The sequence below is a fragment of the Modestobacter sp. Leaf380 genome (assembly GCF_001424485.1).
In the GTDB taxonomy this organism is placed as follows: domain Bacteria; phylum Actinomycetota; class Actinomycetes; order Mycobacteriales; family Geodermatophilaceae; genus Klenkia.
Genome location: NZ_LMQC01000005.1, coordinates 1 through 82,446, shown reverse-complemented (window position 1 = coordinate 82,446; position 82,446 = coordinate 1). Strand labels below are relative to the sequence as shown.

At 75.4% G+C, this 82,446-nt stretch carries 71 protein-coding genes and 3 pseudogenes; 35 read left to right on the top strand and 39 right to left on the bottom strand.

The features are described from left to right. Positions 1-107 precede the first annotated feature (107 nt). Positions 108-344 (bottom strand): hypothetical protein, encoded by a 237-nt coding sequence (locus ASG41_RS05845; RefSeq protein WP_056291233.1) that lies wholly within the window; start codon positions 342-344, stop codon positions 108-110. 60 nt (positions 345-404) lie between these two features. Then, positions 405-1,181, bottom strand: a complete 777-nt coding sequence (gene map / locus ASG41_RS05840) for a type I methionyl aminopeptidase (RefSeq protein WP_056291231.1) — start codon at positions 1,179-1,181, stop codon at positions 405-407. 59 nt (positions 1,182-1,240) lie between these two features. On the opposite strand from map, the gene ASG41_RS05835 reads away from it, so the two are divergent. After that, the gene (locus ASG41_RS05835) at positions 1,241-1,507 is read left to right on the top strand and encodes a helix-turn-helix transcriptional regulator (RefSeq protein ID WP_056291229.1); all 267 of its coding nucleotides are present in this window, start codon (positions 1,241-1,243) and stop codon (positions 1,505-1,507) included. A 36-nt stretch (positions 1,508-1,543) separates the two neighbouring features. Further along, entirely contained in the window at positions 1,544-2,200 is a 657-nt protein-coding gene (locus tag ASG41_RS05830; RefSeq protein ID WP_235564531.1) for a hypothetical protein, read from the top strand. A 17-nt stretch (positions 2,201-2,217) separates the two neighbouring features. Here the strand turns inward: ASG41_RS05830 and ASG41_RS05825 are convergent, their stop codons facing one another. Both ASG41_RS05825 and ASG41_RS05820 read right to left on the bottom strand, forming a co-directional pair. Beyond that, on the bottom strand, positions 2,218-3,081 hold the full coding sequence (locus ASG41_RS05825; RefSeq protein WP_056291227.1) for an NAD-dependent epimerase/dehydratase family protein: 864 nt from the start codon (positions 3,079-3,081) through the stop codon (positions 2,218-2,220). Next, on the bottom strand, positions 2,981-3,634 hold the full coding sequence (locus ASG41_RS05820) for a dihydrofolate reductase family protein (protein WP_082556624.1): 654 nt from the start codon (positions 3,632-3,634) through the stop codon (positions 2,981-2,983). Before ASG41_RS05820 ends, ASG41_RS05825 begins: the two co-directional genes overlap by 101 nt. Before the next feature lie 137 nt (positions 3,635-3,771). On the opposite strand from ASG41_RS05820, the gene ASG41_RS05815 reads away from it, so the two are divergent. Next, complete coding sequence (locus ASG41_RS05815) at positions 3,772-4,260, top strand: hypothetical protein (protein WP_157519074.1); 489 nt, start codon at positions 3,772-3,774, stop codon at positions 4,258-4,260. Here ASG41_RS05815 and cydC read toward each other — a convergent pair. Genes cydC through ASG41_RS05800 form a run of 3 tightly spaced genes read right to left on the bottom strand, consistent with a single transcriptional unit; the run spans position 4,242 to position 10,261 of the window. Continuing rightward, the gene (gene cydC, locus ASG41_RS05810) at positions 4,242-7,667 is read right to left on the bottom strand and encodes a thiol reductant ABC exporter subunit CydC (protein ID WP_082556623.1); all 3,426 of its coding nucleotides are present in this window, start codon (positions 7,665-7,667) and stop codon (positions 4,242-4,244) included. The genes ASG41_RS05815 and cydC overlap by 19 nt on opposite strands. Beyond that, on the bottom strand, positions 7,664-8,689 hold the full coding sequence (gene cydB / locus ASG41_RS05805) for a cytochrome d ubiquinol oxidase subunit II (protein WP_056291223.1): 1,026 nt from the start codon (positions 8,687-8,689) through the stop codon (positions 7,664-7,666). The genes cydC and cydB overlap by 4 nt, the downstream gene beginning before the upstream one ends. A gap of 12 nt (positions 8,690-8,701) precedes the next feature. Beyond that, positions 8,702-10,261, bottom strand: coding sequence for a cytochrome ubiquinol oxidase subunit I (locus ASG41_RS05800; protein ID WP_235564530.1), 1,560 nt, complete (start codon positions 10,259-10,261; stop codon positions 8,702-8,704). 120 nt (positions 10,262-10,381) lie between these two features. Between ASG41_RS05800 and ASG41_RS05795 the strand changes: the two genes are divergently transcribed. Both ASG41_RS05795 and ASG41_RS05790 read left to right on the top strand, forming a co-directional pair. Further along, a complete protein-coding gene (locus ASG41_RS05795; RefSeq protein ID WP_056291221.1) occupies positions 10,382-10,729 on the top strand; it encodes a BlaI/MecI/CopY family transcriptional regulator in 348 nt (115 codons plus the stop codon). Positions 10,730-10,739: 10 nt separating this feature from the next. Beyond that, positions 10,740-11,660 (top strand): M56 family metallopeptidase, encoded by a 921-nt coding sequence (locus ASG41_RS05790; protein WP_056291219.1) that lies wholly within the window; start codon positions 10,740-10,742, stop codon positions 11,658-11,660. Between the two features lie 107 nt (positions 11,661-11,767). Here ASG41_RS05790 and ASG41_RS05785 read toward each other — a convergent pair whose 3' ends face one another. From ASG41_RS05785 to ASG41_RS05735, 11 genes are all read right to left on the bottom strand, one after another. Next, positions 11,768-12,712: a hypothetical protein gene (locus ASG41_RS05785; RefSeq protein WP_235564528.1), complete on the bottom strand. Its 945-nt coding sequence runs from the start codon at positions 12,710-12,712 to the stop codon at positions 11,768-11,770. Between the two features lie 173 nt (positions 12,713-12,885). Then, positions 12,886-13,191 (bottom strand): MerR family transcriptional regulator, encoded by a 306-nt coding sequence (locus ASG41_RS05780; protein ID WP_082556620.1) that lies wholly within the window; start codon positions 13,189-13,191, stop codon positions 12,886-12,888. Between the two features lie 61 nt (positions 13,192-13,252). Then, on the bottom strand, positions 13,253-13,735 hold the full coding sequence (locus ASG41_RS05775) for an Hsp20/alpha crystallin family protein (RefSeq protein ID WP_056291215.1): 483 nt from the start codon (positions 13,733-13,735) through the stop codon (positions 13,253-13,255). A gap of 163 nt (positions 13,736-13,898) precedes the next feature. Then, positions 13,899-15,299, bottom strand: coding sequence for a glutamine synthetase family protein (locus tag ASG41_RS05770; RefSeq protein ID WP_056291208.1), 1,401 nt, complete (start codon positions 15,297-15,299; stop codon positions 13,899-13,901). A gap of 48 nt (positions 15,300-15,347) precedes the next feature. Next, a complete protein-coding gene (locus ASG41_RS05765; protein WP_056291205.1) occupies positions 15,348-16,028 on the bottom strand; it encodes an IclR family transcriptional regulator in 681 nt (226 codons plus the stop codon). A 55-nt stretch (positions 16,029-16,083) separates the two neighbouring features. Further along, positions 16,084-17,409: an MFS transporter gene (locus ASG41_RS05760; protein ID WP_056291203.1), complete on the bottom strand. Its 1,326-nt coding sequence runs from the start codon at positions 17,407-17,409 to the stop codon at positions 16,084-16,086. A 57-nt stretch (positions 17,410-17,466) separates the two neighbouring features. Continuing rightward, a complete protein-coding gene (gene fahA / locus ASG41_RS05755; protein WP_235564526.1) occupies positions 17,467-18,618 on the bottom strand; it encodes a fumarylacetoacetase in 1,152 nt (383 codons plus the stop codon). Further along, positions 18,615-19,805 carry a homogentisate 1,2-dioxygenase gene (locus tag ASG41_RS05750; RefSeq protein ID WP_056291201.1) on the bottom strand — a complete coding sequence of 397 codons (1,191 nt, stop codon included), beginning with the start codon at positions 19,803-19,805 and terminating at the stop codon, positions 18,615-18,617. The genes fahA and ASG41_RS05750 overlap by 4 nt, the downstream gene beginning before the upstream one ends. After that, positions 19,805-21,373, bottom strand: a complete 1,569-nt coding sequence (locus tag ASG41_RS05745) for an FAD-dependent monooxygenase (RefSeq protein WP_056291199.1) — start codon at positions 21,371-21,373, stop codon at positions 19,805-19,807. Before ASG41_RS05745 ends, ASG41_RS05750 begins: the two co-directional genes overlap by 1 nt. After that, entirely contained in the window at positions 21,370-22,338 is a 969-nt protein-coding gene (locus tag ASG41_RS05740; protein WP_235564524.1) for an MBL fold metallo-hydrolase, read from the bottom strand. Before ASG41_RS05740 ends, ASG41_RS05745 begins: the two co-directional genes overlap by 4 nt. A gap of 90 nt (positions 22,339-22,428) precedes the next feature. Continuing rightward, positions 22,429-22,899: an Lrp/AsnC family transcriptional regulator gene (locus tag ASG41_RS05735; RefSeq protein WP_056291194.1), complete on the bottom strand. Its 471-nt coding sequence runs from the start codon at positions 22,897-22,899 to the stop codon at positions 22,429-22,431. A 102-nt stretch (positions 22,900-23,001) separates the two neighbouring features. Here ASG41_RS05735 and ASG41_RS05730 point away from each other — a divergent pair, with 102 nt between their 5' ends. After that, entirely contained in the window at positions 23,002-24,693 is a 1,692-nt protein-coding gene (locus ASG41_RS05730; protein ID WP_056291191.1) for an alpha-keto acid decarboxylase family protein, read from the top strand. 44 nt (positions 24,694-24,737) lie between these two features. Continuing rightward, the gene (locus ASG41_RS05725; protein ID WP_056291255.1) at positions 24,738-25,844 is read left to right on the top strand and encodes an epoxide hydrolase family protein; all 1,107 of its coding nucleotides are present in this window, start codon (positions 24,738-24,740) and stop codon (positions 25,842-25,844) included. Positions 25,845-25,921: 77 nt separating this feature from the next. Here ASG41_RS05725 and ASG41_RS05720 read toward each other — a convergent pair whose 3' ends face one another. Further along, complete coding sequence (locus ASG41_RS05720) at positions 25,922-26,464, bottom strand: TetR family transcriptional regulator (protein ID WP_200938746.1); 543 nt, start codon at positions 26,462-26,464, stop codon at positions 25,922-25,924. A gap of 32 nt (positions 26,465-26,496) precedes the next feature. Between ASG41_RS05720 and ASG41_RS25375 the strand changes: the two are divergent. After that, positions 26,497-27,069, top strand: a pseudogene (locus ASG41_RS25375) (FAD-dependent oxidoreductase); the annotation flags it as partial. Between the two features lie 217 nt (positions 27,070-27,286). Next, the gene (locus ASG41_RS25370) at positions 27,287-27,655 is read left to right on the top strand and encodes a hypothetical protein (RefSeq protein WP_369799984.1); all 369 of its coding nucleotides are present in this window, start codon (positions 27,287-27,289) and stop codon (positions 27,653-27,655) included. Here ASG41_RS25370 and ASG41_RS05710 read toward each other — a convergent pair. Together ASG41_RS05710 and ASG41_RS05705 are read right to left on the bottom strand one after the other, a co-directional pair. Beyond that, the gene (locus tag ASG41_RS05710) at positions 27,627-29,036 is read right to left on the bottom strand and encodes a DHA2 family efflux MFS transporter permease subunit (RefSeq protein ID WP_056291185.1); all 1,410 of its coding nucleotides are present in this window, start codon (positions 29,034-29,036) and stop codon (positions 27,627-27,629) included. The genes ASG41_RS25370 and ASG41_RS05710 overlap by 29 nt on opposite strands. 67 nt (positions 29,037-29,103) lie before the next feature. Further along, entirely contained in the window at positions 29,104-29,982 is an 879-nt protein-coding gene (locus ASG41_RS05705) for an oxidoreductase (RefSeq protein WP_056291182.1), read from the bottom strand. Between the two features lie 25 nt (positions 29,983-30,007). On the opposite strand from ASG41_RS05705, the gene ASG41_RS25180 reads away from it, so the two are divergent. After that, entirely contained in the window at positions 30,008-31,108 is a 1,101-nt protein-coding gene (locus ASG41_RS25180; RefSeq protein WP_056291179.1) for an amidohydrolase family protein, read from the top strand. On the opposite strand, the gene ASG41_RS23425 is transcribed toward ASG41_RS25180, so the two are convergent. Further along, positions 31,096-32,082, bottom strand: a complete 987-nt coding sequence (locus tag ASG41_RS23425) for an FRG domain-containing protein (RefSeq protein WP_162245532.1) — start codon at positions 32,080-32,082, stop codon at positions 31,096-31,098. The genes ASG41_RS25180 and ASG41_RS23425 overlap by 13 nt on opposite strands. Before the next feature lie 89 nt (positions 32,083-32,171). On the opposite strand from ASG41_RS23425, the gene ASG41_RS05690 reads away from it, so the two are divergent. From ASG41_RS05690 to ASG41_RS24555, 4 genes and pseudogenes are all read left to right on the top strand, one after another. Further along, positions 32,172-33,401, top strand: coding sequence for a M20 family metallopeptidase (locus ASG41_RS05690; protein ID WP_235564523.1), 1,230 nt, complete (start codon positions 32,172-32,174; stop codon positions 33,399-33,401). 23 nt (positions 33,402-33,424) lie between these two features. After that, positions 33,425-34,678, top strand: a complete 1,254-nt coding sequence (locus ASG41_RS05685; protein ID WP_056291175.1) for a YibE/F family protein — start codon at positions 33,425-33,427, stop codon at positions 34,676-34,678. A gap of 13 nt (positions 34,679-34,691) precedes the next feature. Next, the gene (locus ASG41_RS05680; RefSeq protein WP_235564522.1) at positions 34,692-35,312 is read left to right on the top strand and encodes a class I SAM-dependent methyltransferase; all 621 of its coding nucleotides are present in this window, start codon (positions 34,692-34,694) and stop codon (positions 35,310-35,312) included. Then, positions 35,309-36,010: pseudogene (locus tag ASG41_RS24555) on the top strand (BTAD domain-containing putative transcriptional regulator); the annotation flags it as partial. The gene ASG41_RS05680 and the pseudogene ASG41_RS24555, both read left to right, overlap by 4 nt. A 2,413-nt stretch (positions 36,011-38,423) precedes the next feature. Here ASG41_RS24555 and ASG41_RS24550 read toward each other — a convergent pair. Genes ASG41_RS24550 through ASG41_RS05660 form a run of 3 tightly spaced genes read right to left on the bottom strand, consistent with a single transcriptional unit; the run spans position 38,424 to position 41,855 of the window. Continuing rightward, the gene (locus ASG41_RS24550) at positions 38,424-40,073 is read right to left on the bottom strand and encodes a sodium:proton antiporter (protein ID WP_082556617.1); all 1,650 of its coding nucleotides are present in this window, start codon (positions 40,071-40,073) and stop codon (positions 38,424-38,426) included. 4 nt (positions 40,074-40,077) lie between these two features. Further along, positions 40,078-40,896 carry an ABC transporter permease gene (locus ASG41_RS05665; protein ID WP_056291171.1) on the bottom strand — a complete coding sequence of 273 codons (819 nt, stop codon included), beginning with the start codon at positions 40,894-40,896 and terminating at the stop codon, positions 40,078-40,080. After that, on the bottom strand, positions 40,893-41,855 hold the full coding sequence (locus ASG41_RS05660) for an ATP-binding cassette domain-containing protein (protein ID WP_056291247.1): 963 nt from the start codon (positions 41,853-41,855) through the stop codon (positions 40,893-40,895). The genes ASG41_RS05665 and ASG41_RS05660 overlap by 4 nt, the downstream gene beginning before the upstream one ends. Positions 41,856-41,994: 139 nt before the next feature. Between ASG41_RS05660 and ASG41_RS05655 the strand changes: the two genes are divergently transcribed. Further along, positions 41,995-42,417, top strand: coding sequence for a hypothetical protein (locus tag ASG41_RS05655; protein ID WP_157519070.1), 423 nt, complete (start codon positions 41,995-41,997; stop codon positions 42,415-42,417). Between the two features lie 386 nt (positions 42,418-42,803). Here the strand turns inward: ASG41_RS05655 and ASG41_RS05645 are convergent, their stop codons facing one another. Beyond that, positions 42,804-44,021: an HNH endonuclease signature motif containing protein gene (locus tag ASG41_RS05645; protein ID WP_056291164.1), complete on the bottom strand. Its 1,218-nt coding sequence runs from the start codon at positions 44,019-44,021 to the stop codon at positions 42,804-42,806. Positions 44,022-44,214: 193 nt separating this feature from the next. On the opposite strand from ASG41_RS05645, the gene ASG41_RS05640 reads away from it, so the two are divergent. From ASG41_RS05640 to ASG41_RS05635, 3 genes are all read left to right on the top strand, one after another. Beyond that, positions 44,215-44,547, top strand: a complete 333-nt coding sequence (locus ASG41_RS05640; RefSeq protein WP_056291161.1) for a TraR/DksA C4-type zinc finger protein — start codon at positions 44,215-44,217, stop codon at positions 44,545-44,547. 28 nt (positions 44,548-44,575) lie between these two features. Then, positions 44,576-44,755: a hypothetical protein gene (locus ASG41_RS23420; protein ID WP_157519068.1), complete on the top strand. Its 180-nt coding sequence runs from the start codon at positions 44,576-44,578 to the stop codon at positions 44,753-44,755. A 64-nt stretch (positions 44,756-44,819) separates the two neighbouring features. Further along, positions 44,820-45,377 carry a DinB family protein gene (locus tag ASG41_RS05635; protein WP_235564520.1) on the top strand — a complete coding sequence of 186 codons (558 nt, stop codon included), beginning with the start codon at positions 44,820-44,822 and terminating at the stop codon, positions 45,375-45,377. Between the two features lie 18 nt (positions 45,378-45,395). On the opposite strand, the gene ASG41_RS05630 is transcribed toward ASG41_RS05635, so the two are convergent. The 4 genes from ASG41_RS05630 to ASG41_RS05615 are packed head-to-tail and all read right to left on the bottom strand — an operon-like array spanning position 45,396 to position 48,668. Then, on the bottom strand, positions 45,396-45,689 hold the full coding sequence (locus tag ASG41_RS05630; protein ID WP_056291157.1) for a hypothetical protein: 294 nt from the start codon (positions 45,687-45,689) through the stop codon (positions 45,396-45,398). 8 nt (positions 45,690-45,697) lie between these two features. After that, complete coding sequence (locus ASG41_RS05625) at positions 45,698-46,741, bottom strand: prenyltransferase (protein WP_056291155.1); 1,044 nt, start codon at positions 46,739-46,741, stop codon at positions 45,698-45,700. Next, the gene (locus ASG41_RS05620) at positions 46,738-47,451 is read right to left on the bottom strand and encodes a class I SAM-dependent methyltransferase (protein WP_056291154.1); all 714 of its coding nucleotides are present in this window, start codon (positions 47,449-47,451) and stop codon (positions 46,738-46,740) included. The genes ASG41_RS05625 and ASG41_RS05620 overlap by 4 nt, the downstream gene beginning before the upstream one ends. Next, positions 47,445-48,668 (bottom strand): glycosyltransferase family 4 protein, encoded by a 1,224-nt coding sequence (locus ASG41_RS05615; RefSeq protein ID WP_056291245.1) that lies wholly within the window; start codon positions 48,666-48,668, stop codon positions 47,445-47,447. The genes ASG41_RS05620 and ASG41_RS05615 overlap by 7 nt, the downstream gene beginning before the upstream one ends. Before the next feature lie 66 nt (positions 48,669-48,734). Between ASG41_RS05615 and ASG41_RS05610 the strand changes: the two genes are divergently transcribed. The 3 genes from ASG41_RS05610 (at position 48,735) to ASG41_RS05600 (ending at position 51,617) form a co-directional block, all read left to right on the top strand. After that, positions 48,735-49,463 (top strand): hypothetical protein, encoded by a 729-nt coding sequence (locus tag ASG41_RS05610; protein ID WP_157519066.1) that lies wholly within the window; start codon positions 48,735-48,737, stop codon positions 49,461-49,463. An 88-nt stretch (positions 49,464-49,551) separates the two neighbouring features. Further along, on the top strand, positions 49,552-50,322 hold the full coding sequence (locus ASG41_RS05605; protein WP_157519064.1) for a hypothetical protein: 771 nt from the start codon (positions 49,552-49,554) through the stop codon (positions 50,320-50,322). 113 nt (positions 50,323-50,435) lie between these two features. Next, a complete protein-coding gene (locus tag ASG41_RS05600; protein ID WP_056291146.1) occupies positions 50,436-51,617 on the top strand; it encodes a DUF4192 domain-containing protein in 1,182 nt (393 codons plus the stop codon). Here the strand turns inward: ASG41_RS05600 and ASG41_RS05595 are convergent. Both ASG41_RS05595 and ASG41_RS05590 read right to left on the bottom strand, forming a co-directional pair. Next, positions 51,556-53,676, bottom strand: a complete 2,121-nt coding sequence (locus ASG41_RS05595; protein WP_235564519.1) for a S9 family peptidase — start codon at positions 53,674-53,676, stop codon at positions 51,556-51,558. The two genes, ASG41_RS05600 and ASG41_RS05595, sit on opposite strands and share 62 nt — an antisense overlap. 161 nt (positions 53,677-53,837) lie before the next feature. Continuing rightward, positions 53,838-54,533, bottom strand: a complete 696-nt coding sequence (locus ASG41_RS05590; protein ID WP_082556616.1) for a metal-dependent transcriptional regulator — start codon at positions 54,531-54,533, stop codon at positions 53,838-53,840. 187 nt (positions 54,534-54,720) lie between these two features. Here ASG41_RS05590 and ASG41_RS05585 point away from each other — a divergent pair, with 187 nt between their 5' ends. Continuing rightward, complete coding sequence (locus ASG41_RS05585) at positions 54,721-55,905, top strand: acetoin utilization protein AcuC (RefSeq protein ID WP_056291143.1); 1,185 nt, start codon at positions 54,721-54,723, stop codon at positions 55,903-55,905. 85 nt (positions 55,906-55,990) lie between these two features. Next, entirely contained in the window at positions 55,991-58,684 is a 2,694-nt protein-coding gene (locus ASG41_RS05580; protein ID WP_056291141.1) for a bifunctional GNAT family N-acetyltransferase/acetate--CoA ligase family protein, read from the top strand. A gap of 28 nt (positions 58,685-58,712) precedes the next feature. Here ASG41_RS05580 and ASG41_RS05575 read toward each other — a convergent pair whose 3' ends face one another. The 3 genes from ASG41_RS05575 to dtd all read right to left on the bottom strand — a co-directional run bounded on the left by ASG41_RS05575 (position 58,713) and on the right by dtd (position 61,177). Beyond that, entirely contained in the window at positions 58,713-59,381 is a 669-nt protein-coding gene (locus ASG41_RS05575; RefSeq protein WP_056291138.1) for a DUF1345 domain-containing protein, read from the bottom strand. A 121-nt stretch (positions 59,382-59,502) separates the two neighbouring features. After that, positions 59,503-60,486 carry an RNA polymerase sigma factor SigB gene (sigB, locus tag ASG41_RS05570; protein ID WP_056291136.1) on the bottom strand — a complete coding sequence of 328 codons (984 nt, stop codon included), beginning with the start codon at positions 60,484-60,486 and terminating at the stop codon, positions 59,503-59,505. A 247-nt stretch (positions 60,487-60,733) separates the two neighbouring features. After that, complete coding sequence (gene dtd / locus ASG41_RS05565; protein ID WP_056291134.1) at positions 60,734-61,177, bottom strand: D-aminoacyl-tRNA deacylase; 444 nt, start codon at positions 61,175-61,177, stop codon at positions 60,734-60,736. A 1,218-nt stretch (positions 61,178-62,395) separates the two neighbouring features. Between dtd and ASG41_RS05560 the strand changes: the two genes are divergently transcribed. The 4 genes from ASG41_RS05560 to ASG41_RS05545 are packed head-to-tail and all read left to right on the top strand — an operon-like array spanning position 62,396 to position 65,884. Next, positions 62,396-63,247, top strand: coding sequence for an ABC transporter ATP-binding protein (locus ASG41_RS05560; protein ID WP_056291132.1), 852 nt, complete (start codon positions 62,396-62,398; stop codon positions 63,245-63,247). Continuing rightward, complete coding sequence (locus ASG41_RS05555; protein WP_056291130.1) at positions 63,244-64,095, top strand: ABC transporter permease; 852 nt, start codon at positions 63,244-63,246, stop codon at positions 64,093-64,095. The genes ASG41_RS05560 and ASG41_RS05555 overlap by 4 nt, the downstream gene beginning before the upstream one ends. 47 nt (positions 64,096-64,142) lie before the next feature. Further along, on the top strand, positions 64,143-65,273 hold the full coding sequence (locus ASG41_RS05550) for a sensor histidine kinase (protein ID WP_200938744.1): 1,131 nt from the start codon (positions 64,143-64,145) through the stop codon (positions 65,271-65,273). Then, positions 65,270-65,884 carry a response regulator transcription factor gene (locus tag ASG41_RS05545; RefSeq protein ID WP_056291127.1) on the top strand — a complete coding sequence of 205 codons (615 nt, stop codon included), beginning with the start codon at positions 65,270-65,272 and terminating at the stop codon, positions 65,882-65,884. Before ASG41_RS05550 ends, ASG41_RS05545 begins: the two co-directional genes overlap by 4 nt. On the opposite strand, the gene panD is transcribed toward ASG41_RS05545, so the two are convergent. Both panD and ASG41_RS05535 read right to left on the bottom strand, forming a co-directional pair. Continuing rightward, entirely contained in the window at positions 65,853-66,245 is a 393-nt protein-coding gene (gene panD / locus ASG41_RS05540; protein WP_056291125.1) for an aspartate 1-decarboxylase, read from the bottom strand. The two genes, ASG41_RS05545 and panD, sit on opposite strands and share 32 nt — an antisense overlap. Before the next feature lie 9 nt (positions 66,246-66,254). Beyond that, positions 66,255-67,307, bottom strand: a complete 1,053-nt coding sequence (locus ASG41_RS05535) for a pyridoxal-phosphate dependent enzyme (protein ID WP_056291123.1) — start codon at positions 67,305-67,307, stop codon at positions 66,255-66,257. Positions 67,308-67,450: 143 nt separating this feature from the next. Between ASG41_RS05535 and ASG41_RS05530 the strand changes: the two genes are divergently transcribed. From ASG41_RS05530 to ASG41_RS05515, 4 genes are all read left to right on the top strand, one after another. After that, positions 67,451-69,307 (top strand): BTAD domain-containing putative transcriptional regulator, encoded by a 1,857-nt coding sequence (locus ASG41_RS05530; RefSeq protein WP_056291121.1) that lies wholly within the window; start codon positions 67,451-67,453, stop codon positions 69,305-69,307. Positions 69,308-69,384: 77 nt separating this feature from the next. Next, the gene (locus tag ASG41_RS24545; protein WP_082556613.1) at positions 69,385-69,747 is read left to right on the top strand and encodes a hypothetical protein; all 363 of its coding nucleotides are present in this window, start codon (positions 69,385-69,387) and stop codon (positions 69,745-69,747) included. Next, positions 69,744-70,682: an ornithine carbamoyltransferase gene (locus ASG41_RS05520; RefSeq protein WP_056291118.1), complete on the top strand. Its 939-nt coding sequence runs from the start codon at positions 69,744-69,746 to the stop codon at positions 70,680-70,682. Before ASG41_RS24545 ends, ASG41_RS05520 begins: the two co-directional genes overlap by 4 nt. Then, positions 70,682-71,428, top strand: coding sequence for an SDR family oxidoreductase (locus ASG41_RS05515; protein WP_056291235.1), 747 nt, complete (start codon positions 70,682-70,684; stop codon positions 71,426-71,428). The genes ASG41_RS05520 and ASG41_RS05515 overlap by 1 nt, the downstream gene beginning before the upstream one ends. A 6-nt stretch (positions 71,429-71,434) precedes the next feature. On the opposite strand, the gene sbnB is transcribed toward ASG41_RS05515, so the two are convergent. Together sbnB and ASG41_RS05505 are read right to left on the bottom strand one after the other, a co-directional pair. Continuing rightward, positions 71,435-72,451: a 2,3-diaminopropionate biosynthesis protein SbnB gene (gene sbnB / locus ASG41_RS05510; protein WP_056291116.1), complete on the bottom strand. Its 1,017-nt coding sequence runs from the start codon at positions 72,449-72,451 to the stop codon at positions 71,435-71,437. Further along, positions 72,448-73,263 (bottom strand): alpha/beta fold hydrolase, encoded by an 816-nt coding sequence (locus ASG41_RS05505; RefSeq protein WP_056291113.1) that lies wholly within the window; start codon positions 73,261-73,263, stop codon positions 72,448-72,450. The genes sbnB and ASG41_RS05505 overlap by 4 nt, the downstream gene beginning before the upstream one ends. Before the next feature lie 174 nt (positions 73,264-73,437). On the opposite strand from ASG41_RS05505, the gene ASG41_RS05500 reads away from it, so the two are divergent. From ASG41_RS05500 to ASG41_RS25360, 4 genes and pseudogenes are all read left to right on the top strand, one after another. Beyond that, positions 73,438-78,567: a non-ribosomal peptide synthetase gene (locus tag ASG41_RS05500; protein ID WP_056291111.1), complete on the top strand. Its 5,130-nt coding sequence runs from the start codon at positions 73,438-73,440 to the stop codon at positions 78,565-78,567. Continuing rightward, the gene (locus ASG41_RS05495; protein ID WP_056291109.1) at positions 78,564-81,833 is read left to right on the top strand and encodes a non-ribosomal peptide synthetase; all 3,270 of its coding nucleotides are present in this window, start codon (positions 78,564-78,566) and stop codon (positions 81,831-81,833) included. The genes ASG41_RS05500 and ASG41_RS05495 overlap by 4 nt, the downstream gene beginning before the upstream one ends. Next, positions 81,830-82,124 (top strand): annotated as a pseudogene (locus ASG41_RS25365) (condensation domain-containing protein); the annotation flags it as partial. The gene ASG41_RS05495 and the pseudogene ASG41_RS25365, both read left to right, overlap by 4 nt. Positions 82,125-82,135: 11 nt before the next feature. Next, on the top strand, positions 82,136-82,446 hold a 311-nt coding region (locus tag ASG41_RS25360), incomplete at its 3' end, for a condensation domain-containing protein (RefSeq protein WP_369799988.1).

The following is an 82,446-nucleotide window of genomic DNA, read 5'->3' as shown; positions in this document are numbered from 1 at the left end:
CAACAGCGCCACCGAGAGCCGCCGACAGATCTCAGCCAAGACAGCAACCGCGTCGGTCAGCACACCGGGTCAGACGACCCCCGATGACGCCGCCCCCATCCTCACTGTCAGCCGCGCAGCCGGCGCACCAGCCGCTGGACCCGGTTCTCCGGGGCCGGCTCGGGCTCCGGGACGACGACCGGCGTCGCGGCGGCGGCCTCCGCGCGGGCGTGCAGCCGGGACCGCACGTCCTCCGGGGAGTAGGCGCGCCGCTGCCGCTCGTCGCGGGCCAGCACCACCCCGGTCGCCGCGACCCCGGCGATCCCGGCCAGCCCGAGCAGCTTCCCCACCGTGTCCCGACGCATGCCCGGCAACCTAGCGGGGCGTCGGCTCAGCGCTCTCAGGGCTCAGCGCTGGGGGGGGGCTCAGCGCTTCGAGGGCAGGGTGAGGACCTCGACGCCGTCCTCGGTGACGGCGATCGTGTGCTCGCTGTGCGCCGTCCGGCAGCCGGTGGCGCTGCGCAGCGTCCAGCCGTCCTCGTCGGTGACCAGCTCGTCGGTGTCGACCATGACCCACGGCTCGATCGCCAGCATCAGGCCCGGGCGCAGCTTGGGGCCCTTGCCGGCGCGGCCGGCGTTGGGCACGTGCGGGTCCTGGTGCATGGTCGAGCCGATGCCGTGCCCGCCGAACTCGGTGTTCACCGGGTAGCCGGCGCCGGTGAGCACCGAGCCGATCGTGGCCGAGATGTCGCCCAGCCGGACGCCGGGGCCGGCGGTGTCGATCGCCGCGGCCAGTGCGCGCTCGGTGACCTCGATCAGCGCCACGCTCTCCGCCGGCCGGGACTGACCCACCAGGAAGCTGATCGCGGAGTCCGCGGCCACCCCGCCCAGCACGACGGCCAGGTCCAGGGTGAGCAGGTCGCCGTCGGCCAGGGCGTAGTCGCGCGGCAGGCCGTGCAGGACGCCGTCGTTGACCGAGGTGCAGATGTAGTGGCCGAACGGCCCACGCCCGAAGGACGGCGCGTAGTCGACGTAGCAGGAGGTGGCCCCGGCGCCCAGGATCATCTCCTCGGCCCAGGTGTCGATCTCGAGCAGGTTGGTGCCCACGGTGGCGCGCTCGCGCGCGGCCTGCAGGACGTCGGCCACCAGGGCGCCGGTGTCCCGGGCACGGGCCACCTGGCTGGGCGACATGATCTCGATCAACGTGACTCCTTCTGGGACGACTATCCCGGCCAGCCTATCCCGGTACTAGAATCCCGTGCATGGTCAGGTTGCCGCTCACCCCCGCCGAGATCGAGCGCGGTCGCCGGATGGGCGCCGCCCTCCGCCGGGCCCGGGGCGACCGCCCGCTGCTGGAGACGGCGCTGGCCGCCGGGGTGTCACCGGAGACGCTGCGCAAGATCGAGTCCGGGCGGGTGGCCACCCCGGCCTTCACCACGGTCGCGGCCGTCGCCGACGTCGTGGGCCTCTCCCTCGACGAGCTGTGGTCCGCGGTCCGGCACCCGGTGCAGGCGTCCCTGGTCTCCTGACGCCGGTTGCCTGACCCCGTGTCCTAGCGTGGCGGCGTGTCCCCGCTGGTGAGCCGTCCACCCCGCCCGGTCCCGCTGTCCCTGGACGCCGCGGTCGACCTGACCCGCACCGGCGACGTGTGGCTGTTCCGCGGCGCCTCGGTCGCCGACCGGGCGATCCAGACGCTGACCAACTCCCCGGTCAACCACGTCGGGATGGCCGTCGTCCTGGACGACATGCCGCCGCTGCTGTGGCACGCCGAGCTCGGCAAGTCGCTGCCCGACGCCTGGACCGGGACCCACCAGCGCGGTGTGCAGCTGCACGACCTGCGGGACGCCGTCACCGTCTGGCGGCAGCGCTACGGACAGCGGGCCTGGCTGCGGCAGCTGGTCGGCCCGGCCGATGACGGCGGCGTCACCCCGGCGATGGAGGACGCGGTGATGACCACCATCGCCCGCCTGGACGGTCGGCCGTTCCCCACCACGTTCCGGCTGGCCCGGGGCTGGGCCAGCGGACTGGTCCAGCGCCGGACGTCGGCCGAGACCGTGTTCTGCGCCGAGCTGGTCGCCGCGACCTACACCGCGATGGGCCTGCTGCCCGACGACCAGCCGCTGAACTCCTACGACCCGGGCAGCTTCTGGTCCGGCGACCGGCTGGAGCTGGTCGACGCCCGGCTGGGCCCCGAGGTCGCCGTGGACGTGCCGGCCGCCTGAGGTCGCGGCCGCCCGGTTCAGCGGGTCGCGGCGACGACCTCGACCAGGGACGGCTCGACCGGCGTCCAGCCCAGCTCGCGGCGGGCCTTCTCGCCGGTGGCCTGCTGGTCCAGCAGCAGCGCGCCACCAAAGGCACCCAGCCGCTCCAGGGTGGACTCCGGCGAGGTGCCGACGGCCCGCACGCCCGCGGCCTCGGCGATCTCCGCGACCGTCGGGTTCTGCCCGGAGACACCCAGGTAGCGGCTGCCGGCAGGGGCGTGGGTGAGCGCCAGGGCGTAGAGGCGGCCCAGGTCGGCGGCGTGCACCGTGGTCCAGTGCTGCTCGCCGCTGCCGGGCAGCTGGACCGCGCCCGCCTCGTCGGTGGGGCCCGACAGCAGCATCGCGGTGATCCCGGCGACCCCGCCGTCGGACTCGGCGTAGACGATGCCCGGCTCGACCAGCACGGAGCGGACGCCGTCCCGGGCGGAGACGACGCGCTCGTCCAGCGGCCCGCGCCAGGCGGTGAGGTCCGGGGCGTCGACCGGGGTGTCCTCGTCGACCTGGCCGGAGCCGTGCACCCAGACCCCGCCGGTGTGCACGTAGGGCTTGCCGCTGTCGGCGATGGCGCCCAGCACGGCGTCGAGCAGGTCGCTGTCGACCCGGGCGCTGGTCTCGTCGCCGGGAGAGGCGGTGTGCACGATGCCCTCGGCGGCCACGGCCTCGCGGGCCAGCAGGTCGGTGTCGGTCAGGTCGCCGCGCACCGCCGTCGCGCCGGCCGCCTCGACGGCCGCGGCGCTGGAGTCACTGCGCGCCAGCGCCCGGACGGTGTGCCCGTCGGCCAGCAGGGCCGCGAGCACGGAGGAGCCGACGAGTCCGGTGCCACCGGTGAGGAAGACGTCCATGCCCGTCGTAATCGCCGGTCGCGGGCCCCTGTTCCCGGACCCGGTACGTCGTCTGCACCATCCCGCCGCCCAGCACCGTGGTCTCCACGTGCTCCAGGTCGACGTCCCCGGGCAGTGGACCGAAGAGGGTGTGGCCCTCACCGATCAGCACCGGGACCCGGCTCAGCGTCAGGGTCTGCACCCGGCCGCGGGCCAGCATCGAGCGCACCAGCCGGCCGCCGTCCAGGTACACCCGGCCGTACCCGGCGGCCTCCAGCGCGGCGACCGCGTCGTCCAGGGTGCGGTGCACGGTGACCCGCGGGTCGGCATCTGCCGCCAGCGTCGAGCTGAGCACGTGCACCGGCCTGCCCTGGTAGGGCCACCCGTCGGACGGCGCGATGACCCGGTACGTGCCGCGGCCCATCAGCAGGGCGTCGACCGAGGCGACGAACGGGGTGAACCCGGCGTCACCGGCCTCGGCGCCCCGGGACTCCAGCCAGCCCAGGTCGTCGTCCGGGCGGGCGATGAAGCCGTCGACGCTGAGCCCCAGGAACACGTGTCCGGTGAAGGTCATGCCCGGACTGTGACAGGAGGGTCCGACAGACACAGGGGCGCCGGGCCCGCCACCGGAGGACCGCCCCGACCACCCCGTTGGGGGTGGGCGGGACGGTCAGGCGCGAGGACCAGGCGGCGCGAGCCGACAACCGCTGCATGACCTCCCTCCTCACGGAGACCGCGACGACGGTCCCCGCCACCCTCGACACGGGCCTGCTGCCCGGTCCGACCGAGCTGCACGCCCGCCTGACCGCGCGGCTGCTCGAGGCCGGCACTCGGCCCGGCGCCCTCGTCGTCGTCGGCCTGCTCCGCCGGGACACCGGCTGGCCGCTGGCCGGTTCGGCCATCACCACCGTCACCGCGCTGCTGGCCGGTGCGCTCCGCGGCGACGACTGGCTGGCCCGGGAGGACCACACCGAGTTCGCCGTCCTCGCCGACGGTGCCCCGGCCGACGCCGACGTGCTCGCCGCCCGGCTGGCCGGTGTCGTCACCGGGGCCGTCACCGGCATCCACGCCTGCGCCGGGGTGGTCACCCTGGAGACCGGGATGACCGCGCACGAGGCCGAGCGGCGCGCCGTGCTCTGCCTGGACGCCGCCCGGCACCGCGGCCCGAACACCGTCGTGCACTACCGCGGGACCCGCTGAGGTCCGCTGCTCGGCGACCGCCCAGCGCCGCCCGCCCCCACAGCTCCGCCGTCACCGGGTGCCCCCCACCCCGGTGACGGCGGGCCCCACCCGCCCTGGCCGGCCAGCGCCATCGACCGCTCGTCCAGGGCCACCACGGTGTCGCCCTCGGCGGCCACCGCGTCGTCGTGCGTCACGCACACCACCACCCGACCGGCGAGCACCCGGCGCAGGTCGGCCACCAGCGCCCGGGCCGTCGGCGGGTCCAGGTGAGCGGTCGGCTCGTCCAGCAGCACCACGTCCCGGTCGGCCAGCAGGGCCCGCGCCGCGGCCAGCCGCCGGCGCTCGCCGCCGGACAGCGCCGTCCCGCCGGAGCCGACCGGGGTGTCCAGGCCCTCGGGCAGGCCGGCGACCAGCGGCCCGAGCCCGACCGCGGCCAGGGCCGCGTGTGCGGCCTCGTCGGTGATCGTCCCGCGCGGGCCGGCCAGCGCCAGGTTCGCCCGGATCGAGGAGGCGAACACGTGCGACTCCTGCGGGAGCCAGGCGAACGCCGTCCGCAGGTCGGCCCCGGTGACCCGGGTCGAGTCGACGCCTCCCACGGAGCAGGCACCGGCGCGCGGTCGCAGCGCGGCCAGCAGCACCGCCAGCAGCGTCGACTTGCCGCTGCCCGAGGGGCCGCGGACCACCACCCAGCCGTCCCGGTCGGCGGTGAGGTCCAGGCCGTGCAGCACGTCGGGGCCGCCGGGCCAGCCGGCGACCAGGCCGGTGGTGCGCAGCGTCGCCACCGGCCTCGGCACCGGCGTCGGGTGCACCGGGTCGGCGGCGACCGGGGCGGCCAGCACGGCCTCGACCCGGCCGCGCGCGTCGGCCCAGGCGCCCCGCCGCTGCAACGAGCCGACCAGGCCGGTGAGCGGCTCGGCCAGCGCCAGCGGGGCCAGCGCGACGACGGCCACCGCCGGGCCGGAGAGCCCACCGGTCCACGCCAGCGCGGCGCCGACGACGGCGGCCAGCCCGGTGCCCAGCGTGACGATCGCGCTGCTCCAGGCCCCGGCGCGGGTGCCCAGCCCGGAGGCGACGCCCTGCCGACCGGCCAGCGCGCGCACGTCGGCCACCGCGCCCGCGGCGACGCCGTGCACCCGCAGGTCCGCGATGCCGTCGAGCAGCGTCGCGGTCTCCCGCAGCGTGGCGACCCGCAGCGCGGCCTCGTCCCGGGCCAGCCCGGCGTCCACCCGGCGGTGCAGGGCGACGACGGCGGCGACCACCAGTGCCAGCACGCCGAGCACCCCGGCCGCTGCGGTGGGGGACAGGAACGCCAGCGCGCCGGCGGTGAGCAGGACGGTGGCCCCGGCGACCAGGGGCGGGGTGAGCACCCGCACCGACAGGTCCTGCAGCGCGCCGACGTCACCGACCACCCGGCCCAGCGCCGAGCCCGGCGTCCGCTCGGCGGCGATGCCCTGCCGGGCCAGCGCCTGCCACACCCGGACCCGGGTGGACTCGGCCAGCCGCAGGGCCGCGTCGTGCGCCGTCATCCGCTCCCACCACCGCAGCAGCGCCCGGCTCAGCCCGAACGCGCGCACCCCCACGATGATCGTCAGCAGGGTCAGCACCGGTGGCAGCTCGGAGGCCCGCACGATCAGCCAGCCGGACAGCCCGGTCAGCGCGACACCGGACCCCGCGGTCAGCGTGCCGGCGACGACGGCCCGGACCAGCGACCGGCGCGGCCAGGTCAGGCCCTCGGTCGCTGCCCCGGTGCCCGGCTCGCCGGTCGCGGCCGCCTCGGGGGCGGCGACAGGGACGGGCACGGGTCGGGTGGAGGGGGCGACCACCGGGGCCGTGGTCCCGGGCAGGGCCACCGTGCAGTCGGCCAGGGCCGCCAGCGCCGGGTCGTGCGTGACGACGACGACCGTCACCGCCCCGCGCAGCGACTGCAGGGCCTCGGCCACCAGGGCGGCGGCGGCGGCGTCCAGGTGGGCGGTCGGCTCGTCGAGCAGCAGCAGCGACGCCCCGCGGGCGACCCGCAGCAGCGCCCGCGCGACGGCGACCCGCTGCAGCTCGCCCGGCGACAGCGCGGTGCAGCGCCGTCCGGCCAGCGCACCGGCGCCGACCCGGGCCAGCGCGTCCACGACCAGGCCCTCGACGACGATCGCGTCCAGCGGGTCGGCCGGGTCGATGCCGGCGTGCCGGCGCAGCTCCTCGGCCACCGTGTCGCCGACGGTGCGCGGGTGCTGCGGGGCATACGCCAACGCCGCGGGGACGCCGGTGACCGTGCCGGTCACCTCGGCCACGGGCGGGAGCGCGCCGGCCACCGCGGCCAGCAGCGTCGACTTGCCCGACCCCGACGGCCCGGTCAACGCCACCAGCTCACCGGGCCGCACGGTCAGCGACGTCGCGGGGAGCGCGGGCACCGAGCGGCCGGGGTACGCGACGGACAGGTCGGTGAGGACGAGCGCCGCGTCGTCGTCCCCCCGGCTGCGGTCGGTCCCTGCCGGGACGGCCAGCACGGCCCGCGCCTCGGCTGCGGCCAACCCGGCGTCGGAGTTGGCGTGGAAGGCCGAGCCCAGCGCGCGCAGCGGCGCGAAGGCCTCCGGCGCGAGCAGCAGCGCGGTCAGCCCGACCGCGAGGGCCAGGTGGCCCTCCAGCAGCCGCAGCCCCACGGTCACCGCGACCAGCGCGACCGACAGCGTGGCGATCAGCTCGAGCACCAGGGAGGACAGGAACGCCAGCCGCAGCGTGGCCATCGTGGTGCTCCGGTGCCGGGCGCCCAGGGTGGACAGTGCCGCCGCCTGGTCCGCGGCCCGGCCCAGCCCGGTGAGCACCGGCAGCCCCCGGACCAGCTCGGCGACGTGGCCGGCGATCCGGTCCAGCGCGCGGGCCGCGGCCGACGTCTGGTCCGCGGTGTACTTCCCGACCAGCACCATGAACACCGGCACCAGCGGCAGGGTCACCGCGACCAGCACCGCGGACAGCAGGTCGGTGCCGGCCAGCACCAGCAGCAGCACCGGCGGGACGACGAGGGTCTGCGCCAGCGCCGGCAGGTAGGTCGCCAGCGAGGGGCCCAGGTCGTGCAGCCGGGTGGTGGCCAGCACCGCCGCCGGGCCGGGCCCGCCCGCGGCCTCGACGGCGGCGGGGGAGGAGGCCAGCCGGTCCAGCAGGGCGGTGCGCAGGGCGTCCTCGCTGCGCCGGGCGTCCCGGGCGGCCAGCACCTCGCCGACCGACCCCGCGACCGCCCTCACCGCCGCACCCACCGCGGCCAGGCCCAGCGCGGACCAGGGGGCGTCGCCGTCCACGACGCGGGCGACGGCGTGGGCCAGGCCCACCGACAGCAGCACCAGGCCCACGGTCTGCAGCACCGCGGCCACCGCCGCCCGGACGAGCGCCCCGCGCACCCCGGGGACGCCGTCCAGCGGACCGAGCGGGCCCCGGCTCACGCGGGCACCTCCTCCTCGTCCGCCGGCTCCTCGTGGACCGGCTCGGCCACCAGGCGCTGGCGGAACACCCAGTAGGTCCACGCCTGGTAGCCCAGCACCACCGGCAGCCCGAACGCCGCCACCCAGGTCATCACCGTCAGCGTGTAGTCGCTGACCGAGGCCGTCGAGACCAGCACGTCGAACGCCGGGTCGATGGTCGAGGGCAGCACCACCGGGAACGCCGAGCCGAACACGGTGGCCATCGAGGCCAGCAGCACCATCGCCCACGCGGTGAACGCCTGGCCCTCGCGGCCCGCGGCCAGCCGCGCCCAGGTGACGACGACCGCGCCCGCGGCGACCAGCAGCGTCACCGCCGTCACCACCGTGCCCGAGCGCAGCCACACCAGCGCGGCCCAGGCCAGCACCGGCAGCGCGGCCACCGGCACGAGGCGCAGCGCGAACGCCCGCGCCCGGTGCCGCAGCTCGCCGTCGGTCTTCAGCGACAGGAACACCGCCCCGTGCACCGTGGACCAGGCCAGCACCGCGACCGCGCCCAGCAGCGCCGGCCACGACCAGCCGGAGAACGCCCCGCCCACCCGGACGCCGTCCGCACCGATCGGCAGGCCCAGCGTCGTGGCGCCCAGCGCGGCACCCAGCCCGGCCGAGGCGATCAGCGAGCCGGTGGTGATCACCCGGGTCCAGGTGGCGTCCCAGCGCTCGTCGTGGCTGGAGTGCCGCCACTCGAAGGCCACCGCCCGCACGATCAGCCCGACCAGCACCAGCACGAACGGCAGGTACATCGCCGGCAGCCAGGTGGCGTACCAGCCGGGGAAGGCGGCGAACGTCGCCCCGACCGCCGTCACCAGCCACACCTCGTTGCCGTCCCACAGCGGGCCGATGGTGCGCAGCATCAGGTGCCGGTCGGCGGGCTTGCGGCCCAGCACCGGGAGCAGGGCGGCGACGCCGAAGTCGAAGCCCTCCAGCAGCAGGAAGCCGGTCCAGAGCACCGCGACGGCGACGAACCAGAGGGTCTGCAGGTCCATGTCTCTCGCTCCTCAGTACGCGAACTGGAGGACGTCGTCGCTGGCGTCGTCGTCAGCACGTGGTGGCTCGTCGCCGTCCCGGTGGCTGCTGCCGCCGCCGATGCCCGGGGTCGGCGTCGTGTCGCCCTCGGTGACGCCCGCCCGGGCGAACCGGACGATCAGGCCGAACTCGATGACCGCGAGCACGCCGTAGAGGACGCCGAGGCTGATCAGCGACGTCCACACCTCGGCGGCGGAGATGCCGGGGGAGACCGCCTGGGCGGTGAAGAAGTACACCTGGTCGGCGCGGGGCACGTCGGGGTTCGGGTAGACGACGAAGGGCTGGCGGCCCATCTCGGTGAAGATCCAGCCCGCGGCGTTGCCGACGAACGGGGCACCGACGGCCAGCAGCGAGCCGTAGACGCCGACCGTCGACGTCGGGACCCGGCCGCGGCGGGTGGCCCACAGGGCGTAGGCCGCGACGCCGGCGGACACCGCGCCCATGCCGATCATCAGCCGGAATCCCCAGTAGGTGACGGCCAGGACAGGCGTGTAGTCGATCGGCTCGCCGGCCTTGTCGCCGAAGCTCGGGTCGTCGGGGTAGGTCGCGCCGTAGGCCTCGGCGTACTGCTCCTGCAGGTCGTTCACCCCGGGGACGGGGGAGGAGAAGTCGCTGTGCGCCAGGAAGCTGAGGATGTAGGGGACGGTGAAGGAGTGCACGTCGTCGCACTCGTTGGAGCCCAGCTTGTTGAAGGCGAAGATCGAGAAGGACGCCGGGGCCTCGGTCTCGCACAGCGCCTCGGCCGAGCTCATCTTCAGCGGCTGCTGCTGGTACATCAGCTTGCCCTGCCAGTCACCGGTGAGGGCGACGAGTGCGAACGCGGCCAGCGAGACGTAGCCACCGACCCGCACCGAGCGGCGCCACACCTGGTGGTCGACCTCCTCGGTCGACCGGCCGGCCAGCGCCCGCTTGCGCAGGTGCCACAGGCCGATGCCCACCAGCAGCCCGCCGGCGACCATCAGCGAGGCGACGATCGCGTGGCTGAAGGCGGCCAGCGCGGTGTTGTTGGTCAGGACGGCGAGGAAGTCGACCTGCCGGGCGCGGGGCTCGCCGCTGGAGGTGTCCAGCACGACGCCGACCGGGTGCTGCATCCAGGAGTTGGCCGCGATGATGAAGTACGCGCTGATCACCGAGCCGACGACCGCCGCCCACAGCGAGGCCAGGTGCAGCTTCTTGGGGATGCGGCCCCAGCCGAAGATCCACAGCCCCAGGAACGTGGACTCCAGGAAGAACGCCAGCAGCGCCTCCAGGGCCAGCACCGAGCCGAAGACGTCGCCGACGAAGCGCGAGTAGGAGCTCCAGGCCAGCCCGAACTGGAACTCCTGGACCAGCCCGGTGGCCACGCCCAGGACGAAGTTGATCAGGTAGATGCGGCCCCAGAAGCGGGTCATCCGCAGCCACTCGGCCTTGCCGGTGCGCACCCACATCGTGTGCATGACGGCGACCAGCAGCCCCAGTCCGATGGTCAGCGGGACCATCAGGAAGTGGTAGACGGTCGTGATGCCGAACTGCCAGCGAGCGATCTCGAGCACGTCCACCGTGTGGCCCCTCTGCCTGTCGTACGATCGGTCGACTCCTTTCTACGCCAGGTAGAACATCTTTTCTACGATCTGTAGAAGTGAGTCGCGAGACAGAGCGGAGCAGGGGGAGCGATGGCGTCACTGGGTGAGTTGGAACGGGCCGTGATGGACCGGCTGTGGGCGGCCGACGGCCCCGTCGCGGCCACCGTGCTGCGCGACGAGCTGGCCGACCGGGGCCTGGCCCTGACCACCGTGCACACCGTGCTGACCCGGCTGGAGTCCAAGGGCTTCGTCCGTCACGACGACGCCCGGCCGCGCCGGTTCGCCGCCGTCGCCACCCGCGAGGAGCACGCCGCCGAGCTCATGCACGAGGTGCTCGGCCAGGCCGCCGACCGGCAGGCCGTGCTGGCCCGCTTCATCGGCTCGGCCACCGCCGGGGAGGCCGCGATGCTCCGGGCCCTGCTCGCCGACAGCGACTGAGCCGCACGCCGTGCTGCCGCTGACCGCCGTCTGCCTCGGGGTGCTCGCTGCCCTGCTGGCGTGGCCGGTCCCGGCGGCCCTGGCCCGCGCACGGTGGACCCGGCAAGACCCGCTCGCCGCGCTGGTCTGCTGGCAGGCGGTCGGCCTGGCCGGCGGGCTGTCGATCATCGGCGCGCTGCTGGTGCACGGGCTCTCGCCGTGGGGGCACTCGCTGCCCGAGGCCTGGTGGCACTGGGTCAGCCGACGGCCCGCCGAGGAGATGGTCCGCGGGGACCACTGGGTCGCCCAGACCCTCGCCGCCGTCCTGGCCCTGGAGCTGCTGGGTGTGCTGCTGCTGTCGCTGGTGCGCACCGCCCGCACCCGCGCCCGGCACCGCGAGCTGCTGGAGCTGCTGGTCGGCCCGGCCACCGACGTCGAGGCCCGGGTGCTGGACTCCCCGGTGCCCGCCGCGTTCTGCATCCCCGGCGCCCGCCCGCTGCTGGTGCTGTCCTCCGGCATGGTCTCCGAGCTCGACGCCGACCAGCTGGCCGCCGTCGTCGCCCACGAGCGGGCCCACCTGCGCGAGCGGCACCACCTGCTGCTGCTGCCCTTCGTCGCCTGGCGCGCCGCGCTGCCGGTGCTCCCCGCCGCCGACCGGGCGCACGACGCCGTCCGGGACCTGGTCGAGATGCGTGCCGACGACGTCGCCCTCCGCGAGCTCACCTCTCCGGCGCCCCGCCGCACCCTGGCCGAGGCGATCGTCGCCGCCGCCGAGGGCGGTGCCCCGCACGGCGCCCTCGCCGTCAACGGCGGCCCGCTCGCCCAGCGCGTGACCAGGCTGCTGGACCCGCCCGCGGAGCTCCCCGCGTGGGGGCGGCCCACCGCCCTGGCGAGCGCGGTCGCCCTCCTGCTGGTCCCGACCGCCCTCCTCCTAGCCCCCGCCCTCCTCTGACCCACCCACCCACCTGGCTGACTGGCTGGCTTCGGCTGTCGGTGATCATGGGGTTGTTGCCAGCGGACACGCCTGACTCGGCGCGTCGAGTGGCAACAACCCCATGATCAGCGGAGGTGGCGGGGTGGGGGTGGGCGCCAACCGCGGCTGCGGAGGGCGCCTTCCACGCGGTCGACGAGCACCGCTGGTCTTCTCAGGTGACGTCTGCCGAAGCGTTGGACCAGGTAGCCGTCGGCTGCGGCCAGCGAGTGGCGGTCGACGTCGGTGTCCAGCTTCTCGGCGGTGGCGTGGCCGCCGCCCTCGTACTCCAGGAGCACGCGGTACTCCTCCCAGCCCAGGTCGCCGTGGGTGACGACGACGCCGCGGCGGTTGACCACCGGCAGCTGCGGCTCGGGGTCGGGCAGGTGGCTGTCGAGCAGCCAGCAGCGGACCAGGCTCTCCGGACGGGACTGCGCCAGCGGGGTCAGCCGCGGGGCGCAGCGCCGTGCCCGGACGACGCCGCGGAGTCCGGCACCGCGTTCCAGTCGGGCGAGCAGCCCCTCGGGGGTCAGGTGGCCCAGGCGGAGCAGGGCGTCCCCGACGGCGACGAGCTCGTCGGGCCTGGTGCTCCGCGCCAGGTCGAGGAACGTCTGCGCTGCGTCGGTCACCGGCAGTCCGTGGACCTGGACGACGTCCTCGGGCCGGAGGTCCCGGTGGAGGGCGACGAGGCCGCTGCGGTGCGGGAGCAGTCGGTCGGGCGGGACCACCGCCTGCGGCACGGCCGGCGGGTCCACGAAGGCGCCGAGCAGTGCTGCCGCCGTCTGCAACCCGAACGCCGCCCCGTCCGGCAGGACCGGCAGCCAGGCCCGGCAACGGGTGGGCAGGTCATCGGGCTCGGCGCGGGACTGGTAGACACCCCGCCCCAGCCGCACGCCGTCCCGCTCGATCTGCCGCCGCGTCATGCCCGAGGCGCGGGCCCCCGCCCACGTGTAGGTGCCCGGTAGGAGTTCCACGCCCAGCAACCTGATGCCCAGCGAGGCCGGCCGACGAGCCACGACCACATCTGTGGACACCCACCCACCCTGTGGACACCTGTCCGCCCAGGCCATCCCGCAGCTGATCATGGGCTCCTGGTCAGCGACACGCCGGCTCGCGGGGTGTCGAACGGCAACAACCCCATGATCACCGCCGGCTGGGCGGACGGAGGGAGGGAGGAAGGAAGGGAGGGAGGGTGGGAGGGGAGGGGTCAGGTGGGTGGGGGGTGGGCGTCCAGGCGGTGGCGGAGGGTGGCGACGTCGTCCTGGAGGGACACGATGAGCTCGGCGGAGCTGAGGGGGTGGCCGTCGTCCAGGAGGACGCGGAAGCGGGCCACGGTGCGCAGTTGGGTGCGGGACCAGCGGCGGTGACCGCCGGGGGAGCGGGCGGGGGCGACGACGCCGGCGGTGTCCAGGCTGCGGAGGAAGGCGATCTGGACGCCGAGCAGCTCGGCGGCCTGGCCGGCGGTGTACGTGGGCCGGTCCGGGTCGTCGAGGGGCTGCAGCGGGTCGGTCACGTGTCCTCCGGGGGACAGCGCGAGGGGCGGGACCCGACGGCCCCGCCCCTCGCGGTGTGGATCAGCTCTCCACGGCCTGCGGTGACTCCGCGGCCTGGATGGTGGTCGGGGTGTCGGCCCGGCTGACGGTGATCTTGCGGGCCTTGGCCTTCTCGGCCACCGGGATGGACACGGTCAGCACGCCGTCGTGGTAGCTGGCCTCGAGTCGGTCGGTGTCCAGGCTGCGGCCGAGCACCAGCTGGCGGGTGTAGCTGCCGAACGGCCGCTCGGCCACCGACCACTCGGCGCCCTCGAGCTGCGGCACCGAGCGCTCGGCGCTGATCGTCAGCGTCGTCCCCTCGATGGACAGGTCGATCGAGCCGGGGTCCACGCCGGGCAGGTCGAAGTGGGCGACGAACTGGTCGCCCACCCGGTAGGCGTCCATCGGCATCCCGGCCAGGGCGCGGGCGGTGGTGGTGCCGGCTCGGGAGGTCAGCTGGTCCAGGGCGCGGAACGCGCTGGACAGCGGGCTGGCGGAGCCGAACGGGTCGTACGCGGTGAGCATCGTGAGACACCTCCGGAGTGCGGGTCGATCTGCGGTCCTCGTCGCCGGATCTCCAGCGACGGCTACAGATTACCTCGACCGCCGCCGTCCCAAACAGGGTCTCGGACGGAGGACGCAGCGGGCGGTCGTGCGGTCTGAGCGGGCGGGCGGGCTCGGCCGGGGGTCAGTGCTTCCAGCGGGTCGTGCGGCAGACCTGCTCAGCCGTCTGCTCCTCGAGGAGCGCGACCTCGCCGCGGCGCACGTCGACCACGGTCGCGTGCAGCTCCTCACCGAACGCGGCCGCCAGCACCTCGTCGGCGTCGAAGGCCTCGGCGGCCTCGGACAGGGTGGCGGGGAGGGGGCGGATGCCGGCGTCCCGGCGCTCGTCGTCCGAGAGGGACGCCGGGTCGACGGCGACCGGGTCGGGCAGTCGGGACCCGGCGCGCACCCCGGCGGCGCCGACGGCGAGGCAGGCGGCCATCAGCAGGTAGGGGTTGGCGGCCAGGTCGACGCACTTGACCTCGACGTTGGCCGCGGACTGCCGGTTGCCCTCGGGGCCGGTGACGAAGCGGATCGCGGCCTCCCGGTTCTCCAGGCCCCAGGCGGCGAACGCGCCGGCCCAGTGCGAGGGCACCAGCCGCAGGTAGGACGCCACCGCGGGCGCACCGACGGCCAGGAGGGCGGGCAGGTGGTCGAGCAGCCCGGCGACGAAGCCCTCGCCGTCGCGGGTGAGGCCGAGGGGCCCCTCGCCGCCGGCCATCAGGTTCTGCCCGTCGCGCCACAGCGAGAGGTGCACGTGGCCGCCGTTGCCGACGCCGTCGGCGGTGACCTTGGGGGAGAAGGACACCCGCAGCCCGTGCTGGGAGGAGACGGCGGTGATGGTGTTCCGCACCAGGAGGGCGGTGTCGGCGGCGGCCACCGGGTCCTCGGCGGCGACGGACACCTCGAGCTGGCCGCCGGCGTACTCGGGGTGGAACTGGTCGACGTCGACGCCCTGGGCCTCGAGCGCATCGAGCAGGTCGCGGGCGTAGTCGCTGACCTCGGCCAGCCGGGTCATCCCGTAGGCCGGTCCGGTGAGCGCGGGCGCGAAGGCGTCGGCGTCGTCGGGCGTGCCGTCGGGGCGGGCCACGACCCACTCGATCTCGAAGGCGCCCCGCACGGTGAGGCCCTCCTCGGCGAGGGAGGCGACGAGGCGGCGCAGCAGCGACCGCGAGCACTGCACGTGCGGCGTCCCGGCCTGGGTGTAGCGGTCCACCGGTGCCCACGCCCAGCCGGGCTGCCCGGCCAGCACGGTGAGTCGGGACAGGTCCGGGTGCAGCCGCAGGTCGCCGGTGGCGGAGCCCGCGAACCGGCCGGCGATGATCGAGTCGTCGAGCAGGAAGCCGTCGAACACCGGGCTCATGCCGACGCCCCAGGCCGCCGCCGAGGGCAACTTCGCCAGCGGCACCGTCTTCACCCGGGTGATGCCCGAGGTGTCCACCCACGGCAGCGCGACGGCGACCACCCCGGCGTCGGCCAGCTCGTCGAGCCGGGCCTCGGCCTCGGTGCGGCGCTCGTCCCGGGTGTGCTGCTCCAGCAGGTCCATGCGGCGATCCTGCCGCCGGTGATCACCGGCGGCCACCGCGGCCGGGGGTCAGGGCAGGTCGGCGGCCAGCGCGCTCGCGGTGCCGACGACGGCGCGACCCACGGCCTCGACGTCGTCCCGGGTGCCGGTGTAGACGACGGCGACCGCGGCCCGGGCGGTGCCGTCGGGGCCGAGCACCGGCGCGGAGACGGAGAAGACGCCGGGGATGACCTCGCCCTCGCTGACCGCCCAGCCGGTCGCCCGGGCGGTGACCAGCGCGGGCCGGTCGTCGTCGGCGGGCGGGTCGGGCATGAGCAGGGCCAGGCCCGGGGCGCCGCGGCCGACGGGGTGCCGGGTGCCGGGGCGGCGGGTGACGTGGCTGGGCACGTCGCGGGGTTCGACGCTGGTCAGGGTGACGGCGTCCGCCCCGGCCCGGACGACGAGGAACCCGGTGCAGCCCAGCTGCTCGACCAGCGGGGTGAGCCGGGCGGTGGCGGCGGCCTGCAGGCTGGTCCGGACGCCGCGGGCCAGCAGCGAGACCGCCAGGCCCAGCCCGAAGTGCCCGGCGGCGTCCCGTTCGACGAACCCGCGGTCCTCCAGCGTGCGCAGCAGCCGGTAGGTGATCGAGCGGTGCAGGTCGACGGCCTGGGCGATCTCCATGACCGGGCGGGGTGACCCGGTGGCGCCCAGGTGCTCCAGGATGCGCAGCCCCCGGTCGAGGGTCTGCGACTGGGGCACGGGGGCGGTCACCGGGTCACCCTCTCAGTGCGTTGGACTCAGTGCGTTGGACTCGGTGCCGTGGGACTCAGTGCGCGTCGACGCCGAGGTCCGCGCCCCGGGTCTCCTTGATCATGCTGACGGCGCCGAAGCTGATCGCGGCCAGCACCATCATGTAGATCCCGACCGAGATGCCGGTGCCGGTCTCCTGCACCAGCAGCTCGCTGATCGCCGGGGCGAACGCGCCGCCCAGGATGGCGCCCAGCGCGTAGCCGATGGACACCCCCGAGTAGCGCACCGCGACGGGGAACATCTCGGCGTACATCGCCGACATCGGGCCGTAGGACAGGCCCAGGCCGACGGTGAGCACCAGCACGCCCAGGCCGAACAGCCACACGTCGGCGGTGTCGACGAGCAGGAACATCGGGATCATCCAGACGAAGACCAGCGCGTAGCCGATCTGGAAGGTCCGCACCCGGCCGATCCGGTCGCTGAGCGCCCCGCCGTACAGGGTGAAGACCAGCCAGCCCACCGAGGCGACGACGATCGCGGTGAGCACCGGGCCGCGCTCCATGCCCAGCGTGCCGGTGCCGTAGCCGATGAAGTAGGCGATCACCAGGTAGCCGGCGGCGTTGTTGGCGATGAAGACCAGCGCGGTCAGCACCACCTGCTTGGTGTTGCTGCGGAACAGGTCGCGCAGCGGGGCGGAGGACTCCTTCTTGCGCTCCTGCAGCTCCCGGAAGACCGGGCTCTCCTCGACCGAGCGGCGGATCAGGTAGCCCACGCCGATGAGCACGATGGACAGCAGGAACGGCACCCGCCAGCCCCAGGACAGGAACTGCTCGTCGGTGGTCACCGAGGTCATCAGCAGCAGCACGCCGGTGGCCAGGATCAGCCCCAGCGGGACGCCGACGCCGGGGTAGGCGCCGAAGAGCCCGCGCTTGCCGCGCGGGGCGTGCTCGACGGCCATCAGCGCGGCACCGCCCCACTCACCGCCCGCGGAGAAGCCCTGCACGATGCGCAGCACGATCAGCGCCACCGGTGCGGCGATCCCGATGCTGGCGTAGGTGGGCAGCAGGCCGATCAGTGCGGTCGACCCGCCCATCAGCAGCAGGGTGAAGACCAGCATCTTCTTGCGGCCCAGCCGGTCGCCGTAGCGGCCGGCGACGATCGCGCCCAGCGGCCGGAACAGGAAGCTGATGCCGATGGTGGCCAGCGAGATGACGGTGGCCAGGCCCGCGTTGTCCTCGCTGACCGGCGCCAGGAACAGCGGGGCGAGGACCAGGGTCGCCGCCTGGGCGTAGATGAAGAAGTCGTACCACTCGATGGTGGTCCCGGCGAGGGTGCCGGCGAGGACCTTGCGCTCCTCGCGGGTGGTGACGTGGCGCTCGGCGCGCACGGCGGTCGTGGTCAAGAGGACTCCGATGTCCGGGGGGTGGGGGCAGTGCTCCGGCTGGTCTCGCCGGTGGTGCTAACGAGCGGGCAGGACCTCTCCGGTGACCTCACCGAAGGAGATCCGGGTGCCGCCGGGGCCAGGGGCGGTGGCGCTGATGCTGACGACGTCGCCGTCCTCCAGGAACGAGCGCGTCGACCCGTCGGCGAGGGTGAGCACTTCCGCGCCGCCCCAGCCGAGCTCGATGAACGACCCCCGCTGGTCGCGCTGCGGGCCGCTGACGGTGCCGGAGGCCAGGAGGTCCCCGGTGCGCAGCGAGGCCCCGTTGACGGTCAGGTGGGCCAGCTGCTGGGCGGCGGTCCAGTACATCGACCCGAACGGCGGGCTGCTCACCACCTCGCCGTTCAGGCTCACCGTCAACTCCAGGTCAAGCCCCCACGGGTGCTCGGCGTCGTCCAGGTACGGCAGCAGCGGGGTGTCCCGGGGCGGGGCGGGCACCCGCGCGGCCTCCAGGGCGGCCAGCGGCACCACCCACGGGGAGACGCTGGTCAGGAACGACTTGCCCAAGAACGGCCCGAGCGGGACGTACTCCCAGGCCTGCAGGTCCCGGCTGGACCAGTCGTTGACCAGGCAGACCCCGAACACGTGCTCGGCGAAGTCCCCGATCGGCACCGGTGTCCCCAGGTCCGACGGGGTGCCGACGACGAAGCCGACCTCGGCCTCGATGTCCAGCCGCCGCGACGGCCCGAACGTGGGGACGTCGTCCGTGGGCGCCTTGCGCTGCCCCGACGGCCGGACGACGGGCGTGCCGGAGACCGCGACCGTGCCCGACCGGCCGTGGTAGCCGATCGGCAGGTGCGTCCAGTTCGGGGTCAGCGGCGGGGAGTCCGGCCGGAACATGCGCCCGATGTTCTCCGCGTGGTGCCGGGAGCTGTAGAAGTCCACGTAGTCGGCGACCTCGATCGGCAGGTGCAGCGTCAGGCCCTGCGCCGGCAGCAGGTGCTCGGTGCCGGCGGCCAGCAGTGCCTGCAGGCGGGCCCGGACGTCGTCCCAGTGCGCGCGGCCGCGGGCCAGGAACGCGTTGAGCGAGGACGACGCGAAGTCCGCGGCGTGCGGCAGGTCCAGCCGGGACACGTCGAGGACGGTGTCGTCGACCCGGACGCCGACCCGCCGCTCGCCGTCCGGGGTCTGGGAGAAGACGCCGAAGGGCAGCGTGTGGTGGTCGGTCACTGCCCGGGGCCCCGGCCGGACCAGGTCCAGGCGTACCGGCCGTCGTCCGAGGCCCGGCCGCCCTCGCCCAGCCCGAGCGGCCGGAAGGTGTCGACCATGACGGCGAGCTCGTCGAAGAACTCGGCGCCCAGCGAGCCCTCGATGGCTGCGGGCTGCGGGCCGTGGCTGTGCCCGCCGGGGTGCAGGGTGATCGAGCCCTTGCCGATGCCCGAGCCCTTGCGGGCCTCGTAGTCGCCGTCGACGTAGAACATGACCTCGTCGCTGTCGACGTTGGAGTGGTAGTAGGGCACCGGGATCGCCAGCGGGTGGTAGTCGACCTTGCGCGGGACGAAGTTGCAGATGACGAAGTTGGCGCCCTCGAACACCTGGTGCACCGGCGGCGGCTGGTGCACCCGGCCGGTGATCGGCTCGAAGTCGCTGATGTTGAACGCGTAGGGGTACAGGCAGCCGTCCCAGCCGACGACGTCGAAGGGGTGCTCTGGGACGACGTGCACGGTGCCGGCGAGCCCGCCCGGGCCGTCGCCGCGGTGCTTGACGTAGACCTCGACGTCGGTGCCCTCGACCAGCAGCGGCTCCGCCGGCCCACGCAGGTCCCGCTCGCAGTAGGGCGCGTGCTCCAGCAGCTGGCCGTACGTCGAGAGGTACCGCTTGGGCGGCGCGATGTGGCTGGTGGCCTCGATCGCGTAGGTGCGCAGCTCGCCCTCGGGCACCCAGCGGTGCGTGGTCGCCCGCGGGATGACGACGTAGTCGCCGGGGCCGACGGTCAGCGCACCGAAGACCGTCTCGACGACGGCGGTGCCGCGCTCGACGTAGACGCACTCGTCGCCGGTGGCGTTGCGGTAGTACGGCGAGGTCTCCGAGGACACCGCGTAGGAGATCCGGACGTCCGCGTTGCCCAGCACCAGCCGGCGACCCAGCACGGGGTCCCGGTCGGCGTCGGTGAACAGGTCGTGCAGCCTCAGGTGCCGGGGGACCAGTGGGGTGTTCGCGACCAGGGACTGGTCGGGCAGCTCCCACGGCCGGGCGTCGACCAGCGAGCTGGGGACGCCGGAGTGGTAGAGCAGCGAGGAGTCCGAGGAGAAGCCCTCCTCGCCCATCAGCTCCTCGCGGTACAGCCCGCCGTCGGGACGGCGGTGCTGGGTGTGTCGCTTGGGCGGGACGCTGCCCACCTGCCGGTAGAAGGCCATCAGACGAGCTCCATCCGAGCGGTGACGATGCGGCCGAGGGCCGCGGCGAGGTCGGCGGGGTCGGTGAGGACGGCCGCCACGTGCGCGTCCGGGCGCAGCAGCCACACCTCGTCCGGGCAGGCGCCCAGCGCGCCGGCCAGCACGCCGCTGGGGTCCAGCGCGTCGATCCGGTGCACCGCGACGGGCAGCCCGTCGGGGACGACGACGTCCGGGGCGTCCCGGCCCAGCAGCACGGTCAGGCCCTCCCGGGCCAGCTGCCGCAGCCGGACGACGTCCGGGCGGTCGGCGACGGTGACCGGGCAGTCCGGTGCGAGCACCCCGGGGGCGGGCTCGGGCACCTCGCCGCGGGGCGGACGGCCGGCGAACGGGCGGCGCGGGTCGGTGGTGGTGAGCGGGGAGTCGACGTACCAGAACGGCTCGGCCAGCCGCCCGCTGTCGACCTGCGCGCGGGCGGCCGGGTCGGTGGCCGCGCGCTCCAGGACGTCGACCCGGTGTGCGGCCTGCGCCGGGGTGGCCGGGACCAGGAAGCGCATGGTGGCCCCGGTGACGTCGAGGTTCTCCAGCGCGGCGGCGTGCCGCTCGGCGGAGTAGCTCTCCAGCAGGTCCTCCGACGCCCAGCCGCGGCGGACGAAGGCGATCTTCCAGGCGGCGTTCTCGGCGTCCAGGACGCCGGAGTTGAGGCCGCGTGCGCCGAAGGGGGAGACCAGGTGGGCGGTGTCGCCGGCGACCAGCACCCGGCCCACCCGCATCCGGTCGACGACCCGGCTGTGGAACCGGTAGACCGACTTCCAGACCACCTCGTAGGGCCGGTCGCCGACGACCTGGCGGATCTTCGCGTCCAGCCCTCCGCCGGCCTCCTCGGCGGCCAGGTCGAAGTCCGGCGGCACCTGCCAGTCGACCCGGAACGTCGAGTCCGGGCAGGGGTGGATGAGCACCTGGCGGCCGGGGTTCCACTCCGGGTCGAAGTAGAACCGGCGCTCGGACTCCCAGCCGGGCAGCTCGGTGCGGATGTCGCAGATCAGGAACTGGTCGCCGAAGGTCTGGCCCTCGAAGGTCAGGCCCAGGGCCCGGCGCAGCGCGTCGGCGCGGGGGCCGCCGCACACCACGGCGTGGCTGCCGCGGTGCTCGCTGCCGTCGGCGCAGCGCAGGGTGACGCCGTCCTCGTCCTGGGTCAGGCCCTCCACCGCCGAGCCCCAGCGGACCTCGATCAGCGGCTGGCCGGCGATCGCCTCGTCCAGCAGCTCCTCGGTGAGGCACTGGCTGACGTTGACGAAGGGCGGGAACGGGGACCGGCCACGGTCGGCGAAGCCGGAGCTGAACACCTCGTGGTCGCGGTGGAAGGTGCGGGCGGTGGTCCAGGTGACGCCGCGGCGGGCGACCTCGGCGCCGACCCCGACGGAGTCCCAGACGTCGAGGACGTCGCGCTGCTGGCAGATCGCCTTGGACCCGACCAGGTCGCGCGCGGGCCGGGCGTCCAGGACCCGGACCGGCAGACCCCAGCGGGCCAGCAGCAGCGCGGTGGTCTGCCCGACCGGTCCGGCGCCGACGACGAGCACCGGCTCGGTCACGACTGCAGCTCCTCCCACACCTGGCGGTCCCGCTCCGCGGTCCAGATGACCGGACGCTCGATGCCGGAGAACTCGTCCCACAGCCGGGAGACGTCGAAGGGCAGGCAGTGCTCGAAGATCGGCCAGTGCCCGAACTTCGGGGCCAGCGCCGCGTGGGTGGCCTCGAAGGCGTCCTTGAGGGTGCCTCCGGCGCGGTGCGCGGTGCCCACGGTGTCGTGCATCGTGGTGAGGAAGGCGCGGGTCTGCTCGATGGCGGCGTCCACCTCGGCCCGGCCGCGGGCGATGGCGCCGCGCCCGCCGACGAGCTGCTCGGCACCGAAGGCCGCCACCCGGTCCAGCGTGCCGGCCGCCCAGTCGAAGTGGAACGCGTCGCCGGTGTAGAGCGCGGCCTGGGACTCGACCAGGTCGCCGGCGAAGAGCACCTTGGACTTCGGCAGCCAGGCCACGATGTCGCCCTCGGTGTGCCCGCGGCCCACGTGCTCGAGCACCAGCTCGCCGCGGTCCCCGCCGAGGGAGATCGTGAGCTTGTCGCGGAAGGTCATCGTGGGCCAGGTCAGGCCGGGGATGGACTCGGGCTCCTCGAACAGCCGCGGCATCCGGCCGTACTCGGACTCCCAGTCCTGCTGGCCGCGCTCGGCGATGAGGCGCTGGGTCTGCTCGGAGCTGACGACCACCTCCGCGTCGAACGCGGAGGCCCCCAGCACCCGGACGGCGTGGTAGTGGCTGAGCACCAGGTAGCGGACCGGCTTGTCGGTGTGCGTGCGCAGCTCGGCCAGCCAGCGGCGGGCGGCGACCGGGGTGGCCAGCGCCTCGAAGCAGACCAGGAAGTCCTCGCCCTCGATGGCCCCCAGGTTCGGGTCGCCCTCGGCGGTCAGCGCGTACACGCCGTCGGCGAGGACCTCCAGGGTGCGTTCCTTGACGCCGAGGTCTGCCGACGAGGCGAAGGGCTTCGCTGCCATGCTCATCTCCTGTGCTCTCATTCCGAGCAAGCTGCCCGGTCTGCGAGCACGACCGTAGCGAGGGCGTGACGCGGCGCACAACCCCCGTGCCGCCCCTCAGCGGTCGGCGCGCTCGTGCAGCAGCGGGGCGAGTCGGAACGGCACCACCTCGACCAAGGCGATCGACGTGCTCGCCCGGACGACGCCCGGTGCGGCCAGCACCGCCTCGGTGACCCGGTAGAGGTCCGCGGTGTCCACCGCGACCACCCGGACCAGCAGGTCGCCCTCGCCGGTGGTGGCCAGCACCTCGACGATCTCGGGGATCGCGGCCAGCGCGGCGGTGGCCTGCGAGCCCTCGCTCTGGCTCAACGACAGGGTCATGAAGGCCAGCAGACCCCGGCCCAGGGCCGCGGTGTCCAGTCGCCGGCTGTGTGCGCCGAGGGTGCCGCCGTCCTCCAAGCGCCTCAGTCGCGCGTGCACCGTGTTGCGGGCCAGCCCCAGCCGCGTGGACAGCGCCATCGCCGAGGCCTGGGGGTCGTCGTCCAGGGCGAGCAGGAGCCGGGCGTCGGTGGCGTCGATGCTGTGCATCCTGCGCAGCCCCTCTCGGTCGTTCGGGTCGGAGGCTGCGCAGATCGCGCAGCGTGTCGGGAGATGGTTGCGCATCCCGGCAGTCCTGTCACTGTCGACTGCATGACCGCACTCGACGAGCGCCCCGCGCAGGCCGACTCCGCCACCACCACGGTGAGCGTCGCCGAGTACCTGGGCGCCCGGCTGCTGCAGGCCGGCGTCGGCCACCTCTTCGGCGTCCCCGGTGACTTCAACCTCGACCTGCTGGACGGCCTGGCCACCGTCGAGGGGCTGGCCTGGGTCGGCTCCCCGAACGAGCTGGGCGCCGGGTACGCCGCCGACGCCTACGCGCGCACCCGCGGGCTGGGCGTCGTCGTCACCACCTACGGGGTGGGGGAGCTGTCGGTGCTCAACGCGGTCGCCGGTGCCGCCGCCGAGGACGTGCCGCTGCTGCACGTCGTCGGGTCGCCCCGGCGCGCGGCCGTGGAGGCCGGCGCCCTGGTGCACCACACCCTCGCCGACGGCGACTTCGGGCACTTCTCCCGCGCCGCCGCCGAGGTCACCGTGGTCGCCGAGACCCTCACCCTGGAGCGCGCCGCCGAGCAGATCGACACCGTGGTGCTGGCCGCGATGACCGAGCGCAAGCCCACCTACCTGGCGGTCCCGCAGGACCTGGCCCTGGCCCGGGTGGACGCCGGCCCGCTGGAGCACCCGCTCACCGCCGCCTCCGACCCGGCCGCGCTGGCCCGCTTCGAGACCCGGCTGGCCGAGCTGCTCGCCGACGCGCAGCGCCCGGTGTTGGTGGTCGGCCAGCTGGTCCCGAGGTTCGGCCTGGCCGTGCAGCTCGCCGACCTGGCCGCGCGCGCCGGGGTCGCCGTCGTCACCCAGCTGTCGGCCCGCGGTGTGCTGGACGCCGACCACCCCTGCTCCGCCGGGGACTCCGCCGGCACGATGCTGCCCAACGGCAGCGCCGACGTCGTCGCGGCCGCCGACGTCGTGGTGCAGGTCGGCACGCTGCTGACCGCGGAGCTGACCGGGTTCGGCTCGCACCGCCGTCCCGACGCCGACACCCCGTACCTGGCCGCCACCACCGCCGGTTTCGGCGCCGACCCGGGCGGCCGGGTGCTCTTCCCCGACGCGCTCGCGGCGCTGGACCGCGCGCTCCAGGGTCGCCGCGGCCCCCGCTGGGCAACCGCACCCGCCGGTCCCGCGCCGCGCGTCGAGGAGGCCGGCCCGCTGACCCAGGCCCAGACCTGGCAGGCGCTGGCCGAGCTGCTCCCGTCGGGGACGGCGCTGCTGGCCGACACCGGCACCGCCTACTGGGGTGCCGCCGGGATGCCGCTGCCGGCCGACACCGTCTTCGGCGGCCAGCCGGTGTGGAGCTCCATCGGCTACGCGCTGCCCGCCGTCCTCGGGCAGGGGCTGGCCGACCGGACCCGCCGCCCGGTGCTCGTCATCGGCGACGGCGCCGCGCAGATGACCGTGCAGGAGCTGTCCACCATCGCCGCCGCGGGGCTGGCGCCCGTGGTGCTGCTGCTGGACAACCGCGGCTACACCATCGAGCGCGCCCTGCAGAGCCCGCGCGCGGGCTACAACGACGTCGCCGCCTGGGACTGGTGCGCACTCGTGCCGGCCCTCACCGGCGGCCGCGGTCTCGCGACCGCCGTCTCGACGGCGGCCGGGCTGCGCACCGCGCTGACCGACGCGTTCGCGGCGCCGGACCGGCTGACCCTGGTGCAGGCCCACCTGGACGCCGACGACACCCCGCCGCTGATCGACGCCCTCGCCCGGCTGGCCACCGCCGCGAAGGGCTGAGCCGACCGCGCGTGGCCGGCCCCCGGCCGGGGCACCCCCACGCCATGACCGACGACGCCGTCCGCCCGTTCCGCATCGACGTCCCGCAGGCCGAGGTGGACGAGCTGCGCGACCGGCTGGCCCGCACCCGCTGGCCCGCGCCCCAGCAGCAGGACGGGGACCGGGGGATCGCCGTCGACGTCGTCCGGGAGCTGGCCGACCACTGGCGCACGGAGTGGGACTGGCGCGAGCACGAGACCGCGCTCAACGCCTGCGACCAGGTGGAGACGACGGTCGACGGCACCCGGCTGCACGCGCTGCACGTGCGGTCCCCGGAGGCCGACGCCCCGGTGCTGGTGCTGCTGCACGGCTGGCCCGGGTCGGTCGTGGAGTTCACCCGGGTGGTCGCGCCGCTGGCGGAGACCATGCACGTCGTGGTCCCCTCACTGCCCGGTTACGGGTTCTCCGGGCCCACCCCGGACGGCGGCTGGACCACCCAGCGGATGGCCCGCGCGATCGCCGAGCTGCTGGCCCGGCTGGGCCACGACCGGTACGTCGTGCACGGTGGTGACTGGGGTGCCCGGGTCGCCCGGGACCTCGGCGCGCAGGACACCGCCCACGTCGCCGGGGTGCACGTGACCATGACGATGGGGCTGGACGTCGACGAGCCCGCCGACGACGCCGAGCGGGCCGCGGCCGAGCGCGGTGCCCACTACGCCCGGGAGCTGTCGGGCTACTTCAGGACCCAGTCCACCCGGCCGCTGTCGCTGGCCCCCGCCTTCACCGACTCCCCGGCCGGGTTGCTGGCCTGGATCGCCGAGCGGTTCCGCGACTGGACCGACCCGGCCAGCGACGCCCTCGGGGCGCTGCGCGACCAGGTGCTGGCCGACGTCGCCGTCTACTGGTTCACCGGCACCGCGCCCTCGTCGTCCCAGCTGTACTGGGAGACCCGCAACGCCGAGCCCGGCACCTGGTCCCGCGAGGTGCCGACCGGGGTGTGCGTGCTCCCGCACGACCTGGCCCGCCCGGTCCGCAGAGCGGTCGAGGCCGCCGTGGACCTGGTGCACTGGACCGAGCTGCCGGCCGGTGGGCACTTCCCGGCGATGGAGGTCCCCGACCTGCTGGTCGCCGACCTCCGCACCTTCGTGGCCCGGGTGACCGCTGGCGACTGAGCAGTGGGGGCTGCTTCGAGGAGCCGGAAAGCACCCTGTCTGCTCGGTCGACCGCCGGCTGTCCTGCGCGGCCGGGCTCAGTCCAGCAGGTAGTGGCGCAGTACCGGGCCGAGCCAGGTCTGCGCCTCCTCCCGGGTCATCGCCACCAGCGGCGGCACCCGCAGCACGTAGCGGGTCAGCGCGAAGCCGAGGACGGTCGCGCCGACGAGTGCGGCGCGTTCGGGAGCCCGGTCGTCGGTGACCGCGGCCAGGGCCGGGGCGACCTGCCCGGCGAACACCCCGCGCATCGCCTCGGCGGCGACCTCGCTGGTGGCCGCCGCGCGCAGCAGCGCCAGGAACGTGGGGTCGTCCTCCCAGACGGCGAAGAACCGGTCGACCAGGACCCGGGCCAGCTCGCCCGCGCGGACGCCGGTGAGGTCGGGCAGGCCCAGGTCGAGGTCGGCGGCCCGGCTGAACAAGCCCTGCTTGCTGCCGAAGTACCGGATGACGAGCGCGGCGTCGACGCCCACGTCGGCGGCCACCGCCCGGATGGTCGTGCGCTCGAAGCCGTCGGTGGCGAACCGCGCGCGGGCGGCGTCGAGCAGGGCCTGCTCGGTGGCAGCGGCATCGCGGGGTCGCACCACCCGAGCCTAAGTCATCGACCGTTGACTGCATGCGGTCCGCAGGGCCAGACTCCTGTCATCGAGCGATGACATGGGAGGTCGGCATGGACGACGTCGTGGTCGTGGGCGCGGGACCGACCGGGTGCACGGTCGCCGGCGAGCTCGCCCGGGCCGGCTGTTCGGTCACCGTGCTGGACCGGCACGCCGCCCCCTCGCCGCTCAGTCGCGCCTTCGGCGTGCACGCCCGCACGCTGGAGCTGCTGGACAGCCGCGGCCTCGCCGACGAGCTGGTCGCCACCGGCACCCCGGTCGACCGGCTGCAGCTGAGCGGCGCCGCCGGGCTGGACCTGTCCGGGCTGCCCACCCGGTTCCCGTTCGTGCTGATGACCCCGCAGGTGCACGTCGACCGGCTGCTCGAGCGGTACGCCGTCGCCCAGGGGGCACGGGTCGAGCGCGGGGTCACCGTCGACGGCCTCGAGCAGCGGGCGGACGGCGTCGTCGTCCGGGCGGGGGAGCGGGAGTGGGCCGCCCGCTGGGTGGTCGGCGCCGACGGCGTCCGCAGCGCCGTGCGCGACCTGGTGGGCCTGCCCTTCCCCGGCCGCACGGTGTTGCGCTCGGTCGTGCTGGCCGACGTGCGGCTGTCGGGCCTCGCGGTCGGTGCGCTGCGGGTCGACGTCGACGCGCACGGCTTCGGGTTCCTGGCCCCGTTCGGCGACGGCTGGTTCCGGCTGATCGGCTGGGACCGCCGGCGGCAGCCCGGCACCGACACCCCGGTCGGCGACGACGAGGTGGCCGGTCGGCGCGACGGTCCTGCGCTCCAGTGGCGCCACCATCCGGCTCATGACGCTGGGCGGCGTCGGTGGCCGGGTGGCCCGCGCGGTCGTGCTGCGCGGTCTGCTCCGGGTGCCGCTGGTCGCCCGGCGCGGTGCCGGGCTGTTCTCCGGGGTCGCGATCGGCTACCCCGGGCCGGGCCCGGTCGGCACCCGGGCGGTCGTGCCCGGACTGGCCGAGGTGCAGCGCGGGGCCGGCTGCGTGCTGATGCTGCCCCGCGCCGCGGCCGACGTCGACGCCCGGGTGCCCGTCCTCCGCCGCCCGGACGACGGTCCCGCGCTGCTGGTCCGCCCGGACGGGTACGTCGCGTGGGCCGGTGACCCGGCGTCGGGGGAGTGGCGCCCGGTGCTCAGCCGACTGGAGCCGGGCGCCGGATGAACGCCGCGGTCACCGAGGCGAGGACCGCCAAGCCGATCGACAGCCACCAGCCGCGGTCGGCACCGGCCAGCCCGCCGCTCTCGCTGAGCGGGACGACGGCCAGCAGCAGCGCGACGCCGAGCGTGGCGCCGAGCTGGCGGGCGGCGTTGCAGGTCGCCGTCCCGGTGGCCAGCCACTGCGGGGGCAGTGCCTGGGACGCCGCCGTCGACAGGTTGGCGATGGTGAACCCGACCCCCAGGCCGGTCAGCAGCGAGCCGGGCAGGAACGCGACCAGGTAGTCCGGGGTGGTGTCGACCAGGACGACCCACCACAGCACGCCCAGCGCCAGGGACAGCCCGCCGAGGGCCGCGACGGGGCCGGGCCCGATGCAGGCACCCAGCCGGCCGCCGGCCAGCGCGCTGACCGCGGCGACGACGGGGCCGGGGGTCAGCGCGACGCCGGCGAGCACCGTGGACATGCCCCAGCCGACGGTCAGCCAGTACACGTTGTGCAGCAGCATCGCGCCGAAGGCGCCGAAGAACGCGGCGATCGAGAGACAGGCCAGCGTGTAGGCCCGGGTCCGGAACAGCGGCAGCGACAACGCCGGCACCAGGTCCGGGCCGGCCTTCGCCGAGCGCAGCACCGCAGCGACGGCGAGCACGACGGCCGCCGCACCCCAGCCCAGCGTCGACCCGCTCGCCCAGCCGGTGTCCGGGGCCTGGACGAGCGCGTAGGACAGCGCGGCCACCGCGGTGATGAGGACGACGGTGCCCAGCGCGTCGGGGCGCCGCCGCTCGGCCTCGTCCCGCGACTCGGTGAGCACCCGCATCCCCACGAGCAGCGCGACGACGCCGACGGGCACGTTGACCAGGAACACCCATCGCCAGCTCAGCTCCACGAGCAACCCGCCCAGCGGCGGGCCCAGCGCCGCGGCGACGGCGCCGATCGCGGCCCAGGTGGCGATGGCGGTGCCCCGCCGGGCGGGTGGGAAGGAGTGCAGCAGCAGGGCCAGCGAGGTGCCGGTGATCATGGCGCCGCCGATGCCCTGCACGACCCGGAAGCCGACCAGCGTCCAGACGTCCCAGGCCAGTGCGCAGCCCACCGAGGCGGCGGTGAACACGGCCAGCCCGGTCAGGAACACCCGGCGGCGGCCGAACCGGTCGGCCAGCCGCCCGGCCGGGGCGAGCAGGGCGGCGAAGGTGATCGTGTAGCCGTTGAGCACCCAGGCCAGCGAGGACCCGGAGTCCGGGAACGCCGCGCCCAGCGTCGAGAAGGCGATGTTGACGATGAACAGGTCCAGGCTGGCCAGGAAGGTCGCGGCCGACACCACCGTGAGCAGCACCCGCAGCTGACGGTCGGTGGGTGGCGCCGCTGTCGACGTCGTCGTCGTGTCGGTGCTCATGGCCGCCTCTTGGTCCGGAAGTCGAACTGACGGGCGGACCGTACCCCGGTGCAGACCCGGGTGGGGGTCAGCTGCGGGGCGCGGCGACCAGCTCCTCCGAGGCCGTCCACAGCGCGCGGGCCAGGGCGACGTCCGAGGCCTCCCGCGAGCGGCCCACGAGCGTCGGGGCACCGCGGCCCTCCTGGAAGCCCGACGGACCGGTGTAGCTGCCACCGGGCAGGTCGGCGGTCGCGGCGAGCAGCGTGGGCAGCGCGCCGTCGGTGTCGGACTGGGCGAGGAACCGGTTGCCCAGCTTCATGCCGAGGTCCTTGAGCCGGTTCCCGGTGTGCGACTGCAGGTTGGTCGCGGCGTACCCGGGGTGCGCGGCCATCGACCGGACCGTCGAGCCCTCGGCGGTCAGCCGCCGCTGCAGCTCCAGGGCGAAGAGCAGGTTGGCCAGCTTGGACTGCCCGTAGGCGCCGGTCGTGGAGTAGGGACGACGCGCCCAGTCCAGGTCGTCGAGCACGATCGTGCCGCTGCGGTGCAGCCCGGAGGAGACGGTGACGACGCGGTCGGTGACGTGCGGCAGCAGCGCCGTCACCAGCGCGAAGTGGCCCAGGTGGTTGGTGCCGAACTGCAGCTCGAAGCCGTCGGCCGTGCGCCCTTGCGGGACCATCATGATCCCGGCGTTGGCGATCAGGACGTCGAGGTCGCCGGTCCACCCCTGGGCGAACGCGCGCACCGAGGACAGGTCGGCCAGGTCCAGCCGGCGCACCTCGACGTCCCCGGTGATCGTGGCGGCGGCGGCCTCCCCGCGGGCGACGTCCCGGACGGCGAGCACCACCCGGGCGCCGGCGGCAGCCAGGGCGCGGGAGGTGGCCAGGCCCAGGCCGGAGTTGGCGCCGGTGACGACGACGGTGCGCCCGGTCTGGGCGGGGATGTCGGCAGTGGTCCAGGGGGTGCTCATGCCGCCACCGTAGGACGATGCCGGGGTGGACCTCACCGGGCTCGAGCTGGTCGACCACCACTGCCACGGCCTGGTCCGGCGCGACCTGGACCGCGCGGAGTTCGAGGCGATGCTCACCGAGGCCGCGGCGCCCAGCCCGCTGGGCGGGTCGCTGCTGGACAGCCAGCTGGGGTTCGCGCTGCGCCGCTGGTGCCCACCGCTGCTGGACCTGGAGCCGCACGCGGACGCCGACGCCTACCTGGCCCGCCGCGCGGAGCTCGGCGTCGAGGAGGTGCACCGCCGGCTCATGGGCGCTGTCGGCACCGGGACGTTCCTGGTCGACACCGGCTTCCTGCCCGAACCGCTCACCTCGCCCGACGAGCTGGCCGTGCTCACCGGCGGGGTGGGCCGGGAGGTCGTGCGGCTGGAGGCGGTCGCCGAGGAGGTGCTCTCGGGCTCGGGCGCCGACGGCTTCCCGGCCGCGTTCCGGGACCGGCTGGCCCGGCGCTGCCGTGACGCCGTCGGGGTCAAGTCGGTCGCGGCCTACCGGTCGGGGCTGGCGCTGGACGGTCCCCGCCCCACCGACGCCGCGGTGGTGGCCGCCGCCGACCGCACGCTGCGCGGTGGGTCGGCCCGGATCGCGGACCCGGTGCTGCACGGCTTCCTGGTCTGGTCGGGCATCGACCTGGGGATGCCGGTGCAGTTCCACGTCGGCCTCGGCGACTCCGACGTCGACCTGCACCGCGGGGACCCGTTGCTGCTCACCGACCTGCTGCGCGCCACCGAGCCGGCCGGGGTGCCGGTGATGCTGCTGCACACCTACCCGTTCCACCGGCACGCCGGCTACCTCGCCCAGGTGTTCGGCCACGTCTTCGTCGACGTCGGGCTGGCCACCCACAACCTGGGCGCCCGGTCGGCCGCGCTGCTGCCCGAGCTGCTGGAACTCGCGCCCTTCGGCAAGGTGCTGTTCTCCTCGGACGCCTTCGGGCTGCCCGAGCTGTACCTGCTGGGCACGTTGCTCTTCCGCCGTGCACTGGGCGGCCACCTGGGTGCCGGTGTCGAGGGCGGCGACTGGACGGCGGCCGACGCTGCCCGGGTCGCGGAGCTGATCGGGTCGGGCAACGCCCGCCGGGCCTACCGCCTCTGAGGCCCGCCTCTGAGCCCCGTCTCCAGACCCGGCAGCTGGGACCCGCCGGCCTCGGTGTCGTCCTGGGCGGGGACGACGTCGGGGAGCGGGTGCAGGGCGACGTGCTCCCCGCGGTAGGCGTCCCGGAACCCCGCGACGTCGGGGAACAGCACCCGGCGGGTGCGGTTGAGCGCGGTCAGGTGCGCCCGCACCGTGGCCTTGAGTCGCGCCGGGACGACGACCGCGCAGAACGGCAGCGCGGCCGGGCGACCGGCCCGGCGGGCGCCCTCGCCGAACAGCACCGCGAGCCTCTCCTTGCCGGGCGGGGTGCCCAGGCGCAGCGGCAGGCCGTCGATGCCGGTGGCCCCGGGCGAGGCGGGGACGGCGCCGGAGAGGAACAGCCCCTCCTGCGCGCGCATCCGGGCGTCGGGGACGGTGGGCCGGACCAGGAAGGGCCGGGACTCCACGGCCGACTGCCGCAGCGCCGCCCGCAGGGACCGGTCCAGCGGCCCCGGCGCCCGGTGCGGGTCGACGGTGTCGTGGGTTGGCAGCGCGGTGACGTCGAACGCCATCAGCACCCCTGGCCGGTCGTCGGCACCCTCGCAGGCGGACCACAGCGCGGTCATCGGGTTGTCCGTCACGTCGAGCAGCCGGGTCGGCAGCCCGTGGCGCTGCAGCTGCGCCAGCAGTGCCAGGTCCGAGGCGGGCGTGCCGGACTCCACGCCGAGCCCCCACTCCCGGGCCTCCCGCAGCATCGCCACCTCGTGCTGGCGCACCAGCCGCTCGTCGGGCAGTGGTTCCGCCTCGTCGACGACCAGCGAGCGCAGCAGCGACGAGCGCACCCGGAACGCGCTGTCGGCGCACCCGCGCCAGACGTAGCGGCGGTGGGCCGACAGCGTGACGATCCGGGACACCGCCCGGAACACCTCGTCCTGGGAGTCGGCCCGGTGGCCCCACCCGCTGCGCACCCATGCGGGGGCGGCCTGTGCTGTCACGTCGGGGAGTGTGCCGGGACCCTCCGACAGTCCCGCCCGCCGAGACCGCCCGTCACACCCGCGCAACGACCGCCCGCGAGGATGGGGAGGTGAGCGCACCCCTGGTCGAGACCGACCCCGCCGTGGCCGCCTGGTACGACCGGCTGCACGCGGCGGTGGTCGAGGAGCTGCCCGCCGCGCTGGAGCTGCGCCGGGCCCTGCACGCGGACCCGCGGCGCTCCGGCGACGAGGCCGACACCACCGCTGCGGTCGTCGCGGCGCTGGGCGCGGGGGAGGGCCGGGAGGTCGCCGACACCGGCCGGCTGGTCCGGATCGGGACGGCGACCGGGCCCACCGTCGCCCTGCGCGCCGAGCTGGACGGGCTGGTCGTGCAGGAGGCGACCGGCGTCGAGTGGGCCGCCACCGGCGAGGTGATGCACGCCTGTGGGCACGACGCGCACCTGGCCGGGCTGGTCGCGGTGTGCCGCGCGGTCGCCCGGGTCGGCGGTCCGGCGCCGCTGCTGGCGCTGCTGCAGCCGCGGGAGGAGGGCGCGCCGTCCGGCGCACGGGACATCGTGGCGTCCGGGCTGCTGGCCCAGGAGCAGGTGGTGAGCGTCGTCGCCGCGCACGTGCAGCCGCAGCTGGCCGCCGGCGTCGTCAACGCCACCCCGGGCCCGGTCAACGCGGCCACCGACGAGTTCACGATCACCGTCACCGGGCACGGCGGGCACGGCGGCTACCCGCACACCACCGCCGACCCGGTGCTGGCGCTGGCCGCCGTCGTGGTCGCGCTGCAGCAGCTGGTCAGCCGCCGGGTCGACCCCACGGTGGGCGCCGTCCTCGCCGTCACCCAGCTCGACGCGGGCACCAGCTTCAACGTCGTCCCCGACACCGCGCGGGCCCGCGGCGGTCTGCGGGCGATGCGGGAGTCCGACCGGGAGATGCTGCTGGCCGCGCTCACCGACGTCGCGCAGCACACCGCCGCCGCGCACGGCTGCAGCGCGACCGTGCACACCGAGAGCAACGAGCCGGTGCTGGCCAACGACCCCGAACTCGCCCGGGCCACCCTGCCCTGGCTGGTCCGCGCCGGTGTCGAGGTCGACGACTCCTGGCGGTCCTTCGGCGCCGACGACTTCAGCCACTACTGCGCCGACGCCCGCGGGCTGATGCTCTTCCTCGGCGTCTCCGGTGGGGAACCCGACGCCGCCGGCCGCCGTCCCGGCCTGCACTCCCCGCGCTTCCTGCCCGGCGAGGACACCGTCGCCCAGGTGGCCGCGGCGCTGCTGGCCGGCTACCTGGCCGGTGCGCAGCTGCTCGGCCCGGTGCACCCGGCGGCCTGAGGCGGCCCACCTACCCTGGCCCGGTGCCGGCCCACACCCACTCCCACGGCCCTGCCGACGACGTCCCGGCCACCCCGCAGGTGCTCGCCCGCCGTCGCCGGGCCACCTGGCTGATGCTGCTGGTGCTGGTCCCCATCGGGCTGGCCACCGTCATCGGCTTGATCGCCCTGTGGCCCTCGGGGGAGGACACCCGCGCGGCGCAGGCCGCCGAGCTGTACCTGCCCGACGGCAACGCCGAGCTCGTCGAGGGCCGGGTCGCCTCGCTGGAGACCTACGACTGCTCCACCGGCGCTGCGGCCGGTCAGCAGCTGACCTGCGCGACCGCCGTGGTCGAGGTGCTGGAGGACCCGGGTCGGGGCGACTACGTCTCGGTCGACCTGCCCGCCGAGGTCGTCGCCTACGGCATCGCCACCGACGACACCGTGGTGCTGACCGTCGGCGACGACGGCTCCGGGAGGGCGAACTACCAGTTCCAGGACTTCCCGCGCAGCACGCCGATCATCACCCTGGCCGTGGCGTTCGTGCTGGTGGTCGCCGCCGTCGCCCGCTGGCGGGGGATCGCGGCCATCGTCGGGCTGGTGGTGTCCTTCGTGGTGCTGCTGCAGTTCGTGCTGCCCGGCATCCTGGGGGAGTCCTCGCCGGTGCTGGTCACCCTGGTGGGCAGTTCGGCGATCATGTTCGTCGTCCTCTACCTGGCGCACGGCTTCAGCGCCCGGACGACGACCGCGCTCATCGGCACCCTGTTCGGCCTCATCCTGGTCGCCGTCCTCGGGGCGGTGGCGGTCGGCGCGGCCCGGCTCACCGGGCTGTCCGGTGAGGAGACGATCCAGCTGTCCACCTTCGACCCGACGCTGGACTTCTCCGGGCTGGTGCTGGCCGGCATCACCGTCGCCGGGCTCGGCGTGCTCAACGACGTCACCATCACCCAGGCCTCGGCCATCTGGCAGCTGCACGAGGTCGACCCGTCGCTGACCTGGCGGCAGCTGTTCGCCCGCGGCATGGCCGTGGGCCGGGACCACATCGCCTCGACGATCTACACGATCGTCTTCGCCTACGCCGGGGCCGCGCTGCCGCTGCTGCTGCTCTTCGAGATCTACGACCGCTCGCTGTGGGACGTCGTCACCGGCCAGCAGGTCGGTGAGGAGGTCATCCGCACCTTCGTCGGCGCCATCGCGCTGGTGCTCGCCGTCCCGGTGACGACGGCGGCCGGTGCCTTCTTCGCCAAGGCCGCCGGCGACCGCCCCGCCCCGCGGTTCCTGGACCGGCTGGCCCGGTAGGAGACTGACCGCCGTGACCCGCTCCGAGGACCTGCTGGCCGCCGCAGCCGCCGCCCCCGGGTTCATGCCCGCCGACGAGGGGCGGGCGCTGTACGAGGCCGCGCTGGCCGTCGAGGTGCCCGGACCGCTGCTGGAGATCGGCAGCTGGATGGGGAAGTCCGCGCTGTACCTGGCGGCCGCGGCGGTGCAGTCCGGGCGGCGGGTCGTCACCGTCGACCACCACCGCGGCTCCGAGGAGCACCAGCCCGGCTGGGAGTACCACCAGCCCGAGCTGGTCGACCCGGCCGTCGGGCAGCTGGACACGCTGCCGGCCTTCCGGCGGACCGTGCACCCGGCCGAGGACGTCGTCGTCGCCGTCGTGGCGCGGTCGGAGACCCTGGCCCCGCTGTGGACGACGCCGCTGGCGCTGCTGTTCCTGGACGGCTCGCACACCGAGGAGTCCGCGCGCCGGGACCAGGACGCCTGGGTTGCGAAGCTCGCCGTCGGCGGCACGCTGACCGTGCACGACGTCTTCCCCGACCCCGCGGACGGCGGTCAGGCGCCGTTCGGCGTCTACACCCGGGTGCTGGCGTCCGGGGACTTCACCGAGCTGCCCGGCACCGGGTCGCTGCGGCTGCTGCGCCGGGACGCGTGACCCCCCGGCTGCGCCTGCTGGGCCCGTTCGCGGTCCTGCGCCCCGACGGCCCGGTCGACGTCGGCGGACGGCGGGCCCGGGCACTGCTGGCCCGGCTGGCGCTGGACCCGGGCCGGGTGGTCGGCGTCGACGCGCTGGTGGACGCCGTCTGGGACGGCGCGCCCCCCGCGGCGCCGGCCAACGCGTTGCAGGCGGTGGTGTCCCGGGTCCGCCGGGCCGCGCCGGACCTGCCGCTGCGCGCCCGGCCCCCGGGCTACCTGCTCGACCTGCCCCGCGACGCGGTCGACGCCGGGGCCTTCGAGGACCTCCTCGGCCGGGCCCGCGACGCCCGCGACCCGCACACCGTCGTGGAGCTGCTCACCGCGGCCGAGGCGCTGTGGGCCGGGGACCCGCTGGCCGACCTGCGCGACTTGGCGTTCACCGCGGCGCCGGCGGTGCGCTGGGCGGAGCTGCGGCTGACCGCGACCGAGCAGCGGCTGACCGCCGTCCTCGAGCTGGGGGACGCCGCTGCCGCCCTCGCCGAGCTGGACGTGCTGACCGACGCGCACCCGCTGCGGGAGACCCTGGCCCGGCTCCGGGTCCGGGCGCTGCACCGGCTGGGCCGGCCGGCCGAGGCGCTGGCCGCCTACGAGCAGGTCCGCGCCCGGCTGGCCGACGAGCTGGGTCTGGACCCCTCGCCGGCGCTGCAGGCCGAGCAGCTCGCCGTGCTGCGGGACGACGCGGCCCCGGCGTCGCGGGCCCGCCCCGTGCTGCGCGCCCCGCTGACCAGCTTCCGTGGCCGGCAGGCCGAGCTGCACGCCGTCGCGTCCGCCCTGGACACCGGCCGGCTGGTGACCCTGCTCGGTGCCGGCGGCGCGGGGAAGACCCGGCTCGCCCTGGAGGCGGCCCGGCTCGTCGACCACGACGTCCGGGACGGCGTGTGGTGGGTGGAGCTGGCGCCGGTGGCCGACCCGCGGCTGCTGCCCGGCGTGGTGCTCACCGCCGTCGGGCAGCGCGAGTCGACGTCCCTGGAGCGGGTGCCCACGCTGGTGGAGGCCGGTGACCGGCTGCGCGAGGTGTTCGCCGACCGGCAGGCGCTGCTGGTGCTGGACAACTGCGAGCACCTGGTGGGCGCGGTGGCCGCGCTGGCCGACGACCTGCTCAGCCGGTGCGCCGGACTGCGGGTGCTCACCACCAGCCGGGAGCCCCTCGGGGTGCCCGGGGAGACCCTGCTGCCGATCGGCCCGCTCACCGTCCCGGCCGACGACGACCCGTCCGCCGCGGACGCCCCCGTCGTCCGGCTGTTCGCCGACCGGGCCGCCGCCGCCCGGCCCGGGTTCGCGGTCACCCCGGCGACGCTGCCCGTGGTGCTGGAGGTGTGCCGGCGGCTGGACGGCATGCCGTTGGCCCTGGAGCTCGCGTCGGCCCGGCTGCGCACGCTGGGCATCGCGCAGATCGCGGCCCGCCTCGACGACCGGTTCACCCTGCTGACCGGGGGGAGCCGGGTCGCCCTGCCCCGGCACCAGACGTTGCGGGCCGTCGTGGAGTGGAGCTGGGACGCCCTCACCGACGACGAGCAGGCGGTCGGTCGGCGGCTGTCGGTGTTCAGCGGCGGGGCCACCCTGGAGGCCGCCGAGGTGGTCTGCGCCGGGCCGTCGTCGGTGCTGGACGCGGTGGGCGGGCTGGTGGAGAAGTCGCTGCTGCTGGCCGTGCCGGACGAGTCGGGCGCCGTCCGCTACCGGATGCTCGAGACGGTCCGGGCCTACGGCGCCGAGCAGCTGACGGCGGCGGGGGAGCGGGACCGGGTGGAGGCCGCGCACACCGCGTGGTGCCTGGACCTGCTGGACCGGCTCGAGCCGCTGCTGCGGGGGGCCGAGCAGCTGGGGGCGCTGCGCGAGCTGCACGCCGAGCACGACGGCCTGGTCGCGGTGCTGCAGCGCGAGGTGGCTGTCGGCGCCGCGGAGACCGCCGTCCACCTGGCCGGCCGGCTGTGCTGGTACTGGCTGCTGTCGGGCCGGCAGGTCGCCGCGGGTCGCTGGCTGTCCGACGTCCTCGCGCTGCCGGCCGCACCCACCCCGCTGGGGTGCGTCTGCGTGGCCTTCTCCGCGCTCGCCGCCGCCGAGACCGGGGGCTGGGCGCGCGGCAAGGAGGTGCTGGACGAGGTGCGGGCTCTGCCGCCGACCCTCACCTGGGCGTCGGGGGAGCCGCTGGCGGCCTTCGGGTGGGCGCTGGCCGTCGCCTTCAGTGGGGGGCCGCTGGACGAGCTGGCCCCGTTGGCCGACCACGCCGACCCCTGGGTGGTCGCCGCGGTGCGGTCGGTGGTGGCCCAGGTGGCGGAGAACACCGGCGTGCTGGGCGCCGACGGCACGGGTGACCTGGCCGCGACCCACGAGGCGTTCCTCGAGCTCGGGGACCGCTGGGGCCGGTCGCTGACTGCCGGTGCGCTGGCCGCGGTCCGCGCCCAGGACGGCGACCTGGCCGGCGCCGTGGAGCTGACCATCGAGGCGCTGGCGCTGTCCGACGAGCTCGGCACGCACGACGACTCGCCGCTGCTGCGGATCCGGCTGGCCGGGCTGCGGGCCGCCCAGGGCGACCTGGCCGGCGCTGCCCGGGAGATCGACACGGTGCTGGTCACCGCCACGCGGGACGGCGGCCCGATCCTCGCCTTCGCGGAGTCGATGCGCAGCACGCTGGCGATGCTGGCCGGCCGACCGGAGGAGGCCCTCGAGCGCGGCCGGCTCGCCGTCGACTCGTTGGCGGACGTGATCAGCGGGCCCGACCAGGTGGACGCCCTGGTCCGGACCTCGCTGGGGGTGGTGCTGGCCACCGGGGCCGCCACCGCCGCGGACCCGGCCGCCGCGCGCGTCGAGTCGCGGGCCGTGCTCGACCGGGCGATGGGGTCGGCCGCGGACTCCGGGGACATGCCGGTGGTCGCCGTCGTCGTCCACGGGCTGGCGGTGCTGGCCGAGGCGGAGGACGACCCGGCCGAGGCAGCCCGGCTGCTGGGCGTGGCCACGGCGGTCCGCGGCCGGGGCGACGCCGGCGACCCGGTGGTCCTCGCGCTGGCGGACCGGCTGCGCGCCGTGCTGGGGGCCGAGCGGGTCGCGGAGCTGCGGGCGCAGGGCGCTGCGGTCACCCGGGAAGCGGCGCTGGTCGAGCTGGGGATCCCGGGGTGGCAGGCGTGGCCGGGGATCGGGGGGCGGGCGGCCGACCCCGGAGCTCCATCGCGATCTCGTCAGCGTCCAGCACCGCCAGTGCCTGGGTGAGCACCGCCGAGTCGTAGTCCCCGCCGTCCCGGGCGTCGAGCAGGGCCGAGCGCTGGGCGCGCAGCGCGGCGACCCGGTCGCCCGGCTCCGCGGTCTGCGCGGCCTGGACCAGCAGCGTCATCAACCGGGTGCGCTGCTCCTGGTCGGCCCCGGTGCCGTCGCCCGGCAGCAGGGTGCGGACGAGCCGGGGGAGCGTCGCACCCTGCAGCAGCAGCGACCCCACGGCCACCGCGACGGCGACGAGGACCAGCAGCGACCGGCTCGGGGTGTCCGGCGGCAGCGTCTGGGCCGCGGCCAGGGTGACCGCGCCGCGCATCCCGGCCCAGACGACGACGGTGCCCTCGCGCCAGCCCAGCGGGTGCGCGAGCAGGTGGTCCAGGTACGCGATCCCGTAGGCCACCCGGGCCCGGAACCGCTCCCGCTGGCGGTCGCTGATCGGCCGGGTGGTGCGCCGGCGGCGTCCCCGTCGTGGCGGTTCGCCGTCCAGCATGTCCGCGAAGAGCGGCCGCATCTCGACGCCCCGCTGGGCCTGCCGGTGCTGCACCAGCAGCAGCGGCGCGACGTAGGCCGCCCGGACGACGACGGTCAGCACCAGCGCGCCGCCGGCGATGAGCAGCGCCCGGCCGACGCCGGCGTGGTCCTCCCGGACGTCGGTGACGATGCCGACCAGCTGCAGCCCCATGAGCAGGAAGACCGCGCCCTCGAGGACCACCTCGACCGTCGACCAGTTCTGCGCGTCGGACAGCCGGGCCCGGGGGGACAGCACCCGTGGTCCACGCGACCCGGTGACCAGCCCGGCGACGACGGCGGCGACCAGCCCGGAGGCGCCGGCCAGCTCGGCCGGGATCGCTGCCACGAACGGGACGGCGAACGACAGCGCCGTCGTCACCGGGACCTCGTGCACCCGGGTGCGCACCCACAGGTGCACCCGGCCGACGACCACCCCGACCACGGCGGCCAGCGCCACCGACCAGAGGAAGCTGCCGGCCACCCCCCACAGCGAGACGGTGCTCGCGGCGCCGGCGACGGCGGCGCGCAGCAGGACCAGCGCGGTGGCGTCGTTGAGCAGGCTCTCGCCGTCCAGGATGGTGACCGCCCGGGCCGGGACGCCGAGCCGGCGGGCGATCGAGGTGGCCACCGCGTCGGTCGGGCTGACCACCGCGCCCAGCGCGATGCCCCAGGCCAGGCCCAGTCCCGGGACGACGAGGGAGAAGAAGAACCCCAGCACCACCGAGCTGAGCACGACCAGCAGCACGGACAGGCCGCTGACGGCGCTGAGCTCCCGGCGGAGGTCCATGGTGGGCACCGAGACCGACGCCGAGTAGAGCAGCGGGGGGAGCAGGCCGGCCAGCACCCACTCGGGGTCGACCTCGACGGTCGGGACCACCGGCAGCAGGCTGACCGCGACACCGGCGACGACGAGCAGCAGCGGGGCCGCGACGCCGAGCCGCTCGCCGACCGCCGCGGCAGCGACGACGACGAGCAGGCCCAGGACGGCGAAGGTCAGCAGTTCCACGCGGTCAGACTCGTCGCCGGTAGGCCCGCATGGCCAGCGGCACGAAGACCGCGAGCAGCAGCAGCGACCAACCGACGGTCCAGGCCAGCGGCCCGGCGACCGGGCCGCCCAGCATCAGGCCGCGGACGGTGTCGATGACGTGGGTGACCGGGTTGTTGCGGGTGAACGCCTGCAGCCAGCCCGGGAGGGTGTCGGCCGAGACGAGCGCGGTGCTGCCGAAGGTGAGCGGGAAGGTCGCCAGGAAGCCGATGCCCTGGACGGCGCCGGCCGAGCGGACGGTGAGCCCGATCCAGACGAAGACCCAGGACAGGCACATGGCGAACCCGATGGCGGTGAGGACGGCCAGCGCCGCGGCCGGCAGGCCCTCGGTGGTGCGGAAGCCGAGCAGGGCGGTGAACGCCAGGAGCACGGCGATCGCGGTCACGAAGCGGACGACGTCGGCCAGGACGGCGCCCACGAGCGGCGCCGAGCGGGCGATCGGCAGGCTGCGGAAGCGGTCGAAGACGCCCTTGGTGATGTCGTTGTTGAGGGCGACGCCGATGCCGCCGGTGGCGAACATCAGGGTCTGCACGAGGATCCCGGGCACCAGGTAGGTGAGGTAGTCGTGCCAGTCGCCGGCGATGGCGCCGCCGAAGACGAACACGAAGAGCACCGTGAAGATGATCGGCTGCAGGCTGACGTCCATCAGCGCCTCGGGCTGGTGCCGGATCTTGACGACGTTGCGCCAGGCCAGGGTGAGGGCCTGTTGCAGGGCGGGGAGCTTCGGCGCGGAGCTGATCTCGGGGACGTCGAAGCGGGGTGCGGGGCGGGTGGCGGTGGTCATGCCGCGACCTCCTTCTCGTTGTCTGACTGCGTGGCGTGCCCGGTGAGGGCGAGGAAGACCTCGTCGAGGCTGGGGAGCCGGACGGCGAGCTCGGAGAGCCCGACGCCCTGGGTGGTGAGCAGGTCGAGCACGGTGCCCAGCGCGGCCTCGCTACGGACCGGCACCGAGGCGGTGCCGTGCCCGTCCAGGGCGGGGGCGGTGCCGGCGACCTGCTCGAGGACGGCGAGGACGGTGGCGGTGTCGGCGCGGTCGCGGGGGCGGACGGTGAGGGTCTGCGCGCCGGTGCGGTGCTTGAGCTCGTCGCTGGTGCCGTGCGCGACGACCCGACCGGTGTCGAAGACGACGATGTCGTCGGCGAGCTCGTCGGCCTCCTCGAGGTACTGGGTGGTCAGCAGCACGCTGGTGCCGTCGGCGACCAACCGGCGGATGACGTCCCAGACCTCGGTGCGGCTGCGCGGGTCCAGGCCGGTGGTGGGCTCGTCGAGGAAGAGCACCTGCGGGCGGCCGACCAGGCTGGCGGCGAGGTCGAGGCGGCGGCGCATGCCGCCGGAGTAGGTCTTGGCGGAGCGGTCGGCGGCGTCGGAGAGGCTGAAGCCGGCGAGCAGCTCGGCCGCGCGGGCCTTGGCCGCGGCTCGGGACATGCCCAGCAGGCGACCGATCATGGCGACGTTCTGGGCGCCGGTGAGGTCCTCGTCGACCGAGGCGTACTGGCCGGTCAGCCCGATCCGGCGGCGGACCTCCTGCGGCTGGGTGCGGACGTCGAAGCCGGCGACCCGGGCGTGGCCGGCGTCGGGGCGGAGCAGCGTGGAGAGCACCCGGACGGCGGTGGTCTTGCCCGCGCCGTTGGGGCCCAGCACGCCGAGCACGGTGCCGGCCGGGACGGTGAGGTCGACGCCGTCCAGGGCCTTCGTGCTGCCGTAGCTGAGGGTGAGGCCCTCGGCCTCGATGGTGTGCGTCATGGTGGTCACCGTGGTCGCGGTCGCTGACGTCCCGGTGACGGACCGCTGACGTCGGCTGACGGGGCCCGTCCGGTTGCCGGGGTGGTGGGTGGCTGGTGAGGGTGGGCGGGTGCTCCGCCAGCGGAAGTCGTCTGCGTCCGTGCCCGAGTCCGTGTCCGAGGAGCGGGCCGCGGAGCTCGCCGCTGTGAAGGCAGCCTGGCGCTCGGGGCCGGCGGCCGAGGCCGGCGCCGCCCAGCTGGCCAGGACGTTGGCCGTCCCGGCCGAGCTGCTGGTGCCGCTGGTGAGGTGGGCGCGGGGGCAGACCGGAGTCGCCCTGATGCCGCCGGTGGTGGGTCAGGCGAACGCGGCCGCTGCCTTCGTGGTGGTCCGGTCGTTGCGCAGACGGCGTGGGGCTCGCGGTCGCGGTCGGGAGGGGCAGCCGATGCCGGTCTGGCAGCGGGCCGCCCTGCTCGGGGGCCTGGCCTCGTGCTCCGTGGGACCGATGGCGGCCGTGGGCTGGTCCCGGTGGGTGGTGCTGCCGCAGAGGTCCCCGCTGTGGGTTACCTGGTCCAGGGGCCGGTGACGGTGCCCATGTCGGCTGGCCTGGTCACGGTGGTGCTGCGGGTGGCCCGAGCTGCCCGGGACGAACACCGACGCACGCTGGACTCCGGCGGACCCGAGCTCGAGCAGGGACCCGCTGCCGAGTCGGGTGCCGGCTTGGCAGCGCCGGAATCCACCGGCTGACCGGATCGACGGGTGGCGCCGCTCCCTGCTGGGCGGCACAGCGCGCCGGGCTGCCCTGCGCCGGGCCCCGCCCCGCCCCGCCGGCTGCCTACCCGTCTGACCGCGCCAGCGGAAGCCGCGGCGCTCGGCGCAGCGAGCACAGCAAGGCGAACACCCACCGAGGCGCTGCGGGCACGGCGAGCCCGACGCACGGCGCAGCGAGCATAGAGTCAAGGCGGAGGGCCGTCAGTTCAGCAGGCGGTCGAGGACGATCTCGGTGCCGTCGGGGCGGTGGGTGCGCCACCGTCTCCCGGGTGGTGCGCCGTCGTCGCGTTCGACGCGGAAGCCGTGGTGGACCTTGGTGTGGTGGCGTTCGCAGAGCAGCGCTGAGTTGTCGAGGCTGGTGTCGCCCTGGTCGAGGACCCATTCGAGGACGTGGTGGACGTCGCACCAGTGGGTCGGGTTGAAGCAGCCGGCGAAGACGCAGTGCCCGTCCCGTTCCTCCACGGCCCGCCGGACGTGCGGTGGGACCACCCGTTTGGTCCGTCCGATGTCGAGGGGGAGCCCGTCGGGTCCCATGACGATGCGGGTGACGGCGGAGTCGCAGGCGACCCAGCGCGCCCGGGCGGCGGAGATCGTCGCGCCGAAACCGGTGGTGGCGGTGTCGCGGCCGGTCGCCGGGTCCACCAGGTCCTCGATGTTGATCGTGACGAGGACGTGCGGCTTGACCGTCCGTAGGAACGGCAGGCCACCCTGCGCGAGGGCGTTGTCGCACAGCTGCACGAACGCGTCGCCTTGCTGCTGGGCGCGGTTGCGCACGTCCCCGAGGGGACGGTCGGCCTGCACGATGGACTCGATCGCGGCCATGGCCTTCTCGAAACCGACCGCGTCCAGGTCGAAGCGTCCCGAGCCGGAGCCATCAGGGCGGTGGCTGAAGGTCAGGGAGCGGTTCTCGGTGGGGTCGGGCTCGGGACCGTCGGGGTCCAGCGCGTTCGCGAACGCCTGGACCGCCAACCCGAGCTTGGCGTGCGGGAGTGTGCGGGCGACCTCGGTCCAGGCCCGGTCGAAGGCGTCCAGGTCGATGCCCTGCTCCTCGGCCGCGGCGATGTCCCGCGGGCGCAGCGCGTCGGCGACGACACCCACCTGAGCCGCGGTCACGGCCCCCTCGGCGAATGCCGCCTCCAGGTGCGGCAGGTGCTCCAGCACCCGCCCCGCCTGCACCACGGCCGCCGCGGCTCCCGGCGAGTAGTGGTGGTGCCCGCGCAGCAGGGACTGCATCGTCTTCAGCCCCTCGCGCTCGGCAGCCCCGATCACGTCGCCGTGCCGCACGGTGCGCACGAGCTCGGCCTGCAACCGGTTGATCGTCTGCACGATCTCCGCCGTCCGCTCCAGCAGGACCCCGTCGGTCAGGGCGTGCAGGTCATCGGCAGCCAGGGCGTCCACAGCGGACCGGAGCTCGCTCACGACACCTCCCAGATGGTTCGATCAGGTGTTCGAAGTCTACCGCAGATCGGACGTCTCGACCAGGCGAATCCCCAGCTCAGAGGCCTGTCCACAGATCTCGTGCGGGTCTTGACAGCGCGGTGATGAGGGCTGGCCCCGGGACCGTCGGTGGATCCGCCGTCCACGGTGGGGCTGGACGCGGGACCATGCACCGGTGACCGCACCCCAGGACCTGCTGGCGCAGGCCCGCGCGGCCACCGAGGCCCAGATCGAGGCGCTCACCGCGGAGTACGCCGCCGTCGTCGAGGCCTCCCGTGGGGACAACGCCGACGACGAGCACGACCCCGAGGGTGCGACCATCGGCTTCGAGCGGGCCCAGCTCGGCGCGGTGCTCGCCCAGGCGACCGCCCGGCTGATCGAGCTGGACGCAGCGGTCGCACGGGTTGCCGCGGGCACGTACGGCCGCTGCGAGGTCTGCGGCCGGCCCATCGGCGACGCCCGCCTCGCGGCCCGTCCCGCCGCCCGGACCTGCATCGACCACGCCTGACGCACCCGCGGACCGCTACGGTCGGGCGATGGCATGGGTGGTCTGGAGCGTGCTCGGCGGCATCCTGGTGCTGCTCGCCGTGGTGTCGTGGTGGCACGACCGCGATGCGCGACGCCGGGGCGCCCGGTCGTCGGACCCGGGCCGAGGGGTCCGTGACGCCCGCCGGGACCTGCGGGCCGACCCCGACCTGAACCGCGGCGGCCGCTGAGCGCGCTCCCCGACGACGGGTGAACTCGGTTGCGCGGCTCCCGCGGTGCGGCCACGGTGACCCCGTGAGCGAGCAACAGCGCCGGTGGAGCTCTGCGACGACCCACCCGGACATGTGGGTCGACCCAGAGGTCGATCCACGCAACACCGACGGCGTCAGCCCGGACGGCGAACTGGCGACACTGCTGGACTACCTGACCGACCACCGCACGACGCTGCTGATGAAGTGCGACGGGCTGGACGCGACGGACCTGACCCGCTGCTCCGTGCCGCCCTCGACGATGTCCCTGCTGGGTCTGCTCCGGCACCTGGCCGAGGTGGAGCGGGACTGGCGTGGCTGGTTCGTGCCCGGCGAGCCGCCGGAGTCGCTCTACGGCGTCGACGGTGACTTCGACGGGGCCGTGGCCGATCCGGCCCTGGTCGACGGCGCGTATGCCGACCTGGCCCGGGAGCAGGCGTCGACCGATGCCGCCCTGGCCGCCCACCCGGACCTCGGCGAACGCCTCGGCCCGCAGGGCATCGCGGTCCGCGAGCTGTGGGTGCATCGTGTCGAGGAGTACGCCCGGCAGTGCGGGCACGCCGACCTGCTGCGTGAGTGCATCGACGGCCGGGTCGGGCAGTAGCCCCCCGGGGCAACCGCCTCAGCCCGACACGCGGGCCAGCACGCCGGCGACGACGAACACCAGCACGCCGGCGCCGGTGATCCGGCGGAGCGGGTTCACCCCGCGGAGCAGCTCGTCACCGGCCCACCACAGGACGGCGATGCGGGTGCCCACGTAGAGGGTCACACCGGGCGCCCCGTCGTCCGGGACGAACGACGCGACCACCGTCAGCACCAGGAAGACCAGGATCGCGACGTTGGGCCACTGGGCGACCACCCAGTGGCGCTCGGGGTCGGTGCGGTCGGCCAGCAGCCAGTCCAGCCCGCGCTGCACCCGGCTCGTCAGGGGTGCTCCCCGACCACGACGCCGGGCCGGTCGGGTTCGGTGAACAGCCGTGCCCCCGGGGTCGCACCGCTCACCGCGTCCGCGGCCAGCACCACCGCCGCCGCCGTCCAGGTCGTCCGCTCGACGGGCCAGACGGCGTCGTCGGCGAAGACGTAACCCGTCCAGTAGCCGCCGTCCTCGGCCCGCAGGTGCTGCATCGCGGCCAGCTGCTCGACCGCCGCGTCGCGCTGCCCGGCCGCGGCCAGCGCCATCGCCAGCTCGCAGGTCTCCGCCCCGGTCACCCAGGGCCGGTCGGCCACGCACCGCACCCCCAGCCCGGGGACGACGAAGGCGTCCCAGCTGCCGCCGAGCCGGTCCCGGGCCGCGGCACCGGTCAGCGCACCGCCGAGCACCGGGTAGTACCAGTCCATCGAGAACCGCGACCGGTCGGCGAAGTCCCCGGGGCGTCGCGCCAGGGCCTCCTGCAGGTCGGCGGCGGCGAGGTCCCAGTGCGGCTGCGGCTGGTCCCTGGCCCCGGCCAGGGCGATCCCGCAGCGCAGCGCCTGCAGCAGGCTGGCGTTCCCGGTCAGCAGCGCCGTGTCGTCCGGGGTGCCGTCGGGCCGCAGCGCCCAGCCGATCGCACCGGTGGGCAGCTGCATCGCCGTCACCAGGTCCAGCGCCCGCCGGACGTGCGGCCACCAGCGCTGCTGGGCGCCGAGGTCACCGGTCAGCAGGCAGTGGTGCCACACCCCGACGGCCAGGTAGCCCGCGTGGTTGCTCTCCACCCCCGGCGCCGTGACCGCGCCGTCCCGCCACTCCGCCGGGAATCCGCCCTCGGGACCCTGTCGCGCGCACAACCAGTCCAGCGCCGCCGCGGCCCGGTCGTGCTCGCCGCCGACGGTCAGCGCCATCGCCGCCTCGAGCGAGTCCCAGGCGTCCAGCTGCCCGCCGCGCCACCACGGCAGCATCCCGTCGGCCGACTGCTCCGCAGCGATCGCCGCGACGGTGGCCGCCACCTGGTCCGCGCTCAGCACACCGGGCACCTCGGGGAGGTCGCTCACGCGGGCGGCTTCTCCGCGTAGACCACCAGGCTCTTGCCGATCACCGGGTCCAGCAGCCGCTCGGCCGTCCTCGTCAGCCACGGGCGACGGGTCAGGTCCCAGACCAGCAGCCGGTGGTAGGCCCGCACCACCGCGGTGTCCCGCTCTACGCCGACCGCGCACTTGAGCCACCAGTACGGGGCGTGCAGCGCGTGCGCGTGGTGGCTCCCGCCGGGCACCAGGCCCGCTGCCCGCAGTCGGGCCCGGACCTGGTCGGCCCGGTAGATGCGGATGTGCCCGCCCTCGTTCGCGTGGTACTCGTCGCTCAGCGCCCAGCACACCCGCTCCGGGCCGTACCGCGGCACCGTCACCGCCACCCGCCCGCCGGGCGCGAGCACCCGGGCGATCTCGGCGAACGCGGTCGCGTCGTCGGGGATGTGTTCCAGCACCTCCGAGGCGATCACCCGGTCGACGCTGGCGTCGGGGACCGGCAGGTGCAGCAGGTCCCCCCGCACCGCCGTCGCCACCGCACCGGAGGGTGCCTCCCCGGCGGCGTCGATCGCGCCCAGCCAGGTCTGCGTCGTCGTCACCTCCGACGTGCCCCAGTCCAGCGCCACGACCGTCGCCCCGCGCCGGTAGGCCTCGAAGGCGTGCCGGCCCTCGCCGCACCCCAGGTCCAGCACGGTGTGCCCGGCCCGCACGTCGAGCCGGTCGTAGTCCACGGTCAGCACCGCGCCAGCACCTCCTCGTACCAGGCGGCGGTGCGCTCGGCCGTCGACCGCCACGTGTAGTTCGCCAGCACCCGCTCACGGCCGGCCCGGCCCATCCGCCGCCGGAGACCCTCGTCGTCCAGCACCCGGCCCAGCGCCGCGGCCAGCGCGTCGACGTCCCCGGCGGGGACCTGGAGGGCGGCGTCCCCGACGACCTCGGGCAGTGCGCCGGCGTCGGTCGCGACCAGCGGGGTCCCGCAGGCCATCGCCTCGATCGCGGGCAACGAGAAGCCCTCGTACAGCGAGGGGACGGCGGCCACGGTCGCCGTGCGCAGCAGGTCGACCAGGTCGGCCTGGGGGAGCGGACCGGTGAAGCGGACGGCGTCGCCCAGCTGCAGCCGCTCGACCGCCACCGCGGCCAGGCCACCGGGCTTCGCGCTGCCCACGACGGTCAGCCGCACCGGCCGCTCGGTGCGCAGCTTGGCCAATGCCTCCAGCAGCGGGACCAGGCCCTTGAGCGGGACGTCGGCGCTGGTCGTGACCACCACGTGGTCGGCGTCCCGCGGGCCGGAGCCGGGGGAGAAGGCGACCGGGTCGATGCCCACCGGCACCACCGTGACGTCGTCGGCGGGCACGCCCAGGTGCGTCTGGATGTCGCGGCGGGAGCTGTCGGACACCGTGGTGACGCCGTCCAGCCGCCGGGCCACCCGGGCCTGCATGCCGGTGAAGGCGTACCAGCGGTGCAGCGTCACCCGCCGGCGCAGCGAGGGCGCCGCGGCCAGCTCCAGGCCCCGGTCGATCGCGACCGGGTGGTGCACGGTGGCGACCGTCGGCAGCCCGGTGCGCAGCAGGCCCCAGCCCAGCGACTGGTTGTCGTGCACGAGGTCGAACTCGTGCCGCCGCGCACGCAGCAGCCGGGCTGCCCGCAGCGAGAAGGTCAGCGGTTCGGGGAAGCCGGCGGTGCACACGGTGGCGAACTCGGCGACGTCGACCCAGTCCCGGAACTCCCGCCAGGACGGCGTGCGGAACGGGTCGGGCTCGCGGTACAGGTCCAGGCTGGGCAGCCGGGTCAGCGGGACGCCGGCGTCGAGCTCGGGGTAGGGCTGACCGGACCACACCTCGACCCGGTGACCGAGCTCGCGCAGCTCCCGGGACAGCGCCCGGACGTACACGCCCTGCCCGCCGCTGTGCGGCTTGGAGCGGTAGGACAGCAGTGCGATGCGCAGCGACCGTCCCATGCCGCGGACTGTAGCCAGCGGCTGCGACAGCTCCCGCCGACCGTGCACAGCGCCTACCGTGGGGTGATGCGCCGCACCCCGCTCCTGCTCGCCACCGCCGCCGCCTCCTCCGCGCTCCTGCTCTCCGGGTGCGGCGCCACGGCCACCCCGGCCGCCGCGCCGGTGGCGGTCTCCCCGGCCGCGGCGACCGAGGACGCGGTCCCGCTGGCCGACGGCCTGCTGCCCGCGGAGGAGTTCGCGCCCGACGCCGAGGTCACCCCGGTCACCGCCGACCAGCTCAGCGCCGCACTCGGCGCGGCCGGCGAGCACGACCCGGGTGCCGTCACGGTCACACCCGACACCTGCGTCACCGCCCTGGAGGCCGCCCGGGCCGCCCTCGGCGACCCCGCCGACGTGCAGGACGCGGCCGGGCAGGTCGCCCGCAGCGGGTTCACCGCCAGCGCCGAGCTGCTCACGGTCGGCGGCCCGGGCGACGCCGTCGTCAGCACCCTGACCGACGCCGTCGCGGCCTGCCCGACGGCCACCGTCAGCACCCCGATGGGCGACGCCGTCATCACCTTCGGCACGGTCACCGCGCCCGCCCTCGGCGACGCCGCCGCCGTGGTCCCGGTGACGGCCACCGTCACACGGCAGGGCGGCATGCAGATCGGCGGCTCCGCGCTGCTCGGCGTCGTCCAGGACGGCGACCGGCTGCTGACCCTGGTCGCCGGTGCGGTCGCCACCGCACCGGACGCCGCGGCCTTCGACGAGCTGCTCGCCGCTGCCGCCCAGCACGCCGCCGACACCCTCGACTGACCCGACCCGCCCGACCCGGACGCCGACACACCCGGGCGAGACGGCACCGACTCGCCGGGTCCGGCCGGGCCGTGGTCCGATGGTCGGCGTGACCTCGACCCGGCCCGTCCTCGTCCTGGCCTCCGGGCTGTCCACCGTGCTGTTGCTGGCCGGCTGCACCAGCGAGGAGGAGGGGACGGCGTCCCCGGCCCCGACCTCCGCCGAGTCGTCCTCGGCAGCACCCTCCAGCGAGGGCGGAGGCGGGGGCGAGGACACCGGCGGCGGGAGCGCGTCCGAGGACCTGACGGCCGGGCTGCTGCCCGCCGACTCCTTCGGCGCCGGGTCCGTGGCGGCCCCGCTGAGCGAGGCCGAGCTGGCCGCCGGCGCCGCGAGCGCTGCCGACGCCGGGGACGTGACCATCACCCCCGAGTCCTGCGACCAGGCGGTCGACGGCAGCCAGATCGGCGTCGAGGACCTCGACGCGTTCGCCGCCCAGAGCGTCACCGGTGCGCAGTCCACCTCCGTGCAGCTGATCAGCATCGGCGGTGACCAGGACGACCCGGTCGGGACCCTCGCCGCGGCCGCGGCCGAGTGCCCCCAGGCGACCATCTCCTCCCCGGAGATCGGCTCCGCCACGATCACCTTCGCCGCCGTCCCGGTCCCCGACCTGGGCGACGGCGCGGCCGCGCTGTCGTACACGACCACGGTCACCGGGCCCGACGGGGCGCCGCTGACGATCCCGGCGGTCGTCGGCATCGTGCAGGACGGCGACCGGCTGATCACGCTGGTCACGCTCAGCCCGACCGGTGCCGTGGACACCGCCGCCTTCGCGACCCTGCTCGAGGACGCCTACGACTTCCAGGCCGCCGCGCTCGACTGAGCTGCGAGCACGACCGGTGCGGACGGCGCTCGCCGTCGTCCACACCGGGGGGTGCCGTCCCCAGGACCCCGGCGGGCCGCCCGGGGACCGCGCCCGGCTCCCAGGGTGGCGGCATGTCCTCCGCCGCGCCGCTCCCGTCCACCGTCCGGCTCGCTGCCGGCCCCGACCTGGCAGCCGCCCTGCCGCACCTGCTGGGCTTCGCCCCGGAGGAGTCCCTGGTCGTCGTGGCGCTCAGCGGCGCCCGGGCCCGCCGGGTGGGCCTGACGCTGCGGGTGGACCTGCCGCCCCCTGGTCTGGAGGCCGCCGTCGCCGGGCAGGTGGTCGGCTGCCTCGCCGACTCCGCGCCCGATGCCGCCGTGGTCCTCGTGGTCACCGAGGAGCCCGACGGACTCGGTCCCGCCGTCGGACCCCGGCTCCTCGACGACGCGGTCGGTCCGGTGCTGCCCGGCCGGGTGCTGCTCGCCGAGGTGGTCGGCCGGCTGACCGACGCCGGGGTCACCGTGCCCGAGACGCTGCTGGTCCGGTCCGGTCGCTGCTGGTCCTACGACTGCGCCGAGCCCTGCTGCGCTCCGGGCGCCGGGAGACCGCTGCCGGGCGGCACCAGTCCGCTGGCCGTCGCGTCCACGGTGGCCGGACGGGTGCCGGCGGCCTCGCGGGACGCCCTGGTCGAGCGGCTCGCCCCGGTGGTCGGCGCCGAGGCCGCCGCGGTCGCCGCCGCCTGCGACGGGGTCGCCGCCGCCCGGGCCGCCGAGCTGGAGGCACACGGCTGGGAGCACCTGGCCGACACCGGGTGGGACGACGTCTGCATCGCCCTGGCCCGGTGCGCCCCTGGTTCCCGCGACAGGCTCACCGACGACGACGTCGCCCGCGCCGGTTTCGCGCTGGTCGACACCGCCCTGCGGGACCGCGCCCTCGCCCTGGGGCTGGTCGACGCAGACGCCGAGGACTGCGGTGGCGACGGCGAGGCCCGCGCGGTGGCCGCCGAGACGCTGTGGACCGAGCTGACCCGTCGGCTGCCCGCCCCGCTGGACGCCGCCCCGGCGACCCTGCTCGCGGTCTGCGCCTGGTCGCGCGGGGACGGCACCACCGCCCACGCGGCCCTGGACCGGGCGCTGGACAGCCGTCCCGACCACGCCCTGGCCCAGCTGCTCCGGTCGGCCCTGGACGCGGCGCTGCCACCGGCCGACCTGCGTCGGCTGGTGGCAGCGGCGGTCGGTGCCGACCCGCGTGGGGTCAGAGCAGCGCCGGGCGCTGCCAGCCCTCCCCGAGCACGTGGTCGGCGAGGAACGCGATGACCGTCTCGTACCAGACGGTGGCGTTGCCGGGGGTGAGCATCCAGTGGTTCTCGTCGGGGAAGTAGAGGAACTTCGACGGCACGCCCCGCTTCTGCAGGTCGTACCAGAGCCGCAGCCCCTCACCGATCGGCACCCGGTAGTCCTTGTCGCCGTGGATCACCAGCACCGGCGAGGTGATCGCGTCGGCGTACCGGTGCGGCGAGTTCGCCTCGTACCGCTCGGGCTCGGTCAGCGGGTCGCCGAACTCCTTCTCCCAGTAGTAGGAGGCATCGGTCGAGCCGGTGAAGGCGTCCAGGTGCCACAGGCTGGCGTGGGTGACGATCGCGTCGAAGCGGTCGGTCTGGGTGGCCACCCAGTTGGCCATGTAGCCGCCGAAGGAGCCGCCCATCGCCGCCGTCCGGGTGCCGTCGACCTCGGGCAGCGCGACCGCGGCGTCGGTGGCGGCCATCAGGTCGGTGTAGGGCTCCGCTCCCCAGGCGCCCCAGCCCCGCTCGACGAAGGCCTGGCCGAAGCCCTGCGAGAGCCCCGGGTTGGGCAGCAGCACCGCGTAGCCACGGGCGGCGAGCACCCACGGCGTCCAGCGCCAGGACCAGCTGTTCCAGCTCATCAGCGGCCCGCCGTGGATCCAGAGCAGGAGGGGTGCCGGGTGCTCCGCGCTCGCGCCCTCGGGCAGCACCAGCCAGGACTGCACCCGGCTGCCGTCCAGGCCGGTCGCGTCCAGCTCGCGCAGGGTGCCCGGCAGGGCGCTGATCGTGCCCGGGTTGGGCAGCGGCTCGGGCTGCTGGTCGGTGGCCGTCGGGTCCAGCCGGACCGGGGCCGAGGGGTGGTCGAACGCCGAGCGCAGCGCGAACAGCGCCGAGCCGTCCCGGGCCACCTGCAGGTCGCTGTAGGCGCCGTCGCGGGTCAGCCGCACCGGTGCCTCGCCCGGCACGACCCGGAACACGGCGTGCCGGCCGTCGTCGTCGGCCAGGAAGTAGACGGCCGCGCCCGCGGCGTCGAACTGCGGCGCCGACGGCCAGCGGTCGAAGCCCGCGGTCAGGTCGGTGGTCGCGCCGTCGGCGACGTCGACCAGCAGGAGCGTGTGGTCCGGTGCCCGGGTCGGGGTGGACGCGGACTCCCGGACGCACACCAGGCGCCGGCCGTCCGGGGACCAGGCGGCCGCGTAGACGTCGGCGTCCGGGTCGTCGACCAGCACCCGGGTGTCGCCGGTCGCGGTGTCGGTGACCACCAGGCGGTTGCGCCAGGACGCGCGGGCCTCGGACACCTCCTCGCTGCGGGCCAGCAGGGCGCCGTCGGGGGACAGCGCGACGTCGGACCCGGCCCCGTGCGGGGCGCCGGCGTCCGGGGTGAGGTCCCGCCAGGCCGGGTCGCGGTCGCCCTCGGCCGGCAGGCCGCCGAGCCAGAACGCGTGCGGGACGACGGGGCCCAGGTCGTGGTCCCAGTACCGGACGGGGTGGGTCTCGTGCAGGATCGCCGTCACCCCGGCGTCCTTGCGCGCGTCGCGCTGCTCGCTGTCGGCCTTCGCGTCCGCGGCGCCCGGGGTCGTGCCGGCCACCACCACGACGTCACCGGAGTCGGCTGCCACGGTCACCCCGGACAGGCCGTTCGGGCGGGACACGACCAGCCGGGCCTCACCGCCCTGTGCGGGCAACGCCCACAGCGCCGGCTTCGGCTCCCCGGCGTCCTTGCCGGCGTCGGGGTCGGGCCGGGCGGAGGTGAACAGCAGCGTGCCGTCGGGGGAGAAGACCGGGCCGGACTCACCGGGAGCAGACCGGGTCAGCCGGCGGGCGTCGCGGGCGCCGGTGGGGTCGATCTCCCACAGCGCGCTCTGCCAGGTCTTCCGGTCCGGGGCCAGGGTCGACACCGAGGTCACCAGTCGGGTGCCGTCGGCGGACAGCGCCAGGCCGCCGAGCCGGGGGAGGGCGACGAAGTCGGCCAGCCGGTGGAACGGCGTCGGGGCCGGCCCGTCCTCCAGCGGCTGGGCCGCGATCTCCTCGTTCATGCCGACCGGGGGCGAGCCGGCGGTCGGCTGGTGCTGGCTGCTGGGGGACTCGGACACCCGGGCCTCGACTCTCTGACGGACTCACGCGGGGACGCACTGACGACGGGACCCCAGCCTAGTGACCCGGTCGTGAGCCCGGCGAAGGAAATCGGCGGGGACGACGACGGCCGCGCCCCCGGGTGGGGACGCGGCCGTCAGTGCTGCGGCGTGCGGGTGGGTCAGCCCGCCGGTACGGGCTCCTCGACCTCGGCCAGGCTCACGAACACGTGCTGGGCGACGCCGGGGGGCAGCACGGCGCCGTCGATGCTCACCGCGCCGTTGCTGAGCGAGGCCCGCACCGTCGTGCCGGGGCGCACGCCCTGGTCGGCGAGGGAGCGCAGCAGCTCGGCGTCCTCCTGCAACTGCTCGCTGATCCGGCGCACCACGACCGACGTGCCCTCCGGGGTCGCGGAGGTCGACAGCAGCGTCAGGGTGTCCTGCGAGGTGCGGGAGACCGCACCCAGCGCGTCCAGGCCCGGGATCGGGTTGCCGAAGGGGGAGACCTCGGGGTTGCCGAGCAGGGTGAGCAGCTTGCGCTCGACCGCCTCGCTCATGACGTGCTCCCAGCGGCAGGCCTCCTCGTGGACGTCGGCGTAGTCCAGGCCGATCACGTCCACCAGCAGGCACTCGGCCAGGCGGTGCTTGCGCATCACGGCGGTGGCCAGCGCGCGGCCCTCGTCGGACAGCTGCAGGTGCCGGTCGCCCTCCACGCTGAGCAGCCCGTCGCGCTCCATCCGGGCGACCGTCTGGCTGACCGTGGGACCGCTCTGGTGCAGGCGCTCGGCGATCCGGGCGCGGAGGGGGGTGATCCCCTCCTCCTCGAGCTCGAAGATCGTCCGGAGGTACATCTCGGTGGTGTCGATGAGGTCGTTCACGGCAGGCTCCTCCGTCGTCGTCTGCCCCCGATCCTACGGGGGTCGCGCCACCCGGCCGGGGCTGCGACGGGTCCCCGCCCGTGCGAGGGGGCGCCGTGGCGCGTCGTCCCCGGTAGCGTCGCGACGGTGATCGCGCGATGAGGCACGACCCGACCCAAACGCCCCGCCGAGCTGACGGGGCGCGAGCGTGAGCGACGCCGTCTCCGTCGTCTGGGACGACGCCCTGCTCGGCTACACCATGGGCGGGGACCACCCCATGCACCCGGTGCGGCTGGACCTGACGATGCGGCTGGCCGACACCCTCGGCGTGCTGTCCAACGACCGCATCCAGGTGGTGAAGCCGGAGGCCGCCGGCGCCGACCTGCTCACCCTGGTGCACGACCAGGCCTACCTGGACGCGGTGGAGCGGGCGCCCAGCGACCCCCAGGGCGTGGGCCACGGCCTGGGCACCGCGGACAACCCGGTCTTCGAGGGCATGTACGACTCCGCCGCGCTGATCGCCGGTGGCTCGGTCGCCGCCGCCCGGCTGGTGCACGAGGGCCGGGCCCAGCACGCGGTGAACATCGCCGGCGGGCTGCACCACGCCATGCGCGACGCCGCGTCCGGCTTCTGCGTCTTCAACGACGCGGCCGTCGCGATCGCCTGGCTGCTGGCCCAGGGCTACGAGCGGATCGCCTACGTCGACCTCGACGTGCACCACGGCGACGGCGTCCAGGCGGCGTTCTACGAGGACCCCCGGGTGCTGACGGTGAGCATCCACCAGACCCCGCTGACCCTCTTCCCGGGCACCGGCTTCCCCGAGGAGACCGGCGACCCGGAGAAGGCCCCGGGGACCGCGGTCAACATCGGGCTGCCCAACGGCACCGACGACTCGGGCTGGCTGCGCGCCTTCCACGCCGTCGTGCCCAGCGTGGTGCGGGCCTTCCAGCCGCAGATCCTCATCACCCAGTGCGGCTGCGACGCCCACCACGAGGACCCGATGGCCGATCTCGCGCTCACCGTCGACGGCCAGCGGGCCTCCTACAAGGCCATGCACGACCTGGCCCACGAGGTGTGCGAGGGCCGCTGGGTGGTGCTCGGTGGGGGTGGCTACGGCCTGGTGCGCTGCGTGCCGCGGGCCTGGACCCACCTGCTCGCCGAGGTCGGCGGCGACCCGCTGACGCCGACCACCGCCATCCCGGACTCCTGGGTGCGCGACGTGCTGGCCCGGGGGCTGCGCACCGAACCCCCCGCCACGATGACCGAGGGCGGTTGGACCGGCTTCCAGCACTGGGACCCCTTCACCGAGAACCGGGTCGACCGCGCCATCACCCGCACCCGGACGGCGGCCTTCCCGCTGTTCGGCCTGGACCCGGACGACCCGCGTGACTGACGGAGCCCCCCTCGGCCCCCCGCCCCCCGCGAGCCCGGGGCGGTCCGCTGCCGAGGGGCCGACGGAGACCCCGACCCCGCCGCCGGTGGTCGGCGACCCCACCGTCCCCGAGCACTCGACCCCGCCCCCGGGCTGGGAGGCCGACGTCGTCGCCGCCGACGGCGGGACCGTGCACCTGCGCCCGATCACCCCCGAGGACGCCGAGGGCATCGTCGGGCTGATGGAGCGCAGCTCCGACCAGACGCGCTACTACCGCTTCTTCGGCCCGATGAAGAAGCTGTCGGACAAGGACCTCTACCGGTTCACCCACGTCGACCACGTCGCCCGGGTGGCGTTCGTCGTGCTGCTGGGCGACGAGCTGATCGGCGTGGGGCGCTACGACCGCTACCCCGGCACCGACGACGCCGAGGTCGCCTTCCTCATCGAGGACGCCCACCAGCGCCGCGGGCTGGGGTCGGTGCTGCTGGAGCACCTGGCCGCCGCCGCCCGCGAGCGCGGGATCACCCGGTTCGTCGCCGAGGTGCTCAGCCAGAACTCCGGCATGGTCCGGGTCTTCCTGGACGCCGGGTACGAGGCCCGGCGCTCCTACGAGGACGGCGTCGTCCACCTGACGTTCCCGATCGCCCCCACCGAGCAGGCACTGGCGGTCACCTACGAGCGGGAACAGCGCAGCGAGTCCCGCTCCATCGGGCGGCTGCTCACCCCGGGTTCCATCGCCGTCGTCGGGGCCAGCAACGACGCCACCAAGATCGGTCACGCCGTGCTCCGGCACCTGCTGGACAACGGCTTCGCCGGGCCGATCTACCCGGTGAACCCCGCGGTCCGGCACGTCGCCGGGGTGCCCGCGCACGCCACCATCGAGGACATCCCCGACGACGTCGACCTCGCCGTGCTGGCCGTGCCCGCCGACGAGGTGCCCGGCGTCGTCGAGGCCTGCCGGCGCAAGCACGTCAAGGCCCTGGTGGTCATCTCCGGCGGGTTCGGCGAGACCGGCCCGGAGGGCCGGGCCGCCGAACGCCGGTTCGTCGCCGCTGCCCGCGCCTCGGGCATGCGCGTCGTCGGGCCGAACTGCCTGGGCCTGGTCAACACCGACCCCGCGGTGCAGATGAACGCCAGCCTGGCCCCGCAGGTGCCCGGCCGGGGCCGGATGGGCTTCTTCGCCCAGTCCGGCGCGCTGGGCGTGATGCTGCTGGAGCGCGCCCGGAACCGGGGGATCGGACTGAGCTCCTTCGTCTCGGCCGGCAACCGCGCCGACGTCAGCGGCAACGACCTGCTGCAGTACTGGGCCACCGACCCGGCCACCGAGGTCGTGCTGCTGCACCTGGAGAGCTTCGGCAACCCGCGCAAGTTCGCCCGGCTGGCCCGCCGGGTGGGCCGCACCAAGCCCGTCGTGGCGGTCAAGAGCGGCCGGCACGTCGGGATGACCGCTGGCCTGGCCGGCACCAGCGTCACCGTGCCCGAGCAGTCCGTCGCCGCGCTCTTCGCCTCCGCCGGGGTCATCCGGGTGGAGACGCTGGCCGAGCTGTTCGACGTCGGCACGCTGCTGGCCCACCAGCCCCTGCCGGCCGGTGACCGGGTCGCGGTCGTCGGCAACTCGACGGCCGTGGGCGTCCTGGTGGCCGACGCGGTGCTGGAGCAGGGCCTGGAGCTGGCCCACGACCGGCCCGTCGACATCGGCACCCAGGCCGGCCCCGAGGAGTTCCGGGCGGCCCTGCACGCCGCGCTGGACGACGAGTCCGTGGACGCCGTCGTCGCGGTGTTCCTGCCGCCGCTGGTCCGGGACACCCAGCCCTACGGCCGGGTGCTCCGCGAGGTGTCGGCGCAGGCGACCAAGCCGCTGGTGGCCAACTTCCTGTCCACCGACGGCATCCCCGACGACCTCGTCGTCCGCGGTGAGGACGGGATGCCCCAGCGCGGCTCGGTGCCCTCGTTCTCCACCCCGGAGCGCGCCGTCATCGCACTCGCCCGGATGTCGGAGTACGCCCGCTGGCGGCGCCGGCCCGTGGGCACCGTGCCCGAGCTGGAGGGCGTCGACGAGGCCGCCGCCCGCGAGGTCGTCGTCGGCGCGCTGGCCGACGGCGGCGGGCGGGACCTCACCGACGAGGAGGTCATCGCCCTGCTCGGCGCCTACGGCGTCCCGCTGCTGGGCACCCGCCGGGTCACCGACGCCGACTCCGCGGTCGCCGCAGCCGAGGACATCGGCTACCCGGTGGTGCTCAAGTCCACCGCCCCGTGGCTGCGCCACCGGACCGACCTGGGCGGGGTGCGGCTGGACCTGCGTGACGCCGACGACGTGGCGACGGCGTTCGAGGCCATCCCGTCCGGTGACCCGGTGATCGTGCAGGAGATGGCCGCCCCCGGCGTCACCACGGTGGTGGAGGTCGTGGACGACCCGTCCTTCGGCGCGCTGGTCAGCTTCGGCGTCGGCGGGGTGGCCACCGACCTGCTCGGGGACCGGGCGTTCCGCACCCTGCCGCTCACCGACACCGACGCCGCCGAGATGGTCCGGGAGCCCCGGGCCTGGCCGCTGCTGGACGGTTGGCGGGGCAGCGAACCGGTCGACGTCGCGGCGCTGGAGGAGCTGCTGCTGCGCATCGCCCGGCTGGCCGACGACCTGCCCGAGGTGCTGGCGCTGTCCCTGGAACCGGTCATCGTGGGCCCGGCGAACCCGTGGCACGGCGGCCGGTCGCTGGTCGTCGCCGGTGCCAGCGTGCGGGTGGGCCCGCCCACGGCGCGGGTCGACCCGGGTCCGCGCCGGATGTTCGGCCCGCCCGGCTGAGCGGCGCCGACGGTGCGGCGGCCCGGGGTCAGGTCAGCGCGTTGACCGCCCGGGCCAGCACCAGCAGGACCAGCACCAGCGCGATCGCCGACTGCACCGCCATCGCCGTCTTGGCCCGCCGGGTCAGCGGCAGCACGTCGGTCGGGCTGAACGCGGTGGCGTTGGTGTACGCCAGGTACAGGTAGTCGGGGAAGCGCGGCTCCCACTCCGGTGGCGCGAACTCCGGGGACTGCATCTGCACGAAGAGCAGGTCCGGGTGCACCCGGGTGCCGGCGGCCCGTGCCGCCGGCCCACCCCGGTCCAGCTCCCAGTACAGCAGCGCGAAGGCCAGCACCGTGGTCAGCCAGATGCCGCCCCCGGAGGCCAGCAGCTCCCCGGCCGGCAGCGGGCGGGCCGAGACGAGGTCGCGGACCAGCAGCAGCACCGACCAGCCCGCCGACCCGACCACGAGACCCAGCAGCGCCAGCGCGACCCGGCGCAGGGCGGTGGACTCGCGGTCGATCCGCAGCGGGTCGGCCACCACGAGCCCGGCCAGCAGGGCCAGCTCGGCGAGGGGCAGCAGCAGGCCCAGCTGGGGGACCACCCGGTCGGGCAGCAGCAGCTGCAGCACGACGGCGGCCACCACCGCCAGGGTCGCCGGCCACCGGTGCTCCCCGCGGGTGCGGCGGCGCCACGCGGGCGCGTCCTGGCTGGTCACGGCGGCCTCCGGGTCTGCGGGGCCGGTCGGCCGCCGTCCCCATCCTGCCCGCAGACGACGGGAGCCGGTCACCCCCGCAGGGGTGACCGGCTCCGGTGTCGTGCGCTGCGTGCGGGGTGGCTCAGGCCAGGTAGTCCCGCAGGGCCTCGGCCCGCTCGGGGGCCCGCAGCTTGCTCATCGTCTCGCGCTCGATCTGGCGGACCCGCTCACGGGAGAGCCCGAAGCGCTTGCCGATCTGCTCCAGGGTGCGGGGCTGCTCGCCGTCCAGACCGAACCGCATGACGACGACGTCGCGCTCGCGGTCCTCCAGGGTGCCCAGGACGGTGCGGACGTCCCCGCGCATCATCTGGAAGGCGACGGCGTCCTCGGCGACCGCGGCGTCGGCGTCCTCGATGAAGTCACCCAGCCGGGACTCCTCGTCGGCGCCGACGGTCTGGTCCAGGGAGACCAGGTCCCGGCTGTACTCCAGGAGCTCGACGACCCGCTCCTCGGTCATGTCCAGCTCCAGGCCCAGCTCCTCGGCGGTGGGCTCCCGCTCCAGCTCCTGGTGCATCCGGCGCCGGGTACGGACCACCTTGTTGACCTGCTCGGCCAGGTGGACGGGGAGCCGGATGGTGCGGCCGCTGTCGGCCATGGCGCGGGTGATGGCCTGGCGGATCCACCACGTCGCGTAGGTCGAGAACTTGAAGCCCTTGGTGTAGTCGAACTTCTCCACGGCGCGGATCAGGCCGACGTTGCCCTCCTGGATGAGGTCCAGGAACGTCATGCCGTGGCCGGTGTAGCGCTTGGCGACCGAGACGACCAGGCGGAGGTTGGCCTCCAGCAGGTGCGCCTTGGCGGCCTTCCCGTCCGCGGCGAGCAGCCCGTAGTCGCGCTTGACCGCCGGGGTCAGCTTCTTCTCACCCAGCAGCCGCTCGGCGTAGAGACCGGCCTCGATGCGCTTGGCCAGCTCGACCTCCTGCTCGGCGGTCAGCAGGGCGGTCTTGCCGATGGTGTTGAGGTAGACGCGCACCAGGTCCGTCGACACCAGTCCGCTGGTGTCCGGCGTACGGCGCGGCGTACGCACCTCGAGAGTGTCGGTGGGGGAGGACTGCAGCAGCGTCACGATGTGTCTTCGTCCTTGCCTCTGGGGTCGGATGTCCGCCTGGCGTACTGGCGGGTACCCGACCTGGCGTCGGTGATGCGGGGGCCCGGCCCGGGATCGCCGGTCGGGGGCCTCCCACGGGGTTCCATCCCGTGTGGTACGTCCTGCACAACGGCCGGGACCACCCCTGGTGTTCCTGGCCGTCACACGTTCACAGCAGACGGACAGAGTCATCCGTCACAGAGCTGCTACCCGCGTAAGCGTCGTTTCACTCCCGGGCGGGGACGTCGACCAGCAGCGTCATCGGACCCTCGTTGACCGAGGTCACCCGCATCGAGGCGCCGAACACCCCGGTGGCGACGACGGCGCCCCGGTCGCGCAGCTCGGCGACGACCGCGGCCACCAGCGGCTCGGCGACGTCGCCCGGTGCGGCGTCGACCCAGGAGGGTCGCCGGCCCTTGCGGGTGTCGCCGTAGAGCGTGAACTGGCTGACCACCAGCACCTCGAGCCCGAGGTCGGCGGCCGAGCGCTCGCCGTCGGCGGAGGGGAAGACGCGCAGCTCGTGCACCTTGCGGGCCAGCTCGCGGGCGTGCGCGGCGGTGTCGGACCGGCCCACGCCCACCAGCGCCAGCAGTCCGGCGCCGATCTCGCCGACGACGGCGCCCTCGACCTCGACGGAGGCCCGGCCGACCCGGGTCACGACGGCACGCACCGGGCGATCCTGTCAGGGACGGCAGGATGACCGGCGTGCCGACCATCCGCATCGCCCAGGACCCCGCTGCCGACGAGCTGCTCTCCCGCGACCCGCTGGCGCTGCTGCTGGGCATGCTGCTGGACCAGCACGTGTCACGAGGATGAGGTAGGTCGGGTCCTGGCTTCGACGATCTGCAGCTAGCGGTGGATGCTGGTGTCTCCGATCCCGCGCACCGGACGACCGTGGGCCGGTGGTGTTGCGCGACCTCGACGGTGGCTGGGTCGGCCGGCCGGTGAGGCGAAGCTCCAGGTCCTCTCGTGGACGTCCGGAGCCGACGTCGCCGTCGGAGGGCGGGACGAGACAGGGGTCGAGCTCGGGGCGGAGTCGGGCTCCTTCCGAGCCGGTCCCGGGGAGGGCCCGGTGTGATCAGCGGTTGCCTCTGCAGACGGGGCGGGCCCTGCGCAGCGGGACAGCCGGGTGCTCCGGCCCGACGTGCACGTCGCAGGACGAGTGCGGAGCAGGTCGTGGAGGACAGCTTCGACGGTGGCGGTGCTGACGCCGGTGGCGAGCAGGTGCTGGATGGTGACGGCTCGGTCGACGTCGGTGAGGGCGTAGGTGCGTCGGCCTGAGGGTGCGTCCGGGGCGGAGGAGCCCGGCTCCCGCACCGAGCTGACCGGTCTGGACCACGAGGAGGCCTCGGCCCCGATGACCGCTGCCTGCACCCGGGGCGACGTCGTCCCCGTCGACATCTGGCCATCGGTCTCCATCCGCCGGCCTCGCACCGGCACCTGGCACGCCCCGTCCTCCGGACCTGCTGATCACCTCGGGTCGGCCGGGCCCGTCGTGGTCACGGATGCGATGCAGTGCGCCGGGGCGCTCGATCGCAGGACATGCGTCGTCGGCACAGACCGCGCGCTGCAGCGAGCACCGGATCGACCCGACCGCCGGGACGGAGACCGGGGAGCCCAGGGCGACGTCCGCCGGCCAGGCGGCGGAGGGGAGGCCGGTCGAGGGATCGCCATCAGGTGGACGAGCCCGCTGCCGCCGGCCTCGGTCGCGACCGTTGCGCAGCACATGGATGACAGGATCACCCTCGGTCGGGTCAGACTCGTCCGCATCGGGGTCGGCGGATGCGGCTTACCCGTGGAACGGGGGCTGGTGTCCACCGATCGGTGGACGCTGGATGTCGGCCCGTCGGTTGTTCCCCCGCGTGCCGGAGCCCGGGAGGATCAGCCCATGGACACCACTCCTGCCGTCCGCGTCCGCGGTCTGACCAAGCGGTACCGCGGCGTCCTGGCCGTCGACGGCATCGACCTGGAGATCGCCCGGGGCCAGGTGTTCGCCCTGCTCGGGCCCAACGGTGCGGGCAAGACCACCACGGTGGAGATCCTCGAGGGCTACCGCGACCGCGACGCCGGCGAGGTGGAGGTCCTGGGTGAGGACCCCCAGCGGGCCGGGCGGCGGTGGCGCTACGGCATCGGCATCGTCCTGCAGGACGCCTCCGACCTGACCGAGCTGACGGTCCGCGAGACCGTCCGCCACTTCGCCCGCTACTACCCGGCCGGCCGGGACCCGGAGGAGATCATCACGGCGGTCGGGCTGGCCGAGAAGGCGGGCGCACGGGTCAGCACCCTGTCCGGGGGCCAGCGCCGGAGGGTCGACGTCGCCGTCGGCATCGTCGGGTCGCCGGCCCTGCTGTTCCTGGACGAACCGACGACCGGGTTCGATCCCTCGGCCCGCCGGCAGTTCTGGGGGCTGATCCGCTCGCTCGCGGAGGACGGCACAACGGTCCTGCTGACCACACACTACCTGGAGGAGGCGGAGAACCTCGCCGACCGGGTGGCGGTCATCGCCGGTGGCGTCGTCGTGGCCGACGGCGACCCGGGCACGCTCGGCGGCCGGGCCGGTGCCCAGGCCACCGTGTCGTGGCTGGAGGACGGGCAGCAGCGCACGCAGAAGTCGCACGACCCCGGCGCCCTCGTCGCCGACCTCACCAGCCGGCACGCCGGCGTCGTCCCGGGGCTGTCGGTCAGCCGGCCCAGCCTCGAGGACGTCTACCTCGACCTGATCGGGAGCACCGAGCGATGACCGCGACCTCCACCACGAGCGGGCCCCGCGCCCGCCAGGGCCGGGCCCCCTCCGCAGCCGTCCTGGGGCTGCACCGCGGGGTGATCGAGCTCAAGTGCTTCTTCCGCGAGTGGGACAACGTCGCCTTCACGTTCGCCCTGCCGATCGTGCTGCTGCTGCTGCTCGGCTCGGTGTTCAGCGGCGTCTACGAGGGCAGCACGGTCACCTCGGCCCAGTACATGGTCCCGAGCATGATCGCCGCCGGCATCGCCTCGGCCACCTTCGTGAACCTGGGCATCAGCATCGCCGCCGACCGGGAGGACGGCACCCTCAAGCGGCTGCGCGGCGCACCGATGCCGCCGTCGGCCTACTTCCTCGGCAAGATCGTCATGGTCCTGGTGATCAGCCTCCTCGAGGTGGTGCTGATCGTCGCGCTGGGCGTCGTCCTGTTCGACACGGCCCTGCCCACCGAGGCCTCCGCCTGGTTCACCGTCGGCTGGGTCTTCCTGCTCGGCGTGGTGGCCTGCTCGTTCCTGGGCATCGCCGCGAGCAGCCTGGCCCGGTCCGAGCGCAGCGCCGGCGCGGTGATGAACCTGCCGTTCATCGTGCTGGCCTTCCTGTCGGGCATCTTCTTCACGCCGATCGGGGCGCTCCCCGACGGGCTGACGCAGATCGGCGCCCTGTTCCCCATGAAGTGGATGGGACAGGGTTTCCGGTCGGCATTCCTGCCCGACAGCATCCTGGCCCAGGAGATCGTGACCACCTCGTGGGAGACCGGGCGCACCGCCCTGGTCCTCGGCGCCTGGTGCGTGGCCGGTCTCCTGCTCTGCCTGGCCACGTTCCGATGGCGGGGCAAGCGGGACCGGTGAACCCGTCCCCGACAGCACGTCCGGAGACACGTCCCACGCAGTGGGACGTGTTCTTCGGCGTCGTGGCCATCGGCACGATGGCCTCGGTCCTGGTCCTCGGGGCGGAGCCGCTCGCGCGCCGCTGGTGGGCCGTGGCCGCGCTGGCGGCCCTGAGCGCCTGGTACGCCCGCTACGGCCGGCCGCTCATCCGCGACGGCGTCGAGGACCACCGCGCCTACGTCTACCTCGCCGGTGCCGCGCTGCTGTTCGTGCCGGCGGTCGCCCTGGTCAGCTCGGCCTCCTTCGCCCTCTTCGCGCTCTGCCCGCAGGCCTACATGCTGATGTCTGCGCTGCGGGCCACCCTGGTCGTGCTGGCCCTCAACGTCATGGACGTCGGGGTCGCCTACCTCGGGTCCCGCGACTGGGCCGACACGGCGGAGGGACCCCTGCCGGTGGCCGTGCTCGTCGTGCTGGCCTCGGCTGTGTTCGGCACCTGGGCCCGCGGGGTCGCGCTGGAGAACGACGAGCGCGCGGTCCTCATCGACGAGCTGACCCGCTCGCGGGCCGAGGTGGCGCGGTTGTCGCACGAGGCAGGCGCCCTCGCCGAACGCCAGCGGCTGGCCGGGGAGGTGCACGACACCGTCGCCCAGGGCCTGACCAGCATCATCATGCTGGTCCAGGCCGCCGAGGCCGAGGTCGACCGCGACGCCGGCCTGGCTCGGCAGCACCTGGCCCTGGCCCTGGACGCCGCCCGCGACAACCTGCACGAGGCCCGGGCCATCGTCGGCGCCCTCACCCCGCGCGGGCTGGAGGGGTCCTCGCTGGCCGACGCGCTGTCGCGGCTGACGGACCGCTTCACCAGCGAGACCGGCACCCCCGCGACCTTCCGCGCGGGCGGCTCGGCCGACGGCCTGCCCACGGCCGTGCAGGTGGCGGTCCTGCGGGCCACCCAGGAGTCGTTGACCAACGTGCACCGCCACGCCGGGGCCGCGAGCGTGGCCGTCGACCTCGAGCGCGGCGAGGACCTCGTCGTGGTGCGCATCGCCGACGACGGCTGCGGCTTCGACCCGGCAACCCGGACCGGTGGCTACGGCCTGAGCGGGATGCGGGCCCGGGTGCAGCAGGTCTCGGGCACACTGGAGGTCAGCAGCGTGCCCGGACGGGGGACGACGGTGCAGGTGGAGGTGCCGGTCCGGTGATCGGGGTCCTGCTCGTCGACGACCACCCGGTCGTGCGGGCCGGGGTGCGGGCCATGCTGGAGGGCGAGGCCGACATCGAGGTCGTCGGCGAGGCAGGGTCGGGCGCCGAGGCGGTGGCGGCGGCCCGCAGCGCGGTGCCCGATGTCGTCCTCATGGACCTGCGCATGCCGGCGATGGACGGCGTGACGGCCACCAGGGCCGTGCTACAGGTGTCGCCGGGGTCGAAGGTCGTCGTCCTCACCACCTACGAGTCCGACGCCGACATCCTCCGGGCGATCGAGGTGGGTGCCACGGGCTACCTGCTCAAGGACATGCCGCGCGCGGACCTGGTCGAGGCGGTGCGGGCGGCGGCGCGCGGCGGCACGGTGCTCGCCCCGTCGGTCGCGGTCAAGCTCTTCGAGCGGGCCCGACGACCTGCCGTGGACCTGTCGCCGCGGGAGACCGAGGTGCTGCGGCTGGTCGCCCGCGGGTTGTCCAACGCGGAGATCGGTCGCGAGCTGCACATCGGCGAGGCCACGGTGAAGACCCACCTGCTCCGCACCTACGCCAAGCTCGGGGTGTCCGACCGGACGGCAGCGGTCACGACCGCGATGGCGGTGGGTCTGCTCTGAGGGTGAGACTCGTCGGTGGGAGCCGGTTGCCGGCCCTCACCTCGACCAGGCGGGGCGCCACGACCCCGGAGTCCGCGTCGTCGAGGGCGGCGTAGGTGGCGATGGTGATGACGTCGCCGGGGTGCACCAGGTGGGCCGCGGCTCCGTTGACCCCGATCACGCCCGAGCCTGCCGGACCGGTGATGGCGTAGGTCTCCAGGCGGGCGCCGTTGGTCAGGTCGGCGACGCGCACCAGCTCACCGGGCAGCAGCCCGGCCGCGGCCATGAGGTCGGAGTCGATGGTCAACGACCCCACGTAGTGCAGGTCGGCCTGGGTGACGGTGACCCGGCGGATCTCCGACGTCAGCATCGTGCGCAGCACAGCGGTCCCTCACTGTCGTTGGGGTTCACGGCGCCGGGCCCGGGGCTCGACGAGGCGGATACGCAGACCGTCGGCCCGCAGCCGGGACTCCGCGTCCCGCACCCGGTCGGCCTCGCCCACCGCCGCCAGCCAGCCGTCGTCGTAGAGGGTGGTCGCGTACCTGTCGCCGCCGTCCGGGCACAGGCACAGCGGGTGCCGGGGTGGATGGTCGCCGGCGAGGTCGGCCAGGCAGGCGTGCAGCACCGACCCCGACGACCCACCGAGGGCCAGCCCGGTGTCGGCCAGCACCATCCGGCACATCGCGATCGCCTCGGCGTCGGCCACGCAGCGGGAGGCGTCGTAGCTGTGCCTGGCCAGGAAGGCCGACGGGCGGCTCGCCCCCATCCCCGGGATCAGGCGCCGGCCCTGCGGTGCGCCCGTGACCAGCGAGCCGGGCGCGTCGACGGCCACGATGCGGATCGGCCGCCCGGTGCTGCGCAGGTGCGCGGAGACCCCGGCCAGCGTGCCCCCGGTGGACACCGCGACGTACACCGCGTCGAGCCCGGGGTGGGCCTGCTCGGCGATCTCCGGCCCCGTGGTGAGCCGGTGGATCCGCGGGTTGGCGGCGTTGCCGTACTGGTCGGACCACCGGTGGCCCGGGTGGGTCCGACACAGGTCGCGCACGGTGTCCAACCGGGACAGCAGGTAGCCCCCGTGCCCGTCGGGCCGGTCGACGAGCACGACCTCGGCCCCGGCGGCGACCAGCGCCGAGTGGGTGGCCGGGGAGGTGCGCGGGTCGATGACCGCGATCAGCCGGCACTGCATCGGGCCCAGCAGCCCGGCCAGCGCCAGGCCCAGGTTGCCCGACGTGGACTCCACCACCACGGTGCCCGGGAGGAGGGGGGCGTGCCGCTCCATCGACAGCAGCAGGCCGACCGCCGTCCGGTCCTTGATCGACCCCGAACGGTTCGCCGACTCGAGCTTGAGCTGCACGTGGTGCTCGCGCCCCCGGAGCGCCAGGACCACCGTGGCGGCCGGGGTCGCCGTCAGCGCCGACCCCAGCCGGGCACTGCGTGTGGACAACGGGGCTACCTCCCTGCGGCGTCCGGGACGGGCCAGCGCGAGTCTGCCGTCGACGCCGAGCCCGGATGGCGGGTTGGCAACTTCTCGCCAGCTCGTCCTGCGGTGGCCGCAGCTGCGCCGGGTCGGCTATACACCGAGGGGACATGAGCATCCTGTTCCGGTGTCTCGGCGACCTCGAGGTCGTCCGGGGCAACCGTGTCCTGCCGGCCGGCGGCCCGCTCCAGCTCGGGTTGCTGGCCATGCTCCTCCTGCACGCCAACCACTCCGTCAGCGCCGACCGCATCGTGGCCACCTTGTGGCCCGACCCGCCGGACACGGCGCTCGGGCAGGTGCAGACCCGCGTCTGGCGGCTGCGCCAGCTGCTGCACGGGTCCGTCGTCGAGGCCTCGGGCGTGCGCTCGCACCCGAAGCTGGTGACCCGCACGGGCGGGTACGCCCTCATGGTCGATCCAGCAGCGGTGGACCACCTCGTGTTCGACGACGAGGTGCGGCGGGCGACCGAGCTCCTCGCCGCCGGCCACCCGCAGGACGCTGCGGCCCTGCTGCGCCACGCCCTCTCGCTGTTCCGCGGTCCTCCGTTCGGCAACGTGCCGGCCCCCGGTGTCCAGGCCGAGGCCGCTCCCATCGAGCGGCGACGGCTCGCAGCGCTCGAGCTGCGCATCGAGGTCGAGCTCGGGCTGGGCCAGCACACCCACCTGATCGCCGAGCTGCAGGAGCTGGTGGCGGCCCACCCGTTCCAGGAACGGCTGCGGCTGCACCTCATGCGGGCACTGCACCGCTCGGGTCGGCGCGCCGAGGCCGTCGGCGCCTACCGCGACGGGCACCGCACCATGGTCGACGGAGCGGGTCTGGAGCCCAACCGGGAGCTCAAGGACCTGCACCAGGTGATCCTGCGGTCCGACGAACCCGCGGGTGCCGGGGGAGCCCGCCCCGCTCCGCCCCCGCTCCGGCCGCGCACCGCCCGCGAGCTCCCCGCCGGACCGGTCACCCTGGTGGGCCGCTGCGACCAGGTGGCCGGTCTGGTGGGCTTCCTCGAAGCCGCCGACGGCGCCGGGCCGCGCACGGCGGTGATCTCGGGACCTCCCGGGGTGGGCCGCACGGCGCTGGCCGTGAGCGTGGCGCACGCGCTCAGCAAGGAGCCGACCCACGTCCAGCTGTTCAGCAGGCTGGACGGCGCCGCCTCGCCGTGCCAGGTCCTGCACCAGCTGCTCCGCGCGCAGGGCCTGGCCGACGTCGACATCCCGGCCGACGTCCACGCCCGGTCGGCGCTGTTCCGGTCGGTCACGGCCTCCCGGCGCACCGTGCTCGTGCTCGACGACGCCGACTCCGAGGACGTGGTCCGGCCGCTGCTGCCCGCGGGTCCTGGGACGGTCACCCTGGTGACCAGCCTCCGGCCGCTGACCGCCCTGGACGGCGCCCTGCAGGTCGATCTGGACCCGCTCTGCGCCGCGGAGGGCATGCGGCTGCTGCAGGCCCTGCTCGGTCCGGAGAGGGTGGACGCCGAACCGGACGCGGCCACCAGGATCGTCGCCGCATGCGTCGGCCGGCCCCTGGCGCTGCGGGCGGCTGCTGCCCGGCTGGCCGTTCGGCGGCACTGGTCCCTGACGCGGTACGCGGCGGTGCTGGACGACGACGAGCACCGGCTGGGCGCCCTGAGCTTCGCCGACCTCGACCTCCGGTCCGCCGTGGCCGCGAGCTGCGCCCGCGTGGACGACCGCGCCCTCGCCCTGCTGCGCAGGCTCGCCGTCGCACCGGACGGGGTCTTCACCGCAGCGGACGCCGAGCGTCTCGTCGAGGGGTCCCGGCACCTCGCGGACGAACTCGTCGAGCAACTCGTCGAGGCCCGGGTGGTGCGCCCGCCGGCCAGCGACCGGGCGGACGTGCCTGTCGGTGACCGGGGTTACCGCATCGACGAGCTCTGCCGGCTCCTCGTCCTCGAGCGGTCCTCGAGCGGTCCACGTCGCGTCCCGGGCCGAGAGGGGAATGAGAGCGGACGGTGAGGACAGCCCCACCCTGCTCGCCTACGTTCCAGAACCAGGGCGGTCCTGTGCAGCAGATGTGCGCGACGAGGGGCGACATGGTCGACGAGGTGCGGTTCCACGGAGCTGGTCCGCTGCGCGGACAGGGCGTCCGGTCGGTCGGCGGGGCGGGCGCTGCGGCGCCCGGGGTCCCCGGTGGGCGGACGCTGCACCCGGTGCGGCCGGCGCCGGTCCCGACCGGTCTCCCCGAGCACCTGGTGCCCGTGCTCGAGCAGCTGCTCACCGGCGCGACCGACCACACCGCCAGCCAGCGGCTCGGGCTCTCGCCCCGCACCTTCAGCCGGCGGGTGTCCGAGCTGCTGGAGCACCTGGGCGTGCTCAGCCGGTTCCAGGCGGGGGTCGCCGCGGTCGACAAGGGCTGGCTGGACCGGCCCGGCGTCCCGTCGCCCCGGCTGCCGTGAGCGTCGGCGGGGCCCGCCACCTGGTCTCCGTCGCCGACCTCGGCGACGGCGAGCTCCGCCACCTCGTCGAGCGGGGGGTCGAGATCGCCCGGGACAGGGCGACGGTCGAGCGGGCCCGGCCGCTGGCCGGGCGGGTCGTGGGCGTGTACTTCCGTCGCACGTCGACCCGCACCCGGTCGGCGTTCACCGCCGGCGCCCAGCGGCTCGGCGCCTCGACCATCGCCTACGGGCCCGATGACCTGCAGGAGAACACGGGCGAGTCCGCCGCGGACACCGGGCGCGTGCTCTCGGGGATGCTGGACACCCTCGTGGCCCGCACGACCGGCACCACCGCCGAGCTCCGGGCCTTCGCCGACCAGCCCCGGATGTCGGTGGTCAACGCGATGAGCGCCCGCGAGCACCCGACCCAGGCGCTGGCGGATCTGACCACGATCCTGGCCCACGTCGGCCGGGTCGAGGGCACCACCGTGCGCTACGTCGGCGAGGGCAACAACACCGCCGTGGCGTTGGCCCTCGCCCTGACCCGTTTCCCGGGGACCACCCTGCACCTGAACACGCCGTCCGGGTACGGACTGCCGGCGGAGGTGCTGGCCGAGGCCACCCGGTGGGCGTCGGCCAGCGGCGCCACCCTGACCGTGCACGAGGACATGACGCCGTGCCCGGGGGCCGACGTCGTCTACACGACGCGGTGGCAGACCACGGGCACCGAGAAGCCCGACGCCGACTGGCGCTCACGGTTCGACCCGTTCCGGGTCGACGACGCGGTCATGGCCGAGCAACCCGGGGCGCTGTTCATGCACGACCTGCCGGCGCACCGGGGCGAGGAGGTCACCGCCTCGGTGCTCGACGGTGCACGGAGCATCGCCTTCGACCAGGCGACCAACAAGCTGCACAGCGCGATGGCGGTGCTCGAGTGGTGCGCGGGCGACCGCTGATGGAGCCGGACCCGGTGGGCGCGGACCTGGCCGGCAGGGTCGCCGTCGTCACCGGAGGGGGCAACGGCATCGGCGCCGCCGTCGCCGAGCGGTTGGCCGCCCGGGGTGCGGGCGTGGTCGTGGTCGACCGGGACGGCGCCGCGGCCGCCCGGGTGGCTGCCAGAGTCGGCGGCACCGCGATCCGGGCCGACCTGGCGACCCAGGAGGGCACGAAGGTCGCCGTCGCGCGGGCGCTCGCCGTGCACGGCCGCATCGACCTGGTGCACCTGAACGCGGGGATGCTGTCCGGCGTCCACGACCTCGCCGCGCTCGACGTCGAGCGGTACCGGAGGGTGGTGGGGCTCAACGTCGACGCCGTGGTCTTCGGCATCCAGGCGGCGCTGCCCTCCCTCGTCCGCGAGGGCGGTGCCGTGCTGGTCACGGCCTCGGTGGCGGGCCTGACGCCCTTCGAGCTCGACCCCCTCTACGCCATGACCAAGCACGCGGTGGTCGGGCTCGTGCTGTCTCTGGCCGGACCCCTGCGGGAGCAGGGCGTGCGGATCGCCGCACTGTGCCCCGACTTCGTGGACACCGGCTTCATCGGGGCGCACCGGGAGATGGTGGCGGCCGGTGGTCGCGCGCTGCTCGCGGTCGGGGAGGTCGCGGACGCGGCCGTGGCCGCGCTCGTCGACGGAGTGGGCGGTCCGGTCACGGTGCTGCTGCCGGGGCGGCCCGCCCACGAGCACACGGTCGCCGAGGTCGGCTGAGCCGGATCAGCCGTGGCGGCTCAGCTCGGTGAAGAACTCGGGCACGACCTGCAGGGCGCCGTCGGCGGCCAGCTGCTGGTGCACGAAAGCGCCGACGGCGAGGTCGAGCACGCCCAGTCCGAACGGGGAGAAGAAGACGGGCTGGTCCCCGGGCACCGCGACCCGGCCGGTGAGCACGTCGTGCAGGGTCCCGGCGAGGAAGTCGCGGGAGCCGGTGCGCTGCTGGACCAGGTGCGGTGAGGTCTCGGCCCGCAGGCAGTGCTCCACGTCGTCGACCAGGTTGAACCCGCTGAGCAGCACGTCGGGGGACAGGTCGCGCAGTGACACGTGCAGCACCACCGGGGCGTGGTCGAACCACCCGGGGTCGTGCATGTGCGGCGTGCCGGCCACGGTGGCCAGCACGACCAGGTCGCTGGCGCGCACCAGCGACTCCGCGTCCGGGTGCACGCGCACGGTGCCCGGGGTGCCGGCGAGGTGGCCGGCGAGGCCGGCGGCGCTGTCCGCCGACAGGTCGAAGACGCCGACCTCGTCGAACTCCCAGCCGGTGCCCACCAGGTGCGTGTGCACGTAGCGGGCGACGAGGCCGGCGCCGACGAAGCCGACCCGGCGGGGTCGGGTCCGGGTGCGGGTGAGGTGGTCGGCAGCGAGGGCGGCCGAGGACGCGGTGCGGGCGGCGCTGATGACCGAGGCCTCGAGGCAGGCGAACGGGTAGCCGGTCGTCGGGTCGTTGAGGATCAGCACGGCCGACGCCCGGGGCAGGCCGGTGCGGACGTTGTCCGGGAAGCTGGAGATCCACTTGACGCCGTCGACGCCGATCGGGGCGCCGACCGACGCCGGCAGCGCGATGATGCGCGACGCCGGGCGGTCGGGGAAGCGCAGGAAGGACGACGGCGGGTTGACCGTGTCCCCGGTGCCGTGCAGCCGGTAGGCGCCCTCGACGACGGCCGCCACCTCCCGCTCGCGACCGCGCAGCGCGGCCTGCACCTGCCGCCCGGGGACGACGGAGAACGACGGGGCGCTCACGCGAGCTGCCCGAAGAACTCGACGAGGTGCTCGTTGACGACCTCGGGTTGCTCCAGGAAGCCGAAGTGGCCCAGGCCCGCCAGCTCCACGTACCGCGCACCCCCGATGGCGTCGGCGACCTCGCGGCACAGCGCAGGTGGCGTGAGGAGGTCCTCGGTGAAGGCCAGCACCAGGGTGGGCACCTCCACCGCGGTCAGCCGGTCCAGCCGGGACGGGAAGTGCGCCGCCTCGTACTGGGCCGCCGGCCCCGCTCCGTGCACGGGGAAGGTCATGGCGAGCTCGAGCCACTGGCGGGTGAAGTCGTCGTCGGCCAGGGTGCGCCGCCCGAACAGCAGCGCCATGCCGGTGGTGGCCGCGTACCGCGGGGCGACGTCGTCGGCGGAGGCCCGCACCAGGGCCGCGGTGCCCACCGTGAGCTGGTCGAGGAAGTGGGTCGTCCGCGCGCGGGTGCCCAGCAGCGCCATGCCGACGACGAGGTCGGGCCGGACCAGCGCCAGCTCCTGGGCGACCATCGCGCCGAGGGAGGACCCGGCGATGCGGCACGGGCCCAGGCCCAGGGCACCGATCAGGCCCGCCGCGTCGGCGACGAGGTCGGCCAGGCGGAACGACCCGGCCGGGCCCTCGCAGGGCGGGGTGCCCCGGTGGTCGAAGGTGACCACGCGGTAGCCGGCGCGGATGAGGGCCGGCACCTGGTGCAGGTCCCACAGCGCCGCCCGGCTGGCGGCCGGGGCCAGGAGCAGGACAGGGGGGCCCTCACCCTGCGACCAGCACCGCAGCCGGGCGCCGTTGACGTCCACCGTGGCCACCTGCACGGACCCACCCAAGCGGCTGGTCGGGGCGAGTCAATCCCGCTGGCGACTAGTCGCCAGCGCCTTGTCACGGCCTCCTCGTGTGACCAACCGTCGTCGCGACGGAGGTCGTGCGCGCCACGCGTCGCCGGACCCGGCGGCGCCACGCGGCACCGGGCGCACGGGAGGGACGCGGGCATGGTGGGCGAGCGCGCGGCGCTGGGGACGATCGACGACCTCGTGCTGCGGCGGGCCCGCAGCCGGCCCGGGGCGGTCGCCGTCGTGTGCGGCGCCGACCGGCTGACCTACGGTGAGCTGGACCGGCGGACGGCGGAGCTGGCCGCGGTCCTGCGCCGGCACGGCGCCGGCGCCGAGGACGTGGTGGCGGTGCACGCGGGCTCGGGTCCGGACTTCGTGGTCGCGGTGCTCGGCGTCCTGCGGAGCGGGGCGGCCTACCTCCCCCTGCCCGAGGGGCTCCCGGCCCCGCGCGTGGCGGAGCTCGTCGGGGGGACCGGTGCCCGGCTGGCGGTGACCTCGGGGGAATCGCCCGGGCTGCCGGCCTCGACGACGGTGTGCGAGCTGGGGGACGTGCCGGCGGAGGGGGAGCGGCCGGGCCCGGCGACGGGGGCGCCAGCGGGGTCGGGTGAGCCCGACGCGGCGGCCTACGTCATCCACACCTCCGGGTCGACCGGCCGCCCGAAGGGCGTCGTGGTCAGCCACCGCGCGGCCGTCGCGCACCTGGAGGCAGCGGTGCGGTGGCTGGACCTCGGTCCCGACGACGTCGTGCTGCAGATGGCCGGGGTGGGCTTCGACGTGGCCGTGGAGCAGGTGTTCGCGGCACTGGCCGCCGGGGCGAGGGTGGTGCTGCGGGGCGGTCGGGCCTGGGGCCCGGTGGAGGTCGCCGACGAGGTCGCCCGGCACGCGGTCACGGTCGCCGACCTGCCGACGGCGCTGTTCGTCGAGCTCACGACGCCACGGCACGGCGGCGCCCGGACGATGCTCGCGCGGCATCTGCGCACGGTGCTGGTGGGCGGTGAGGCCCTGCCGGCGCCCGCGGTCGCCCGCTGGTTCGCCGAGGTCGGGGCCGAGGGCCCCGTGCTGGTGAACGCCTACGGGCCCACCGAGGCCGTGATGACCTGCTCGTTCCACCGCGTGCTGCCCGAGGACGGCGCCGGGGCCGGTGCCGCCCCGTCGGGCCCGCCGGTGGGACCCCGCGCCCTGCACGTGGTCGACGACGCGCTCTCCCCGGTCGCGGACGGCGGGGTGGGGGAGCTCCTGGTCGGCGGCGCCGCCCTGGCCCGCGGCTACCTGGGCCTGCCCGCACTCACCGCCGAGCGGTTTGTGCCCGACCCCTGGGGCGCTCCGGGTGGCCGGCTCTACCGCACGGGTGACCGGGTGGTGCGGTCCGGTCCCTCGACCACCTTCCTCGGCCGTTCCGACGACCAGGTACAGGTGCGCGGCCACCGGGTCGAGCCCGGGGAGGTCGAGGCGACGCTGGTCCGGCACCCGGGTGTCGCCGCAGCCTGCGTGACGTCGGCCGACGCACGGCTGACCGGCCACGTGGTGCCCGTCGACGCGGTCGCGCCCCCGTCGGCGGCCGAGCTCACCGCCTGGCTGGCCGACCGGTTGCCGGGGTGGATGGTGCCGTCGGCGTGGTCGGTGCACGCGGCCCTGCCGGTCCGGGCCAGCGGCAAGGTGGACCGGGCTGCCCTCCTGGAGGCTTCCGTGGGTGCTCCCGTGGGCCCGGGCAGCTCTCCCGCAGCCGGGCCCGGCGCCGCTGGGGCGGACCGGGTCCGCGACATCTGGCGGCGGGTGCTGGGCGTGGCCGAGGTCGGGGACGGCGACCGGTTCCTGGGGCTGGGCGGCACCAGCCTGCTCGCCACCCGCGTGCAGGCCGACCTCGGGGCCGAGCTGGGGGTCCAGCTGCCCCTCCGCGACCTGCTCGCCGACCCCTCGCTGGCCGAGCTGGCCGAGCTCGTCCGGGCGGCCGGCGGTGACCCGTCGCGCCGGCCGACGCTGCCCGTGCTGACCACGGAGGTGGTCCCGGGCGGTGCCGCGGACGGGCCGCGCAGCGGTCCGCTCTCGGCGATGCAGCACCAGGTCTGGTACTTCGACCAGGTGGCCAGCGGCAACACCGCCTACCACGCCCCGACCACCATCCGGCTGATCGGACCGCTGGACGTGGACCTGCTGGAGGCGGCGCTGACGGAGGTCGTACGGCGCCACGAGATCCTCCGGACGACCTTCGAGCTCCGGGACGGGCAGCCCGTGCAGGTCGTCCGGCCGCCGTACCCGGTGCGGGTCGGCGCGCGCGACCTCCGGCCGGCGCCCGACCCCCGCGCCGCGGCCGAGCAGGTGGTGGCCGACCTCGTCCGGGTCCCCTTCGACCTGGCGCAGCTGCCCCTCGTGCGCTGGGTGCTGCTGCGGCTGGCCGACGAGGAGCACGAGCTGCTGCTGGTCGAGCACCACATCGTCCACGACGGGTGGTCCTTCGCCCTCCTCGTCGAGGAGGTCTTCGCCCTCTACGCGGCGGCGGCGGGTGCGGCACCCGACCCGGCGCCGCCCACGGCGCAGTACCTGGACTTCGTGCACTGGCAGCGCGCGGCGCTGCCCGGTCCGGCGATGCAGGGCCAGCTCCAGCACTGGCGCTCGGCCCTCGCCGGCGCCCCGGAGCGGCTCTCCCTGCCGCACGACACCACCCGGGGTGTCGAGGAGCTGGCCGCGGGTGCGGTGCACCGCATCGAGCTGGCCGACGACCTCTGCGCGGCGGTGCGGGCCTTCTGCCGTGCCCGGGGGGTCACCCTCTTCGCCGCGATGACGGCCGGCTTCGGTGCGTTGCTGCACCGGTTCACCGACCAGGACGAGCTGTGCATCGGGTCGGCCTACGGCAACCGGTCGGTCCCGGGCACCGAGGGCGTGCTCGGGATGTTCGTCAACCCGGTGGTGCTCCGGCTGGAGACCCCGCCGCACGGCACGTTCGCCGCCCTGGTGGACCACGTGCGTGCCGTCGGCCTGGACGCGCAGGAGAACCAGCACCTCCCGTTCGTCGAGGTCGTGCGCGCCCTGGCCCCGGCGCGGCGGCGGGGGCACAACCCGCTCTTCGCAGCCATGATCAACTTCGACGACGCACCGCTCGTCCCGCTCGCCGCCGGGCAGGTCTCGGCGACCTACCTGGAGCGGCACAACGGCACCGCCAAGGTGGACCTCTCCGTGCTCGTGGTCCCCCGGGCAGAACGCCAGCTGGGTGTGCCCCCGGAGCAGCGCGACCGGCGCATCACGATGATCTGGGAGTACCGCACCGACCTGTTCGGCGCCGCCACGATCGCGCGCATGGCCGAGGCCTACCCCGCGCTCCTGCGCGCCGCCCTGGCCGACCCGGACCGCACCCTGGCCGAGCTCGAGCTGGCCGGCGCCCCTGCCCTCCCGAGGGGCGGCACCCTGTCCGGGGCCACCGAACCGCCGCCGGTGCACACCCTGTTCGAGCAGGTGGCGGCCGAGCACCCGGACCGGCCCGCGGTGGTCGAGCCGGGGCACGGGACGGTCTCCTACGCCGAGCTGGACCGCCGGGCCGACCACGTCGCCGGCCTGCTGCGCGACCGGGGTGTGGGCCCCGAGCAGCTGGTGGGCATCTGCCTGCCGCGCAGCGTCGACTGGGTGGTCGCCGCGCTGGGCGTCCTCAAGGCCGGCGCCGCCTACCTCCCGATGGACGCCGACAGCCCGGACACCCGGATCCGGGCACTGCTGGGCGACGCCGACCTCCGCGCCCTCGTCGCCGAGCGGGACCTGCCCGGCGCCGACGTCGCCGTCCGGCTGCGGCGGTGCGACCTGCGGGGCACCGGCCGCCGCGGGCCGGCGCTGCCGGTGGACCCCGATGCGCTCGCCTACGCCATCTTCACCTCGGGGTCGACCGGCCGGCCCAAGCCCGTGGGCATCACCCACCGCGCCCTGGCGCGGAAGTACCAGGCGTGGCGACGCGCCTACGACCTCGACCTGCACCCCGGGGTGCACCTGCAGCTGGCCTCGCCGGCCTTCGACGTGTGCACCGGGGACGTCCTGCGTGCACTGCTGTCCGGCGGGGTGCTGGTGCTGTGCCCCCCCGACGCCGTCCTCGACCCGCCCCTGCTGGCCGACGTCGTCCGGGACCACGGGGTGGACACCGTGGAGGTGCTGCCGTCGGTGGCCCGGGCATTGGCCGCCCACCTGGTCGCGCGCGGGGAACGGCTGGAGGGGCTCCGGCTGGTGGCGGTCGGGGGCGAGGCGTGGGACGCCCACGACCACCGCCGCCTGCGGGAGGCGCTCGGTCCCGCCACCCGGCTGCTGAACGTGTACGGCGTCACGGAGGTGACGGTGGCCGCCCTGTTGCGCGAGCTCGGGCCGGCCACCGCCGACGGCGGGTGCCTGCCGGTCGGTGAGCCGCTGGAGGACGTGCACGTGGGCGTGGTCGACGTCCTGGGCCGGCAGGTGCCGGTCGGGGTGGTCGGGGAGATCGTGCTGGGCGGGGTCGGCGTGGCCCGCGGCTACCTCGGCCGGCCCGGGCCGACGGCCGACCGGTTCCGGCCGGCAGCCGGTGGTGGGCGCTGGTACCTGACCGGTGACCGCGGCCGGCACCGCCCCGACGGGGGCATCGACTTCCTCGGCCGGGCCGACGGCCAGGCGAAGATCCGTGGCTTCCGGGTGGAGCCCGGCGAGGTGGAGCAGGCCCTGCGCGGGCTCCCCGAGGTCGCCGACGCCGTGGTGGAGGTGCACGCCGACGGCTCGGGGAACCGGCTCGTCGGCCACGTCGTGCTCCGCCCCGGCGCCCTCGCCTCGGCCGGTGACCTGGTGACGGCCCTGCGCCGGTCCCTGCCGGCGCACCTGGTGCCGGCCGTCGTCGTGCTGCCGGCGCTGCCCCGCACCAGCAGCGGCAAGGTCGACCGGAGCGCGCTGCCGCAGCCCACCGCGGTGCCCTGTCCGCCCGACCCGACGTCCCGCCCGCCCGCACCCGGGATGGAGGAGCAGGTGGCGGAGGTCTGGCGGGAGGTCCTCGGGGTCGACGCCGTCGGCGCGGACGACGACTTCTTCGACCTGGGCGGCCACTCCCTCCTCGCCGCCGCGGTGACCGCCAGGCTGCTGGACGTGCTGGGCCGGCAGCTCTCCGTCCGCGACCTGCTCGCCGCGCCGACGGTGGGCGGGGTGGCGCAGCGGTTGCGGTCGACGACGCCGGTCGCGGCGCCGTCGCCCCTCCTCCGGCGGGACCGGTCGGCCTACGCGACGTCGAGCAGCGCCTTCGACCCACCCGCCCCCGCATCCGGCCCCGCGGTCACCGACGGTGCCGGGGCGCGGGCGTGACCGGGCAGGTCGACGCCCTGCCGGCGTCGTCGGGGCAGGAGCGGCTCTGGCTCGCCGAGCAGCTGGTCCCCGGCGCGGCCCTGTACAACGTGCACCTCACCCACCGGCTGCGCGGCCGCCTGCGGCCGGAGCTGCTGGACACGGCGCTGCAGGCGGTGGTGGACCGGCACGAGGTGCTGCGCACGACGCTCCGGGCGCTCGACGGGCGCCCGCGCCAGGTGGTCGCCGCGCGGCTGCGGGTCCCCACGGTGCTCGGCGACCTGCGTGCCGAGCCGTCCGGGGACCGCCTGGCCGCCGTCCGCGGGCGGGCCGCGGCGCAGGCGGCGACGGCGTTCGACCTGGCCGCGGGGCCGCTGCTGCGCAGCGAGCTGCTGCAGCTGGACGACGACGACCACGCCTGGCTGCTGACCCTGCACCACGCCGTCTGCGACGCCTGGTCGACCGCTCTGCTGCTGGGGGAGGTGAGCACCGTGTACGGCGCCCTGGTCACGGGGACCGGACCGGAGTTGCCCGAGCTGGCGTTGCAGTACGCCGACTACGCCATCTGGCAGCGCGAGGAGCAGGACGCCCGGGCGTCCGCGTCGATGGACCACTGGCGTCGTTCGCTGCGCGACCACCCGCCGCTGCTGCCGCTCCCCGTCGACCGGCCCCGGCCGCCGGTGCAGAGCCACCGCGGGGCGCTGCTGGAGGCCGAGGTCCCCGCGCCCCTGGGCGACGCCGTCCGCGAGCTGGCCCGTCGGCAGCGGGCCACGACCTTCGCCACGCTGCTGGCCGCGTTCGCCGTCTGGGTGCACCGCTGCTCGGGCGCCGAGGACATGGTGGTCGGCACCGCGGTCGGCGGCCGTCCCCGCCCCGAGCTGGGTCCGTTGATCGGCTTCTTCGCCGAGACGGTGGCGCTGCGCATCGCGGTCCGGCGCACGGACACCTTCGCCGACGTGCTGGCGCGGACGGCGGAGGTGGTGCTGGACGCGCAGGTCCACGCGCTGCCCTTCGACGAGGTGGTCCGCGAGGTGCGACCCGACCGCGACCCCAGTCACCACCCCGTCTTCCAGGTGATGTTCGACGTGCAGCCCGGGGGTCCGGGCACGTTGCGGTTGCCCGGTGTGGCGGTCACCGCCGTCCCGGTCCCCGACCGCCGCGTCGCCCTCTTCGACCTCGGGCTGTCCGTCGTCGAGGGCGACCGCCTGCGGCTGGTCGCCGAGTACGCGACCGACCTGCTCGACCGCGGCACGGTCGAGGGGTACCTGTCGGCCTACCTCGACGTGCTGGCCGAGGTGGTTGCGAACCCCGGGTGCCGGGTCGGCGCCCGGCCCGGCGCGAGGTTCGACGGGTCCGACGAGCGGCACGACCGGCGGCGGGCGGCGTCGGCGCCCCGGACCCTGGTGGAGTCCTTCGCCGACAGCGTGCGGCGCACGCCGCACGCGCCGGCGCTGCTCGAGGCCGCCACCGGCGCGCAGGTCGACTACGCCACCCTCGACGCCTGGAGCGGGCACGTCGCGGCCGGGGTCGTGGACGCTGGGGTCGGTCCCGGTGACGTGGTGGCCATCCACCTCCCCCGTTCGGCCGCGGCGGTCGCGGCGGTGCTCGGGGTGCTCCGGGCCGGGGTGGCGTACCTCCCGGTCACCCCGGGCACCCCCACGGCCCGCACGGCGACCCTGCTGTCGGACTCCGGCGCGCGCGCCGTCCTGACCGGGGCGGAGGACCGGGCCGCCGTGGCCGACCTCGTGGCGGGCCTCGGTGTCGGGGTCCCCGTGCTGGCGGTCCCCGTCGGGCCCCCCGATGTCGCACGGGTGCCGCCGCCCGTGCGGGTCGACCCCGACGACATCGCCTACGTCCTGTTCACGTCGGGGTCCACCGGGGCGCCCAAGGGCGTCCTCGTGCCGCACCGGGGGGTGGCCAACTACGCCGTCGCCGACTGCCGCGCGCACGGGCTGGGCCCGACGGACCGGGTGCTGCAGTTCACCGACCTCCAGTTCGACGTCAGCGCCGAGGAGCTGTTCCCGGCCCTGGACGTCGGCGCATGCGTCGTGCTCCGCACCGAGCAGATGGTGGACACCGCCCGGGACTTCCTCGAGGCCGCCAGACGGTGGGGGGTCACCGTCGCCCACCTGCCGACCGCCTGGTTCCACGAGCTGGTCGTCGCTGCCGACCGGGACGGGACGCCGGTGCCGCCGGCCCTGCGCCTGCTGGTGGTCGGCGGCGAGGCCACCACCCCGACGCACCTGGCGACCTGGGTGCGTGCGGCACCGCACGTGTCGGTCGGCAACGCCTACGGACCCACGGAGACGACCATCGCCGCCACCCTCGCCCCCCTCGCCGGTCCCGGTGCCCGACCCGGCACGCAGATCCCGATCGGTGACCCGGTCCCGGGCGCGGCGGTGTTCGTGCTGGATCCCGAGCTCGCCCCGGTCCCCGCCGGCGGGACGGGGGAGCTGTTCGTCGGCGGGGCCGGGCTGGCCCGCGGCTACCTGGGGCGGCCGGACCTCACGGCGGACCGGTTCGTGCCCGACCCGACCGGGACGGGGGGGCGGCTGTACCGCACCGGGGACCGCGCCCGCGTCCTGGCCGACGGCCGGCGGGAGTTCGTCGGGCGGGTCGACGACCAGGTGAAGATCCGGGGGCACCGGGTCGAGCCGGGTGAGGTCGAGGCCGTGCTGGCCGCCGCCGACGGGGTCCGGCACGCAGCCGTGGTGGCGCACCACGGCCCGCGGGGGACCGAGCTGCACGCCTACGTCGAGCCGCTGGACGCCGCGGCGCCGGTCGACGAGCTGCGGGTCCGGCTGCGGACCCACCTCGTCGCGCTGCTGCCGGCCTACCTGGTGCCGGCCGCGATCACGGTGCTGGCCGAGCTCCCGCGCACCGGCACCGACAAGGTCGACCGGGCCCGGCTGCCCCGCCCGTCGGGTGGGGGGAGGGCGGGCTCGGCCCCCCCGGCGACGGACGCCGAGCGGGTGGTGGCGGCCGTCTGGGAGGACGTGCTGGCCCGCACCGGCGTGGGCCGGGACGACGACTTCTTCGAGCTCGGCGGCCACTCCCTCCTCGCCGGCCAGGCCGTGTCCCGGCTGCAGCGGCACTTCGGCCGGCACGTCACGCTGCGGCAGGTCTTCGAGCACCCCCGGTTGGCGGCCTTCGCCGCGGCGGTCGCGGGGGAGCGGGCCGCCGATCCCCGCCCGGCCCTGCGCCGGGCCTCCGGCGCTGAGCTGCTCGCCGGCGTGCTGGAGGCACCGCGGCCGGTGGTCCGGCGCGTCCGGGGGGACGGCGCGTGAGCCAGCTCCAGGACGTGGGCACCGGGTCCGGCCCGGGGCCCGGCGGTGCCGTCGACCGCCGTCAGGTGCTCTCGGCCCTGCTCTCCGACGGCGACGAGCGGTTGACCCCGGTGTCGGCCGGTCAGCGGCGGTTGTGGTTCGTGGACGGGTTGTCGGCGGGGTCCTCGGACTACGTGGTGGTGTGGCCGTTGCGGTTGAGCGGTGTGCTGGACGTGGGTGCGCTGCAGCGGGCGGTGGAGGCGGTGGTGGCGCGGCACGAGACGCTGCGTTCGCGCTTCGTCCCCGTCGACGNGTTGAGCGGTGTGCTGGACGTGGGTGCGCTGCAGCGGGCGGTGGAGGCGGTGGTGGCGCGGCACGAGACGCTGCGTTCGCGCTTCGTCCCCGTCGACGGCGAGCCGGTCGCGGTCGTCGGCGCGGCCGGGCCCGTCCCGCTCCGGCGGGTCGACCTGTCGGGCCTGGCGGAGCCGAGACGGTCCGCGGAGGTGTCGCGGGTGGTGGGGGAGGCGGGTCGGCGTCCGTTCGACCTGGCGGTGGGGCCGTTGACGCGGTGGTCGTTGGTGCGGGTGTCGGCGGTGGAGCACGTGTTGGTGGTGTCGGCGCACCACATCGTGTT

Bases quoted from the DNA above. Each gene is read 5' to 3' on its own strand.
- ASG41_RS05845 (WP_056291233.1), bottom strand. From the start codon at position 344: ATGCGTCGGGACACGGTGGGGAAGCTGCTCGGGCTGGCCGGGATCGCC.
- ASG41_RS05835 (WP_056291229.1), top strand. From the start codon at position 1,241: ATGGTCAGGTTGCCGCTCACCCCCGCCGAGATCGAGCGCGGTCGCCGG.
- ASG41_RS05825 (WP_056291227.1), bottom strand. From the start codon at position 3,081: ATGGACGTCTTCCTCACCGGTGGCACCGGACTCGTCGGCTCCTCCGTG.
- ASG41_RS05820 (WP_082556624.1), bottom strand. From the start codon at position 3,634: ATGACCTTCACCGGACACGTGTTCCTGGGGCTCAGCGTCGACGGCTTC.
- ASG41_RS05815 (WP_157519074.1), top strand. From the start codon at position 3,772: ATGACCTCCCTCCTCACGGAGACCGCGACGACGGTCCCCGCCACCCTC.
- cydB (WP_056291223.1), bottom strand. From the start codon at position 8,689: ATGGACCTGCAGACCCTCTGGTTCGTCGCCGTCGCGGTGCTCTGGACC.
- ASG41_RS05795 (WP_056291221.1), top strand. From the start codon at position 10,382: ATGGCGTCACTGGGTGAGTTGGAACGGGCCGTGATGGACCGGCTGTGG.
- ASG41_RS05775 (WP_056291215.1), bottom strand. From the start codon at position 13,735: ATGCTCACCGCGTACGACCCGTTCGGCTCCGCCAGCCCGCTGTCCAGC.
- ASG41_RS05770 (WP_056291208.1), bottom strand. From the start codon at position 15,299: ATGGACCTGCTGGAGCAGCACACCCGGGACGAGCGCCGCACCGAGGCC.
- ASG41_RS05750 (WP_056291201.1), bottom strand. From the start codon at position 19,805: ATGGCCTTCTACCGGCAGGTGGGCAGCGTCCCGCCCAAGCGACACACC.
- ASG41_RS05740 (WP_235564524.1), bottom strand. From the start codon at position 22,338: ATGAGCATGGCAGCGAAGCCCTTCGCCTCGTCGGCAGACCTCGGCGTC.
- ASG41_RS05735 (WP_056291194.1), bottom strand. From the start codon at position 22,899: ATGCACAGCATCGACGCCACCGACGCCCGGCTCCTGCTCGCCCTGGAC.
- ASG41_RS05730 (WP_056291191.1), top strand. From the start codon at position 23,002: ATGACCGCACTCGACGAGCGCCCCGCGCAGGCCGACTCCGCCACCACC.
- ASG41_RS05725 (WP_056291255.1), top strand. From the start codon at position 24,738: ATGACCGACGACGCCGTCCGCCCGTTCCGCATCGACGTCCCGCAGGCC.
- ASG41_RS25370 (WP_369799984.1), top strand. From the start codon at position 27,287: ATGACGCTGGGCGGCGTCGGTGGCCGGGTGGCCCGCGCGGTCGTGCTG.
- ASG41_RS05710 (WP_056291185.1), bottom strand. From the start codon at position 29,036: ATGAGCACCGACACGACGACGACGTCGACAGCGGCGCCACCCACCGAC.
- ASG41_RS05705 (WP_056291182.1), bottom strand. From the start codon at position 29,982: ATGAGCACCCCCTGGACCACTGCCGACATCCCCGCCCAGACCGGGCGC.
- ASG41_RS05665 (WP_056291171.1), bottom strand. From the start codon at position 40,896: ATGACCACCGCCACCCGCCCCGCACCCCGCTTCGACGTCCCCGAGATC.
- ASG41_RS05660 (WP_056291247.1), bottom strand. From the start codon at position 41,855: ATGACGCACACCATCGAGGCCGAGGGCCTCACCCTCAGCTACGGCAGC.
- ASG41_RS23420 (WP_157519068.1), top strand. From the start codon at position 44,576: ATGGCATGGGTGGTCTGGAGCGTGCTCGGCGGCATCCTGGTGCTGCTC.
- ASG41_RS05615 (WP_056291245.1), bottom strand. From the start codon at position 48,668: ATGGGACGGTCGCTGCGCATCGCACTGCTGTCCTACCGCTCCAAGCCG.
- ASG41_RS05610 (WP_157519066.1), top strand. From the start codon at position 48,735: ATGCGCCGCACCCCGCTCCTGCTCGCCACCGCCGCCGCCTCCTCCGCG.
- ASG41_RS05600 (WP_056291146.1), top strand. From the start codon at position 50,436: ATGTCCTCCGCCGCGCCGCTCCCGTCCACCGTCCGGCTCGCTGCCGGC.
- ASG41_RS05560 (WP_056291132.1), top strand. From the start codon at position 62,396: ATGGACACCACTCCTGCCGTCCGCGTCCGCGGTCTGACCAAGCGGTAC.
- ASG41_RS05555 (WP_056291130.1), top strand. From the start codon at position 63,244: ATGACCGCGACCTCCACCACGAGCGGGCCCCGCGCCCGCCAGGGCCGG.
- ASG41_RS05530 (WP_056291121.1), top strand. From the start codon at position 67,451: ATGAGCATCCTGTTCCGGTGTCTCGGCGACCTCGAGGTCGTCCGGGGC.
- ASG41_RS24545 (WP_082556613.1), top strand. From the start codon at position 69,385: ATGGTCGACGAGGTGCGGTTCCACGGAGCTGGTCCGCTGCGCGGACAG.
- ASG41_RS05515 (WP_056291235.1), top strand. From the start codon at position 70,682: ATGGAGCCGGACCCGGTGGGCGCGGACCTGGCCGGCAGGGTCGCCGTC.
- ASG41_RS05500 (WP_056291111.1), top strand. From the start codon at position 73,438: ATGGTGGGCGAGCGCGCGGCGCTGGGGACGATCGACGACCTCGTGCTG.